Annotated in this window: 107 protein-coding genes and 1 pseudogene (2 of these 108 cut by a window edge); 55 read left to right on the forward strand and 53 right to left on the reverse strand. The window is 63.8% G+C overall.

Annotated features, from left to right (window positions below; genetic code table 11):
- From NA29_RS05225 to NA29_RS05270, 10 genes and pseudogenes are all read right to left on the reverse strand, one after another.
- A pseudogene (locus NA29_RS05225) lies at positions 1–371 on the reverse strand (acyl-CoA thioester hydrolase/BAAT C-terminal domain-containing protein); it reaches 1,497 nt to the left of the window's first position.
- 14 nt (positions 372–385) lie between these two features.
- Positions 386–1,966 (reverse strand): ABC transporter substrate-binding protein, encoded by a 1,581-nt coding sequence (locus tag NA29_RS05230; protein ID WP_039396439.1) that lies wholly within the window; start codon positions 1,964–1,966, stop codon positions 386–388.
- A 57-nt stretch (positions 1,967–2,023) separates the two neighbouring features.
- Entirely contained in the window at positions 2,024–3,022 is a 999-nt protein-coding gene (locus tag NA29_RS05235; protein WP_039402426.1) for an ABC transporter ATP-binding protein, read from the reverse strand.
- Positions 3,023–3,090: 68 nt separating this feature from the next.
- Positions 3,091–4,101, reverse strand: coding sequence for an ABC transporter ATP-binding protein (locus NA29_RS05240; protein ID WP_224786856.1), 1,011 nt, complete (start codon positions 4,099–4,101; stop codon positions 3,091–3,093).
- A gap of 8 nt (positions 4,102–4,109) precedes the next feature.
- A complete protein-coding gene (locus NA29_RS05245) occupies positions 4,110–5,054 on the reverse strand; it encodes an ABC transporter permease (protein WP_052252543.1) in 945 nt (314 codons plus the stop codon).
- Complete coding sequence (locus tag NA29_RS05250; RefSeq protein WP_039396445.1) at positions 5,054–6,028, reverse strand: ABC transporter permease; 975 nt, start codon at positions 6,026–6,028, stop codon at positions 5,054–5,056. The genes NA29_RS05245 and NA29_RS05250 overlap by 1 nt, the downstream gene beginning before the upstream one ends.
- A complete protein-coding gene (locus tag NA29_RS05255; protein ID WP_039396448.1) occupies positions 6,025–7,533 on the reverse strand; it encodes a flavin-containing monooxygenase in 1,509 nt (502 codons plus the stop codon). The genes NA29_RS05250 and NA29_RS05255 overlap by 4 nt, the downstream gene beginning before the upstream one ends.
- Positions 7,530–8,510 carry a LysR family transcriptional regulator gene (locus NA29_RS05260; RefSeq protein WP_039396450.1) on the reverse strand — a complete coding sequence of 327 codons (981 nt, stop codon included), beginning with the start codon at positions 8,508–8,510 and terminating at the stop codon, positions 7,530–7,532. The genes NA29_RS05255 and NA29_RS05260 overlap by 4 nt, the downstream gene beginning before the upstream one ends.
- Before the next feature lie 380 nt (positions 8,511–8,890).
- Entirely contained in the window at positions 8,891–10,546 is a 1,656-nt protein-coding gene (locus NA29_RS05265; protein WP_224786857.1) for an exonuclease domain-containing protein, read from the reverse strand.
- 7 nt (positions 10,547–10,553) lie between these two features.
- A complete protein-coding gene (locus tag NA29_RS05270) occupies positions 10,554–11,033 on the reverse strand; it encodes a DUF2471 family protein (RefSeq protein WP_052252544.1) in 480 nt (159 codons plus the stop codon).
- A 169-nt stretch (positions 11,034–11,202) separates the two neighbouring features.
- Here NA29_RS05270 and NA29_RS05275 point away from each other — a divergent pair, with 169 nt between their 5' ends.
- Complete coding sequence (locus NA29_RS05275) at positions 11,203–11,907, forward strand: glutathione S-transferase C-terminal domain-containing protein (RefSeq protein WP_039396453.1); 705 nt, start codon at positions 11,203–11,205, stop codon at positions 11,905–11,907.
- Positions 11,908–11,970: 63 nt separating this feature from the next.
- On the opposite strand, the gene NA29_RS05280 is transcribed toward NA29_RS05275, so the two are convergent.
- The gene (locus NA29_RS05280; protein ID WP_039396456.1) at positions 11,971–13,149 is read right to left on the reverse strand and encodes a GGDEF domain-containing protein; all 1,179 of its coding nucleotides are present in this window, start codon (positions 13,147–13,149) and stop codon (positions 11,971–11,973) included.
- Positions 13,150–13,283: 134 nt separating this feature from the next.
- On the opposite strand from NA29_RS05280, the gene NA29_RS05285 reads away from it, so the two are divergent.
- A complete protein-coding gene (locus tag NA29_RS05285) occupies positions 13,284–13,871 on the forward strand; it encodes a DUF4019 domain-containing protein (protein WP_095178412.1) in 588 nt (195 codons plus the stop codon).
- A gap of 18 nt (positions 13,872–13,889) precedes the next feature.
- Here NA29_RS05285 and NA29_RS05290 read toward each other — a convergent pair whose 3' ends face one another.
- The gene (locus NA29_RS05290) at positions 13,890–14,528 is read right to left on the reverse strand and encodes a GntR family transcriptional regulator (RefSeq protein ID WP_039396459.1); all 639 of its coding nucleotides are present in this window, start codon (positions 14,526–14,528) and stop codon (positions 13,890–13,892) included.
- An 868-nt stretch (positions 14,529–15,396) separates the two neighbouring features.
- Here NA29_RS05290 and NA29_RS05300 point away from each other — a divergent pair.
- The gene (locus NA29_RS05300) at positions 15,397–16,464 is read left to right on the forward strand and encodes an alpha/beta fold hydrolase (RefSeq protein ID WP_072633407.1); all 1,068 of its coding nucleotides are present in this window, start codon (positions 15,397–15,399) and stop codon (positions 16,462–16,464) included.
- A 25-nt stretch (positions 16,465–16,489) separates the two neighbouring features.
- Here the strand turns inward: NA29_RS05300 and NA29_RS05305 are convergent, their stop codons facing one another.
- The gene (locus NA29_RS05305; protein WP_052252545.1) at positions 16,490–17,080 is read right to left on the reverse strand and encodes a GNAT family N-acetyltransferase; all 591 of its coding nucleotides are present in this window, start codon (positions 17,078–17,080) and stop codon (positions 16,490–16,492) included.
- Positions 17,080–17,670: a helix-turn-helix domain-containing protein gene (locus NA29_RS05310; RefSeq protein ID WP_039396498.1), complete on the reverse strand. Its 591-nt coding sequence runs from the start codon at positions 17,668–17,670 to the stop codon at positions 17,080–17,082. Before NA29_RS05310 ends, NA29_RS05305 begins: the two co-directional genes overlap by 1 nt.
- A gap of 83 nt (positions 17,671–17,753) precedes the next feature.
- Here NA29_RS05310 and NA29_RS05315 point away from each other — a divergent pair, with 83 nt between their 5' ends.
- From NA29_RS05315 to NA29_RS05340, 6 genes are all read left to right on the forward strand, one after another.
- On the forward strand, positions 17,754–18,275 hold the full coding sequence (locus NA29_RS05315) for a GNAT family N-acetyltransferase (protein ID WP_039396504.1): 522 nt from the start codon (positions 17,754–17,756) through the stop codon (positions 18,273–18,275).
- Positions 18,276–18,863: 588 nt separating this feature from the next.
- The gene (locus tag NA29_RS05320; protein WP_039396506.1) at positions 18,864–21,824 is read left to right on the forward strand and encodes a xanthine dehydrogenase family protein molybdopterin-binding subunit; all 2,961 of its coding nucleotides are present in this window, start codon (positions 18,864–18,866) and stop codon (positions 21,822–21,824) included.
- Positions 21,821–22,537, forward strand: coding sequence for a (2Fe-2S)-binding protein (locus NA29_RS05325; protein ID WP_039396508.1), 717 nt, complete (start codon positions 21,821–21,823; stop codon positions 22,535–22,537). The genes NA29_RS05320 and NA29_RS05325 overlap by 4 nt, the downstream gene beginning before the upstream one ends.
- Before the next feature lie 160 nt (positions 22,538–22,697).
- The gene (locus tag NA29_RS05330) at positions 22,698–23,960 is read left to right on the forward strand and encodes a c-type cytochrome (RefSeq protein WP_039402437.1); all 1,263 of its coding nucleotides are present in this window, start codon (positions 22,698–22,700) and stop codon (positions 23,958–23,960) included.
- 114 nt (positions 23,961–24,074) lie between these two features.
- Complete coding sequence (locus NA29_RS05335) at positions 24,075–24,758, forward strand: helix-turn-helix transcriptional regulator (RefSeq protein WP_039396510.1); 684 nt, start codon at positions 24,075–24,077, stop codon at positions 24,756–24,758.
- A 229-nt stretch (positions 24,759–24,987) separates the two neighbouring features.
- Complete coding sequence (locus tag NA29_RS05340; protein ID WP_039402439.1) at positions 24,988–25,362, forward strand: VOC family protein; 375 nt, start codon at positions 24,988–24,990, stop codon at positions 25,360–25,362.
- Between the two features lie 118 nt (positions 25,363–25,480).
- On the opposite strand, the gene msrA is transcribed toward NA29_RS05340, so the two are convergent.
- From msrA to msrB, 3 genes are all read right to left on the reverse strand, one after another.
- Entirely contained in the window at positions 25,481–26,239 is a 759-nt protein-coding gene (gene msrA / locus NA29_RS05345; protein ID WP_052252546.1) for a peptide-methionine (S)-S-oxide reductase MsrA, read from the reverse strand.
- Between the two features lie 63 nt (positions 26,240–26,302).
- Complete coding sequence (locus NA29_RS05350; RefSeq protein ID WP_039396512.1) at positions 26,303–28,150, reverse strand: cytochrome c biogenesis protein DipZ; 1,848 nt, start codon at positions 28,148–28,150, stop codon at positions 26,303–26,305.
- A gap of 76 nt (positions 28,151–28,226) precedes the next feature.
- On the reverse strand, positions 28,227–28,835 hold the full coding sequence (msrB, locus tag NA29_RS05355; RefSeq protein ID WP_084103468.1) for a peptide-methionine (R)-S-oxide reductase MsrB: 609 nt from the start codon (positions 28,833–28,835) through the stop codon (positions 28,227–28,229).
- Positions 28,836–29,071: 236 nt separating this feature from the next.
- Between msrB and NA29_RS05360 the strand changes: the two genes are divergently transcribed.
- A complete protein-coding gene (locus NA29_RS05360) occupies positions 29,072–29,824 on the forward strand; it encodes a response regulator transcription factor (RefSeq protein WP_039396513.1) in 753 nt (250 codons plus the stop codon).
- Positions 29,821–31,311 carry a sensor histidine kinase gene (locus NA29_RS05365; RefSeq protein WP_039396514.1) on the forward strand — a complete coding sequence of 497 codons (1,491 nt, stop codon included), beginning with the start codon at positions 29,821–29,823 and terminating at the stop codon, positions 31,309–31,311. The genes NA29_RS05360 and NA29_RS05365 overlap by 4 nt, the downstream gene beginning before the upstream one ends.
- Here the strand turns inward: NA29_RS05365 and NA29_RS05370 are convergent.
- The 14 genes from NA29_RS05370 to NA29_RS05435 all read right to left on the reverse strand — a co-directional run bounded on the left by NA29_RS05370 (position 31,295) and on the right by NA29_RS05435 (position 46,963).
- Entirely contained in the window at positions 31,295–32,470 is a 1,176-nt protein-coding gene (locus NA29_RS05370; RefSeq protein WP_157744759.1) for an RHS repeat protein, read from the reverse strand. The genes NA29_RS05365 and NA29_RS05370 overlap by 17 nt on opposite strands.
- 146 nt (positions 32,471–32,616) lie before the next feature.
- Positions 32,617–33,996 (reverse strand): DASS family sodium-coupled anion symporter, encoded by a 1,380-nt coding sequence (locus NA29_RS05375; RefSeq protein WP_052252547.1) that lies wholly within the window; start codon positions 33,994–33,996, stop codon positions 32,617–32,619.
- Between the two features lie 221 nt (positions 33,997–34,217).
- On the reverse strand, positions 34,218–34,907 hold the full coding sequence (locus NA29_RS05380; RefSeq protein WP_039396517.1) for a glycosyltransferase family 2 protein: 690 nt from the start codon (positions 34,905–34,907) through the stop codon (positions 34,218–34,220).
- A 12-nt stretch (positions 34,908–34,919) separates the two neighbouring features.
- Positions 34,920–35,504 carry a class I SAM-dependent methyltransferase gene (locus tag NA29_RS05385; protein WP_039396521.1) on the reverse strand — a complete coding sequence of 195 codons (585 nt, stop codon included), beginning with the start codon at positions 35,502–35,504 and terminating at the stop codon, positions 34,920–34,922.
- Positions 35,501–36,259: a PIG-L deacetylase family protein gene (locus NA29_RS05390; protein WP_039396526.1), complete on the reverse strand. Its 759-nt coding sequence runs from the start codon at positions 36,257–36,259 to the stop codon at positions 35,501–35,503. Before NA29_RS05390 ends, NA29_RS05385 begins: the two co-directional genes overlap by 4 nt.
- Positions 36,247–37,290, reverse strand: coding sequence for an acyl-CoA dehydrogenase family protein (locus tag NA29_RS05395; RefSeq protein ID WP_039396531.1), 1,044 nt, complete (start codon positions 37,288–37,290; stop codon positions 36,247–36,249). The genes NA29_RS05390 and NA29_RS05395 overlap by 13 nt, the downstream gene beginning before the upstream one ends.
- Positions 37,291–37,536: 246 nt before the next feature.
- Positions 37,537–39,009, reverse strand: coding sequence for an NAD-dependent succinate-semialdehyde dehydrogenase (locus tag NA29_RS05400; RefSeq protein WP_039396534.1), 1,473 nt, complete (start codon positions 39,007–39,009; stop codon positions 37,537–37,539).
- Between the two features lie 76 nt (positions 39,010–39,085).
- Positions 39,086–40,465 (reverse strand): aspartate aminotransferase family protein, encoded by a 1,380-nt coding sequence (locus tag NA29_RS05405; RefSeq protein ID WP_039396538.1) that lies wholly within the window; start codon positions 40,463–40,465, stop codon positions 39,086–39,088.
- 254 nt (positions 40,466–40,719) lie between these two features.
- Positions 40,720–42,105 (reverse strand): aspartate aminotransferase family protein, encoded by a 1,386-nt coding sequence (locus tag NA29_RS05410; RefSeq protein ID WP_039396541.1) that lies wholly within the window; start codon positions 42,103–42,105, stop codon positions 40,720–40,722.
- 95 nt (positions 42,106–42,200) lie between these two features.
- Positions 42,201–43,676, reverse strand: a complete 1,476-nt coding sequence (locus NA29_RS05415) for an NAD-dependent succinate-semialdehyde dehydrogenase (protein ID WP_039396543.1) — start codon at positions 43,674–43,676, stop codon at positions 42,201–42,203.
- Positions 43,677–43,831: 155 nt separating this feature from the next.
- Positions 43,832–44,308: an Lrp/AsnC family transcriptional regulator gene (locus NA29_RS05420; RefSeq protein WP_039402446.1), complete on the reverse strand. Its 477-nt coding sequence runs from the start codon at positions 44,306–44,308 to the stop codon at positions 43,832–43,834.
- 59 nt (positions 44,309–44,367) lie between these two features.
- Positions 44,368–45,411 carry a N(2)-acetyl-L-2,4-diaminobutanoate deacetylase DoeB gene (gene doeB / locus NA29_RS05425; protein WP_039402448.1) on the reverse strand — a complete coding sequence of 348 codons (1,044 nt, stop codon included), beginning with the start codon at positions 45,409–45,411 and terminating at the stop codon, positions 44,368–44,370.
- Between the two features lie 2 nt (positions 45,412–45,413).
- Positions 45,414–46,358, reverse strand: coding sequence for a 2-hydroxyacid dehydrogenase (locus NA29_RS05430; RefSeq protein ID WP_039396546.1), 945 nt, complete (start codon positions 46,356–46,358; stop codon positions 45,414–45,416).
- An 11-nt stretch (positions 46,359–46,369) separates the two neighbouring features.
- Positions 46,370–46,963, reverse strand: coding sequence for an amino acid synthesis family protein (locus NA29_RS05435; RefSeq protein ID WP_039396548.1), 594 nt, complete (start codon positions 46,961–46,963; stop codon positions 46,370–46,372).
- 221 nt (positions 46,964–47,184) lie between these two features.
- Here NA29_RS05435 and NA29_RS05440 point away from each other — a divergent pair, with 221 nt between their 5' ends.
- The 12 genes from NA29_RS05440 (at position 47,185) to groL (ending at position 60,298) form a co-directional block, all read left to right on the forward strand.
- Positions 47,185–49,068 (forward strand): helix-turn-helix domain-containing protein, encoded by a 1,884-nt coding sequence (locus NA29_RS05440; protein ID WP_052252548.1) that lies wholly within the window; start codon positions 47,185–47,187, stop codon positions 49,066–49,068.
- Positions 49,069–49,187: 119 nt separating this feature from the next.
- Positions 49,188–50,240 carry a flavin reductase gene (locus NA29_RS05445; RefSeq protein ID WP_084104167.1) on the forward strand — a complete coding sequence of 351 codons (1,053 nt, stop codon included), beginning with the start codon at positions 49,188–49,190 and terminating at the stop codon, positions 50,238–50,240.
- A gap of 15 nt (positions 50,241–50,255) precedes the next feature.
- The gene (locus NA29_RS05450) at positions 50,256–51,767 is read left to right on the forward strand and encodes an aldehyde dehydrogenase (protein ID WP_039396551.1); all 1,512 of its coding nucleotides are present in this window, start codon (positions 50,256–50,258) and stop codon (positions 51,765–51,767) included.
- A 36-nt stretch (positions 51,768–51,803) separates the two neighbouring features.
- Positions 51,804–52,955: an LLM class flavin-dependent oxidoreductase gene (locus NA29_RS05455; RefSeq protein WP_084103472.1), complete on the forward strand. Its 1,152-nt coding sequence runs from the start codon at positions 51,804–51,806 to the stop codon at positions 52,953–52,955.
- Between the two features lie 18 nt (positions 52,956–52,973).
- A complete protein-coding gene (locus tag NA29_RS05460; protein WP_084104169.1) occupies positions 52,974–53,885 on the forward strand; it encodes an alpha/beta fold hydrolase in 912 nt (303 codons plus the stop codon).
- Positions 53,882–54,259, forward strand: a complete 378-nt coding sequence (locus NA29_RS05465) for an NIPSNAP family protein (RefSeq protein WP_039396554.1) — start codon at positions 53,882–53,884, stop codon at positions 54,257–54,259. The genes NA29_RS05460 and NA29_RS05465 overlap by 4 nt, the downstream gene beginning before the upstream one ends.
- Entirely contained in the window at positions 54,252–55,298 is a 1,047-nt protein-coding gene (locus tag NA29_RS05470) for a quaternary amine ABC transporter ATP-binding protein (RefSeq protein ID WP_039396556.1), read from the forward strand. Before NA29_RS05465 ends, NA29_RS05470 begins: the two co-directional genes overlap by 8 nt.
- Entirely contained in the window at positions 55,291–56,247 is a 957-nt protein-coding gene (locus NA29_RS05475) for an ABC transporter permease (protein WP_039396559.1), read from the forward strand. Before NA29_RS05470 ends, NA29_RS05475 begins: the two co-directional genes overlap by 8 nt.
- A gap of 169 nt (positions 56,248–56,416) precedes the next feature.
- Positions 56,417–57,439, forward strand: a complete 1,023-nt coding sequence (gene proX / locus NA29_RS05480) for a glycine betaine/L-proline ABC transporter substrate-binding protein ProX (protein WP_039396562.1) — start codon at positions 56,417–56,419, stop codon at positions 57,437–57,439.
- Positions 57,440–57,500: 61 nt separating this feature from the next.
- Positions 57,501–57,884 carry a carboxymuconolactone decarboxylase family protein gene (locus NA29_RS05485; RefSeq protein WP_039396565.1) on the forward strand — a complete coding sequence of 128 codons (384 nt, stop codon included), beginning with the start codon at positions 57,501–57,503 and terminating at the stop codon, positions 57,882–57,884.
- Positions 57,885–58,311: 427 nt separating this feature from the next.
- The gene (locus NA29_RS05490; RefSeq protein WP_039396568.1) at positions 58,312–58,602 is read left to right on the forward strand and encodes a co-chaperone GroES; all 291 of its coding nucleotides are present in this window, start codon (positions 58,312–58,314) and stop codon (positions 58,600–58,602) included.
- 49 nt (positions 58,603–58,651) lie between these two features.
- Entirely contained in the window at positions 58,652–60,298 is a 1,647-nt protein-coding gene (gene groL, locus NA29_RS05495) for a chaperonin GroEL (RefSeq protein WP_039396571.1), read from the forward strand.
- 180 nt (positions 60,299–60,478) lie between these two features.
- Here the strand turns inward: groL and NA29_RS05500 are convergent, their stop codons facing one another.
- Positions 60,479–61,411 carry a LysR substrate-binding domain-containing protein gene (locus NA29_RS05500; protein WP_039396574.1) on the reverse strand — a complete coding sequence of 311 codons (933 nt, stop codon included), beginning with the start codon at positions 61,409–61,411 and terminating at the stop codon, positions 60,479–60,481.
- Positions 61,412–61,512: 101 nt separating this feature from the next.
- On the opposite strand from NA29_RS05500, the gene NA29_RS05505 reads away from it, so the two are divergent.
- Positions 61,513–62,724, forward strand: coding sequence for an MFS transporter (locus NA29_RS05505; protein WP_039396578.1), 1,212 nt, complete (start codon positions 61,513–61,515; stop codon positions 62,722–62,724).
- A 97-nt stretch (positions 62,725–62,821) separates the two neighbouring features.
- Here the strand turns inward: NA29_RS05505 and NA29_RS05510 are convergent, their stop codons facing one another.
- The gene (locus NA29_RS05510) at positions 62,822–63,364 is read right to left on the reverse strand and encodes a MarR family winged helix-turn-helix transcriptional regulator (protein WP_052252549.1); all 543 of its coding nucleotides are present in this window, start codon (positions 63,362–63,364) and stop codon (positions 62,822–62,824) included.
- A gap of 79 nt (positions 63,365–63,443) precedes the next feature.
- Here NA29_RS05510 and NA29_RS05515 point away from each other — a divergent pair, with 79 nt between their 5' ends.
- Positions 63,444–64,322, forward strand: a complete 879-nt coding sequence (locus NA29_RS05515) for an EamA family transporter (protein WP_039396581.1) — start codon at positions 63,444–63,446, stop codon at positions 64,320–64,322.
- A gap of 79 nt (positions 64,323–64,401) precedes the next feature.
- On the opposite strand, the gene moaC is transcribed toward NA29_RS05515, so the two are convergent.
- Entirely contained in the window at positions 64,402–64,881 is a 480-nt protein-coding gene (moaC, locus tag NA29_RS05520) for a cyclic pyranopterin monophosphate synthase MoaC (protein WP_039396584.1), read from the reverse strand.
- 204 nt (positions 64,882–65,085) lie between these two features.
- On the opposite strand from moaC, the gene NA29_RS05525 reads away from it, so the two are divergent.
- Complete coding sequence (locus tag NA29_RS05525) at positions 65,086–66,678, forward strand: M48 family metalloprotease (protein ID WP_224786858.1); 1,593 nt, start codon at positions 65,086–65,088, stop codon at positions 66,676–66,678.
- A gap of 50 nt (positions 66,679–66,728) precedes the next feature.
- On the opposite strand, the gene NA29_RS05530 is transcribed toward NA29_RS05525, so the two are convergent.
- From NA29_RS05530 to NA29_RS05550, 5 genes are all read right to left on the reverse strand, one after another.
- Positions 66,729–67,370 carry a DUF2946 family protein gene (locus tag NA29_RS05530; RefSeq protein WP_039396588.1) on the reverse strand — a complete coding sequence of 214 codons (642 nt, stop codon included), beginning with the start codon at positions 67,368–67,370 and terminating at the stop codon, positions 66,729–66,731.
- Positions 67,371–67,438: 68 nt separating this feature from the next.
- Positions 67,439–68,476 carry a YheT family hydrolase gene (locus NA29_RS05535; protein WP_039396591.1) on the reverse strand — a complete coding sequence of 346 codons (1,038 nt, stop codon included), beginning with the start codon at positions 68,474–68,476 and terminating at the stop codon, positions 67,439–67,441.
- A 16-nt stretch (positions 68,477–68,492) separates the two neighbouring features.
- Positions 68,493–68,948: a nuclear transport factor 2 family protein gene (locus tag NA29_RS05540; RefSeq protein ID WP_046292789.1), complete on the reverse strand. Its 456-nt coding sequence runs from the start codon at positions 68,946–68,948 to the stop codon at positions 68,493–68,495.
- 57 nt (positions 68,949–69,005) lie between these two features.
- Positions 69,006–70,031 (reverse strand): lipopolysaccharide heptosyltransferase II, encoded by a 1,026-nt coding sequence (gene waaF, locus NA29_RS05545; protein WP_039396594.1) that lies wholly within the window; start codon positions 70,029–70,031, stop codon positions 69,006–69,008.
- 79 nt (positions 70,032–70,110) lie between these two features.
- Positions 70,111–70,305, reverse strand: coding sequence for a zinc-finger domain-containing protein (locus NA29_RS05550; protein ID WP_039396595.1), 195 nt, complete (start codon positions 70,303–70,305; stop codon positions 70,111–70,113).
- Between the two features lie 454 nt (positions 70,306–70,759).
- Between NA29_RS05550 and NA29_RS05555 the strand changes: the two genes are divergently transcribed.
- The 5 genes from NA29_RS05555 to fba all read left to right on the forward strand — a co-directional run bounded on the left by NA29_RS05555 (position 70,760) and on the right by fba (position 76,116).
- Positions 70,760–71,596: an AzlC family ABC transporter permease gene (locus NA29_RS05555; protein WP_231965172.1), complete on the forward strand. Its 837-nt coding sequence runs from the start codon at positions 70,760–70,762 to the stop codon at positions 71,594–71,596.
- Positions 71,596–71,919 carry an AzlD domain-containing protein gene (locus tag NA29_RS05560; protein ID WP_039396598.1) on the forward strand — a complete coding sequence of 108 codons (324 nt, stop codon included), beginning with the start codon at positions 71,596–71,598 and terminating at the stop codon, positions 71,917–71,919. Before NA29_RS05555 ends, NA29_RS05560 begins: the two co-directional genes overlap by 1 nt.
- Before the next feature lie 86 nt (positions 71,920–72,005).
- Complete coding sequence (locus tag NA29_RS05565; protein ID WP_039396601.1) at positions 72,006–73,211, forward strand: phosphoglycerate kinase; 1,206 nt, start codon at positions 72,006–72,008, stop codon at positions 73,209–73,211.
- Positions 73,212–73,485: 274 nt separating this feature from the next.
- The gene (pyk, locus tag NA29_RS05570) at positions 73,486–74,919 is read left to right on the forward strand and encodes a pyruvate kinase (protein ID WP_039396604.1); all 1,434 of its coding nucleotides are present in this window, start codon (positions 73,486–73,488) and stop codon (positions 74,917–74,919) included.
- A gap of 132 nt (positions 74,920–75,051) precedes the next feature.
- Entirely contained in the window at positions 75,052–76,116 is a 1,065-nt protein-coding gene (gene fba / locus NA29_RS05575) for a class II fructose-bisphosphate aldolase (protein ID WP_039396607.1), read from the forward strand.
- 94 nt (positions 76,117–76,210) lie between these two features.
- Here fba and NA29_RS05580 read toward each other — a convergent pair whose 3' ends face one another.
- Positions 76,211–76,747 (reverse strand): hypothetical protein, encoded by a 537-nt coding sequence (locus NA29_RS05580; RefSeq protein WP_039396610.1) that lies wholly within the window; start codon positions 76,745–76,747, stop codon positions 76,211–76,213.
- Between the two features lie 525 nt (positions 76,748–77,272).
- Between NA29_RS05580 and NA29_RS05585 the strand changes: the two genes are divergently transcribed.
- The 5 genes from NA29_RS05585 to NA29_RS05605 all read left to right on the forward strand — a co-directional run bounded on the left by NA29_RS05585 (position 77,273) and on the right by NA29_RS05605 (position 82,653).
- Positions 77,273–78,730, forward strand: coding sequence for a hypothetical protein (locus tag NA29_RS05585; protein ID WP_039396616.1), 1,458 nt, complete (start codon positions 77,273–77,275; stop codon positions 78,728–78,730).
- Positions 78,731–78,897: 167 nt separating this feature from the next.
- Entirely contained in the window at positions 78,898–79,788 is an 891-nt protein-coding gene (locus NA29_RS05590) for a phosphoribosylaminoimidazolesuccinocarboxamide synthase (RefSeq protein ID WP_039402467.1), read from the forward strand.
- A 16-nt stretch (positions 79,789–79,804) separates the two neighbouring features.
- Positions 79,805–80,311 carry a 5-(carboxyamino)imidazole ribonucleotide mutase gene (gene purE / locus NA29_RS05595; protein ID WP_039396619.1) on the forward strand — a complete coding sequence of 169 codons (507 nt, stop codon included), beginning with the start codon at positions 79,805–79,807 and terminating at the stop codon, positions 80,309–80,311.
- A 40-nt stretch (positions 80,312–80,351) separates the two neighbouring features.
- The gene (locus NA29_RS05600; protein ID WP_039396622.1) at positions 80,352–81,545 is read left to right on the forward strand and encodes a 5-(carboxyamino)imidazole ribonucleotide synthase; all 1,194 of its coding nucleotides are present in this window, start codon (positions 80,352–80,354) and stop codon (positions 81,543–81,545) included.
- Between the two features lie 85 nt (positions 81,546–81,630).
- Complete coding sequence (locus NA29_RS05605) at positions 81,631–82,653, forward strand: L-threonylcarbamoyladenylate synthase (protein WP_039396624.1); 1,023 nt, start codon at positions 81,631–81,633, stop codon at positions 82,651–82,653.
- Between the two features lie 15 nt (positions 82,654–82,668).
- On the opposite strand, the gene NA29_RS05610 is transcribed toward NA29_RS05605, so the two are convergent.
- On the reverse strand, positions 82,669–83,535 hold the full coding sequence (locus tag NA29_RS05610) for a sterol desaturase family protein (protein WP_052252550.1): 867 nt from the start codon (positions 83,533–83,535) through the stop codon (positions 82,669–82,671).
- A gap of 240 nt (positions 83,536–83,775) precedes the next feature.
- Positions 83,776–85,251 (reverse strand): D-alanyl-D-alanine carboxypeptidase/D-alanyl-D-alanine endopeptidase, encoded by a 1,476-nt coding sequence (gene dacB / locus NA29_RS05615; RefSeq protein ID WP_224786859.1) that lies wholly within the window; start codon positions 85,249–85,251, stop codon positions 83,776–83,778.
- A gap of 415 nt (positions 85,252–85,666) precedes the next feature.
- Between dacB and NA29_RS05620 the strand changes: the two genes are divergently transcribed.
- Both NA29_RS05620 and NA29_RS05625 read left to right on the forward strand, forming a co-directional pair.
- Positions 85,667–86,371 carry a response regulator gene (locus tag NA29_RS05620; protein WP_039396628.1) on the forward strand — a complete coding sequence of 235 codons (705 nt, stop codon included), beginning with the start codon at positions 85,667–85,669 and terminating at the stop codon, positions 86,369–86,371.
- Complete coding sequence (locus tag NA29_RS05625; protein WP_039396630.1) at positions 86,371–87,780, forward strand: ATP-binding protein; 1,410 nt, start codon at positions 86,371–86,373, stop codon at positions 87,778–87,780. The genes NA29_RS05620 and NA29_RS05625 overlap by 1 nt, the downstream gene beginning before the upstream one ends.
- Before the next feature lie 82 nt (positions 87,781–87,862).
- Here NA29_RS05625 and NA29_RS05630 read toward each other — a convergent pair whose 3' ends face one another.
- A complete protein-coding gene (locus NA29_RS05630; protein WP_052252551.1) occupies positions 87,863–88,288 on the reverse strand; it encodes a hypothetical protein in 426 nt (141 codons plus the stop codon).
- Between the two features lie 322 nt (positions 88,289–88,610).
- On the opposite strand from NA29_RS05630, the gene NA29_RS05635 reads away from it, so the two are divergent.
- Both NA29_RS05635 and NA29_RS05640 read left to right on the forward strand, forming a co-directional pair.
- On the forward strand, positions 88,611–90,152 hold the full coding sequence (locus NA29_RS05635) for a DegQ family serine endoprotease (RefSeq protein ID WP_039396634.1): 1,542 nt from the start codon (positions 88,611–88,613) through the stop codon (positions 90,150–90,152).
- Between the two features lie 129 nt (positions 90,153–90,281).
- Positions 90,282–90,731, forward strand: coding sequence for a hypothetical protein (locus NA29_RS05640; protein WP_052252552.1), 450 nt, complete (start codon positions 90,282–90,284; stop codon positions 90,729–90,731).
- Positions 90,732–90,901: 170 nt separating this feature from the next.
- On the opposite strand, the gene NA29_RS05645 is transcribed toward NA29_RS05640, so the two are convergent.
- Positions 90,902–91,936 (reverse strand): XdhC family protein, encoded by a 1,035-nt coding sequence (locus NA29_RS05645; protein WP_052252553.1) that lies wholly within the window; start codon positions 91,934–91,936, stop codon positions 90,902–90,904.
- Positions 91,937–92,303: 367 nt separating this feature from the next.
- On the opposite strand from NA29_RS05645, the gene NA29_RS05650 reads away from it, so the two are divergent.
- The 5 genes from NA29_RS05650 to NA29_RS05670 all read left to right on the forward strand — a co-directional run bounded on the left by NA29_RS05650 (position 92,304) and on the right by NA29_RS05670 (position 95,655).
- Positions 92,304–92,921: an SRPBCC family protein gene (locus NA29_RS05650; protein WP_039396637.1), complete on the forward strand. Its 618-nt coding sequence runs from the start codon at positions 92,304–92,306 to the stop codon at positions 92,919–92,921.
- Positions 92,911–93,429: a winged helix-turn-helix domain-containing protein gene (locus NA29_RS05655; RefSeq protein ID WP_084103476.1), complete on the forward strand. Its 519-nt coding sequence runs from the start codon at positions 92,911–92,913 to the stop codon at positions 93,427–93,429. The genes NA29_RS05650 and NA29_RS05655 overlap by 11 nt, the downstream gene beginning before the upstream one ends.
- Positions 93,430–93,710: 281 nt before the next feature.
- A complete protein-coding gene (locus NA29_RS05660) occupies positions 93,711–94,337 on the forward strand; it encodes a cytochrome b/b6 domain-containing protein (protein WP_039402480.1) in 627 nt (208 codons plus the stop codon).
- 55 nt (positions 94,338–94,392) lie between these two features.
- Complete coding sequence (locus tag NA29_RS05665) at positions 94,393–95,211, forward strand: molybdopterin-dependent oxidoreductase (protein ID WP_197701870.1); 819 nt, start codon at positions 94,393–94,395, stop codon at positions 95,209–95,211.
- Positions 95,212–95,346: 135 nt separating this feature from the next.
- The gene (locus tag NA29_RS05670) at positions 95,347–95,655 is read left to right on the forward strand and encodes a hypothetical protein (RefSeq protein WP_039396639.1); all 309 of its coding nucleotides are present in this window, start codon (positions 95,347–95,349) and stop codon (positions 95,653–95,655) included.
- A gap of 130 nt (positions 95,656–95,785) precedes the next feature.
- On the opposite strand, the gene modC is transcribed toward NA29_RS05670, so the two are convergent.
- The 4 genes from modC to NA29_RS05690 form a co-directional block, all read right to left on the reverse strand.
- A complete protein-coding gene (modC, locus tag NA29_RS05675; RefSeq protein WP_039396642.1) occupies positions 95,786–96,901 on the reverse strand; it encodes a molybdenum ABC transporter ATP-binding protein in 1,116 nt (371 codons plus the stop codon).
- On the reverse strand, positions 96,891–97,589 hold the full coding sequence (modB, locus tag NA29_RS05680; RefSeq protein ID WP_039396645.1) for a molybdate ABC transporter permease subunit: 699 nt from the start codon (positions 97,587–97,589) through the stop codon (positions 96,891–96,893). Before modB ends, modC begins: the two co-directional genes overlap by 11 nt.
- A gap of 6 nt (positions 97,590–97,595) precedes the next feature.
- Positions 97,596–98,417, reverse strand: coding sequence for a molybdate ABC transporter substrate-binding protein (gene modA / locus NA29_RS05685; RefSeq protein ID WP_224786861.1), 822 nt, complete (start codon positions 98,415–98,417; stop codon positions 97,596–97,598).
- A gap of 392 nt (positions 98,418–98,809) precedes the next feature.
- On the reverse strand, positions 98,810–99,466 hold the full coding sequence (locus NA29_RS05690; RefSeq protein WP_039396650.1) for a TetR family transcriptional regulator: 657 nt from the start codon (positions 99,464–99,466) through the stop codon (positions 98,810–98,812).
- Between the two features lie 489 nt (positions 99,467–99,955).
- Between NA29_RS05690 and NA29_RS05695 the strand changes: the two genes are divergently transcribed.
- The 8 genes from NA29_RS05695 to NA29_RS26145 all read left to right on the forward strand — a co-directional run bounded on the left by NA29_RS05695 (position 99,956) and on the right by NA29_RS26145 (position 109,189).
- Positions 99,956–101,197 carry an efflux RND transporter periplasmic adaptor subunit gene (locus NA29_RS05695; protein WP_039396653.1) on the forward strand — a complete coding sequence of 414 codons (1,242 nt, stop codon included), beginning with the start codon at positions 99,956–99,958 and terminating at the stop codon, positions 101,195–101,197.
- A 15-nt stretch (positions 101,198–101,212) separates the two neighbouring features.
- Positions 101,213–104,392 (forward strand): efflux RND transporter permease subunit, encoded by a 3,180-nt coding sequence (locus NA29_RS05700; RefSeq protein WP_039396655.1) that lies wholly within the window; start codon positions 101,213–101,215, stop codon positions 104,390–104,392.
- 3 nt (positions 104,393–104,395) lie between these two features.
- The gene (adeC, locus tag NA29_RS05705) at positions 104,396–105,877 is read left to right on the forward strand and encodes an AdeC/AdeK/OprM family multidrug efflux complex outer membrane factor (protein WP_039396658.1); all 1,482 of its coding nucleotides are present in this window, start codon (positions 104,396–104,398) and stop codon (positions 105,875–105,877) included.
- Between the two features lie 304 nt (positions 105,878–106,181).
- The gene (locus tag NA29_RS05710; RefSeq protein ID WP_039396661.1) at positions 106,182–106,439 is read left to right on the forward strand and encodes an acyl-CoA-binding protein; all 258 of its coding nucleotides are present in this window, start codon (positions 106,182–106,184) and stop codon (positions 106,437–106,439) included.
- Positions 106,440–106,694: 255 nt separating this feature from the next.
- The gene (locus NA29_RS26000; protein WP_157744760.1) at positions 106,695–107,024 is read left to right on the forward strand and encodes a hypothetical protein; all 330 of its coding nucleotides are present in this window, start codon (positions 106,695–106,697) and stop codon (positions 107,022–107,024) included.
- An 11-nt stretch (positions 107,025–107,035) separates the two neighbouring features.
- Positions 107,036–107,998 (forward strand): PilW family protein, encoded by a 963-nt coding sequence (locus NA29_RS05720; protein WP_039396667.1) that lies wholly within the window; start codon positions 107,036–107,038, stop codon positions 107,996–107,998.
- Positions 107,977–108,618, forward strand: coding sequence for a pilus assembly PilX family protein (locus tag NA29_RS05725; RefSeq protein ID WP_039396670.1), 642 nt, complete (start codon positions 107,977–107,979; stop codon positions 108,616–108,618). The genes NA29_RS05720 and NA29_RS05725 overlap by 22 nt, the downstream gene beginning before the upstream one ends.
- A gap of 73 nt (positions 108,619–108,691) precedes the next feature.
- Entirely contained in the window at positions 108,692–109,189 is a 498-nt protein-coding gene (locus tag NA29_RS26145) for a GspH/FimT family pseudopilin (protein WP_072633207.1), read from the forward strand.
- A gap of 34 nt (positions 109,190–109,223) precedes the next feature.
- On the opposite strand, the gene NA29_RS05735 is transcribed toward NA29_RS26145, so the two are convergent.
- From NA29_RS05735 to NA29_RS05745, 3 genes are all read right to left on the reverse strand, one after another.
- Complete coding sequence (locus tag NA29_RS05735; protein ID WP_052252555.1) at positions 109,224–109,772, reverse strand: DUF3318 domain-containing protein; 549 nt, start codon at positions 109,770–109,772, stop codon at positions 109,224–109,226.
- A gap of 13 nt (positions 109,773–109,785) precedes the next feature.
- Positions 109,786–110,169, reverse strand: coding sequence for a phage holin family protein (locus NA29_RS05740; protein WP_039396673.1), 384 nt, complete (start codon positions 110,167–110,169; stop codon positions 109,786–109,788).
- A 117-nt stretch (positions 110,170–110,286) separates the two neighbouring features.
- Positions 110,287–110,595 (reverse strand): ElaB/YgaM/YqjD family protein, encoded by a 309-nt coding sequence (locus NA29_RS05745; RefSeq protein WP_039396676.1) that lies wholly within the window; start codon positions 110,593–110,595, stop codon positions 110,287–110,289.
- Between the two features lie 215 nt (positions 110,596–110,810).
- Here NA29_RS05745 and NA29_RS05750 point away from each other — a divergent pair, with 215 nt between their 5' ends.
- Positions 110,811–111,449 (forward strand): peroxiredoxin, encoded by a 639-nt coding sequence (locus NA29_RS05750; protein ID WP_039396679.1) that lies wholly within the window; start codon positions 110,811–110,813, stop codon positions 111,447–111,449.
- A 219-nt stretch (positions 111,450–111,668) separates the two neighbouring features.
- On the opposite strand, the gene NA29_RS05755 is transcribed toward NA29_RS05750, so the two are convergent.
- The gene (locus tag NA29_RS05755; RefSeq protein WP_039396682.1) at positions 111,669–112,862 is read right to left on the reverse strand and encodes an acyl-CoA dehydrogenase; all 1,194 of its coding nucleotides are present in this window, start codon (positions 112,860–112,862) and stop codon (positions 111,669–111,671) included.
- A gap of 173 nt (positions 112,863–113,035) precedes the next feature.
- Between NA29_RS05755 and NA29_RS05760 the strand changes: the two genes are divergently transcribed.
- Entirely contained in the window at positions 113,036–113,884 is an 849-nt protein-coding gene (locus NA29_RS05760) for an IclR family transcriptional regulator (RefSeq protein WP_224786862.1), read from the forward strand.
- A gap of 294 nt (positions 113,885–114,178) precedes the next feature.
- Here NA29_RS05760 and kynA read toward each other — a convergent pair whose 3' ends face one another.
- Positions 114,179–115,017: the 3' portion of a tryptophan 2,3-dioxygenase gene (gene kynA / locus NA29_RS05765; protein WP_039396685.1), read on the reverse strand. It continues 112 nt past the right edge of the window; the window shows 839 of its 951 coding nt (coding positions 113–951); the start codon falls outside the window, past its right edge — the gene reads right to left on this strand; it ends in the stop codon at positions 114,179–114,181.

Raw genomic sequence — 115,017 nt, forward strand, 5'->3', positions numbered from 1 at the left:
GACGAGCGCAGCGAGCCGTCGACCGCTTGCGCCACTACCGTCGTCACGAGCGGAGCGATGACCGGTTGCGCAAAGACGTCGCGACTCTTGCCGTCTTCCGGCACTTGCGACCAGACAAGGCCCATCGCGGACACGCCCTGGTAGCTGCCGCTGACGGGGGCGTCGCGCGATACGTCGACCGTGCCGTCGGCATCGGCCACGAACGTCGCCTGCGCATGCCAGACCACGCCACCCGCCCGCGCCGTGCGGGCGGTGAGCGTGACCTGAGCGCCGGGCGTTGCGCCGCGCACCACCAGATGACGCGGCACGTCGATCAGCGCGTCAGCGGGCGTCGCCGTCAGTATGAGAGATGAGGTCATCGATGACGTCATAACGCGTCGACGCCTTACTTCGCGGCCTTGGTCACTTGCATCGCGACGGTGCGATCGCTCGTGAACGGCGTGACCTTCAGACCCTTACGTGCGGCCCAGATGTTCTGGTAGTGGTACAGCGGGATCGTGCCGACGTCGTCCGTCTCGACCTTCACCGACTGACGCAGGATCGCTTCACGCTTGCCTTCGTCGAACTCGGCCGTCGAGGCGTCGAGTGCCTTGTCAATGGCCGGGTTGCTGTAGTGACCCCAGTTCGACGCGCCCAGCCCCTTCTTTGCGTCGACCGTCGCCAGTACGTTCACGAGCGCGTAGCTCGCTTCGCCCGTGCCGTTACCCCATGCCAACATCGTCATGGCGTACTCGTTCTTGTTCGCACGGCTCGAATACACGGCCCAAGGCACCACTTCCACTTGTGTCTTCACGCCGATACGCGTCCAGAACTGCGCCACGGCCTGCGCCGTCTCCGGCCCTTGCGGGTAGCGGTCGTTCGGCACGTGCATGGTCAGCTTGAAGCCTTCCGGGAAACCCGCTTCGGCCAGCAGCTTCTTGGCTTGTGCGGCATCGAACGGAATGTCCTTCACGTCCGGGTTGTAGCCGAAGGTGTCCTTCGGCATCCACTGGTTGGCCACGCTGGCCGTGCCTTGCATGATGCGCGAGACGATCGCTTCACGGCTGATGGCGAGCGACAGCGCGCGGCGCACACGCACGTCGAGCAGCGGGTTCTTCGCGAGCGGCTTGCCAGCGTTGTCGGTGATGTACTGGTTGGTGCCTTCACGGAAGCTCGGTTGCAGCAGCATCACGCGCAGACCCGGATACGGGTAGACGGTCACGTTCGGCGCTTTCTTCAGGCGCGGGATGTCCGACGCCGGGACCTTGTCGATCACGTCGACGTCACCGGCCAGCAGCGCAGCCGTACGTGCTGCACCATTATTGATGTAGCGATAGTCGACCTTCTCCCACTCCGATTTACCCGCCCAGTAGTTGTCGTTGCGCACCATCTCCACGCGGTCGCCCGGCGTGTACGAGACGTACTTGAACGGGCCGGTGCCGACCATGGCGCGTCCCGCGTTGTAGTCGTCGGTATTCGACTTTTCGCCCACGTGCTTGCTGACGATGTGCACCGACGCGAGGTTCAGCGGCAGGTCCGGGTTCGGAATCTTCGTCTTGACGACGAGCGTGAGCGGGTCCGGCGCGCTCATCGTGTCGATGGTGCGCAGGTAGCCAGCAAAAGTCGCCACGCTGCCCGGCACGTTACGCGCGCGTTGGTACGAGTAGATGACGTCGGCGGCCGTGAACGGTTGGCCGTCGTGCCACTTCACGTTCGGACGCAGCTTGAATTCCCACGTCTTCGAGTCGAGCGCCTTCCACGACACGGCGAGGCCCGGCTGGAGCTTGTTCCACTTGTTCTCGACGAGCAGATCCCAGAAATGCAGATCCACCGAGCGGTCACCCGCGTGGTTGTTCAACTGCGGGTCGAGCGACGAGAGCGGGTCGGCAAAGGCGATACGCAGCGTCGAGGAATTGGCTTGGGCGGAGGCCGCTGCGCTCGTCACGAGCAGGGCAGCCGCCAGAGAGGACAACAAGAAGCGTTTCATTATCAATCGATCCTGGTCGTTGGTGATTCGTTAAGAAGAGCTTTCGGTGAATGCGGGTCAGTTGTCGTTCAGATGACACGCACTGACGTGATTGATGGCCACACCGCGCAGTGTCGGCACCTCCGTGCGGCAACGCGGCATGGCGTGCGGACAGCGCGGATGGAAGTGACAGCCACTGGGCGGTGCAATCGGGCTCGGGATTTCGCCGCGAATCGCGGAGAACGTCTTGTGACGCACATCGATGCGCGGAATCTCGGCGAGCAGCGCCTGCGTGTACGGATGGTTCGGACGGCGGAAGACTTCTTCGACCGGCGCGCTCTCGACGATGCGTCCGAGGTACATGATCACCACGCGATCCGAGAGATGCTCGACCACGCCGAGATCATGGCTAATGAACACATACGTCAGACGCAGTTGCTCGCGCAGGTCCATGAACAGATTCAGAATCTGCGCCTGAATCGAGACATCGAGCGCGGCGACCGCTTCGTCGCACACGAGCAGATCGGGATTCACCGCCAACGCGCGGGCGATGCCGATACGCTGACGCTGTCCGCCGCTGAACTGGTGCGGATAACGGTGACGCAGCGCAGGATCGAGACCGGCGCGTTGTAGCTGTGCGCTCACGTAGTCGTCGAAACCGGCACGATCTGTCAGCCCATGCACGAGCGCGCCTTCGCCGACGATGCGGTCGATACGCAGTCGAGGGTTCAGACTCGCGTACGGATCCTGAAAGATCATCTGAATCTTCAGACGCGCATCGCGTTGCTCGTCCGCCGACAATGCCTCTGCGGGCCGTCCGTGAATCTGCACTTCGCCGGAAGACGGCTTGAGCAAACCCGCGAGCATGCGTCCGAGCGTGGACTTGCCGCAGCCCGACTCACCCACGAGACCGACCACTTCTCCGGGCTTGACGATAAGATCGACGTTATCGACCGCACGCACGACGGCCGGCGGATGCGCGAGACCGGCGCGCTGCAGCAGACGTCCGGCAGGGCCGACGTGACGCTCGCCGAAACGCTTGCTCACCCCGCGCAGCGCCACGATAGGCGCAGGCAGCGTGGCGCTGGGACTGACCGACTTGCCGAAACCGGCGGTGGCCGGCTGACTTTGCGGCAGCGGCGTATTCATACCATCTCCTTTTGCAGCGCAGCGCCCGGGTGGAAGCAACGCACGAGGCGACCCGGCGAGGTCTGCGTCATCTCGGGACGCTCGCCACAGACCGCCGTTGCGTAGGCGCAGCGCGACGCGAATGCGCATCCCGCTGGCATGTTCGTCAGATTCGGCGTCATGCCGGGAATTTGCCGCAGACGCTGGCCACGCTTGTTCAGACTTGGCAAGCTGCCGATGAGGCCTGCGGTGTAGGGGTGCTGTGGTGCGTCGAGGACCGCGTCGACCGCGCCCTGTTCGACGATGCGTCCCGCATACATCACGGCGAGCGTATCGGCCAGGCCTGCTACGACCGACAGATCGTGCGTAATCCAGATGAGCGCGGTGCCGTTCTGACGCGCCAGCTTCTGCACTTCGGAGAGGATCTGGGCCTGAATCGTGACGTCGAGCGCCGTGGTCGGTTCGTCCGCGATGATCAGATCCGGGCGATGCAGCATGGCGATGGCAATCGCCACACGTTGGCGCATGCCGCCCGAGAGTTGATGCGGATATGCGCGCAGACGCTCGTCCGGGCTGGGAATGCCCATCATGCCGAGCGTATCGCGTGCGAGATCGCGCGCCTGCGACTTCGACACCTTCTGATGCGCGCGCACCGCCTCGATCATCTGCACGTCGACGCGCAGCACGGGGTTGAGCGTCATCATCGGATCCTGAAAGATCATCGCGATGCGATTGCCTTGCAGGTGACGCAATTCGGCGGCCGACATCTTCGTGAGGTCACGGCCCTGGAACAACACTTCACCGCCAACGATGCGACCCGGCGCATCGACCAGTCCCATGATCGAGAAACCGGTCACCGACTTGCCCGAGCCGGACTCGCCAACGAGCCCCATGATGTGACCCGGCGGTAGCGAGAACGAGACGTCGTCAACGGCGGGGAGCGTTCCGGCGCGCGTGATGAATTGCGTGCGCAGATTGCGCACTTCTAGCGTGAGCGGTGCGCTGGTGGACGAGGAGGAGGAAGTCACTGCGCCGCTCATTTCTGCAACCTTGGATTGAACACGTCGCGCAGGCGGTCGCCCACGAGATTGATGGCGACGACCGTGACGAGCAACGCCAGCCCCGGATACAAGCTGATCCAGTAGTCGCCGGAGAGCATCGTCTGATAGCCGTTGGCGATGAGCAGGCCGAGCGACGGCTCCGTCACCGGCACACCGAGGCCGAGGAACGACAGCGTGGCTTCGAGCGTGATGGCGCGCGCGACTTGCAACGAGCCGACGACGATCAGCGGCGGCAGGCAGTTCGGCAGGATGTGCCCGAGCACGATGCGCCAGTTCGGAATCGCCTGGCAACGCGCGGCTTCGACATACTCGCGACGTGACTCGACCAGCGCCTGCCCGCGCGCGGTTCGCGCGAAGTAGGCCCATTCGAGAACGACGAGTGTGAGCACCACATTACCGATGCCCTTGCCTACGTAGGCGAGGATCATCAGCGCGACGAGAATCGACGGGAACGACAGCAGCAGGTCGACCAGACGCATGATGAATGCATCCACGCGACCGCCTGCATAGGCAGCGATCAGGCCGAGGATCGTGCCGAGAATCCCGGCGACGAGCGCGGAACCGATGCCCACGCCCAGACTGATACGCAGGCCGTAGATGATGCCGGAGAGCAGGTCGCGTCCCTGGCCGTCGGTGCCGAGCCAGTAGGTGTAGTGCGCGTCGACGTTTTCCGAGCCGGGCGGCAGCCGGTTGTCCAGCACATTGAGCTGCCCCAGATCGTAGGGATTTTGCGGGGAGATCCACGGTGCAGTCAGCGCGGCGACGATCAGTACCACGAGCACGACGAGGCCGAGCACAGCGCTCTTCGAACGCAGCAGTTCGCGCAGCCCTTGCTGCCACGGCGATTCGCGACGCACGGGCACCGGTTCGGTCGCGAGCGCTGGCGTCGGTGCGCTATTGGGGGAAGGATTGAGCGACATCAGGCGGCGGCCTCCACGCGCACACGCGGATCGAGCCACTTGTAGAGCACGTCCACGATCAGGTTGAGCGATACGAACAGGCACACCACGACGATGAGATACGCCACGATCACAGGGCGGTCGAGCGCGTTGATGCTGTCGAGAATGAGCTTGCCCGCGCCGGGCCATGCGAACACGCTTTCCGTCACGACAGCGAAGGCGATGGTCGAACCGAATTCGAGGCCCAGCACCGTCACCAGCGGAATCAACGTATTACGCAGCACGTGCACGAGCACGACACGCAGCGGCGACAAGCCCTTGGCGCGCGCGAATTTCACGTAGTCCTGCGGCAGCACTTCGGACACCCCGGCACGCGTCAGACGCAACACCAGCGAAATCTTGAACAGCGCCAGATTGAGCGCGGGCAGAATCAGGTGACGCAGCCCGTCGACGGTGAGGAACGACCATTCCACGCCGAACAGGCGCGCCGTCTCGCCGCGACCGCTCGCAGGCAGCACGCCCAGATGCACGGAGAAGAACATGATGAGCATCAGGCCGACCCAGAACGTCGGCAGCGAGAAGCCCACGATGCTGCCCGTCATCAACAGCTTCGAGATCGGGTTGCGCGGGTAGAGACCGGCGAACAGGCCCAACGGAATGCCAATGAACACCGCGAGGATGAGCGCGGCGAACGCGAGCTCGAGCGTTGCGGGCAGGCGTTGCAGAATCAGTTGGATGGCCGGGACGTTGTACACATAGCTATTGCCCAACTCGCCGTGCAGCGCGCCCGCGATGAACGACAGGTATTGCCGCCACAACGGCTGGTCGAGGCCGAGCTGGGCGATGATGCGGGCGCGGTCGATCTGGTCGACGTCCTGGCCGATCAGGATGTCGATCGGATTGCCGATCGCGTGCAGACCGACGAACACGATCAGCGTCATCAGCCACACCACTAACACCGCTTGCAATACGCGGCGCAAAATCCATGCGGTCATGATGCGAGACGCTCCTGGTCGACGGGCGCGGCAGCTGTATCAGTCACTGCGGGTGGCGGCGGCGCGGGCGTCCATTCATCGCCATAGACTTCCGGCTCCTCATACGCCTCCATGTTGGCGTAATGGTGCTCGACGTCCTCACGATAGAACGTGCCCGCCAGCCCTTGCGCGAGACGCTTCGCGCCTTCGCTCACCGCCGGGATGTCGCCCGACAGCGCGCCGTGTGACAGCGTGGCCGGTGCGCAGAAGCAATGGATGCGCTCCAGTCCCGGACATGTGCCCGGAGTCTTCTCCTGAAACTCGAACGTCGGGCCGAGATCCGGCGAGTCCGACAGTTCGACGTCTTCATCACCCGCTGCGGGCGTATAGCGGTCGCTCCACTTGCGCACGAACTTCGAGAATGCGGCGAACTCGGGGCGGCTGTCGATATCGATGCGAAACCCCGTCGCAAAGACGAGGAAGTCGAGCACGAACGTGCCTTTGGCCGTGCGTACGTGCAGTTCGTCGCCCACCGGGGTGACGTCGAGAATCGGTGCGCCGAGGTTGAAGCGTGCGTTGTCGTGACGCGAGACGCGCAAGGTGCTGCCGCGCGGTGGCGGCACCTGCTGCACGTTGACGTAGTGACGGATGCGCCACTTCCACTCGTCCGGCAGATTGACGTGCCCGTGCGTGAGGCCGGGATTGCCTGCACCTTTGCCCTTGTTGACGCGCGGAATGTCCGCACGACGAATCAGCATGTCGACGCTGGCCGCACCCGCTTCGAGCGCGGTGGCGGCGCTGTCCATCGCCGAGGCACCCGCACCGATCACGCCGACGCGCTTGCCGCGCAGCGTTGCGTAATCCATCACGTCGGACGAATGCGCGTAAAAGCGTCGCGGCAATTCGCGTGCGAACGCGGGGATCGTCGGGCCACCGAGGCCATCGCGTCCCGTGGCGAGCACCACGTGACGCGCGTAGACCTTGCTTTCGCCGTCGGGCGACGTCACCGACAGCTCGACCAGACCGTCTTCACCGCGCGGCGTGATGGCGGTAATGCGATGGTCGTTACGCACGTCGATGGCGAGTACGTCGCGATACCAGCGCAGGTAGTCCATCCATTGCAGACGCGGGATTTTGTCGAGGGCCTCCCAGGCGTCGACGCCGAACTGCGCTTCGAACCATGCGCGGAAGGTGAGCGCAGGCAAGCCGAGCGCCGGACCGGTGAGCTGCTTGGGCGAGCGCAGGGTTTCCATGCGTGCAGTCGTAGCCCACGGACCTTCAAAGCCGCGCGGCGACTGATCGAAGATCACGGCGCCCACGCCGAGGTGCGTGAGCGACGTCGCGGCCGCCAGTCCGGCCATGCCGCCGCCGATGATGGCGACGTCGAGCACGGGCTGAGCGTTGTACGAGCGCTCGGGCACCCAGCGCTTGGCAGGTAATTCGAGCCAGGCGAGGTCCTGACGCAGACGCGCTTCGAGCGCGGACAGGCCGGTGGCGGAGGTCGGGGTGGTCGTGGACAGGGTCATGACGACTGAGCTTCCTTGGGAGCGGGCAAGTCGCCGTAGAGCGACTGCAAGACTTGAGCGTGTTCGGTGGCGGCGCGTTGTACGAAATCGGGCAGCAGCGCGCGGGCGGCGTCGGCCAGCGCGTCGACGAGAGCGAGGGCGGCGGGGGACGGCGCACGGGCGTCGCGCGTGATGACACCAAAGAAGAACGGGATGTCGGCGTCGATGGGCCGCACAGCGACGTCGGCCACGGGCAGACCGTAGGCCGTGACCGGTTCGAGAACAGCTACGCCGAGGCCAGCGCGCACGGCGGTCATCGCATTGATCGACGCATTCGTCTCGATGAGACCGGCCGGAGCGACACCCGCCTGCGAGAACGCCTGATCGAGGCGACGGCGCAGACGATACGGATTCTGCATGGTGATGATGCGTCGTCCGGCGCACTCGGCCAGCGGCAGACGGTCATGACACGCCAGCGGATCGTCGCTGCGCACGGCCGCCACGCAGGCCGATTCGCCGATCCAGTGCACGACGATGCCGCGATGCTCCAGCGGCAGGCTGGTCACGCCGATATCGGCTGCGCCGGTCAGCACGGCATGCACGACCTGCTCGGGCGACGTGCTGCGCATTTGAATCTGTTGGGCGTCGTGGGCGAGACCGGGCAACGCGAGCGCGGCGGGCACCAGCCCTGCGGCCAGCGCCGAGGTGGCGGCAACATGCAACGGGCGGGTCTGACCGCGCGCGATTTCGTCGGCCCGGGCCCGAATCTGCTGCAAACCGGCGAGCACGTGCTCGACGTCTTCAAACAGGAGAAAGCCTTGTTCCGTGGGCGTTACGCGAGGGCCGCTGCGCGTGAACAGGGCGTAGCCGATCTCGGCTTCGAGCTCCTGAATCATGCGGGTAATGGCAGGTTGCGAGCGCCCGAGCAGACGTCCGGCTGCAGTGATGCTGCCGGTCGACATGACTGCCGCGAAGGCTTCGAGTTGGCGTAATTCCATCTGGCTCGGTGTGGGGTTGAGAAGGGAGCGCGTACCCCTACGCGCTCCCTCTCCGGTCATTGACGACGCCAGGGCCGCCGATACCGCAACCTGTTGTATTCGGATTGCGTATTCTTCGACCTACAGCATGCGTCTTGCAAATACTTAATATTTATATGCTCATGACCCGAAGTGGAAAGGAGGGTTTTGCCTAGGTGACGCAAGGGGGAAAAGAAAATGGGTGGGCCGGAAGGCCTTGGGACGCGTCTCGCCGGGTGAGACGGCAGCGTGCCGTATCAGCCGTTTGGGCATGCTGGATGTGGGGTTTTTCGTCTCATCGCATAAGACGAGGGGCGCGTTGCCATTCCGGCGAGGACGCCAGGTGTGCGACACGTAGCGTGCTACCGGACGTCGAACGGCAGTCGAAGCTGGTCGGGATCTTCGGGGCGTGGCTGACGGCGACGCAAAAGCGCCACACTTCGCGGTTTCCTGGGCGCAGCGTCGGGGCGCTCGACCTGACTCAGACGAAACGCCGGACGGGTGAGGTGCAGCACCGTCAACGGGGCGGGGGCCGTGGATTGCGCCGCCCGTAAGGCAGCAAGACGTCGGCCCAGCAAGCGGTAGATGTCGGGGTCGAAGCCCGTCGCGGCAGGCATGTTGTCGACCAGCGCGTCTAATGCATCGCGCGACGCCACGCTGCCCAGATACTGCCACCGGTCGATGACGTGGTACTCGACGTCGTTGTCCCCATGCTCCTGGATGGCGATGGGGCCGTCGTAGGGCCACGTTTCCAGTCGCAGCGTCGCGAGGGCTTCGCGCATGCGTTGCGTGTGCTCTGACAGCGGCGCGGCGCCCACGCACACGCCGTCGCAACGTTTGACCTGATAGCCGAAGCAAGGACGCCCCTTCGCGACCTTTTCCAGCCCCAGTTGCGCGCAGCACAGACGATGTTCGTCGGCCAACGCACGCAACGCGCTCTCTGCACCGTTGCGCGAGGAGAACGTGCCGTACAGCGATTCGGCGCCGGAAAAGTCCACCGTCTTTGCGCTCACCAACTGCGGCGTGTCGCTTTCCTGCGTCAACTGCCAACTGTAGAGACTTGCGGAACGCCGCAGCATCCGGTTGTGCACCGGCTGCAACTGTTTGACCAACTGCGATTCAAGCAACAGCGCACCGAGTTCTCCCACTGTGCGCCGCACTTCGACGCGCCGGATTTCCTGCGAGATGCGCAGATCCTTGGCGACCTGATGATCGCTGGAGAAGTGCGAGCGCACGCGCGCACGGACATCCACGCTCTTGCCGACATACAGCAACGTGTCGCCTTCGCCATAGAAGAGATAGACGCCCGGACTGGCAGGCAGCGCGTCGATGGCTTCGTCCGGCAATTGCGGCGGCTGGCTCGACCGCTTCGTCACGCGTTGCACCGCTTGTCCGATCAGGTCGGGCGTATAGAGCGTGTGGAGTTTTTGCCAGAACTGCCAGAGCAGGTCGGCGTCGGCCAGCGCGCGGTGGCGGCCTTGCGGTGCGAGGCCGAAGCGCGCAATCAGCGCGTCTAACCCATGCCGGGCGGCCGACGGAAACAGCAAGCGCGACAGACGCACCGTGCAAAGGACATCCGCCTGAAAACCGATGCCCGCGCGGCGGAATTCGTTCTTGAGAAAGCCGTAATCGAAGCGGGCGTTGTGCGCGACGAACAGCTTACCGTGCAGACGTTCGGCAAGCCCCTGTGCGAGCGTGTCGAAAGAGGGCTGCCCGCGCACCATCTCGTTGGTGATGCCCGTCAGCTTCTGAATGAAGGGCGGGATCGGCTCGGCAGGGTCGAGCAGCGTGCTCCACTGTTCGATGCCGTGGGGGCCGACTTCGACTACGCCGATTTCGGTGATGCGGTCTTCAAGTGCATTGCCGCCCGTCGTCTCGAGATCGACGAAGACCATCGGTGCGGGCAGTGAACGGGCGAGCGCGTCCGGATCGATCCCTTCAGGTGGGATGGATACGACATTGGCGTCTTCGACCACGTTCTCGAACACTTGCAGGACCTCGTTTCCGGTGTGTGCCACTCAGCGCTCAAGCCGGACACGCCGAACCACCGGCGGGCGCCGTGGACATTAGCGCCGACGCACCGGCCATGAACGACGAGGTAGCCGCCTCGTCTGCCGCCAGTTCGTCGTCGGCGAGCGCGCTGAATGTGGCGACGATGGCGCGAAAGACGGCCGGTGCCGGGGCGTCAGGCCATTGCAGATCGACGGCCGCGTCGAGCGACGGCAGCACGCCATCGCGGCGCAACGCTTCGTCGCCGGGCAGACGCAGCAGGCGCGCAAGCACCCACGGCTCGTGACGCGCCTGAAGTCCGATATCCGCTTCCGCTTCGTCGGCAATCGCGACCAGCGTACGCCAGTCGAGCGATATTGTGTCGATGTGGGTGTCTCCCGGCACGACGGCCGTCGGACGTTGCTGCGCATAGCGCGCGGCGATCTCGCGGACGATGCCTGCAAGGTCGCGTTCGGCGGCGCTCAGCGCCAGTTGATCCCAGTCGATGGTTTCCATGAGATGTTCCTCGATTGGAGGACATCATACTGTATAAAATCACAGTGCGCACGCCACGTATCTGGCGCGTGAACAGGGTGAAGACAGCGGGGGATGGGGACACGCTCGTCGCGGCGGTTCCGTCGTGTAATACTCTGCGCCATTCTTCCCGCACAGGAGCACGCCTGCGATGTTGACTCTGTATACCTTCGGCCCGGCATTCGGGCTGCCCGATGCAAGTCCGTTCGTCGTCAAGGCGGAGATGCTGCTCAAGCTCGCCGGGGTGTCGTACCGCACCGACCGTGGCGGCTTCCGCCGCGCGCCGAAGGGCAAGCTGCCCTATATCGAGGACGACGGCGAGATCATCGCGGACTCGACGCTGATCCGGTTGCACCTCGAGCGGAAGTACGGCGTCGACTTCGACGCGAATCTGACGCCGGAGCAGCGAGGCGCAGCCTGGATGTTCGAGAAGGCGCTGGAGGATCACTTCTACTGGTATGTCGTGCAAGCACGCTGGTGCGACGACGAGAACTTCGCCATCGGACCGGCGTCTTTCTTCCGTTCGATTCCGTGGCCGGTCCGTCCTGTCGCGCAGGCGGTGATCCGTCGCAAGATCCGCAACACGCTGCACGGGCAGGGCACGGGGCGTTACAAGCCTGAGGAAGCGAGCAGGATTTTGGCGCGCGGTTCGCAGGCGGCCGCGCAGATGCTGGGCGACAAGCCCTATTTCTTCGGCGACAAACCGTGCGGTGCCGACGCCACGGCGTTCGCCTTTATCTCGGGCGCGATGTCACCGGCGTTCCGTATGCCGTTGCGCAACGAGATCGAGCACCATCCGAATCTGACGGCTTACGTAGCGCGTATGCGTGGTGAGTTTTTCCCTGAGCCTGCCTGAACTGGTTTGAGCCTTGTCCGCGTGGCGGCGGCGCGCCTCCCGCATCATCGGATGCTTGCGCCGTCAACCCGCTTCGGACGCGGTCTCGTCGCTGGGGAGCACGTCGGAGAGTACAAGATTGCGCCCTGAGATTTTCGCCGCGTACAGCGCCCGGTCGGCGCGCATGCACAGGGCCTCGAGGCTTTCGCGTTCGAGCCACGTCGCCACGCCGCCGCTCAGCGTGTAGTGACACACTCCGAACGGTCCCGCGACCAGATGACGGCTCGCCTGCGTGCGCAGCCGCTCGGCAATACGAATGGCCCCCGGCGTGTCCGTGCCCGGCAAGAGCACCGCGAACTCCTCGCCGCCGAGCCGCCCGAAGACGTCGCCCTCGCGCAGGCTGTCGCGCACCAGTTTCACGAACTCGCGCAACACGGTGTCGCCACCCGCATGACCGTGGGTGTCGTTGATCGACTTGAAATGATCCAGATCGATGACGACGATGGACAGCGGCCACCCGCGCGCCACCGCCCGCACCATCTCCTGACGCGCGAGCAGGTCGAAATGCTTGCGTGAGAGCGCACCCGTCAGATAGTCGCGGTTGGCGGCTTCTTCGGCCGTGGCGAGCATTGCATCGTGAATCATCAGCACGGCGCCCATCGTCATCGCGGGCATCACGATGGTGCCGATGGTCAACATGATGGTGTTGAACAAGGTCGGCGCGAACACTTCCGGACCGGGCGCGGGTGTCCATACGAAGATCGCACCCCGCACAATGTGTGCCACAGCAAACGCGGCGGCCATAGCGGCCGTCAGCCAGTAGTTGTAGCGATGGCGGCGCGGCGGCACGTGACGCAGAATCAGCACCGACACGGCGAGCAACCAGATCGCGTGGAACGCCGAGACGATCACCACACGCATCTGCGGATTGTCGATACCGTAGTAGAAGAACAGGATTGCCGCCGCGAGCACGCCCAGCGAAGCACCCAGCGCGTGCCAGTGAGGCCGCTGGCCGAGAAAGCGCGCGCATCCCGCGAAGTAGAGCAGCAGGCCGCCCGCCAGCGTCAGGTTCGCGACGGGGATCGAGAGGAAATCGGGAACGATGCCGCGCAATGCAAACAGCGGTAGCGCGACGAGAACGGCGACATTGGCGAGCGACCATTCCCGAACACCGGCCACGCGAGAGCGTAGCAGGGAACCCACGATCAGCAACATCATGAAGCTGAGCAGTGAGGTGATCGCGAGCAGGGACGTCGTCAACATGGCAATGGCCAATGCGTGGGGGCTGACATGTGTTGAGCATTGTAATGTACGCCACGACGCGCGTTACATTCCAATGAGGGCGACGCCAGTAGAATGGCCGGGTTAGTCATTTCCGCTTCGAGGAATTTTCGTCCATGCCGACGACCCGATTCAACGCATCCCGTCATTCCCGCCGCTCCCTGCGCGCCTCCCTTTCCCGCCACCGCGTTGCGATTCGCGCGACTGCGCTTGTGCTCGGTGTGGCTGCCGGACTCAGCGCCGTATCGGTGTCCGCGCAGCAGGAGCCGATGCGACGCCGTGCCGCGCAACCGCCGTTATTCGCCACGCCAGCGAGCGGTGCCGAGGCAGGCACGGCACCGGCCGCCGACATCAATCGCGACGTGCGCCCGGCGCTCGAAGCCGCCAACCTGTGGTTGGGCCTTGCAGACATCAACCGGGGGCAACAAAGCTGGGATCAGGCCGCGCCGGTGTTTCAGCGGGCGATTTCGGCCGAAGACTGGGCCGCGAATCTGCAAACCGCCCGTGGGCCGTTGGGGAAGGTGAAGTCACGCAAGACGCTGGACGCGGTCTTTACCCGCACGCTGCCCGGGCAGCCAGATGGGGAGTACGTGGTGATTCAGTACGGGACCGTGTTCGAGCACAAGGCCGAAGCGCATGAGATGGTCACGATGGTGTTCGGTCTCGACGGCCGCTGGCGCGTCGCTGGCTATCTGGTGCGTTGAGTTCAGCGACTTAGCAATTCAGCGCGGCAGCGCTGGTTCGACGATGTCCATCGTCGTCTCGACGTGCGCGCGCGCGATCTGTTCGGCAAGCGCTTCGTCATGCGCGCGCAGGGCCGCGACCAGCTCGCGGTGCTGCTGATTGGTGGTGCGCAGTTGCTCGTCCGAGAACATGACGGGCACGCGCAGCGCCCAGTAATAGAACTGCGTACGTTCGTGAAACTGCGCGATCACGACGTTATCTGCCGCCTTCACGATCAGGTCGTGGAATTCCGTATTGAGACGATTGAGCGCCAGACGCGGCAGATTGGCCGTCGGCTCCATCTGTTCGATGAGGGCATCGAGCGCGTCGCACATCTCGGGCGAGATTTTTTGGGCCGCCAGCCGGGCGGTCTCGGATTCGATGGCGATACGGCTCTCGAAGATGGCGCGCACAGGCAGATGATCGGCGCCTTGAACTTCCCAGCCACGGTTGCGGGCGATAAAGCCTTCGCCTTGCAGGATCAGCAACGCTTCGCGCACGGGCGTGCGACCAACGCCCAGCAATTGAATCAGATCGTCCTCGATGAGGCGCTGCCCCGGCTTGAGCTCGGAAGCGAGAATCATTCCGCGGATCTTGCTCCGCACTTCACCGGTAATCAGGTTGCTGGGCGCTTTCATCTGATGCTTGTGTCTTCCCTAGAGCCGGCGCGTGCGCCGTGTACTTCGACTTCGATGAGCGTTGCCGGTCTTGCCGGACCGCTCGTGCATGAAGTTTCACGATGTAGGTGTCATGCATGCATTCGGGCGCATCGTGCGCCCCATCCCCCATGCCGCTGCGGATTTTACCGAGTTTCTTTCGGCACTCCGAAAACCGTTCCCAAAAGGTCAAAGTCGTGCCACTCATGCGCGACAGACATAACGTCGGTCCGGTTTTGCACAATTCTTTTGGTTTCCGAAGCGAGGACTCGCTTATACGCACGTTTGAAGCGTCGAAAAAGTACCATAACGCCAGACGCAGCGGGGTTCGCGCTCACTCACTTGCGGTGTGAGCGCCCACCGTCACAGCGTTGCGGGTACCGAAACATGCGAGGCGCAGTGGCTTTGGAAAAATGCTGAAGATGTGAAGAACGTGCCTTGAATAACCCCTCAAAAATGATGGGTATTCGTCGACCTGTTCGTCCGGGCTGCCGTCTGCGCTCGCCCGTTTTCGTCTGTATTTCCCAGCATGCGGGATTTGGCCGACGCCGCATGCGCTCGATCAGCGATCAATGACGGCGATTTGTGCGTGAAAACGGACAAATGAGAATAATTCAGTGCGATTGTTGGCGGAATCGGTGCAAACCCCGTCGATCACGCAGTCGCCCGATTGCACCTGACCCCGAATGCCGCGCCACGTCGGCGCTGCCCGTCCGGAAATGGCGTCGCATGGCAGAATCGACGCAGCCGCATTCGTCCGCATTGTTCGCTTTGTCCGCTTCGGCGTCTTTGTCTCCTGTCCCACTTTGCGTGTTTCGGCGCGCTCTACATTCATCGACCCATGCCCCCACTGCTTTCTCTGTGCATGCAACGTCTGTCGCGATATGCCGTTGCGACCCTGCGCACCGGTGCGCTCGTCGGTTTCACTTCGCTCGTCGCCGTGAGTGGCGCGAGTGCAGCAAGTCCCGACAGCAACGCCGGTCCCGCCTACGGTCCGGAATTACAGGGCTTCGACTATCCGTATCCGGTCAATCGCTTCGACTTCACGTCGCAGCGCACGCCGCTGCACATGGCTTATCTCGACGTGCAGCCGTCGCAGCCGAATGGCCGGACCGTTGTGCTACTGCATGGCAAGAACTTCTGCGCGGCGACCTGGCGCGAGACGATCGACACGTTATCGGGCGCAGGCTACCGCGTCATCGCGCCGGATCAGATCGGCTTCTGCAAATCGAGCAAGCCCGCGCAGTATCAGTACAGCTTCCAGCAACTGGCGAACAATACGCATGCGTTGCTCGCGTCGCTGGGTATCAAGACGGCGACCGTCGTCGGCCACTCCACCGGCGGAATGCTGGCGGCGCGCTATGCGCTGATGTATCCGGACGAGACGCAGCAACTGGTGCTCGTTAATCCGATCGGGCTGGAAGACTGGAAAGCGCTGGGCGTGCCTTCGAAGACGGTGGACGAGTGGTTCGACCGAGAGTTGCGCACGAGCGCGCCGGGCATCCGTCGCTATGAACAGGCGACGTACTACGCCGGGCAATGGAGCGAGCGTTACGAGCCGTGGGTGCAGATGCTCGCGGGCATGTATCGCGGCCCGGGAAAACGCATCGTCGCGTGGAATTCGGCGTTGCTCTACGACATGATCTACACGCAGCCGGTCGTGTACGAACTCGGACAGATTCGCGTGCCGACGTTGTTGATGATCGGTGACAAGGACACCACCGCCATCGGCAAGGACTTTTCGCCGCCGGAGGTGCAGGCGCGCGTCGGGCACTATGCCGAGCTGGCCCAGACGACGCACGCCCGAATTCCCGGTTCTACGCTCGTCGAATTCCCCGATCTGGGGCACGCCCCGCAGATGCAAGACCCGGCGGCGTTCCACAAGGCACTGCTCGCCGGGCTGGCGACGCTGCACTGATTGACATGCAGATGGCGGGGCAGCGTCAGAGGTGTTTGTAATAGAACGTAGTCGCGCAGAAGCCGCCGTCCGGCATGAGGGCGAACTTAGGCACGTCGCCCGCGCGCTGCCAGCCGCTGCGCTGGTAGAGGCGCTCGGCATCGCCGCCGGTGACGGTGTCGAGTACCAGCACGTGGCGCTCGAAGGCGCGCGCGACGTCGTCCAGCGCGGCCATCAGATGCGCCGCGACGCCCTGACGTCGTGCCGAACGATGCACGAGCATCTTGGCGACGTCGGCGCGATGCGGCTGATTCTCGGGCAGATCGAGGATCAGTTGCACCGTGCCAACGATCGCGCCGTCATTTTGCGCACCGGGTGCATCGGGCGCACCGTGCGCTTTATGACGCGCCACGAGCAAGACCCGTTCGCCACGGTCGACGCTTGCCGCCACCTTGCGCCAGAACGCCGTCGCGCGCTCACGCGTGAGCGGCAACATGAAGCTCACCGATGCGCCGCCTTCGACGCAATCGATCAGCACGTCGGTCAGCGCATCGATGGCGGCCAGCGCCTGATCGCCATCGAGTCGTTCGATAACGAGACTTGCAGGAAGGGCGAGCGGGGCGGCATCGTTGGACATCAGGGCGTTCTCCTCGGAGCGACGAAGGGCAGCGTCACGAGCCCGACAAGATAGCGGGCGGTGGCTGACGTAGGATTGTGAAAGCCGATCGGTTGATCGAGACGCATCGCAAGGCAATCGCCGGTATCGAGTCGCCACGTAGTGCCGCCAAGCGTGATTTCGATGGTGCCGTCGACGACCCAGATCTGCTGCCAGACTTCGTTGTCCCGCGCGCCGGTGTCGTAGGCGACACGCTCGCCCGGTGGGAACTGCACTTCCACGAACTGGAGCGGCGACGGTTGCGCTGGCGACAGGTTGCGTCTCACATAGCCGGAATCCGGATCGGTCCAAACCGGCTGGTCTGCATGACGGGCGAGCGGCGAGGGCGGCGCGTCGTCCTCCGACTGCTCGTCGAAGAGCGAGGCCAGCGTGACGCCGAGCGCAGTGGCGAGTTTGTCCAGCACATTCGCGGTCGGGCTCGTTTGCGCACGCTCGATGAGCGAGATGTTTGAACGACTCACGCCGCTGCGCTCGGCCAGCGTATCGAGGGAATAGCCGCGCTCGCTGCGCAGGTCACGCACGCGACGGGCAATACGTTCGTTAATATCCATGTCATCTAGTTTAATGGAAATAAATTTCTAGTAAAATGGATTTCACTGGATGCGTTGCCCACCTTGCTTGCAGGACCACTGACATGACTTCCCCGACGACTGCCCTGACGCCGCTCACGATTCGCGATGCCCTCGATGCCGATCTTCCGGTGATTCGCGACATTTACAACGATGCCGTCGAGCACACGACGGCTATCTGGAACGAGATCCTGGTGGATCTGGACAATCGTCGTGAGTGGCTGGCCGCGCGGCTTAAGCGCGGGTATCCGGTGATCGTCGCCGAGCGCGACGGCAAGACGGTCGGTTATGCATCGTTTGGTGACTGGCGCGCGTTCGACGGTTATCGACACACCGTCGAGCATTCGATCTATATCGACAAGAACGCGCGCGGCGGCGGCATCGGCGAGGCGCTCATGCGCGCACTGATCGAGCGTGCCCGTGCGCTTGACGTTCACGTGATGATTGCGGCTATCGAAGCCCAGAACGCACCGTCGATTCGCCTGCACGAGAAGCTGGGCTTTCGGATGGTCGGCACCTTTAGCGAAGTGGGCACGAAGTTCGGCCGGTGGCTCGATCTGACGTGCATGGAATTGCGTATCGCCTGAGAAAAAAACTGCACCGCAACATCGATTCAATGCCGCTGTGTCCCTTCGGATATAGCGGCATTTCTCATTGGGCATAGGCAACATCACGCGAAGCAAATATCGCCCGTACGCGCCCGTCGCACGGTGCGTCGTACGTTGCGCAGCGCATGCGTTCTCACGCAGTGCGTCATGTCCAATCTTGTCAATCTCAGAGGTGGCGTGTAGCCTTGAAACGTCCGGTGTCACTCATGAAGCGTGTTCTTATAGAACTTCACGAGCGCATCACGGCACGCGAATGTCACGCATTGTGAACATGCATCGTGGGTCAGCGACGTTGTGTATCGGCGTCGTGCAGCGGCGTCGCGTTTGCCGTCGTGACCGCGTGAGTCGTTGCAGTGCCGTTTTGTCGTTCGGGAGTTGCAGGGCCGCAATCGTGATCGTGGCACGTCCCCCCAAAACAAGACGGACGGAACGCATATGCCGCGCCTGCCAAGAAAACACTGTCCGACAGCGGCTGTGTCGAGCGATGACGCTCGTCATGACGCTGCTTCCGCAACACCCCAGACACTCCCGAATTCCGCCGATCCCGAAGCGTCTGCTGGCTTCGCAATGACGCGTCGCGGCTTTCTCAAGGCGTCGGTCGTCGCGGGTATTTCCGTGTACATCGCGCCGATGGGAAGTCGCGCGTTCGCAGCGCTCTTCGAGGACAAGAACCTCACGCCTGTGGCGTGGGACGCTGCGAAGGGACAAGCCAAATTCCGTATCGACGGCACGGCCAAAGTCACCGGCAGCAAGATCTTCGCGCGTGACGTACGCGCACGCGACATGCCGGGCTGGCCCGCACAGCAGGCACATGCGTTCGTGCTGCGCACGACGCTCGCGGACCGCCCCTATCTCGGCTTCGATCTCTCGCGCCTGAATGACGGTCTGCAACCCGACCGCGTGGTGACGGCCGAGGATCTCGCACGCGACGGCGTCGCGTTCCCCGAGTTCTACGGCGACGACATGCTGCTGCCCGTCGGCAAGACGCCCGCGTATCTCGGACACGCGGTCGCTATCCTCATCTATCGCGACTTCGCACGTTTTCGCTTCGCCAAAGACAAGCTCAAGTTCCACGACGAAATCATTCGCTACGGCGACGTCACTGGGCCGCTGGAACGCGACCCGTGGGGCAGCTTCCGTTACGTGCGCGTGGGTGGCAAGACCGCGTATGACGATGACGTCTACTCCAGTCTCAAGGACGCGCCGATTTTCCCGAGCATGATGCGCAAGCACCTGCCGGTGTGGCCCGACGGTAACGATCACGGCAAGCTCGACGAGCAGGGCATGGCGTACGCGGGCAAGATCGGTGAGTCGCTGGCACATCCGCCGGCGAACTGGCTGGTGATGTCGCGCGAGTACCGCACACAGTCCGTCGACACGGCGGCGCTCGAACCCGATAACGCCAACTGCTGGTACGACGCCGCCACGCAAACGCTGCACATGGTGGTGCCCACGCAGTCGCCGTCCGAAGTCGCGGAGAACGCGGCCGCGATGGCCGCGAAGGGGCATTTCCCGGTGAAGCGGCTGATCGTCTACCCGTGCTACACGGTGGGCTATGGCTCGAAGGATCACTACAACATGCCGTTCTACGGGCTGGCCGCTGCGATGTATGGCGATGGCCTGCCGGTGCGCCTGGCCAACGATCGCTACGAGCAATTCCAGACGTCGCTCAAGCGTCACGCCTTCACGATGCGCTATCGCATCGGCGTCGACAAAGAGAGCGGCATGCTGCAAGCGTTCACGGCCGACATGGAGTGCAACGGCGGTGGACGCATGAACTTCTCGCCGTCCGTAGCGATGGTGGGCGCGACGGCGGCCCAGTCCATCTACTACTTCCCGCAGAGCGATCTGGCGAGCGTGGCGATTGCGTCGCGTGCCATCGATGCGGGGTCGGCCCGTGGCTACGGCACGTTGCAGTCGATGGCCGCGACCGAAATGATGATTGACGAGATGGCGGCGCAACTCGGCGTTGACGCCATCGATTTCCGCCTCAAGAATGCGCTGCGCTCGGGCATGAAAAACACGCAGGGCGCGATTCCTGCGGGCGCTGTGCGCGTGGACGAAGTGCTCGCACGTGCGAAGGCGCATCCGTTGTGGACGCAGCGCGACAAGAAGAAGGCCGAGTACGAAGCGGCGCATCCGGGCCGTCGCTATGGCGTGGGTTTCGCTTGCGTGCAGAAGGACTTCGGCACGGGCGCGGAGACGTCGTTCGCGCGCGTGGAATTCGACGAAACCGGCAAGATTTCGCTGCATCACACGGCGGCGGAAATCGGCACGGGTACATCGACGTCGCAGGCTGTGGCCGTGGCGAAATGGCTCGGCATGCCCGCCACCGACGTGCACATCGCCATCACCGACTGGCCCGAATTGCCGGTGGTGACCAGCGGCGATCCGTATCTGATGTCGCAGGCCGATCAGGACAAACTCGCCGCGAATCCGCGTTGGTCGCCGGGGTATGCGTCGCCGTCGAGCGCGACGAACTCGGCGTTCTATTTCACGCACAGCACGCGCGAAGCTGCGCGTCTGCTTTTTCTGCAAGGGCTATGGCCAGCGGCGCTGTCGATCTGGCGTCGTGGGCTAGGTGGCGGGCAGGCCGCGCCGCTCGTCGTGCGTGCGGAAGATGCCCGCTGGGTCGACGGCAAGCTCTCGGCGGCCGGACTCGAAGCATTGCCGCTCGGCATGCTGGCGAAGACGGCCTATGAGCAGGGCTTTGTGACGGGCGCGACGGTGCACGTGTTCAACCGCTGGCAGTGGGCCGAAGCGGATTGGGATCTGGGTGACGGCGTGACGCAGCGTCTGCCAGTCGACGGCATCGCCCTGCGCTTTGGCAAGGGCGGGGCCAACCCGTCGGCGGCTGCTGCGCAAGCGCCCGACGCACAGACGCCCGCTGCCAAGAGCGCGCATCACAGCGGTAACGCGCCAGCGAAGTCAGCGTCAGCGAAGGGCGCGCCAGCGAAGAGCGCGTCGCAGCCGAACGCCGCAGCGGGGCAGCAAGTGGCCGCCCCCACGCCTGCGACCGGCTATCGCACGATGGACCGCAAGCGCGTGTATTACCCGCCGGTGCAGCGAAACAATGCAGCCGTCACGTATTACAGCGCCGTGGGCACGCTCGTCGAATTGTCGGTTCACGAAGCGTCGGGCAAGGTCGAATTGCTCACGCACCATTCCATCATGGAGTGCGGCAATCAGATCTCGCCGCAACTCGTTTCAGGCCAGTTGCAGGGCGGTCTGGCGATGGGCATCGGTCATGCCCTTCACGAGTATTTGCCGCTGTACGAAGACGGTCCTGGCAATGGCACATGGAACTTCAATCGCTACCACCTGCCGCGCGCGGTGGACGTCGCCGTATGGACGCAGACAGGTGAAGTCCTGCCCCCGATCTCCGAGACGGATGTGCCCAAGGGCATTGCCGAAGTCGTGATGATCCCCGTGGTGGGTGCGATTGTGAACGGCCTCGCGCACGCGATCGGCCATCGATTTACAGAGTTGCCGGTGACGCCGGAGAAGATCCAGGAGGTACTGGCATGACGGATACGAGTAGCGCACCGCAGGCCGCGTCGAATGCGAACGCGGATGCAGGTGCCCAAGCCCCAATGAACAACGCCAGTGCGGCGAGTGCTGCTGCCGCAACAGCGGCTGTCCCCGTCACGTCATCTGCATCATCTGCATCCCCCGCGCCCGCCAGCGGCAAGAAGCCGTGGGAGACGCTGCCCGTCACGGTCAAGGTCAACGGCGAGTCGCATGGCCCGATGGACGTGCCCGCCGGTCTCATGATGATCGACTTCCTGCACGAGACGCTGGGCCTGACCGGCTCGCGGCTGGGCTGCGGGCAGGGCATTTGCCACGCCTGCGTGGTGATCGTCGATCACGCCGACGGCACCAGCGAGACGGTGCGCACCTGCATTACCGGCGCGAACTATTTCGACGGCAAGACCGTGCGTACCGTGGAAGGCCACGCGACGCGCGACACCGACGGCAAGGTCACGCTCGCCCCCATCCAGCAAGCGTTTCTCGATCACTTCAGCTTCCAGTGTGGCTACTGCACACCGGGCTTCGTGAACGCAGCAACGGTGCTCATCGAGCGACTGAAGCGCAACCCGATTGCGCGCGCCGATCTGGAAGCTGCGATTACCGAAGGACTGAACGACCAGATCTGCCGGTGCACGGGCTACGTGCGCTATTACGAGGCCGTGCGCGACGTCGTGCTGAAGACGCCCGGTTGTATCAAGGACTCGAAGTGAGGGGCGCGAAATGAGGGAAACAGCCATGCACCTGACGCGCGTGACCCGATGGAGCGTTCGCGCGGCTTGCCTTGCCGCCGTGATGCTCGTGAGCGCGTGCAACGACGCCTCGACGCCGAAGCCGCCCGAGCCGGGCAAACCGCCGCAGCCGAAGACGTCGATGGTGCCGTCGCTCGTGACAAGCGCGATGGCGGCAGACGCGCCTGCCGCGGCATCGGTATCGGCATCGGCGTCTGCATCTGCATCTTCGGCCCCGGCCGCCTCAGCCGTGCCCGCCGCGACACCGTCTGCCCCGTCCGAGCTGATCGCACGCGGCAAGTATCTGACGCGCGCGGCCGACTGCGCGGCGTGCCACACGAGTGCGGACGGTGCGCCGTTCGCCGGTGGCGTGCCGCTCAAGTCGCCGTTCGGCACGTTCTACGGCACGAACATCACGCCGGACAAGACGAACGGCATCGGTGGCTGGACGGCCGAAGAGTTCTACCGCGCGCTGCATGACGGCATCGCGCCCGACAAGGCCTTGTACCCGGCCATGCCGTACACGTCCTATCGGCAGATGACGCGCGCGGACAGCGACGCCATTTACGCGTACCTGATGTCGGTGAAACCGGCCGCCGTGCCCAACCGCAAGCACGACCTTTCGTTCCCGTACAACGTGCGCATGGCCATGCGTGCGTGGGACTGGATGTTCCTCAAGGACACGCTACCCGATGCGTCGAAAGGCCAATCGGCGGACTGGCTGCGCGGGCGTTATCTCGCCAACGCGCTGGGCCACTGCGCGGAATGCCACACGCCGCGCGGCACGTTCGGTCAACTGGACAAGGCGAAGCCGCTCGGCGGCGCTGCGCTCGCACGTATCGCGGCCCCCGATCTGACGCCTGAGGCGTTGGCCGCGCGCGGCTGGACGGTAAAGGATCTGCAAACGTTCTTCGGCACGGGCATTGCGCCGCAAGGCTCGGCGTTCGGCGAGATGTATCCGGTCGTGCATCTGAGCACGCAGTACCTGACGCCGGACGACCTGCGTTCGCTCTCGACGTATCTGCTCGGCGACGCGCCGCCCGCACCCAAGCCGCTGCCGGAGAACCCCGACACGAGCAAGCTGATGGCGGGACGCAATATGTACCTGGCGGTGTGCGCCGGATGCCACGCGGCAGACGGCACCGGCAAGCCGCACGTGGCTGTCTCGATGCTGGGCAATTCGACTGTGCGTCAGAAGGATCCGCGCAATCTGATCGTCACGATTCTCGATGGCGTCGAAGCGCAGAAATTCCCGGGGCTGGAAGCGATGCAGGACATGCCGGGCTTCGACAAACGTCTGACCGATGCGCAGATCTCCGAGCTGACCAACTACCTGCGCGTGGCCTACGGCGGGCAGGCGGGCGACGTGAACTCCGAGATCGTCAAACAGCTGCGTCAGAAGTAATGCCGCAGGTGTAAGGCGTAAGGCACCGGACAGTCGCGATCCCGGCGTCCGACACGTCGCAGACATGCCGCAGACACGCCGCATCAAACGGGACATGGCGCATAATGACGCGCCATGTCCCGCACACAACGTCTCTTCTCCCTCATGCAATTGCTACGCCGTCACCGCTATCCGGTGCCGGGGGCCGCGCTCGCCAGTTCGCTGGGCGTGAGTCTGCGCACGCTCTATCGAGACATCGCCGAATTGCAGTCGCAGGGGGCGCATATCGAGGGGGCACCCGGGCTGGGGTACGTCCTCAAACCGGGCTTCATGCTGCCACCGCTGATGTTCTCGGAAGAGGAAATCGAAGCGATCGTGCTCGGTTCGCGCTGGGTCGCCAAGCGCACCGACGGGGCGTTGGCAGACGCGGCGGCAAATGCGCTGGCGAAGATCGCGGCGGTGCTGCCGGCGGACCTGCGCACGTCGCTTGAGGCGTCGACACTCCTTATCGGACCGGGCGATCCGCTGCCGCCGATGATCGTCGATCTGACCGACATTCGCGAGGCCATACGCGCCGAGCGCAAACTTCATCTGTCCTATCGCGACGAAGCCGGACGTCTGTCCGAGCGCGTTGTCTGGCCGTTCGCGCTGGGCTTCTTCGATCGCGTTCGCATGATCCTCGCGTGGTGCGAGCTGCGCGACGATTTCCGCAGCTTCCGCGCCGACCGCATCGAAGCCATGACCGTCGCCGACACCCGCTATCCGCGCGGACGCCGCACCTTGCTCAAGGCGTGGCGTGAGAAGACCGGAAAGGGTTGAGCCTGACGAGCTTTCCCCGGCGATCCGACGCACCCCGAAGCATGAGAAAAATCCACCCTCGGATGCATCGAATTCACGTTTGAAATCGGCGTTCGACTGCTGACAAAATCTGACAGCATCGCTTCGTACGATGGCGTCCATGGCAGCGCGCAACGGCATTCGTTCCTCGAGTGACCGACGTCGTGCTGTCGATGAGAACGTCATTGATAACGAACGACAGGAGCTTGTCATGCTGCATCCGGATATGGTCAATTTGTATGTCGCGAGTCCCCCCGAAAGCGCAGGTTTCTACGCCGAGCTGTTCGGCATGGAGCCGGTCGAAGCGTCGCCGGGGTTTGCGTTGTTCACGCTGCCTACGGGCATGAAGCTGGGATTGTGGGCGCGCTATTCGGTGGCGCCGACGGTCATCGCGCCGCCGGGCGGCAGCGAGGTGGTGTTTCCTGTGCAGTCCAAAGCACACGTCGATGCGACGTGGGAAGACTGGAGCGCACGCGGCATCACGATCCTGCAGGCACCGACTGACATGGACTTCGGCCGGACGTTCGTGGCATCGGACCCCGACGGTCATCGTCTGCGTGTGTACAAGCTGTCGGACGAGCGCTAACGGTCGGGTGACGATTGTCACGGCGAACGGGCCGCGATGACGTGCTTTGCCAGCCTATGGCAAGCATTTAGCCAGCGCATAGCCGGTGTGATGACCGGCTATGCGCTGGATGCTTCGATTACTTCGCCGATGCGGTCTTCACGAGGACCGGTGTGTCGCGGTACTGCGTGGGGAAGATCCGTTTGAGGTCCTTCACCTTCGGCAGATCGTTGATCACGATGTACGGATAGTTCGGGTGCTCCGTCAGGAAGTCCTGGTGGTAGGTCTCGGCGGCATAGAAACCCGTGTATTTCTCCACTTTCGTCGCGATGGGTTTGCTGTAGGCGTGCGAGGCGTCGAGCTGCGCGATGTAGGCGGTTGCGACCTGACGCTGCGCGTCGGTCATCGGGAACACGGCCGAGCGGTATTGCGTACCGCTGTCCGGGCCCTGACGATTCACTTCCGTCGGGTTATGGGCGACCGAGAAGTAGATTTGCAGCAACTTGCCGTATGACACCTGCTGCGGGTCGAACGTCACCTGCACCGACTCGGCGTGTCCCGTCGAGCCGCTACTCACGGTTTCGTAATCGGCGGTCTTGGCGGTGCCCCCGGCGTAGCCGGACTCGGCCTTCGTCACGCCCTTCACGTGCTGGAAGACACCTTGCACGCCCCAGAAACAGCCGCCTGCGAAGACGGCGGTTTCGGTGCGGGCGCCGGTCGACGGCTCGTCGAGCTTCGGTGCTGCGATGACAACGGATGGCTCCGCGCCGCCGAAGGCGTACGCGCCGATCTGCCACATGAAGACGCCGGAGGCGACTGCGGCAGCGCCCAGCAGTACGCGCCGCAGGCGGGATGCTGGTGACTTCTGACTTTGGTGCTTCGAATTGGACTGGATCATTTCAAACTCCCGGCGCTAACCGAAATGAGGCAAAGATGGGAAATAGGGGAAGTGTTGGATCGCTCAACCAAACGTGAATGCGTAAGCCGATGCGCCCGGATCGAGAAACTCGATGGTGAACGTGCGGTCTTGCACGTCGCCTGACTGGCGCACCAGTTGATAAAGACGCTGCGAGGTCACGATGCCCGTGCCGTCGGCCGCCACGTCGGTGCCATGTGCATTGCCCGGGGCCTGTGCGTCGACCGTCACACGAAAGCGCACGGGTTTGCCGTTGGCGTCCGGCCCGAGCACGAGGTGCAGATCGCGGGCATGGAAGCGATAGACGATGCGTGCACCGGCTTGCGTTGCCGTGGCCTGTTCCGGGCCGACATTCCAGCGTCCGGCAAGTCCCCAATTGTTCAGCGACGGCGAGGTCGGCGCGTGGTAGTCGCTAACGGTGTCCTTCACCGCACCGCCCGGCGACGTGAAGTTCTCGGCGCGTTCATAGCCGACATATGTCTCCGGTGAGCGCACGTCGCTCATGTCGGGCGCTTGTTGAACACCGGCGGCCTTCACATCGGCGATGCCGTCGGCGACTTGTTTCGCACCGGCTTCGCGCAGCAACTGCTGGATCACGCGCTCCGACTCGGCGTAGTTACCTTCGCCAAAATGGTGGTAGCGCACGCGGCCCTGAGCGTCGACGAAGTAGTGCGCGGGCCAGTACTGATTGTTGAAGCCGCGCCAGATGGCGTAGTTGTTGTCGATGGCGACCGGATAGTCGACACCCAGATCGTTCACCGCCTTCTTGACGTTGTTGATATCGCGCTCGAAGGCAAATTCGGGGGCATGCACGCCGATGACGACCAACCCCTGATCGCGATACTTCTGCGCCCACGCCTTCACGTACGGCAAGGTACGCAGGCAGTTGATGCACGAGTAGGTCCAGAAGTCGACGAGGACGACCTTGCCGCGCAGTGCCTGTGCGGTGAGCGGGGGCGAGTTGAGCCATTGCACCGCGCCGTCGAGCGAAGGCAACTGCCCTTCGACCGGCAGCGGTGCGGGTTCATTCGCGGCGGTGCGGACCATGGCGTTGCCCGTGGCCACCATGGCCGAGCCGTTGGCGGCGTTGTTCGCGTCGGCTTGCGGTGCTTGCGATGCGCTGTCACTGCCGTTTCCATTGGCACTGCGGCGCGCGCTTAACTGATCGACCAGACGCTGTTCGATGCCCCCGGTCGAGGCCGTCGAAACCTGCGCGAGCACGCCCGTATCGAGGCCGAGGGCAATGGCGGCGACGCCTGCGAGCATCAGCCCCCCGAGCACGCGGCGAATCCACTCACCTGCGCCCAGCGAGCGCTTCATGGTGGCGAAGACGCGTCCGCCGACGAGCAGGGCCAGTGCGAGCGACGTGGCGGCACCTGCGGCGTACGCGACGAGCAGCAGCGTCGTGCCGACGCTCGCACCTTGCAGTGCCGCGCCCGTCAGCACAAGGCCGAGAATCGGACCGGCACACGGCGCCCAGAGCAGGCCCGTAGCAATGCCGAGCAGGAACGACGCACCGGGACCGGTGCCTTTGGATTCGCCCGAGACACTGTCGTCGCTCTGCGCGGATTGCGTCAGACGGTTGCCCAGCGACACGAGCGGGTGTGTAAGGCGTTCGGCGAGCTTCGGAAAAAGCAGCGTCGCGCCGAACACTGCGACGAGGGCGAGCGCGAGCCAGCGGCCGTACTGGTTGGCCTGCACGACCCAACTGCCACCGACTGCGGCCAGCGTGGCGACAAGCGCGAACATCAGCACCATGCCCGCGAGCATGGGCAGCACGCTGCGCGAGAACGACTGACCGGCACGCGAGAATACGAACGGCAGCACCGGCAAGATGCACGGGCTGACGATCGTCAGAATCCCGCCGAGGTAGGCAAGGATGAGCAAAGTCATGAAGCGCTCCTTGAGCGGCGTCCGACGTGCGGACGCTGCGAGCTTTTATTTGGGGGGGCGTCGTGGTGGGCCGATATCAGGCGGCTTGCGGATGGAACGTCATCGCAAGACCGTTCATGCAGTAGCGCAGGCCGGTCGGCTTGGGACCGTCGTCGAAGACGTGACCCAGATGGCCGCCACAACGGCTGCAATGCACTTCCGTGCGCACCATGCCGAAGCTCCGGTCCGTATGGGTGCCCACGGCCTTGTCGAGCGGTGTCCAGAAGCTCGGCCAGCCGGTGTGGCTGTCGAACTTGGTGCGCGACGAGAACAGCGGCTGTGCGCAGCCTGCGCAGGCGAACGTGCCGGCACGGTGTTCGTCGTTGAGTGGGCTGGAGTAGGGCCGTTCGGTGCCTTCCTGACGCAGGATCTCGTACTGACCGGCAGACAGGCGCTTGCGCCATTCGGCGTCGCTGAAGGCCACCTCGAAGTGTTCGGTGGCGTTCGCGCCTTCGGCCGCCACGGCCGGGCGCACCAGACGCGGCACCAGCCCGGCGGCGACGGCGGCGGCCGCGGCAGTTGCGCTCAGCAGAAACAGGCGGCGCGCGGGTGTCGGGGCGGCGCTGGCCGCCACGGCACGTGCTGGCTGCGTCGCCGATGTGGCGGGCTTCCGGGGCTTGGGCGGGTACAAATCGGACAATCTCATGACATCCTCCGGTCAGTAGGACGATCCGGCGCGGGCTGGCCCCGCCGCAATAAGCTGGGGAGCGCGACGGCGGTGGTACGGCACAGAGGGGATCCGTGCCGGATCGATGACTGAAGATTAGTGCCCCGGCGATGGCGAAGTCCTCACGTAAAATTAAACAATTCGTGATACCTCCAGGGGCGCGATCTGCGCACAATGGGGCCTTCAAGACTCACTTTCCGGGAGCTTCCCGTCCGATGGAATCGCCGCGCCGTGTCCTGCTCGTCGAAGACGACGTGCATATTGCCGATCTGCTCACGCTGCATTTGCGCGACGAGCGGTTCGAGGTCGTGCATTGCGCCGATGGCAACGAGGGCCTGCGGCGCCTCGCCGAAGGCGGCTGGGACGCCCTGATCCTCGATCTCATGCTGCCCGGCGTCGACGGGCTGGAAATCTGCCGACAAGCGCGGCAGATGACCCGCTACACCCCCATCATCATCACCAGCGCCCGCTCCAGCGAGGTCCACAGGATTCTCGGGCTGGAATTGGGGGCAGACGACTACCTCGCCAAGCCCTTTTCCGTGCTGGAGCTGGTCGCGCGGGTCAAGGCGCTCATGCGCCGCGTCGATGCGCTCGCCCGCAATGCCCGCATGGAAGCGGGCAGCCTGGCGATTGCCGGGTTGTTCATCGACCCGATTGCGCGCGAGGCTACGCTTGGCGGCAAGCTGCTCGACCTCACGCCGCGCGAATTCGATTTGCTGTACTTCTTTGCGCGTCAGCCCGGCAAGGTGTTCTCGCGCATGGATCTGCTCAACGCTGTGTGGGGCTATCAGCATGAAGGGTACGAACACACTGTGAACACACACATCAACCGCTTGCGGGCCAAGATCGAAGCCGATCCCGCGCAGCCCATGCGCATCCTCACCGTCTGGGGGCGCGGTTACAAGTTCGCGAACGACGGTGCGCCAGAAGGTTCGGGCACCGGCGGCACCGACGCGGGAGCCGCATGATGCGTCGCTGGAATCTCTCCCTGACCCAGCGCCTGTCGCTCGTGTTCGCCGTGCTGCTGATCGTGTGCAGCGGCACGTCGGCATGGATGCAGGTGAGGGCGAACCGCATGCACGAAGCCGAAGTGATTCAGGGACTTTCGCGCGGGCTGGCCGAGCACATCGCCGCCAACGCGCAGCTAATGGATGCGAACGGCATGAAGCCCGATGCAGTGCGACGTCTGTTCGGGCAACTGATGGTCGTGAATCCGAGCGTCGAGGTCTATCTGCTCGACGAACAGGGACGCATCACCGGGCACGCTGCGCCGGAAGGGCATGTGCGTCGCATGCAGGTCGATCTTGGACCGGTGCATCGTCTGATCGACGGCGAGGCGCTGCCGATCTACGGCGACGACCCGCGCAACGCCGACGTGCGTAAAGTCTTCAGCGCCGCGCCGTTGCGCGTGGACGGGCGCGAAGTGGGTTACGTCTACGTCGTGCTGCTGGGCGAGGCGCACGACCGGTTTGCCGAACGCGGGGCAACGAGTGCTGCACTCAACACGGCCCTGTTGTCGATCGGTCTCGTGGCGGCACTCTGCCTGATCGCGGATCTGGCGGCGTTTGCGCTCATTACGCGCCCGCTGCGGCGACTGACGCAGACCGTGCGCGAATTCGACATCGACGCGGCACCTCCGCCGGTGCCTGCCCTGTCGACGGAAGCGCTGGCGGCAGAACAGGCGCGTCCGAGCGACGAGATCACGGTGCTGGAGCGGGCGTTCCGTCAGATGGCCGAGCGACTGGGCACGCAATGGCGCACGCTAACGCGTCAGGATCAGGAGCGGCGCGAACTCATCGCCAACATCTCCCACGATTTACGCACGCCGCTTTCGTCGCTGCACGGCTATCTGGAAACGCTTTCGCTCAAGGACGCGACGCTCACGCCCGACGAGCGTCGGCGCTATCTCGGCATTGCGCTGGACCAGAGCCGCAAGGTCGGCGCGCTGGCGCAGTCGTTGTTCGAGCTGGCGCGTCTTGAGCATGGGTTTGTGCAGCCGGAGCTGGAGCCGTTCTCAGTGACGGATCTGATCCAGGATGTCTTCCAGAAATTCGAACTGAGCGCCGAGTCGCGCGGTGTGGCGCTGCGTGCGCAACTCGCGCCGCAGATTCCGGCGGCGCGGGGCGACCTCGGTCTGATCGAGCGTGTCTTCACGAACTTGCTGGAAAACGCGCTGCGTTACACGCCGCCCGGCGGCGAGATCACCGTGGCAGTGGCACCGGCCGGTTCGGAAATCGAAGTTCGGGTGAGCGATACGGGGCCGGGAATTCCGGACAGCGCGCGAGAGGGCTTGTTCGAGCGGCCGTTCACGGTCGGCGGGGCACGCCGCGAGGGCGGACTAGGATTGCGGATCGTGCATCGCATCCTGCAACTGCACGACCGGCGCATCACGTTGGTGGACACGTCCGGTCAGGCAGCGCAGGGCGCGACGTTCCGCTTCACTTTGCCGACGTAAGTTTGTCGCTGGCGGCGGGGGCGGTCGATTCGGTAGTCGACTCGGTGGTCGATTCGGCGGCCGGTGCCGGTGACACGGCGTGGGGCGCCGGTACAGCGGGCGCTGCTGCTGTGGTATCGAAGTACGTCAGCTTTCGCACGAAGACGTTCGCGAACGGGTCGACTCTGTCGCCGGGCGCGGTAATCACGATGCGCACGATGTTGCCGTGGCTGTCGTACTTGTAGTGGTATTCGGAGACGTGGCGCTCGCCTGTGGCCGCGTCGGTGCGGGTCACACGGATGAGTTCGTGGCGCGGCGAGTACTCCGAGACTTCGTTGTCCCACGCGAGCGGCAGCCATTGACCGTCGATGAACGCGGCCGCGCCGTTGTCGCGCACGATGCGTCCGCCATCGGGCTTGCGCTCCACGCTGGCGAACGTGCGATACGACACCATCTTCGGTGCCGGGCGGGCGCGGCCGTCGGCGGTAATCACCTGACGCGCCTCGTTCGGCGCTTCCCACTGACGCGACAGCGCAAAGCATTCGTCGTCGAACTGACGCGCCTGAAGCGTGCCGGGTCGGCGATGGCGCAGGCTGTTCGAGCTGGACACCAGCGTGCGCGTCCATTCGAGATGCCCGTCTTCCTGACGCACTTGTTCCTTCCAAGCGGGATGCCGCGTTGCGTGCACGATCCACTCGTCCGGCCCTTGCCAGTCGACGCTGCTGCCGTTGATGCTGTGCAGGCGGCCATCGGCGTCGTAGGTATAGCGGCCGCGATCGGTGCTGGCGAGCAGGTGACCCTGCGCGTCGAATTCCATTACGAAGCGATTGCCGTTATCGAGCGGGCCGACTTTGCCGGTGACGCGGTCGTAGCTGGCGATGAATCGCGTTTCCTCGATCTTGCGAACGCCAGCGGGAATGCCGCCGAAGTTGCGCATGAGGTCGTCTTCTTCACGCAGCGAGGTTTGCACGCACCATGGTAGCGGCGCCACGGCCTGCGGTGTTTCGGTGGACGGCGCAGCGGAGGCGGTGCTCATCGGCGACGTCGTCGCAACGCGGGGCGTCTGTGGGCTTGCCGGGGAGGCCGAGAGTGCGCCGGGGCGCGCGCCTGCGCAACCGGCAAGCACTGCGGTGAGTGCGGCGAGCGCCAAAGCGCCGCGCACAGGACGTAAAGAAAGCATGGATTGGACAGTTCGGGCAGGTGAAGCAGACATCATCGCAACGGATTGCCGGAGGTATTTTTCCTAGATTGTACCGGCTCCGTGTGACGAGTCTGCCTGAGCGGCCGCGGGGAGGGGCACGAGAGGTCGCCCCCCGGCTCACGCCATTAGCGCCAGAGCGTCCACGCGAAGCCCGTGATCACAAGGATGCAGACGATATTGATGACGAATCCTGCACCGACCATCGAGCGTTGCGGCACGCAGCCGGTGCCGAACACGATGGCGTTCGGTGGCGTGGCTACCGGCAGCATGAAGGCGCATGACGCCCCGATGCCGATCACCATCGTCAGCAAAGCTTCGGGCATGCCCAGAGAGACCGAAATGGCGGCGAAGATTGGCACGAGAATCGCCGCGCTGGCCGTGTTGCTCGTCAGTTCGGTCAGGAAGACGATGAACGCGGCAGTGATCAGCAGGACCACAAGGGTCGGGCTGGTAGCGAAGATGCTGGACACGGCCTGCGCCATGACGACGCTGGCGCCCGAGTCGCGCAAGACCACGCTGAGCGTGAGGCCACCGCCGAACAGCAGCAGCACGCCCCAGTCGGTATGGGCCTGAATCTGTTTCCATGAAGCAACGCCGGTCGTCGCGATGAGGATGGCGGCAAGCAGGGCGATCAGCGTGTCGAGCTGCCTGACGCCGCCGAGCCACGCCGCGATCTGCTGGCTGAAGATCCAGGTCATCACCGTGAAGCCAAAGATCCCGACGGCGGCGATGCGCTGGCCGGTCCACGTCATCGGCTCGACGTCGACGTCAACCTTTTGGTCCAGACGCGGGCGCAAGATCAGATACGTCGTGGCAATCATGAGCGGCAGCAGCACAGCGACCAAAGGCACACCGAATTTGGCCCACGTCAGGAAGTCGATGCCCAGATGCGACGCGACCATGGCGTTGGGAACGCTGCCGACGACAGTGCCCAGTCCGCCGATATTGGCGCTGTACGCAATGCCGAGCAACAGGAAGGTGAACGTGCGGCGGTCGCGACTGGCGTCGAGTTGCGAGAGGATGCCCATGGCGAGCGGCAACATCATGGCGGTCGTCGACGTGTTGTTGACCCACATCGACAGCACCGCGGTGGTGAGGAACAGCATGATCGCCGCCCGATTCATGCGTCCGCCGGCGAGCGTCAGGAGCCGGTTCGCGAGGAAGCGATCGAGGCCCTGAATGCGCATGGCGGTCGCCAGCGCAAAGCCGCCAAAGAAAAGGAAAACGATCGGATGGGCGAACGACGTCAACGCGGAGGGGACTTCGAGAATGCCGAGCAGCACGGCAAGGACCGGCACCATCAATGCGGTGGCCGTCAGGTGGACGGCTTCGGACAGCCACAACACGGCGATGAAGACGGTGAGTGCGAGTCCACGATTGGTCTTTTCGTCGAATGGCAATAGGGCAATGAGCGCCACCATCAGGATGGCATTGGCTAGCAACACACAGGCGTCGCGGGCGGACATCGCCCATTGGCGGGGGACGGTTGCGGCAAGTTCGTTCATCTCCTGGTACCTCGGTATGCAATTGTTTTTCGTGGAGCTTCCCGTCGTAGCAAGCTGCGCGGGAGAGGCGGGCGCGACATGACGCATTACGGCGCATGAAGCTGCGCGACGCACGAAATGCGGCCGACAGGCCGACATTCGTGCGTTCGCCTTTGATGCCACGGATCTGCGGGAGGTGCCTTAGGAAATCGCTCATACGTAATGCTGTGGAGTGAAAATACTCACCCGCGCTTGGCGGGCGGCAGCGCCTTGTCCGGCCATGCCTGCCGAAGCGCATCGGCAAACCCGGCGCTCACGCGCGAGAACGGCCGTGCCGAGGTCGTCACGCGGGGTAGCGCGCTCCACGCGATGGACACGCCGGCTTTCTCTGAGCGCTCCACCAGCGCCCGATCTTCGCTGCACGTCATCGGGTCGAAGCCCCCCAGTCGTTGATACACCGCCGCATCGATGCCGAGGTTGGCTCCATGCACGTGACGGTGTCCGTCGCGATCTTGATAGTGAGCAAGAAATGCAGCCCGCGCCCGTTGTGCGTGGATGCCGTGCGATTCCCAGTGTATGACGCCAACGGTGCCGCAGACCACTTGTGCGCGCAGCGACAACTGATCGACGAGCCAGCCGGGAGAAACGATTGTGTCGGCGTCGGTGAATGCGAGCCAGCGAGCGCCTCTTGCGATCAGATGTTGTGCGCCACATGCACGTGCCATACCGACGTTGCGGGCGTGACACGTCAGTGCCGTGACGGGCCATGTCCCGACACGCTTAGCCGTCGCGTCGGTGCACGCATCGAGCACCACGACGACGGCGACCGGTTCACCGAAAAGCGCCGGCTGTTGCGTCGCGCGCACGACCGCTGCAAGACAGAGATCGATGTGACGCTCCTCGTTGTGTGCCGGAATGCAAATGCCAATCATGGTCGGACCTCATTATTCCTTGCGCCATACGTCCAGTCGAAACCGCTGGTCTTCATGCGCCACGCATCGCACGAGTCCGCTCACGCGATGCACCGCTTCATGCAGCGTATGCGTCGGCTGCACCCGGTCGTCGAACTCCGGCATGTAATGGCACATCAGCCACTCGCCCCCCGTACTGAGCGAACGCAAGCACGACTGCATCAGCCGCGTGAAGCGCTCGGGCGACAGATAGTAAGCAAGTTCCGAGACGATCACGAGGTCCACCGAGGCCCACTCCGTCAATGGCCATGCTTCCGGCACCGACATCACATCGAGAGACACATTGTCGATGCCTCGCGCTGCAAATAGGGCACGGCAACGCTCGATGGCGCTCGGCGACAGATCGACCGCATGTAGCTTGTCGCATCTCGATGCCAGCGGCGCGGTGATCTGGCCGAGGCCGCAGCCCAGCTCGAGCGCCGCGGCGTAGCGCGGTTGTCCAAGCGACGCAAGCACCAGATCGCGCTTGCGCCGTTCGTACCAGGAAGAGTGCACCGACCACGGATCGTCGCAGGCGCGATAGCGCGCGTCGAAATCCGGGGCGTTGAAGTCCGTCATAGAAAGAACACCTCGAACGGCCGTTGCCATCGGGCGAGCGCATACGTGGGCAACACCGGGGGCGCACCTGTGCTCGGATCGGGGCCGAGCTGACTGCGAAAGGCGGACATCGCCTGCCGCTTTGCGAGCCGATCGCGGCGCGGCAGACGCACGGCGACCGCGCGCTCGAGGGGCAGATCATCTGAGGCCGGATCCGCCCAATGCCAGCCCCAGATCGGCATCTCGATTACGCGGCATCGGATGGCCTGTGCTGCACGAAGGCACGCACGCGCGACGGCTTCGTGGTCGGGGTGAGCGTCGAATCGCCACGGTGCGAGGACGGTGTCGCCCGGCACGAGCGCGCGACACAGGGCATCGGCGATCCGTGATTCGTGCGCCGCGACCTGGCCGTCCGGGATGCGTAGGCGATGGCGCCCGGCGCGCAGCGACAGTCTTTGCTGCGCGGTCAGACTTTCGCGAACACGGATCTCGGCTAATTGAGCGGGCGTCCACACCGTCGAGCCGGGATGGCTGGCTTCGCCGTCCGTCACCGCCCAGAGGTGGACGTCCACGTTACATCGCGCCCATTGATGCAATGTGCCGCCACATCCGAGCACTTCGTCGTCGGGGTGTGGCGCAACGACGTGCACTGCATGGCCCGGCGCGACGAGCGAGCGCGCAGGCACGGTCGGCAACGGGTGTCGGCGAAACCAGTGTTGCCAGGTCGCCTCTGCGGTGCCTTCTCCGGCAATGACGCGCGCGCTCAGAGTGTCCATAGCGCGTCTGTGTCGTGTGCGACGACGCTCTGGCCAAGCTCGGCGAGATCGCGTTCTGCATGGCTTTGGCGGATGAACACGGGGAGGTCGGCCAGGAGTTGTGCAAAGCGCGCATTGCGACACATCGGGCCGGGGCCCACGGCGCGCGGTGCGTGTCGCAACACCGTCTCGGCGCACGCTTCCACCGATAGCCGGGCACGCCGTACATGATGAAGGCACGGCGCTTCGGGATGCGCGTCAATCAGTTGGGCGGTTGCGCGCAGTACGCTCGCGGCTTGTACCAGTGCGACGTCGATGACACCCATGTGCGCCAGTGTGTGAGGGTCGTCGGATCGACCGGACATGGTCTCGCGCACGACATCGGCGATGCCTGCTGCAGCACCGTACCAGCACGCAGCGATACCCGCACCGCCATGATGAAAGCCAGGACGCGACAGGTAAGCCCCCGGCGCGCCGACCCGGTGTGCGCGCGCCTCGTGAAACGTCACGTCGAAGCTTTGCGTGCATGCCATACCGATCGCATGCCATTCGTTGGGTTTGACTTCAATCCGACCGGTTTGCGCTTGTGCGAGGTCGACGAACACGAGACAGGGGGTCTCCCCGTCCCACGCGCTCACGAGCGCCGAACGCACATGCCGGGCGCCGGAGCACCACGCTTTCGTGCCGGTGAGCGTGACTTCTCGGCCGTCTCGTTCACAGGGCGTGAGCGTGACGCGTGCCGTCGGTGGTTCGGAACACCACACGGCGCACATTCCGACGGGCCCGGCAGGCGTGGCGCCTCGAAGTTCGTGAAAGATGGCCAACGCGTCGGTGTGGCTCTCGAAGAGTTTGGCCAGGCAAAGATCGACGCTGCCGATGTCTGCGAGCATTCGCCACCGCGAGCGCGTGTCTCCACCGCCCGGATAGGGCAGCGCATCGAAGCCCTCATCGATCAGCGACTGCAGCGTTTCGTAGGGACGCCCGGGCCGATATTGCTGTTGCAAGAACGCGCGAAGCGCGGACTCTGGCGCGTGCGGGTGTGATGCATTCACAGTGCCTCCCCGTTCCGGATCTCTCGGACGGGTGATGCGGCGTGCGCCCGAATCTTCACCCGTTACGGGAATTCTATGAATCGGGCGTAGCACCCGATATCGGCCGCTGTCTGAAATCGTTGTAGGCGGACGCTGGCCGACAGTGTCAGTTATCTGAGTGAGCTGGCGAGCGACCTGGTGTCGGGAGTCATTGAACGTTGAACCTGATCGCGAAGCAGGTCGCGCTCGCCAAACTCGCCAAACGCGTCAATCCAGCCCGCCCTGGCAGACGTACTTGATCGACAGATAGTCGTCGAGCCCATACTTCGAGCCCTCACGTCCATAGCCGGAGGACTTCACGCCACCGAACGGCGCAGCTTCGCTCGAGACGGCGCCTTCGTTTATGCCGATGACACCGGCTTCGAGACGGCGTGCCACTCGCTCGGCACGGCGCATGTTCTGCGTGTAGAAGTAGGCGGCCAACCCGAACGGCGTGTCGTTGGCGCGCCGAATCACTTCATCCTCGGTGTCGAAGCGGAACAGCGGCACCACCGGCCCAAAGGTTTCCTCACGGCAGACGAGCATCTCGTCGTTCACATCGGCCAGCACGGTCGGTGCGAAGTAGTGCGGCCCGAGCGACGGCAGCGTCGTGCCACCGGTCAGCGTGCGGGCCCCATGCGAGCGCGCATCTTCGACATGACGACTGATCTTCTCCACTGCCCGACGATTGATCATCGGGCCGATCTGCGCCTGTGCGTCGCTCGCCGGTGCCACGTGCAGCGCGCTCACGCGCTGCGACAGCAACTCGGCGAACCGGTCGTAGACACCCGCTTGCACATACACCCGATTCGGGCACACGCACGTTTGTCCGCCATTGCGGAACTTCGAAGCCATCAGGCCCGTGACCGCCGCATCGAGATCGGCATCGTCGAACACGATGAACGGCGCATTCCCGCCAAGTTCGAGCGACAGCTTCTTGAGCGTGCCCGCCGATTCGCGCGCGAGATGCACCCCAACCGCAGTCGATCCGGTGAACGTCACCTTGCGCACGCGTTCGTCGGCGAGCCAATCCGCCACGGCCTCAATGCCTTGCGTGCGCGACGCCGTGATCATGTTCAGCACGCCCGGTGGCACACCGGCTTCGAGGGCCAGCGTCGCGAGGGCAAGCGCCGTGAGTGGCGTGTCTTCGGCGGGCTTTGCAACCACGGTGCAGCCCACGGCCAGCGCCGGGGCAATTTTGCGGGCAATCATCGCGAGCGGGAAATTCCACGGCGTGATGGCGGCGACGACGCCAATGGGCTCCTTCACCGCCGACATGCGCTTGCCGGGTTGTTGTTGCGGAATCAGGTCGCCATAGACGCGTGTCGCTTCCCCGGCGAACCAGTCGACGTACGACGCCCCATACGCGACTTCCCCACGCCCTTCCGCCAGCGGTTTGCCTTGTTCGAGCGAGATGATCCGGGCCAGGTCGTCGGCGTTCGCAAGAATCAATGCGTGCCAGCGCTTGAGGACTTCGGCGCGTTCTCGCGGCAGCTTGTCGCGCCACGCGGGCAACGCGCGGTAGGCGGCGTCAGTAGCGGCGCGGGCATCGGTGGCCGTACTGTCGGCAACGTCTGCGAGCAACGTATCGCTGGCAGGGTCGTGCACGGCGTAGCGACCGGCATGGCGGGCGTCGGTCCATTCGCCGTTGATCAGGTTCTGACGGCGCATCAAATCGGGGCGTGACAGGGAAAGCGACATTCGAATGAATCTCCGGGAAAGCGGGCAGAAGTTATCGGGCGCAGTCGTGGCGCATCAGCACATTCATTGGCGGACATCAACCGCGCAACGCGGCGCGCACGTCGGGGGTATCGAGTACTTCGTCGAGTGTCGTGCGCACGCGGGCGAAGAGTTCGGCGACGTCGTCCGCCGTGTAGCAAAGGGCGGGAGCAAAGCCGAGGATGTTGTCGCCGAACGCACGGAAGATCACGCCGTTCCGATATGCGGCAGCGCCGATCCGTTCGGGGAGATTGAGCGACGCATCAAAGCGCTGGCGTGTCGACTTGTCGGCCACGAGTTCGAGTGCACCGAGCAGACCGCGATGACGGGAGTCGCCGACCAGCGGGTGGTCGAGGAAGGCGTCCAGACCGTCGGCGAATGCCTTGGCCTGTGCCTGACCGTTCGCGAGCAAGCCGCCTTCGTCATAGAGCTTCAGGCAAGCCAGACCGATGGCCGCACTGACCGGATGCGCCGAGTACGTCTGTCCATGACCGACGGGCGTGCCGCGCGCCGCATCTGCCATGGCCTGATAGATGGCGTCGGACATCAGCACGGCGCCCATCGGCGCATAACCGGCGGTCAGCCCCTTGGCCAGCGTCATGAGATCGGGCGAGACGTCTTCCGCTTCGCACGCGAACATTGGCCCGGTGCGACCGAATCCGGTGATGACTTCGTCGGCGACGAACAGAATGTCGAGCTTTTTGCAGGCGTCTCGCATGGCGCGCAGCCAGCCCTTGGGCGGCACGATCACGCCTCCGGAGCCTTGCACCGGTTCGCAGAAAAACGCAGCGACATGCTCGGCCCCCAACTCGCCGACCTTGGCTTCGAGCGCGGCGACCGATGCGGCAATGATGGCCTGCGGATCGTTGGGCGTGGCACTGCGATAGGGATAGGGCGATGCGATGTGATGCTGTGTCGGCAACGGCAGATCGAAGTTGCGGTGAAACGCAGGCAGGGCGGTGAGTCCTGCGCCAGTCGACGACGAGCCGTGATATCCACGTTCGAGCGCGATGAAATGCTTCTTCGACGGCTTGCCGATGGCGTTGTAGTAGTGGGTGATGAAGCGCACGGCGGCGTCGACGGCGTCCGACCCGCCAAGCGTGAAATACACATGCTGCAACGATGGCGGCGCGAGTTCCACGAGCTTCTGCGCCAGCGTGATAGCGGGTGCCGAAGCGAAGCCGAAATAGCCCGTGGCATAGGGAAGTCGGTTCAGCTGCTCGGTGGCGGCCTTGACGATAGACGCCTGCCCGTAGCCGGTATTCACGCACCACAGCCCTGCGAATCCGTCGAGCAGGGCGTGTCCATTGGCATCGTGCAGCCAGGCCCCGTTGCCGCTGGTAAGCACCGTCGCCCCTCGCGCCTCATGTGCGCGGTAGTCGGCTACAGGATGGATCAGGAACTGGCGATCGGCCTCAATCAGCGATTCGATGGACATGCACGGTACCTCGGGAGGATGGGAGTGGAGAAGTGGCCCCTGAGTCCGCCCAGAATAGGCCACCGTGTCATCCCATTAAAGCCGTGCCGAAAAGGGAGGTCATCCTACGAACCGATGGAGAGGGCACGCGATGTGTCCTGCGATGTGCACGGTGTTGCGACGTGCGGCGCAGCGTTCGGGTTGCCCGCGCAGCACATCATCCACAGTCCATCGCGGCAATCATCCGCAGACATCCGCAGACCCGCCGACTGCGCTCAGCGCAGCACCTGCTCCGCCACGTCGTCGACCGCTGCGCGCGCGATGCTCACCATCTCGTCGACGTCCGCTCGCGTGGCGATCAGCGGCGGCGCGAAGCCCAGGATGTCGCCGTGCGGCATGGCACGCGCGATCATGCCGCGTGCGAGCGCAGCGGCCGAGACACGTGGGCCGATTTTCATGGCCGCATCGAACGGCTGGCGCGCTGCACCATCGGCCATGAATTCGACGGCGGCGAGCATGCCGACGTTGCGCACTTCCCCGACGAGCGGATGTGCGTCGAACGCGGCGTGCAGCTTCTCACCGAAGTATCGGCCGACGTCGGCGGCGTTCTGCGTCAGGTTCTCGCGCGCCAGAATATCGAGATTGGCGAGTGCAGCGGCAGCGCAGATCGGATGACCCGAGTAGGTCCAGCCATGTCCCATCGGGCCGTGTTCGCGAGCACCGCGCTCGATCACGTCCCAGACACGTTCACCGACGATCACGCCCGAGAGCGGGGCGTAGGCGCTGGTGAGACCCTTGGCAATCGTGATGAGATCGGGCGTCATGCCGTAGTGTTGCGAGCCCATCGGCGAGCCAAGACGGCCGAAGCCGCAAACCACTTCGTCGGCAATGAGCAGAATGTCGTGACGACGCAGCACGGCCTGGATGGCGTTCCAATATCCGGCAGGCGGCGTGATGATGCCGCCGGTGCCCATCACCGGCTCGCCGATGAAGGCTGCAATCGTGTCGGCCCCTTCGCGGGCGATGAGCTTTTCGAGTTCCTCGACGCAATGCGCAACGAATGCCTGTTCGCTCATTCCCTGAGGCGCCTTGCGGTACCAATGAGGGCACACGGTGTGATGCACGCGCTCGACCGGCAGATCGAAATGCTGGTGGAAACTCGGCAGACCCGTCAAGCTGCCGGTCACGATGCCGGAGCCGTGATACCCGCGCTCGCGCGAGATGATCTTCTTCTTTTGCGGTCTACCCAGCACGTTGTTGTAGTACCAGACGATCTTGATCTGCGTCTCGTTGGCGTCTGACCCGGAGAGCCCGTAATACACCTTCTTCATGCCCGCGGGCGACCAGTCGATGATGCGTTTGGAGAGTTCGATGATGGCGTCCGTCGAATGCCCGACGTACGTGTGATAGTAGGCGAGCGAGGTGGCCTGCTTGTGGATGGCGTCGGCCACTTCGGTGCGACCGTAGCCGATGTTCACGCAGTAAAGGCCAGCGAAGGCGTCGAGATAGCGGCGGCCCTCGTGATCTTCAATGTGCATGCCTTGTGCGGTGCGGATGATCTTGCCTGGCAGCGTGCCGCTCGCGTGATCGGCCGCGTGGGTGGACGGGTGCATGAAGTGCGCGCGATCCTGCGCGAACAGTTGGTCGGTCGAAGCGGCCATGGGACGTCTCCTTGATGTCGAGGAAGTGAAGCAATGAGGTGGATGGGGCGCGAATGCGTGATTGCGCGATTGTGTCGAGGCCGGTGAACCTGGCGTCAGGCGTGATGCACGGGGATGCCGAGATTGCCGAGGCAGAAGTACTTGGTCTCGGTGAACGGCTCGAAGCCGTCGACGCCGCCCTCGCGCCCGAGTCCGGACGCCTTCATCCCGCCGAACGGCACCGGCGCGCCGGTGAATTTCACGCCGTTCACGCTGACCATGGCGAAGTCGAGCCGCCGGATCAGCGTGAAGATTTCGTCGATGCGACGCCCGCAAACATAGGCGGCGAGGCCGTACTCGGTGTCGTTGGCCTTCGCGATGACATCGTCGAGTGAGTCGAACGCGCATACCGCTGAAATCGGGCCGAAGTTTTCTTCGTCGTATATGCGCATGCCGGGCGCAACATCGGTCACCACGGTGGGGCTGTAGAACCAGCCACCCAGCGCATGGGGTTCGCCGCCAACGGTGATCTGCGCGCCCTTGCGTCGGGCGTCGTCCACCCGCTGGGCCGTCGCGTCAAATGCCGCCTGATGCATGAGCGGCCCCACGTCGACGTTTTCCGCGAAGGCGGGGCCAACGCGCAGCTTGGCTACGGCCTGCGTGTAGCGATCCACGAACGCACCGTAACGCGCGCGAGCGACGAAGATGCGGTTGGCGGCGCAGCAATCTTGACCGGACGTCTGAAACTTGGCGGCGACGGCGATACGCACGGCCTCGTCGAGATCCACGTCGTCGAGCACGATGAACGGGGCATTGCCGCCGAGTTCGAGCGCGAGCTTCTTCACGCCGCTGGCAGCCGCAGCCTGCGCGACCAGCTGACCGACGCGCGTCGAGCCGGTAAAGCTCACGGCGCGCACGCGGGCGTCGCCCACGAGGGTTCGCATGGCCATATCGGGCTCGCCCAGCACCACATTGAACAGGCCCGGCGGCAGCCCGGCTTCATCAGCCAATTGCGCAAGCGCCAGCGCGCTGAATGGCGTTTCATGCGCAGGCTTCACGACGACGGTGCAACCGGCAGCCAATGCCGCCGCCGCCTTGCGCGTGATCATTGCGAAGGGGAAATTCCAGGGCGTGATGAGTGCGGCGACGCCGACCGGTTCGCGCACGGTGCCCAGTTGCGCGCCGTCGATATGCGAGGTGATGGTGCGGCCATCGAGGCGGCAGGCTTCGTGGGCGTACCACGCGATGAAGGACGCGCCATAACCGATTTCCCCGCGCGCCTCGCGCAGTGGCTTGCCCTGCTCGCGCGAGAGAAGGATGGCAAGGTCGTCGGCATGTCGTTCGATCAGTGCATGCCCGCGCAGCAGGGTGGCGCAGCGTTGTGCGGCGGGCGTCCAGCGCCACGTGGTGAAGGCGCGCTGGGCTGCGTCGACGGCCACGCGAATCTGATCGCGCGTGAGCATCGGCACGTGGCCGAGCGTGGTTTGATCGGAAGGGTCGACAACGGCGATGGACGCGGCGTCCTCGCTATGCGTCCAACGGCCGTCGATGTAGCACAGCGATTTGAACAGCACCGGGTGGTCGAGCAGCATCGGCAATCTCCTGGCATGGCATGCGTTCGTCATGCAGAGATTGTCGGGGGCGCGAGGCCGACGTTTTTTCCGATCGGTGGGTGCGGACTGTGGCTTTTTTCTGAGTTGACGGCGTCCCGCAGAAGAATCTTTGTGCACCGGGTGGCGCAAGCGGATCAGTCCGGATCGACCCAGCCGGGAACGGCGTTGCCGTCGTTCTTGACGACCTTCGTGACGATGTACGTGAAGTAGCGCTCGATGCCGAAGTCGGCCATCAGCAGATCGTCGATGAAGCGCTGGTAATGGTCGATGTCGCGCGCGAGCACGTGCACGATGTAGTCGACGCCCCCACCCGTGGCATGACATTGAACGACTTCGGGGGCTTCGCGAAGGTGGGCTTCGAAGCGATTCATGTCGTGCGCGGTGTGTCGCGCGAGCGTGATTTCGACGATGATGCGGCTAAGCTGCACCACGCCGCTCCAGTCGACGTCGGCACGATAGCCGCGAATGACGCCTGCCGTTTCGAGTCGTTGCACGCGCTCCCACGTGGGCGATACGGACAAGTGAATCAGTTCGGCCAGACGTGACTTGGTCATGCGACCCTCACGGGCCAGCACCTGAAGAATTGCGATGTCGAAGCGGTCGAGTTTCACCATGGGGGCAGCACCGGAAGGGACGGACGGTCAGGCAAACCTTCGGGTCCTGCGGCGCGTCAGACCTGCACGTCGGCCAGGACACAAAGCATGTCGCCCATGCCGACGCGACCCGGGAAATGTCGGCCGATCAGCATACCATCGCGCGCCGCGCGGTATTCGACCGGGGCGGTGCCTGTGCGTGTCACGTCGTGAATGTGTGCGACGACGTCGCCGCGCCGCACCATTGCACCGAGATCGTGACGCATCTCCAGCAAGCCGCCATGCTCGCACGTCACATAGCAGTCGTCGTCCGGCATGGAGAGCTGGACGACCGGCGTGTCGGGGGCCATGACAGCGCCGTCTCGCCTTGCGACATCGGCAGCCACGATACCCGCCTGCACCAGCACGCCGTACACGCCGCGATGCGCAATCGCGACGCTCTGCGCGCTGGCCGTCCCACCGCCGCCGAGCTCTGTCGTCACGAACACTTTGCCCTGTGCTTCGGCGGCCGTGTCATAGAGCCCATGCGGATCGGTGTCGCGCATGCGCAGCGAGTACGGGGCGCCGAACGCCTGCATTGCGGCTTCGGCACGTGCCTGTTGCGCCACATCGGCCAATTCGTGGATCGCCGCGAACGGCAGGAAATCGAGCGTGCGGCCGCCAGAATGAATATCGACCACGATGTCCGCCAACGGTAGCAGGCAGCGCGAGAAATAATCGGCGATGCGTTCGGTGACGGTACCGTCGGCGCGCCCCGGGAACGCACGATTGAGATTGCCGCCGTCGAGCGGCGACGTGCGCTTTCCCGCAAGCAGGGCGGGCGCATTCATGAACGGCACGACGATGACGGTGCCGTTCACGTCAGGCGCCTTTAACGCGTTCGCCAGTCGTGACAAGGCAATCGGGCCTTCGTATTCGTCGCCATGATTCCCGCCGGTGAATAAGGCGACCGGGCCGTCGCCGCGACGGATCACGGTGATCGGAATCATGACGGCCCCCCAGGCACTGGCATCGGTCGAGTGAGGCACCTTCAGGAAGCCATGCTGAACGCCTTCCCGATGGAAGTCGACGGTGGGATAAACGCGCGGCGGCTGCGCGTGCGCATCGTGATCGCGGTGCACGCTCAATACCCCCGCGCCAGATCGACGTTGCCGGGAATGCGCCCCGTCGCGCGGAAATTCCGCAGATTGGCGGCAATGACGGCCGCCGCCGTTTCGTGATCGGTCGGCGCGGAGATGTGCGGCAACACGGTGATCGACGGGTGGTCCCATAGCGTCGACGTCACCGGCAGCGGCTCCGCGTCGAAGACATCGAGCACGGCATGCGAGAGATGCCCCCGGTCGAGCGCCGCGATCAGGGCGTCGGTCACGACGACAGGACCTCGCGAGAAGTTGATGAGCGCGGCCCCCGGCTTCATCAGATTCAGACGCCGGCCGTCGAGCATGCCACGCGTCTGGGCCGTCAGCGGAATCAGGCTCACGACGATGTCGCTTGCGGCGAGCATCGCCTCGAGTCCGTCGTCTCCGGCAAGGGTTTCGATGCCGTCGAGCGCCTTGGGCGAGCGACTCCAGCCTCGAACGGTAAACCCGGCATCGCGCAGCCTTGCGGCAGCCGCCTGACCGAGTTCGCCGAGCCCGAGTAAGCCGACGCTTGTTTGCGAAGGCTTGCGATACGCTTGCTGCCGCCATTCGTGCCGTGCCTGCTGCTTCGCGTAACGCGGCATGTCGCGTTGCAGGTAGTAGGTCCAGGCAAGCACGGCCTCGGCCATCGTGCGAGACATTTCCGGATCGATCAGCCGCATGATCGGCGGGCTGCCTGCCGGTAGCGTGCTGACGAGCGATTCGACTCCGGCCCAGAGACTCTGGATCCACAGAAGGCCGGGAAGACAGGAGATGTCGGCCGGGTCCGGATTCGCGACGATGGCAACCGACACCTGTTCGCGCTGGCGGCTCGAAAGCTCGGCGAGCGGCGCGACGATGTCGCCCGGCAGTGCCGCACGCAAGGCGTGCAGATAGGGACGCTGATAGTCGGCGGACATCCGGCTAAGGAAGGCAATGACGGGCGGCATCGTGTGCTCGCTCAGGCGGTGGCGGCTGCGTCGTTCGCCATCTCTTCCATGTCCTGGAAGCGGTCGGCGATACGCGGGTGTACACGACCGCCGTCTGCCGCACCGATGGCCAGCAGAATTTCGTCGGCGGCCGGTGCGTCCGTCATCTGAAACGTGGCGGTGATGAAGTGCGAGCGTTTGCCCGTTTCCGACTTGTGGATCATCGGCACGGACACCAGCGCGCCGGGGCCGACGCGCGTGTTGGTGAAGGGCAGGAATGCCGTGCCGCTCACTGCGCTGCGGAACAGGTTGCCGAAGCGCAGCGTGTGGATGATGGCGGAGGCGTGTTCGATCTCGCCGTTGGTGCCGACGACGGCGGCCTTGCCGTAAGCCTGGACACGATCGCCGGGCATCACGTCGACGAGGCGCTGCGTCATGAGTGCGCCAAGTTCGGGCGCCAGACGAAGGATCTCGGGACGCAGGTTCTCTACGAAGCCCAGACCTGCCCACGGATTGCGAATCACGGCGGCGACGACGACGGTCGTGACGGGTTCGGCGGCCGCCTTGCCGCCTTCACGGTAGGTCGTCTCGACAAAGGTGGCGATCTTGCGCAGCTCTTGTTTCACGGGTGTCTCCTGTTGCGATGCAAAAACCCGCCGCGAGTGCGGCGTGGCGGTGTCGGGGAAGTGCGCTGACGGACTGGGGCGCGCGCAGCAAATATCGGAGGCTTGCGGATGAGACCCATGCTATTGCGCGGTAGGGGTGGGGTCTTCCCCTGAATCGTCGGAAGATCTTTTTTTTCTTCCGACGCTTTGGTGTAGATTTTCCGCAGGCAACGAGACAGACAATGCCGGAACACCACCAGCGGCTCATGGCGTTGCGCCATGTCGCCAGTCAGATCAGCAACGACGAAGACATCGAGGCACTGTTTCGCGACCTCGTGCGTTGCGCGGTGCAACAAGGCGGTTGGGATCTCGGCTCGGTCATGAGCATCGATCTCGCCCACGGCTACGGGCTCGTGATTACACGCTACGAGACGAGCATGCTGCCGCAGCACGTCGAAGACCGCTGGGAGCTTGCGACCAGTCCGTCGCTCATCGCGTTGCAGACGAACGAGCCGGTCTACATTCGCGACGCGCTCGAGAGCACGCAATTCCCCGGTTATCGGCGTGAGGCGCACGAGCGCGGCTATCGCACGGTGCTTGTGCTGCCCATGGCATCGCGCGATACGCAGGGGCACCCGATGGTGCTGACCGTTGCCTCGCGCAAAGTGCGCGACGTCGGCGACGACGATCTGACGTTCATGTCGACGGTCGTGCATCTGGGGGCAATCGCCGTCGAACGGGCGCACCGTCAGCGCGCGCAGGTCATGGCGCACGAGCGGCTGCAACGCACGCTCGAAGCGCAACGCACGCTCCTTGGCGACGTGCTCGCCGGCGGCTCGCTCGAGCAGTTGACGTCATCGCTGGGCGAGTTGCTCGGTCGGCCCGTACTCGTTATCGATTTCCTCGTGAATCAGTGGCACGCCTCGGCCTCGCCGGTACCGTCGCAAATGGACGATGCCGCCTGGGCACGATGGCTTTCCGGCGCGCAGGGACGAGAACTCGGCGGCACCGTGCGCGATGCCCTCCAGCGCTACCGACAGTCGCGTCTCGACGTGCCGCTCGGGCGGCAGTCGGGTCAACCCACCGTCAGTGCGGCCATCGAGCCCCTGAGCGTCGACGACGATCTCGTCGGCGCACTGCTCACCTTCGGTGACGAAGCACCGGGCGACCTTCAGCAATTGCTGTTGGAAAGCGCACGCTTTGCATTGAGTGTCCAATTGATGCGCAGCGTCGTGCGGTTCCGTTTCGAGACGCGCACGCTGACCGAATTATTCTTCGAAATCGTCGAGCGCCGCTGGCGCGACGAGGACGATGCGCTGGGCCGCGCTCGCCGTCTCGGCGTGGCGCTGGATGCACCGCTGCGCATGATGGTCGTCGACTATCCGGATCAACTCGGGCAAGCCGAGGTGGGGCGGGCAGCAGGTCATTTGTCGCTGGAAAGCCACAGCACGGTGGAGTTGCTGGCGCGTCAGTTGAATGTATCCCTGCATGTCGTGACGGTGGGGGGCGGGCTGGTGTGTCTGGTGCCGCAGGACAGCGCGTCGGACGATGCGGCGCTCACGCGTTTCGCCCGACGCATGAGCGAGGCATTGGCGCGCTCGCTGGGGCGTGAGCCCATCGTGGTGATGAGCGACGTGTGCGACGGGCTTGAACCGTTGGCGCGCGAGTGGGAGCGTTGCTGGCGCATGATTCGCGTGGCGCGCAAATTTGGCCGCAGCGGGCCGCTCGATATGCCGGGGCTGGGACCGTTGCCCATGCTCATGGGCGCGGCGGATTCGTCCGACGTTCATGGCTTCGTCGATGGCACCATCGGCAAGCTGGTGGAACACGACAAGCAGTCCGGATCCCCCTATCTGGAGACGCTGGCCGCTTATCTGCGCTCCGGCTGCCGCAGTCAGCCTTGCGCCGACGCGATGGGGCTGCACGTGACGACACTGCGTTATCGGCTCACACGCATTCAGGAACTCTTCGGCATCGACGTCGAAACACCCGAGCGGCGATTTGCGGTGGAGCTTGCGATTCACTTGCATACGCTCACACGGGGGGCGTCACCGATGGCGTCCGTGGCATCGAAGGATTCGGCGGCTGCCCCGCGCGCTGGCGCTCGCGTGGCACGGCATCCATGAAAACCCTGCCGCGCAATCGAGAGTAAATGATTTCACTTCTCCTGCGAATCGACGGAAGCTGACAAAAATGTCCTCGCATATCGTTGACCTCAACGTAATGACGTTTCGAGGTGAACGACATGCAAGCTGTCGCCAAGCAGCGCCAGACGGCAGACGCCGCCGGCGCTACCGCTCCACTCAACCCGGGCGCTCAGTCCACACAATCCGCGAGCGCGATTTCCGCGATCGATCCGGTCGCGCTGCGCCGCGCACTTGGCACGTTCGTGACCGGCGTCACCGTCGTCACGACGCGCGACGACGAGGGCCGCCCGCGTGGCATGACGGCGAATTCCTTCACGTCCGTCTCTCTCGATCCGCCGTTGTTGCTGGTGTGTGTCGGCAAAGGCGCGGCGAGCTACCCGGTGTTTCAGGGCACGGAGCACTTCGCGGTCAATCTGCTGCATGACGGGCAGACCGACGTGTCGAACCTGTTCGCATCGAAGTCGGCGGAAAAGTTTGCCGCCGTGGGGCACGACGTGGTTCACACCGGCGCCCCCGTGCTTACCGATTGCCTGACGTGGTTCGACTGCACCGTGCATGACCGGGTCGATGCGGGCGATCACGCGATCCTGATCGGCCGGATTCAGGCGTTCGGCACGAGTCCGGCGGCACCGCTCGGCTTCTGCCGTGGTCGTTATGCGCATGTGAAGGACCCGCTGCCACCGGGCTGGCTTTCGTCACACGACATGATCGTCGGCTATCTGATCGATGCCGACGGCAGCCTGCTCCTCGCGCAGGACGGCAAGGGCGGCTGGGTGCTGCCCAGCGCACCACGGCGCCTGACCAACGGGCGTCTGCCGCTGGCCGGCGGAGGCGAACTGGCGCTGGTGCCGCACGACACCTTCCTCTACTCGGTGTTCGACACCGCCGAGAGCGATCCCGGTTACCTGATGTACCGGGCACGTCTCGCGCAGCCGCTCTCGCAGGCCGAGTTGCCGCCGCAGTTCCGATTCTTCCCGTTCGACCAATTGCCCTTCGACGACATCGCTTCGCGCGAGATTCGCTCGATGGTGCGCCGGTACGTGCGCGAGACCGCAGGCGGCCACTTCGGCATCTACATGGATTCACACGACGGCGGGCGCATCGCGATGGTGAGCGACGCGCAGCCGTGGACCCAACTCTCCCAAGTCTGACCCTGGAGTCAATCGATGCATACGACGATTCAAACGCTGGAGGGCTCTCGCCAGCAGTTGTTCATTGACGGGCAGTTCACCGCGCCGCATAGCGCCGAGTACGTGCCGAGCTATGACCCGACGACCGGCCGCCAATGGTACGAATTCGCGCAGGCCGACGCCGTCGATGTGGACCGCGCCGTGCGCTCCGCTCAGGCCGCGCTCGTCAATCCCGCATGGCGTCGCATGACGCAGACCGAGCGCGGCAAGCTGGTGCGCAAGCTCGGCGAACTGGTGCTGGCCAACGCCGATGCGCTCGCCGCCATCGAATGTCGCGACAACGGCAAGCTGCTCAAGGAAATGCGTGCACAGATGCGCGCAATTCCCGACTCGTATCTGTATTTCGCGGGCATGGCCGACAAGCTGCAAGGCGACACCATTCCCGTCAACAAACTCGATACGTTGAATTTCAACACGCGTGAGCCGATCGGCGTGGTGGGCATGATCATCCCGTGGAATTCGCCGCTGATGATGCTGACCGGCACGCTCGCCCCTTGTCTGGCCATCGGCAACACCATCGTGGTCAAGCCCTCCGAACACGCGACGGCGTCCACGCTCGCACTCGCGGAACTGGTGATCGAAGCCGGGATTCCGCCGGGCGTGGTGAATGTCGTGACGGGCGATGGTGTGACCACCGGCGATGCGCTGACGCGTCACCCGGGCATCGCGAAATACGTCTTCACAGGCAGCACGGTGACTGGCCGCAAGATCGCAGGCAATGCCGCGCAAAACCTCGTGCCGTGCCAGATGGAGCTCGGCGGCAAGTCGCCGCACGTGGTGTTCGGCGACGTGGATATCGAGCGCGCCGTCAACGGTGTGGTGTCCGGCGTGTTCGCTGCGGCAGGCCAGACGTGTGTGGCCGGCTCGCGCTGCTTCGTCGAGGCGTCGGTGTACGACCGCTTCGTCGAGGCGCTGGTCGAGCGCACGCGCCGTGTGCGCGTGGGGCATCCGACGCATGAAGACACGGACATCGGCCCGCTGGCGTTGGCATCGCAACTCGACAAGGTGGAGACATACGTCGCCTCCGGCGTGCAGGAAGGCGCACGCGTGGCGGCGGGCGGTCAGCGTCCCGCACGTGACGACCTCGCAGGCGGCTGGTACTACGAGCCGACCGTCATGACGCAGGCGCGCAACGAAATGCGCTTCATGCAGGAAGAGATCTTCGGCCCGGTCGTCGGTGTGATGCCGTTCTCGGACGAGACCGAACTGATCTCGCTCGCCAACGCCACGGAATACGGCCTGGCGGCGGGTATCTGGACTCGCGACATCGACCGTGCGCTGCGCTTCGCGCGCGATGTGGAAGCAGGCACCGTCTGGATCAACACCTATCGCTCGGCCGCCTATATGTCGGCCAACGGCGGCACCAAACACAGCGGCTACGGACGTCGTGGCGGCTTCGAAGTGATGCGCGAGTTCTCGCGCCTGAAGAACGTCGTGATCGATTACTCCGGGGCGATGCAAGACCCGTTCGTGATCCGTCTGCGCTGATCTCACTACACGCCACACTCACTGGAGACACACCCCATGAAATTCTCCGTTTCGCTCAGCATGGAGCGCTTTTCGCCGCAGGACACGATGAGCGATGCCGTGCGCAACATGCTGCACCTCGCGCGCATCGCCGACGAAGGCGGCTTCGAGACGCTGTGGACTGCCGAGCACCACACTATCGAATGCACCATCTCGCCGAATCCGTTCATCACGCTGACGTGGCTGTCGCAGCATACCGAGCAGATTCGTCTGGGCACGGCCACCATCGTTGCGCCGTACTGGTCGCCGATCCGCCTCGCGGGCGAAGCGGCGATGTGCGACCACCTGACTGGCGGGCGCCTAGAATTCGGTATCGCCCGCGGGGCGTATCAGTACGAGTTCGATCGCATGGCCGGCGGCATTCCGCAGCAAGAGGGCGTGGCGTATATGAAGGAGCTGGTGCCTGCGGTGAAGAAGCTGTGGGAGGGCGATTACGCGCATGAGGGGCACTACTGGAAATTCCCGCTCGCGACCTCGGTGCCGAAGCCGCTGCAACAACCGCATCCGCCGATCTGGGTCGCGACACGTGACCCGGGCAGCTTCGACTGGGCCGTGGGGGTGGGCGCCAACATTCTGTCGACGCCGCTCGCGGCGCCCGTGTCCGAGGTGGCCGTGCTCGGGGAGAAATTCCGCAAGGCAGTGGCCGATCATCCGGAGCGTCCACGTCCGCGCTTCATGATGCTGCGCCGCACGTGCGTGTACGACCGTCCGCAGGACTGGGAAGTCGCGGTGCGTCACAGCGTGGACTTCGGCCGCACGTTCGAGAACCTGATGCAGAACATCGGCTCGGTGACCAACGGATTCCCGGAGGCGGTGCCATATGAGGCCGTTGTCGGACGTGCGAACTACGATCCGGCGTCGATCCGCGAAAACCTGATGTTCGGCACGCCCGACGAGATCGTGCGCAAGCTCGAAGTCTACGAAGCGCAGGGCGTCGACCAGTTCTGTCTCGGCCTGTCGTTCAACCTGCCGTTCGAGCTGCAAGTGAAGACGCTGCGCCTGTTCATCGATGAGGTGATGCCGCACTTTGCAGCGCGCGAAGCGCGCCGCGCTCAGGAGGCTCAGGAAGCGCAGGCGTCGCAGACCGCGCAGGCAACGCATTCGCACGCCGCCGAGCGTCCGGCGGCGTTGGCCTCGGCAGGCCGCTGACGCATGGACGCGCGCGCTATGACTCAACCTCCCGAACGTCCCGAACGTCCGGAATGTGCTGAGCGTTCCGAATCGTCTGAAGCGCCAGAGGCACCGCGTGAGCAGACGTTACAAGTGGGCGACGTCACGCTCGCCTACCGTCTGCTCGGGCGTGGCTCTCGTGCGCTCGTTTGCATTCACGGCGTGGGCTCGTATCAGGAAGCGTGGGACGACGTGGCTGCTGCACTGGCCGACGATTTCCGCATCCTGACCTTCGACCTGCGCGGCCACGGCCGCTCGTCGCGGGTGAAGGGGCGATATGAGATCGACGACTTCGTGACCGACGTGCTGGCGCTGGCCGATCACGTGGGCTTCACCACGTTCGATCTGGCAGGCTTCTCGCTGGGCGGGCTGATTGCCCAGCGGCTTGCGCTGCTGCATCCGTCGCGGCTGCGCCGTCTGGTGTTGCTCGCGACGGTGTCGGGGCGCACCCGCGAGGAGCGTGAGCGTGTGCTGGCACGTCTTGCCGCGCTGCAAAGCGGTGAGCGCGGCGCGCATTACGACGCATCGCTCTCACGCTGGCTGACCGAGGATTTCCAGGCGAAGCACCCGGCGCGGATCGCCTACTTGCGAGAGCGCAACGCCCAGAACGACCCGGATTGCTACGCGTCGGCGTATCGCGTGCTGGCGGAGACGGATTTCGGCGGGTTCATCGATCAGATTCGCATGCCGACGCTCATCGTCACAGGCGAAGACGATCAGGGCTCGAACCCGCGCATGGCCCGATTCATGCATGAGTGCATCGTCGGCTCGCAGCTAGCCATCCTGCCGGGCATGCGGCACTCGATTCTGGTCGAGGCGTCGGGGCAGGTGGCGGATCTGATGCGGAATTTCCTCGCCGGTGACGGCGAGAACGCGGGCGCCAGCGAAGGAGCAGGGAGCGGAGCATGATTGTCGAAGAGCGCATTTACCGTATCCGGAACGGCTGCATGAGTCAGTACCTGAATCTCGTGCGTACTGAGGGATTGGCCATCCAGCAGCCCATTCTGGGGCATCTCGTCGGGTACTTCACGACCGATATCGGGCCGTTGAGTCAGGTGACGCATCTCTGGGCGTATCCCAGTCTGGACGAGCGGGCACGCCGGCGCGCGTCTCTCGCGCAGGACAAGCGTTGGCAGGCGTTCATTCCGCGTCTGTCCGAATTGATCGAGCAGGCAGAGAACCGCATTCTGATACCGACCGATTTTTCCCCGCTCACGGCGTTCGCGCCGCAGGCGCCCCAGGCAACTGCTGTAAAGGAATCATGGGAGAAAAGCCGTGACTGACCGACTGAGAATCGAAAACCTGTACAAGGTCTTCGCCGACAAGCCGGCGCGTGCGCTGGCCATGTTGCGCGATGGCAAACGCAAGTCCGACGTGCTCGAAGCGCTGGGCCAGGTCGTGGGCCTTGACGACGTGTCGCTGACCGTTCCCTCCGGCGCGATCTACATGATCATGGGGCTTTCGGGCTCGGGGAAATCGACGCTTGCGCGCTGCATCAACCGGCTCAACGAGCCGTCCGATGGCAGGATTCTGCTCGACGGTGAAGACATCTGCGCACTCGACGAACGCGGATTGCGCGAGGTGCGCCGCAATCGCATCTCGATGGTGTTCCAGCATTTCGCGTTGCTGCCGAATCGTCGTGTGATCGAAAACGTCGAGTTTGGCCTCAAGCTGCGCGGCATGCCGACGGCCGAGCGTCGTCGCCGGGCCGAGGAAGTGCTGAGCGTGGTTGGGCTGGCGCGTTGGGCATATCACATGCCGCACGAACTGAGCGGCGGCATGCGTCAGCGCGTGGGCCTCGCCCGCGCGCTTGCGACCGAAGCCGACGTGCTGATCATGGACGAGGCATTCAGCGCGCTCGATCCGCTGATTCGCACCGAGATGCAGGACGAATTGCTGCGACTCCAGCACACGCTCAACAAGACCATTCTTTTCATCACCCACGACTTTCAGGAAGCGCTCAAGCTCGGCACGCGCATCGCGATCATGGCCGACGGCCGCCTCGTACGCGAAGGCACACCGCAGCAGATCGTGCTGGAGCCGGGGAGTGACTACGTGGCGGCGTTCACACGCGACGTCGACCGCGCGCGGCTGTTCGATGCCCGCTCGGTCATGAAGCCGCTCGATGCTGCGCGCGACCCCAATCAGCGAATCGTTTGCGTGCCATCGGACATGCGTCTGGTGGACGTCGCCGCACGCGTGCGGTTTGACGAGCCGGTAGGCGTTACCGATGACGACGGCACGTTGATCGGCGTTCTGGATATGAATCAGCTACTTGCCCGGATCGGCACCGCTGCGGGCGCAGGAGACCACCATGCTTAATGCCGATCAACTCGCGGTATTCCCTATCGATCAATGGATTCAGGAAGGGGTGCAGTGGATGGCGATGCACATGCGTCCGCTGTTCCTGCTGATCAAATGGCCTGTCGAGCGGTTGCTGACCTTCAACGACAGTGTGATCCACGCCGCACCGTTTCCGGTGCTCGTCGTGATCGCCTTTCTGATTTGCTGGCGCCTGGCCAGCCTGAGCGTGGCGGTGTTCAGCGCGGTGGTGTTCGTGGCGATCGCCGTACTCGGTGTCTGGAACGAGGCGATGACGACGCTTTCGCTCATCATGACGGCGATCTTTTTCTGTGCGCTTATCGGCATTCCGATCGGCATCTGGAGCGCGCGCAGCGAACGCGTTTGGCTGGTGGTGCGGCCGGTGCTCGACATCATGCAGACCACACCGACGTTCGTGTATCTCGTGCCGGTGGTGATGCTCTTCGGCGTGGGCAATGTGCCCGGTGAAGTCGCTGTGGTGACCGCCGCGATGCCGCCGCTTATCCGTTTCACGCATCTGGGGATTCGCATGGTCGAGCACGAGATCGTGGAGGCGGGGCTCGCATTCGGTGCGGACAAGCGTCAACTGCTGTGGGAAGTGCAATTACCCCTGGCGATTCCGACCATTCTCGGCGGTTTGAACCAGACTGTGCTGACCGCGATGGTGATGTCGGTCGTGGTGGCGATGATCGGCGCAGAAGGTCTCGGGCTGGTGGTGCTGCAGGGACTGGGGCGCCTCGATGTGGGACGTGCGGCCGTAGGCGGCATCGCCATCGTGCTCCTCGCCATGATGCTCGATCGCTTCACGCAGAAGCTTGCGAGAACGCGGCCACGCGACCAGCAGACATTCCGTGCCGTCATCTGGCGCTTGTTTCGCGGGGAGCCGAGGCGGCAAGGCGGCGCCGGTGTGGGGCCGACGACGCAGGCAGACGCGCGAGAAGCCCTCTGAACGCGAGCACTGACCCTTTACCGCTGAAACCCGGTTTTGCAACAAATGGAAGGCTGGCCCTGACGACGGGGTGTTGACGTCAGGGACCGGCAGCCGTGCCCGCATGCGCACGTCAGGCGGGCCGATAAATCGACGATCCGATGGATCGAACAAGTCTTGGAGAGCAGCAATGAAAGGATTGGCAAAGGCTTTCGCCTCGTTCACGCTTTCGCTCGTCGCGGCGGGTGCGTTGCACGCGCAGACGCTTCCGGGCACGGGAAAGACGATTCGCTACGCGCAGAGCGATAGCTTCGGCGGGAATTACGTCGTCGCCCAGATCGTCTCGAAGGCATTCAAGGGGTTGGGCTACGACGTCAAGCTCAGCACGATGAACACCACGCTGTTCTTCCAGGCGGTCGCGCAGGGCGATATCGATATCGCGACCGACGTGAATTTCCCGCAGCGCGAGCCGGGCTTTCGCGCCGTGGCGGCACAGGCCATGGTGGTTGGCTCCGGGCTGATTTCGGGCGATGGCATCAACGGCTATCTCATCGACAAAAAGACGGCGCTGCAATATCACATCACCAGTCTTGAGCAGATGAAGGACCCTAAGATCGCCGGACTCTTCGGCAGGGACGGCAAGGCCGAGTTGATCAGTTGCGACCCGGGCTGGAGTTGTGGCGATGTCGTCGATTATCAGATCGACAAGTTCGGCCTGAAGCAGACGGTCAAGGCGGTGCGCGGCAAGTATGAAGCGCTGATGGTCGAGGCGGTGACGAAGATCAAACAGGGCAAGCCGGCGTTCTTCTATGCGTGGAGTCCGTCGTGGGTGACGAACGCGCTCGTGCCGGGCGCGGATGTTGTGTGGCTGCCGACGCCGGCAGACGCGCTGCCGCCGAACGTCCCGAACAAGGGCTCGGCGCTCGTGAACAACGTGGAGGGGTGTGCGGGTGGCGCGAATCCGTGCCGCATGGCGATGGCGTCGTGGAACTGGGGTTCGGTGGCGAATAAGCAGTTCGTCGCGGCAAATCCGGCCGTGAAGACGTTGATCGAGCAGATTCGCTTCCCGGGCAAGACGTGGTCGCAGTGGGAAGCCGTCATCAGCAAGGAAGGCGGTTCTCCGGCGCTGATCACGAAACTGTCGGATGAGTGGATTGCTGCCAACAAGGCACAGATGGATCAGTGGGTGGCGACGGCGCTCAAGGCGCATTGAGCGATGGCATGGCCGCTCCCGCGGCCTTGCATCGATACTCAGGACATGAGGAGAGCGTTCGATGAGTTCGGAACTGTTTGAAAGAGGGCTGAAGACACGCCGTGAGGTGCTGGGCAGCGAGTATGTGGACAAGTCGATTGCCTCGGCCGATGCGTTCAATCGTCCGATGCAGGAACTGGTCACGGAGTACTGCTGGGGGGAAATATGGAACCGCCCCGGACTGGACCGGCGTACCCGCAGTCTGCTCAACCTTGGCATGCTCACCGTCATGAACCGTCCGCACGAACTGAAGTTGCACGTGCGCGGCGCGTTGACCAACGGCGTGACGAAGGAAGAAATCACGGAGGTCTTCCTGCAAGCGGCGATCTACGCCGGTGTGCCTGCAGCGATCGATAGCTTCCGGGTGGCGCGGGAGGTTTTCGATACCCTGGCCGCCGAAGCCTGATCCCGAGAGGTCGTCAGGGACCGGTGACGATGTCTGCTAACGTCGTCACCCGACGCCGACGCCCATAGTTGTTCACCGCACAAATCTCATAGCAGTTGTAGCGGTTCGTCGCATCGCCAGTAGCAAACGTGTACGCCCGGCAAGGGTACAGGTTGCGGTTGTTACGTATCTCATTGATTTCACAGAATTTGTCTTGGCTGTCGGTCTCGCTGGTCCAGGGCTGAGTGAACCTATTTCACTATTTAGCCGATCTCGACAGCAGCATAAATCTCATCTCCGGGAATACCCCGCGTCTTGAAATCGTAAAACCCCGTCCCTATAATTAGCACTCGTTGGCACAGAGTGCTAACAACCATGAATTCACCATATATGCAAAAGCTTGCATATTTAGTTTTGACGATCTCACTGAGAGAAAGAGGAGCTTGTAATGAACCTTCGTCCCTTGCATGACCGCGTAATTGTCAAGCGCCTGGACAACGAAACGAAGACGGCTTCGGGCATCGTGATCCCGGAAGCCGCCGCCGAAAAGCCGGACCAGGGCGAGATCCTGGCCGTCGGCCCGGGCAAGCGCGATGATCAAGGCAAGTTGATCGCACTCGACGTGAAGGTGGGCGACCGCGTTCTGTTCGGCAAGTATGCCGGCCAAGGCGTGAAGGTCGACGGCCAGGAACTGCTGGTCATGCGCGAAGAAGACATCATGGCCGTCGTGGCCGCCTAAGACTGTCTGCCCCCAGACATCTACGTAAAGAATTCAAGGAGTTAATGCAATGGCAGCTAAAGAAGTCGTTTTCGGCGATGCCGCTCGTGCCAAGATGGTCGAGGGTGTCAACATCCTCGCCAACGCCGTCAAGGTGACCCTGGGCCCGAAGGGCCGTAACGTCGTGCTCGAGCGCAGCTTCGGCGGCCCGACCGTGACCAAGGACGGTGTGTCGGTCGCCAAGGAAATCGAACTCAAGGACAAGCTCCAGAACATGGGCGCGCAAATGGTCAAGGAAGTGGCTTCCAAGACCAGCGACAACGCCGGCGACGGTACCACCACCGCAACGGTGCTGGCTCAGTCGATCGTTCGCGAAGGCATGAAGTACGTTGCCTCGGGCATGAACCCGATGGACCTGAAGCGCGGTATCGACAAGGCTGTCGCCGCTGCTATCGAAGAACTGCGCAAGATCAGCAAGCCCTGCACCACGAACAAGGAAATCGCTCAAGTCGGCTCGATCTCGGCCAACAGCGACACCTCGATCGGTGACTACATTGCCAAGGCAATGGACAAGGTCGGCAAGGAAGGCGTGATCACCGTCGAAGACGGCAAGTCGCTGCAAGACGAGCTGGACGTCGTCGAAGGTATGCAATTCGACCGCGGCTACCTCTCGCCGTACTTCATCAACACCCCGGAAAAGCAAGTCGCGATCCTGGAGAACCCGTTCGTCCTGCTGTTCGACAAGAAGGTGTCGAACATCCGTGACCTGCTGCCGGTGCTCGAGCAAGTCGCCAAGGCTGGCCGTCCGCTGCTGATCATCGCTGAAGACGTCGAGGGCGAAGCCCTGGCAACGCTGGTGGTCAACAACATCCGTGGCATCCTGAAGACCTGCGCCGTCAAGGCTCCGGGCTTCGGCGACCGCCGCAAGGCCATGCTGGAAGACATCGCCATCCTGACGGGCGGCCAGGTCATCGCCGAAGAAATCGGCCTGACGCTGGAAAAGGCCACGCTGGCTGAGCTGGGTCAAGCCAAGCGCATCGAAATCGGCAAGGAAAACACCATCATCATCGATGGCGCCGGTGAAGCCGTGAACATCGAAGCGCGCGTCAAGCAGATCCGCGCCCAGATCGAAGAAGCCACCAGCGACTACGACCGTGAAAAGCTGCAAGAGCGCGTGGCCAAGCTGGCCGGCGGTGTTGCAGTGATCAAGGTCGGTGCTGCGACCGAAGTCGAAATGAAGGAAAAGAAGGCACGCGTGGAAGACGCGCTGCACGCTACCCGCGCTGCCGTGGAAGAAGGCATCGTCCCGGGCGGCGGTGTTGCGCTGCTGCGTGCTCGCGTGGCCGTGTCGGACCTCAAGGGTGCCAACGCCGACCAGGACGCCGGTATCAAGATCGTGCTGCGCGCGATGGAAGAGCCGCTGCGTCAGATCGTCACCAACGGTGGCGAAGAAGCCAGCGTCGTCGTGGCTAACGTTGTTGCAGGCAAGGGCAACTACGGCTACAACGCATCGTCGGGCGAGTACGGCGATCTGGTGGAGATGGGCGTTGTGGACCCGACCAAGGTCACCCGCACCGCACTGCAAAACGCCGCTTCGGTGTCGGGCCTGCTCCTGACGACCGACTGCGCCGTTGCCGAACTGCCGAAGGAAGATGCTCCGATGGCCGGCGGTATGGGCGACATGGGCGGTATGGGCGGCATGGGCATGGGCATGTAAGTCTCGCAAGAGACTGCATGACCGGGGTGCCGCGAGGTGCCCCGAATGCCCGGCTGTCGGGCTTTGCGCAAGGACCTTGGTCCGGGCGTCGAAGTCCGCGCCTGAAACGGCAACGAACGCTTCGGAATTCGTTGCCGTTTTTTTATGCGCGCTTCAATGGTCCTGATGCCAATGTCCCGATCAGCCGGATTTGATCGGCGAGGGCATTAGCGGCACCGTGGCCGCAATCTCGTCCTGCATCCAGTCCCAGAAGGCATGAATCGCCCGCTCGCGCGGATGATTCTCCCGCCAGCTCACGTGGTACTCCAGACTCGGCGGAATCCGCACGTCGCCGATCTGCACCAACTCCCCTGACGCCAGCGTGTCGCGCACCAGCAAGCTGCGTGCAGTGGCCACACCGTGTCCCGCCAGCGCTGCGCGCAATAGCAGCCCCGAATCGTCGAAGATCGGGCCGCGCGTTGGTTCATGCGGCGGCAATCCGGCGGCCACTTGCCAGTCGCGCCACGATCGGTAAGCGAAGCGCAGCATCGGCAGCTTAGGCGTATCCGCCACGGTGAAGCCCGGGACGGTAGCGATCAGTTGCGGGCTGCATACGGCGATCACGAAGTCGTCGAGCAGTTTTCGGGTGACGAACCCCGGCGTTTCCACGCGCTGATGCCAGATGCCGACGTCGACGGAATAGGGATCCGGGGCCGGGATGTCCGCATGAATGCGCACGACCAGATCGATGCCCGGGTGAAGTTTGCTGAAGCGGTCGAGCCGGGGAATCAGCCATTGCGCGGCCAGATCGGTCATCACGCTGATTTCCAGGCGGACGATGGCCGGCGTGGCGTCGGGCGTAATGCCCGCTTTGGCTTCGTTGATTGCCTCATCCAGTTCCGTCATGCCGATGCGTACCCGCTCGGCCAGACGTGCACCGACGCTCGTTGGAATCATCCGCGCGCCGACCCGCCGAAACAGCGCCGTGCCCAATTGCTGCTCCAGCGAGCGCATATGGTGGCTGACAGCACTGTGCGTCAAATTCAATTCCTCGGCGGCCCGGGTAAAGCTCCGATGACGCACGGCGGCCTCAAGCGCACGCAGGGATTGGAGGGGAGGGAGGTGTTGGAACATGATGTCAAATTCTACTCACAATGCGAGCACAAAGGTTTCGTTGGCTTCGCCGCGTCGTTGCACCGACAATCGATACCCAAGCTGATCTTAGGGTTTACTCCATGTCGAAAGCACTTCGGATTTTCGTGCTGTTCGCCTGCGGATACTTCGTCTCATACGTGTACCGCGGTGTGAACATCGGGTTTGCGCCGTTCATGACGCGCGACCTCGGTCTCTCGTCTGCCGATCTCGGTCTGCTCACGAGCCTCTATTTCCTCGGTTTTGCCGGTGCGCAATTGCCAGCGGGCGTGCTGCTCGACAAGTTCGGGCCGCGCCGGGTGTCGTCGCTGGTGTTGCTGCTCGCGGCGGTCGGTGCGGCGTTGTTCGGTCTGGCGCATGGCGTTGGCGCGCTGATGGTCGGGCGTCTGCTCATTGGCGTTGGCGTATCGGTGTGTCTGGGCAGCGCATTCAAGGCGCTGGCGCAGTGGTTTCCGGTGGCGCGTCTGCCGTTGCTCAACGGTCTGGTGATGGCCGTGGGCGGCATGGGCGGCGTGGTCGTCGGCACGCCGCTGAACTGGTTGCTCGGTCTGACGGACTGGCGCGTGGTGTCGTTCGGACTGGCGGCGCTCACAGTATTCATGTCCATCGCGCTTTGGTTCGGTGCACCGGAGAAGCCCGGTTCGCACGCACAGGGCGGCTTGTCGGAGGCGTTGCAGGGCGTGCGTCAGGTGCTCGGCAGCGCGATGTTCTGGAAGGTGACGTCGCTCTCGGGCATCACGCAGGGTGTGTTCTACGCGATGCAGTCGCTGTGGATGGCGCCGTTCATGCGCGACGTTGAAGGGGTGTCGGCGGCGCAGGCGGCATCGCTCGTGTCGGTGGTGGGGCTGGCGATGATGGCGGGCAGCGTCGTGTTCGGGGCGGCGGCTCGTTCGCTGGAGCGTCGCGGGGTGAGTGTGTTCGCTTTCTCCGGCGTCGGCATGGTGCTGTTCGTCGTGGTGCAGTTGCTGCTGATGCTGCGCACGCCGATTCCGCCGGTCTGGCTGTGGGCCGCTTACGGCATCTTCGGCGGCACGGGCATTTTGTCTTATGCCGTACTCGCGGAGTACTTCCACGGCACGCTGATCGGACGCGTCAACACGTCGCTCACCCTCGTCATCTTCCTGCTGATCTTCCTGTGCCAGGTTGGCGTGGGCGCGGTACTTGGTGCATACGCGGCGCACAGTCCGGACGGGCACTTCGCGGCGTGGACGGTGCTGGTCGTGCTGCAAGTCGTCGGTGCGGTGTGGTACTTCTGGCCGCAGCGCCAGAGCGTCGGCAAGGTCGCCGCGGCCTGATCCGCGACGGCTGCGGCAAAGTCACCGGACTGCCGCAGCATGCTGAATACGAAAAGGCTCGCCACGGCGAGCCTTTTTCTTTACGTCGAGATAACCCTCATTTCACGCCTTCCAGCACCTTAAGCCAGTCGCTTAGCCCGGACTCGACGTTAATGAGCGTCGCTCTGGTGAGCGGTGCGAGCATACGGTGTTCGTTGGCCACGTGCGCTTCGACGGCACGCTCGATCAGGGCGAAGCCATCGTCGGTTAGCTGGACGAGCGTGCTGCGCGCGTCGTCCGGGTTCGGTACGCGGGCGATCCAGCCTCGCGCTTCGAGACGCTGCAACCGGTGCGTCATGGTGCCCGACGTCACCATCAGCGTGGAGAAGAGCGCCGTCGGCGCGAGCCGATAAGGCGCGCCGGCGCGACGCAGCGTCGCGAGCATGTCGAACTCCCAGCCGCTCATATCGAACTCGGCGAACGTGGCGTCGAGCTGCTGCTGGACGAGCGCCGCGCAACGCTTGAGTCGGCCGATCACGCCCATGGGCGAGACATCCAGATCCGGACGCTCGCGATGCCATTGTGCGAGGATGCTGTCGACCGCGTCGCCGCTCCTCTCACTCCCCGCATTCCCCTCAGTCCCCGTTGAACGCTTCGACATGCCACTGACTCCTTTTATCTTGACATCAAGACAAAAGGATACCAAACTTCGATTTATCTTGAATTGAAGATAAATTGCGATGACCCGAATTTCTGCGCAGACGACAAGCACCGCGTGGCTGGATGTGATCGTCACAGCACTCGCCCCGATGATCTGGGGATCGACCTACATCGTGACGACGCAGGTGTTGCCCCCCGACCGACCGTTTACGGCTGCGCTGATTCGCGTGCTGCCCTCGGGATTGCTGCTGTTGCTCTACGCGCGCAGCCGGCCTGCGCGCGGCGACTGGGCGCGATTGCTGACGCTCTCCGCTCTGAACATCGGCGCATTCCAGGCGCTGCTGTTTGTCGCGGCCTATCGGCTGCCGGGCGGTCTGGCGGCGGTCGTCGGCGCGATTCAGCCTTTGCTGGTCATGGGGCTGGCGTGGGGCGTGGATCGGCGGCGGCCGCTGATGACGACAGTGTGGGCGGCGATTGCCGGTGTCGTCGGGATGGGCGTCCTACTGCTTTCGCCTGGGACGGTGTTCGAGCCGGTCGGCATTGCGGCGGCGCTTGCTGGCGCGGCCTGCATGGCGGCAGGCACTTATCTGACGCGCCGCTGGCGACTGAGCATGCCGGTGCTGGCGCTCACCGGCTGGCAACTGTTGCTGGGTGGTTTGATGCTGACGCCGGTAGCGTTGTTGGCGGACCCGCCGCTGCCGTCACTCACAGGGTGGCAGACGGCTGGCTATGTCTATCTGTCGATGGCGGGGGCGTTGCTGGCGTATGCGTTGTGGTTTCGCGGCATCGCGCGTCTTGCGCCGGTGGCGGTGTCGTCACTGGGTTTGCTCAGTCCGTTGACTGCCGTCGTACTCGGCTGGGTGCTGCTCGGTCAGGCGATCAAAGGGCTGGCATTCGTGGGACTTGCGATGGTCTTCGCGAGCATTCTGGCGGTGCAGTGGACGGCGTCGAGGACGTGATCGCTTCGCGGGTCCTGTCCGGGCCGCCGTCCGATGTGCGGTGTGCGGTGTGCGTGCGACGATGTCGCCGATACCGTGATTACTCCGCTGCCACCCAATCCCCCGACTTGCCGCCGTGCTTCTCCAGCACGCGAACGTCGGTCATCGTCATGCCGCGATCCACGGCCTTGCACATGTCGTAAATCGTCAGCAGACCGACTTGCACGGCGGTGAGGGCTTCCATCTCGACGCCGGTGCGCCCGATGGTCTCGACCTGCGCGCGGCAGTGCACGGCATTCGCGCCGTCGTCGACGAGAAACTCGACCGTCACGCGCGTGAGGGCCAGCGGGTGGCACAGCGGAATCAGATCGGCCGTGCGCTTGGCGCCTTGAATGGCCGCGATGCGGGCGATGCCCAGCACGTCGCCCTTCTTGGCCGTGCCGGTGCGAATGAGCGCCAGCGTTTCCGGCTTCATGCGGATGGTGCCGCGCGCCACTGCGATGCGGTGCGTGCTGTCCTTGCTGCCGACGTCAACCATGTGGGCCTGTCCGGCGGTGTCGAAGTGGGTGAGTTCTGCCATGAGTCGATGCTGAGAAAGTGCGGGAAATCAGTCTGAAATCGTGCGAGATCGTGCGGACCGCACCTGCGCTGTGTCTGCGCCGTGCCTGTGTATTCGCCGCTGCGCCTCTGTTTTTATCGTTCGGGCGACGGTGCGGAACGTCCGCGTCTGGCTGCTATCATAGCAGCAGCCTCGAATGATCAGCGCCACGCTGCGCCCACGCCCATGACGTCCATGCCGACGCACGCCCGTCATCCCAACCCCCTCGATTCAAGCGCATACGGCGTCGCCCGCTGGCGGCGCATCGTCGCCGTTTTGATGCTGCCGGTGATGACGGCAACGACGTTCGCCACCGCCGTCATTCCGACGCAAGCGCTCGCGCAGGGCTTGCCCACGCTCGGTCAAAGTTCGGCTGCCGATCTTTCGCCTGCGATGGAGCGCAAGCTGGGGGAGCGCGTGATGCGCGAGATCCGCGCCGATCCCGATTACGTCAACGATCTGCTGCTCTCCGACTACGTCAATGCGCTGGGCAGCAAGCTTGTCTCGGCGACCCGCAAGGTCGGCATCGACGCGAGCCAGAGCTTCGAGTTCTTCGTCGTACGCGACGCCGCGATCAACGCCTTCTCGCTGCCCGGCGGCTTCATCGGCATCAACACCGGGCTGATCGTCACCACGCGGACCGAGTCGGAACTCGCCTCCGTGGTCGGGCACGAGACGGGGCACGTCCTTCAGCATCACATCGCACGCATGCTAGGCCAGCAGGCGCAAAACTCGTGGATTGCGCTGGGCGGCCTGCTGCTGGGCTTGCTGGCCGGTATCGGCGCGCGCAGCTCGGATCTTGGGATGGGCATCGCCATGGGTGGGCAAGGGCTGGCCGTCGACCGTCAACTGCGGTTCTCGCGCGACGCGGAGCGCGAGGCCGATCGCGTCGGCTTCCAGTTATTGCAGGCTGCCGGTTTCGACACGTATGCCATGCCGACATTCTTCGAGCGTCTGCAACGCGCCGACTCGATCAACGAGGCCGGTGTGCCGGAATACGTGCGGACTCACCCGCTCACGACCGAGCGCATTGCCGACATGCTCAACCGCTCGCGCACCGCCGGTTATCGTCAGCCGGAGCAGTCGCCGGAATACGCGTTCGTGCGTGCGCGCTCGCTGGTCCTGCAGCAGAAGTCGGCGAGCGATTTTGCGGCCATTGCCGACGCGCAACGTACCGCGATCAGAACGCAGACCGCACCGAACGTGGCGGGGGCATGGTATGCGGTGGCGCTGGCCGAAGTGAAGCAACGACGCTGGGAACCCGCGCGCGACGCGCTTGAGCGCGCCCGCACTGCCTTCGGCGGCACCGGGCCGGGCACGCCGAGTCTGGCAGTGCTGGCGTCGGACATCGCAAGGTTGTCGGGCAAGCCCGACGAAGCGCTTCGGATCGCCACGCAGGCGCGCGCGGCCTTCCCGCTGTCACAGGCGGCGGATATGGCCTATGCCGATGCGCTTATCGCCAGCCAGCGCGTTCCCGAAGCCACGAAGTTCCTGCAATCGCAGGTCGAACGCTATCGCAGCGAGCCGATCTGGTGGCGTGCATTGGCTGGCGCATGGGCGGCGGGCGGCAAACGGGCGCGTCAGCATGAGGCGCTCGCCGAGCAATATGCGCTGCAAGGTCAGTGGATGGCGGCGGTGAGTCAGCTCAAGCTCGCGCGCGACGCCGGGGATGCCGATTTCTACGAACTGTCGACCATCGACGCGAAACTGCACGAGTTCCAGCGCCGGTACAAGGAAGACAAGGAAGACGAGAAGGAATTCAACAAGCAGTTCGGCTGACGGGCGCTCAGGGCGTCCCGTCGCGAAGTCTGTCGGCGCGTGGCCGAAAATCAGGCCGCCGGTGCCTGAGGATCCCGCTCGAAGCCGTACGTCTGCGGCAACGTGCCCGCGTGAACGATGGACAGCGGCAGCGAGTCTTCATTGCGCCAATGCAGGCGCACCGCGGCCTTCGCGTCCGCCGTGTCGTCAGCCGTCTCTGCCACTTCGAACGCCTGCGCCAGATCCGACACCTGCGTGAGCAGATCGATATCGTGATCGTGCAGCAGCGCCAGCGGCGCGGTCGCGTCCCCAACACCCTTCGTCCCCACAAAGGCGACGCTGCCATCCTCATCAAGCAGACAGGCCTGTGGCACGAACGTTTTGCCCAGTTGATCCGTCAGCACAGGGGCGCCCTGTCCGTCGTTCGCTGCGGCGTCCCACGTGAGGCGCACCACGAACGGTGCGTAAGCCAGCGAGACGTACACGCGTTGCGGGCCGTTCTGGAAGTACCAGCGGCCCGCGTCGTCGCTGGCGTAATTGCGGGCGATGAACGCAATCAGCGCGGTATGTCGAATCGGGTCGCCAGCCGTGCCTTGTGCCTGCGCCTGCTCGTCGCGCATGCGCCACTGGCCGCGACGATCGAGTGCGAGCCAGCCGTAGCAGTGCGGCACATTGGGCCATTTGGCCATCGCCTGTCGAACGATCTCATCCATTAGGTAGGAGCCCTTAACGTGTGTTGGTGGTGTGCCGACGCCCAGAATAATCGTCGTTCGGCCGTCGTTCAGCGCTCGACAGCAGACGGCAGAAACTGACGGAAGTAGTCTACGACGGTATGCGGCATCCACGTCAGCCCACCCGGAAACGGCCCGCTCATGAAGCCGACGTGTCCGCCATGCGCCGGTTGCAGCAGTTGGACGAAGCGGCCGACGTCGCCTTCCCCCGGCAAGGCGCTGGCGGGTTGGAACGGGTCGTTGCGGGCGTTGATGACGAGCGTGGGGACTTCGATGGCGGGCAGAATCGGCTTGCTCGACGCCCGCGTGTAGTAGTCGAACGCGCTGTGATAGCCGTGCAGCGGCGCGGTGACGACGTGATCGAATTCGCCGAGATCGCGCGCGGCCATCATCAGATTGCGGTCGTAAAGCCCGGGGTACTGATCGAGCTTGGCGAGCGCCTTCTTCTTGAGCGTGCCGAGGAAGTTGCGCGTGTAGACCATGTTGAAGCCATGCGAGAGCGCCAGACCGCCCGCACGCAGATCGAGCGGGGCGGAGATCGCGCAGGCCGCGCTGACGACTTGCGTCGCGTGCCCCTCGCGCTCGCCGAGCCAGCGCAGGAGTACATTGCCGCCGAGCGACACGCCCGCCGCAAAGATGGGCCCGGACGTATGGGCACGCAGGCGTTGCAGCATCCAGTCGATTTCGGTGCTGTCGCCGGAGTGATAGAAGCGCGGGGCGCGGTTCATGCGTCCGCTGCAACTGCGAAAGTGGGGAATCACGCCGCGCCAGCCCTGCGCTTGCACCTCGCGCATCAGGGTGCGGGCGTAATGGCTGCCCGAACTCCCTTCCAGACCGTGGAACAGCACGACCAGCGGTGTTTCGACGAGACCGTCGGGGGCGGGCGGGGATTTCTGCGAGGCGGGCGGTGCGACCAGCCAGTCGACGTCGACGAAATCGCCGTCGGGCGTGTCCCAGGTCTCGCGACGGAACTCGACCGACGGGCGGCGGCCCAGCAGCGCGGGATAGATCGTCTGGCTGTGGCCGTCCGGCAGCCACCGGGGCGGCCGGTAATCCTTAGGCAGAAAGACGGCCGGGCGCGCTGTCATGCGAACACCGTACGGCTTAGTGCAGCCCGTCCGGACGCGCGTGCATCATCAGGCTGAATTGCTCGACGGCATGCGGCGGCAGGGGGCTTGAGTGGATGTGGGCGAAGCGCCAGTCGCCTTGCTCGTGCACGAGCACGTAGGTCGTGTGGATGAGCTGGGCGGTCGTTTGCCCGGCGTCTTCCTTGCCCACGCGGATGGCTTCGGTCGCAGTGTGCACGACCGTGCCGACGGTGTCGTACTCGGTCGTATCGAGCGAGTCGATCAGCACGACGCTCTGTGCGAACTGGGCGACGAGGCCGCTGCGGATCTGCTCAAGGCCATCCCAGCGCGTGCCGTCGGCGCGAATGTAGCTGACGAAATCCTCGTTCGCCCAGAGCGTCATCGCGCGATCCGTCTGACCACGGCGCAGCGCGTCATAAAAGGCCGTGATGGTTTCACTGGCGGCATCGAACAGACGGACAAAACGTGGCATGAGGATTTACCGTTGAGTGTTACCGGGATCGAACCGAAAGCTTGCCGTGCGCGGCGCTCAGCGCTGCGTCAGCAGAATGTTGCGCAGATTCGCGAACACATGCTCGGGCATCAACTCGTTCAGGCAGCGTGTATGACCCAGCGGACATTCGCGGGCAAAACACGGGCTGCACTCCAATTGTAGCCACAGGATGTGCGCCTGCTCGGACAACGGCGGCGTGTGGCGCGGATCGGACGAACCGAACAAGGCGATCTGCGGGCGGCGCAGGGCGGCTGTCACATGCATCAGGCCGGAATCGTTGCTCACCACGGCGTTCGCGCGTGCGAGCAGGGCGCAGGCCTCGGCCAGCGACGTCTGCCCGCAAAGATTGCGCACGAACGGCGCGTCGGCGGCAATTTGCTGGGCCAGTGCACCGTCCTTGCCCGAACCGAGCGCGACGATCTGCGCATACGGGAACGAGCGGCGCACCAATTGCGCGAGTTGCGCAAAGTGCCCTGGCGGCCAGCGCTTGGCCGGTCCGAACTCGGCACCCGGGCAGAACACCACGAGCGGCACGCGCAGATCGAGGCCGAAGCGCGCGAACACGCGGGCTGATTCGTTCAGGTCGGCTTCGATGCGCGGCGTCGGCAGTGTTTCCGGCAGCTTGGCACCCGGGGCGAACGCGAGCGCAGCGTAATGCCGCACCATCGGTGGGCGCTCGTCTTTGCGCGGATTGGCGTGACGCACGTTGAGCAGGCCGTAGCGCTGCTCGCCCTTGTAGCCGATGCGCAACGGAATGCGCGCCAGCCACGGAATCAGAGACGACTTCAGGGAATTCGGCAGCACATAGGCAGCGTCGTACCCCTCGTCGGCCAGCACGCTCGCGAGCCGGTAGCGCTCGAGGGGCTGCAATTTGCCGTGCGCGAGGTCGGTGGCGACGACGCGCGAAATCTCCGGCATGCGTTCGAGCACCGGGGCGACCCAGCCGGGCGCGATCGCGTCGATGGTCAGACGCGGATGCAGACGCTTGAGCAGGGTAAACAACGGCTGCGCCATCAGCGCGTCCCCAATCCAGTTGGGGGCGATCACCAAGGCTTTATGCATCGTGGCGGAGACTCAATTCGTTAAGCGTGGCGATGAAACGAGCCCGGCGGTCGGGCCGTTTCACGAGGAAGACGGACGATCAGTGACCCTTGATCACGGTGCCGGGCTTCAGGCGATAGCGCGTGCCGCAATAGGCACAGGCGGCTTCGCCGTGGCTCACGTCGATGAACACGCGCGGGTGGCTGCTCCAGAACTGCATCTTCGGGTTCGGGCAGTGGACCGGGAGATCTTCAGCGCCGACTTCGACGACCGGCATTTGTTTGACTTCGCTCATGGGGTTCGGACCGTGGTGATGTTCGATGAATTCGCGGTGTGCCGCAAATCCGAAGTTTCGAGAATTGCCCGGACGGTGTCGGTCACTGGGTGACGCCCGCCCGTTTACCAAAAGACGCTATTGTAAAGCAGCCGCCGCCCTTTGCGGACGGCTAGCCGCCCCGATGGCCATGACTGGGTCCGCGTGGCGCGTATGCCACAGCGGCGGCGTTGCATCAGAAAAAACAGGCGAGTGACGGCTTTTCGCATACTAAGTAACTATTTACCGTGGCTATAATGGCCTGACGTCCGCCGCCAATGATGAACATATTCACGAGACAATCCGGCAACCCTGGCGGGCGCCGTGACCGCTAGCGGTCATCTCGGGCGTGCCGGGCGCCGTCGGGACCGCTTCGCCCCGTAATGCCAGACACCGCGTCGCTCACCCCGGCGCTGCCCCCCAGCCGATCATGTCAATGTTTCGTTTGCCTGCCGCTGAACGTGAAGGGTTCGCGGCCGGTTTTCGCATTATTTCGCCGCTTTTGCCCGCCATCTTTTCATGGGGGCTGGTGACAGGCGTCGCCATGAGTAAATCGGTGCTGACCGTGCCGCAGGCCATCGGCATGAGCCTGATGCTTTACGCGGGGTCGGCGCAACTCGCCTCACTGCCACTCTTCGCCGCCGGTATGCCGCTCTGGACGATTCTGCTCACGGTCGGCATCGTCAATCTGCGTTTCGTGATTTTCAGCGCGGGCCTCCAGCCGCATTTCTCCTATTTATCGTTGCCGCGTCGTATCGCGCTCGGTTACGTCAATGGCGATCTCGGTTTTGTGATGTTCATGAACCAGAACTTCGCGAACGGCTACGTGCCGGGCAAGGAGGGAACGTATTACGGCATCACGCTGAGCAATTGGGCGGTCTGGCACGTGTCGTCGATTCTCGGCATCGTGCTCGGTGCGCTGGTGCCCGATAGCTGGGGACTGGGGTTCGCAGGCACGCTCGCGCTCATCACGATCAACAGCCGCTCGACGATGCTGGCGGTGGCGCTCGCGTCGCTCATCGGCGTGCTCGCCTTCGATCTGCCGTATCGCCTCAATCTGGTGCTGGGCGTGCTCGGTGCGCTGGCTGCGGGCATGGTGTGCGACGAACTGGCGTCGCGCCACGCAAAGCGCCTTGCACTGGCCAATCCGGTGCGGGTGCCTATTTCGACAGGGGACGACGCGGCGGCGAACGCGCCAATGACAACGAAGATCGGCGAGTCGCAGCCGGACGCCGTCCATGAAGAACGCCGCACGTCGGGAGAGCGTCGCTGATGAGCACCTTCGAAATCTGGTTCGCCTTCGTCGCGATGACGGCCATCACCATCGTCACGCGCACCTTCTTCCTGCTCGCCGGCGAGCGCGTGACGCTGCCGCAACGCCTGCAACGCGCACTGCGCTACGCACCGGCGGCGGCGCTTGCCGTCATCGTCGTGCCGGAGGTCGTGCTGCTCGACCATCAGTTCGCCATCCATCTGGGCAATCACAAGCTCGCGGCGGCAGTGGCGGCCACCGGCTGGTTCATCTGGCGGCGGAACATGATCGAGATGATCGTGATCGGAATGGTCGTTTATACGCTGGGACGACTGTTCCTGTAGGTGGAACGCCGGATCTGCAAAATGGGCATCTGGGTGGTCGGATCAGTTAAAATGCATGTTTTTCCCACCATTTATTCCGGATTCTCATGGCTTCCGTCGTACGTCTTTCCGATTTGATCGCCCAGGGCCGCCTCGCCGGCAAACGTGTCTTCATCCGCGCCGACATGAACGTGCCGCAAGACGATGAGGGCCGAATCACGGAAGACACGCGTATCCGCGCCTCGGTGCCGGCCATCCAGATGTCGCTCGACGCCGGCGCTGCCGTGATGGTCACCTCGCATCTGGGCCGTCCGACGGAAGGCGAATTCAAGCCCGCCGACTCGCTCGCCCCGGTGGCAAAGCGTCTGTCGGAGTTGCTCGGTCGCGACGTGAAGCTGGTCTCCGACTGGGTCGACGGCGGTTTCGACGTGGCCCCGGGCTCGGTCGTGCTGCTCGAGAACTGCCGCGTCAACAAGGGCGAGAAGAAGGACAACGACGAATTGGCGCAGAAGATGGCCAAGCTGTGCGACGTCTATGTGAACGACGCATTCGGCACGGCCCACCGCGCTGAAGCCACCACGCACGGCATCGCCAAGTACGCACCGGTCGCGTGTGCAGGTCCGCTGCTCGCGGCCGAACTCGAAGCGCTCGGCAAGGCGCTGAACGCACCGGCGCGTCCGCTCGTGGCCATTGTGGCTGGCTCGAAGGTTTCCACCAAGCTCACCATCCTCAAGACGTTGGCCGACAAGGTCGACCAACTGATCGTGGGCGGCGGCATCGCCAACACGTTCATGCTGGCCGCCGGTCTGCCGATCGGCAAGTCGCTCGCCGAAGCCGATCTGGTCGAAGAAGCCAAGGCGATCATCGACGCGATGGCCGCACGCGGCGCATCGGTGCCGATCCCGACGGACGTGGTGTGCGCCAAGGAATTCAGCGCGAACGCCGCAGCGACCGTCAAGGCGGCCGCCGACGTCGCCGCCGACGACATGATCCTCGACATCGGCCCGCAAACGGCCGCCAAGCTGGCCGAGCAATTGGGCAGCGCGGGCACCATCGTCTGGAACGGCCCGGTCGGCGTGTTCGAATTCGACCAGTTCGGTCACGGCACGGAAACCCTGGCGCGCGCCATCGCCGCAGCCAAGGGCTTCTCGATCGCCGGTGGCGGCGACACGCTCGCGGCCATCGCCAAGTACGGTATCGCCGATCAGGTCAGCTACATCTCGACCGGTGGTGGCGCGTTCCTCGAATTCCTCGAAGGAAAGACGCTCCCGGCCGTCGACGTGCTGGAAAAACGCGCGGCTCAGTCGAACTGATCGGGCGGATTGCGCGGAATCTGTATTGGGTTTGCTCTGAAATGCGCAAACCCAGGTGGAGCGGGGCTTGCAGGGGAGTCTGTGAGTCCGGAAAACGTTCGGTGACGGCGGTTTTGCCCGCTTTATTGCGAACGTCAGAGATCGAATCAAACGATTTCGTACGGACAATACAAACTTTTTGGTTAACCTGCGGCGGCCTAATTGCGTTACAAACCTCTAAGCGCCAGTAATGTCGAAAGCGCTGCTACCCAAAGAGGATGAAGAGATGGATGTAATGAACCGCTCCACCAAGATCGTCGCCACCATCGGTCCGGCATCGAGCACGCCGGAAGTGCTTTCGCGCATGATCGCCGCAGGCGTCGACGTCGTTCGCCTGAACTTCTCGCACGGCAAGGCGCAGGACCACATCGAGCGCGCCGAAATGGTGCGCGCGGCCGCTAAGGCGGCAGGCCGCGAAGTGGCCATCATGGCCGACCTGCAGGGCCCGAAGATTCGCGTCGGCAAGTTCGAGAACGGCAAGACCACGCTCGAAGCTGGCGCCAAGTTCATTCTGGACAGCGAATGCGAACTCGGTAACGACGAGCGCGTCGGTCTGGACTACAAGGAACTGCCGCGCGACGTGCGCACGGGCGACGTGCTGCTGCTCAACGACGGCCTGATCGTGCTGATCGTCGACCGCGTGCTCGGCAGCGAGATCCACACGACCGTGAAGGTCGGCGGCGACCTGTCGAACAACAAGGGCATCAACCGTCAGGGCGGCGGGTTGACGGCACCGGCGCTCACGTCGAAGGACATGGAAGACATCAAGACCGCGATGGCGCTGGGTGCCGATTACGTCGCGGTCTCGTTCCCGAAGAACGCGACCGACATGGAAATGGCGCGACGTCTGGCGAACGTGGCGGGCGAGCCGTACGGCATCAAGCCGCTGATGATCGCGAAGATCGAGCGTGCGGAAGCGATTCCGGCCCTCGAAGAGATTCTGGCGGCCTCGGACTGCATCATGGTCGCGCGTGGCGACCTGGCCATCGAAGTCGGCAATGCGGCCGTACCGGCGCTGCAAAAGCGCATGATCCGGCTTGCGCGCGAGATGAACAAGACGACCATCACGGCCACGCAGATGATGGAGTCGATGATTCACAATCCGGTGCCGACCCGCGCCGAAGTGTCGGACGTCGCCAACGCGGTGCTCGACGGCACCGACGCGGTGATGCTGTCGGCGGAAAGTGCGGCGGGCAAGTACCCGGTCGAGACGATCGAGGCGATGGCGGCGATTTGCGTCGAAGCCGAGCGCTCGGAAACGGTGGAACTCGATCGCGACTGGCTGGACCAAACTTTTACGCGCATTGATCAAACGATTGCGGCCGGTGCCCTGTTTACCGCGTATCATCTTGGCGCGAAAGCCATCGTGGCGCTGACCGAATCGGGCGCGACTGCGTTGTGGCTGTCCCGTCACAAGATCCATGTGCCGATTTTTGCGCTGACGTCGCAGATGAGCAGCCATCGCAAAATGGCGCTATATCGCAACGTCTACGCGATGCGCGCCGACGCCACGCATGACCGCGATCACGCGCTCAAGCAAGCCGAACAACTGCTGCTTTCGAGTGGCGTTGTGAAGCGTGGCGACACGATCGTGCTGACGGTAGGCGAGCCGATGGGACAACCCGGCGGCACCAACACATTGAAGATCGTTCAGGTGGGCCAGGCATGACGAAGCGGGCCGCGCGAGTGCGGCGAGGCAGTGCATATAGCACCTGCCGCGCCGGGCGCGAGCTGTCGTCATGTGGGGCGCCTCCGGATCGAAGAAAGATTTGCTTAGTTTTGTGATTCCAAGGAGAACATCATGCCCCTAGTCTCTATGCGACAGCTGCTCGACCACGCCGCCGAAAACGGCTACGGTCTGCCGGCCTTCAATGTCAACAATCTGGAACAGGTTTCCGCGATCATGGCCGCTGCCGACGAAGTTGGCGCGCCGGTCATCATGCAAGCCTCGGCAGGTGCCCGTAAGTACGCTGGCGAAGCGTTCCTGCGTCACCTGATCTCGGCCGCGGTGGAAGCCTACCCGCATATCCCGGTGGTGATGCACCAGGATCACGGCCAGTCGCCGGCGGTGTGTATGGCTGCGATCAAGAGCGGCTTCTCGAGCGTGATGATGGACGGTTCGCTCGAAGCGGACGGCAAGTCGGTCGCCAGCTACGAGTACAACGTCGAAGTGTCGCGCAAGGTGGTCGAGTTCTCGCACTACATCGGCGTGACGGTGGAAGCCGAGCTGGGCGTGCTGGGTTCGCTCGAAACGATGAAGGGCGACAAGGAAGACGGTCACGGCGCCGACGGCACGATGACCCGCGAGCAACTGCTGACCGACCCGGATCAGGCAGCCGACTTCGTGCACCAGACGCAATGCGACGCGCTGGCCATCGCCATCGGTACCTCGCACGGCGCTTACAAGTTCAGCCGCAAGCCGACGGGCGACATTCTCGCCATCGACCGTATCAAGGAAATCCACCGCCGCATTCCGAACACCCACCTGGTGATGCACGGTTCGTCGTCGGTGCCGCAGGAACTGCTCGCCGAGATCCGTGAATTCGGTGGCGACATGAAGGAAACGTACGGCGTGCCGGTCGAAGAAATCGTCGAAGGCATCAAGCACGGCGTGCGCAAGATCAACATCGATACCGACATCCGTCTGGCCATGACCGGCGCAATCCGTCGCTACCTGTTTGAAAACCCGAGCAAGTTCGACCCGCGCGACTACCTGAAGCCGGCTCGCGAAGCCGCCAAGCAGGTTTGCAAGGCGCGCTATCTGTCGTTCGGCTGCGAAGGTCAGGCTGGCAAGATCAAGACGGTCTCGCTCGACAAGATGGCCGAGAAGTACAAGAGCGGCGATCTCGCTCAGATCGTGAAGTAAATACGCGCATTGTCGCCGCGCCGGGCAACCCGGACGGCGAAATGCCCGACCTGTGAGGGGAGGACACTGACGAACGTCAGTTGCCCGCACCGCCTCAGGTCGCAGGCCCGGCTTTCGCCAGCACGCGCTGGAACAGAAGCCGGGCCTTTTCTTTTGGCATCTGCAACTGGAATTTGCCGCCCAACTCCGAGCGGATGGTCGCGGTAATCATCTCCACGCCGTCGACGATCAGCGTCATCGGTTCGTTCATGTGCTGACGGGAAAAGTCGCGCATGCGCGTGGTTGCGCTGTCGCGCAGGCTCATCGTGATGATGACCTCCGTGTCCGTCGACCCGGATGATCCATTGGCCGCCTGCGCCGGAAACTGCAATCCCAACTGTTCGATATCGCGTGCCGCATAGAGAGCGAAGCGCGGGATGGCATCGTCGTCGTCCGGCGGGGCGATGGCGACCAGCCGGGGAAGGACAGGGCGCTCGCTGGCGTCGGATGCGCTCCCGGCGGAAGCCGAGCGCGGCGGCGTCGCCCGATGGACGGGGGCGTGCTGGGTCTGGGGTGTGGCCGCCGGTGCTGCCGTTTGCGCCAGCACCGGTGAGTTTGACAATGAGAGCAAGGCGACGGCAGTGATCGTCATCGATGCGAAGCGTCCGAGGACCGCCCTGCCGCCGCCTTTGTCAGGCCATCTCCCCATCCGTCCGATGCATGGCTGCCGGACAGTGTGCGGTGTCGATGAGATGGTCATGGCAGCCCCCTCGGCCTCGTCAGGCCACTTTGGTCGGGTGAACGTTTCCATTGTAGGTAACATCCGGGCCGGTCGGCGGACGTTACAGCGCTTCGTAGTAAGCCCCTCCCGCGCCCCAATACCGATGCGAAACGACAGGCATTCGCCAATTTCCGGAAGTCAGCGGGGATGCCGCGTGGCAGTCTCCTGCCTCCCGTCAACCCGCCCGTTCCGGGCTACCCGGAGTTATCGATGCCGCTAAATCGCCTCCCCAAGACAGTGAGCTGGTGTTTTGGGCTCTCAAGACCGGAAGCGTCTCCACCGCCCGTGCGCGCACACGAGATGGCCAGCACGCTAACTGGTACCCGCCATGCTGACCCGTCGACGGCCGGGACAAGCGGCCTGTCCCAGGCGTCCCAGGCGCCCCAGGGGTCTCAAGTGTCGTCCACGCCCGACTCACCGTCGTTGCAGAGCCGCATGACGATGGCGGCGGACTGGAAGCGCTCCACGTCGCATGATCTCCGAGATCCAGCCACCTCTGGCCAAAGCCCCGTCGCCACCCTTCCCATTTCGCTTTGGGAGTGCGACGACCCGACGCCCGACTGGGCGGCGCCGCTGCGAGAGACGGCGCAAGCGTGGGTCGAGCGCTATGGCGTGAACACCGCAAAGCTGATTCGCGTGGGCGGCGAGTGCACCCGTTTCGGCCTGCTGGAGCTGGAGGGGTACCGGTTCATCGTGGGGCCGACGGCGACGCCAGCCGAAGCGCGTAGCCTCACGCACATGCTCAAGACGAATCCGCAGATCGGCGCGATCTTCTGTGTAGAGCCAGGCACGATGCAGCGGATGAGCAACGGCGATGCGTCCGATGGGACAGGCTATCGGGAGCGTCCGATCAGCGATTACATCACCCGTGTCACCCGCCGGGGTGGCCGTCACAGTGCGCCGGATTCAGGCGTGGAGGCAGCCGCAAGAGCAGACACAAAAGCAGGCGCGGGCACGAGTGCCGGGGCGTCCGCCGCGCCCGGTCAGCTCGATGGCGGACTCTCGCATGTGCAATTCATGGAGTTCAAGGGCATGGAACGCTTCGACGCCCAGATCGACGGTGCCGTGCTCTGGCGCTCCGGCAAGGGGGTGGCGGATTTCATGCGTCAGCATCCGGGCAAGATCCCGCTCATCTGCTCGGAGCGGGGTATCGCCCGACCGTGCGCCGTGATTGCCAGCGCCGCGCTGCAGTTGTGCGGAGGCGACGCACGGCTACGCAGCCGACTTGCCCACGAAGTCATCCGGCAGCGTGCCGACGCCAGCGATCATCACATCAACGTGGCGGCGCGCAGCTTCGACCTGATTGCGGAGTTGTCGCGGCTCACGAGCATGCTGCGCGAGCCGGGGCGTGGCGACACGCGCAGCGAGCGCAAGGTGCACATTCTCAGGCAGCGACTGATGGGAACGGACAGCGGGGTGGCGATCGACTGGCAAAGCCCAAAGGGACGCCACCGGCTCGCCGACTATCTCGAAGCGAATTTCGAGAAGGTAGCGCCATTGCTGGCGTCGGGCGGATTACCGCCCGGCATGGCCATGCTGTGGTTGCGTGACGAACTCGATACGCTCAACGGTATTCGCTTTCTGTCGGAAGCGTACATCGAAGGCCACACGGACCGGATCTCGCAGGAGACCATCTCCGTCAACGACCCGAATGCCGTGCGGCTGGTGTCGTTCGACGACTACGGCCTCACCTGCGACAACAAGTATTACGACGCAAGTTCGGTGGCCAGTTGGTACCGGCACTGTCTGGGGGCTTCGAAGCCGCTGTCGAATCCGGTTTCGCGTGCGCCGGTGGTGGCACTGCTGGTGCAGGCGTCCGAAAAGTCGCGGCTGGAAGCGCATTTCCGCCGCTGACCGGTCCAAGCCTCTGAAGGGAAAAGGCGGCGCGCAGCCCGCGTGACGTGAAGATGTCGGCCCCCGTCGACTCGCCGGACCGACATCTTCGTGAAACGACCCTCGACGCGCGTATAATTACGCCTTTGCCCTTCCTGATATTGGGTCCCGCCGTGACTACCCCCGCTCTGAACGCCCTGTACGAATCTTCCCTCAAGAGCCTGCCGCTGCTCTCGCGCGGCAAAGTGCGCGATAACTACGCCGTCGGCGACGACAAGCTGCTGATCGTGACGACGGACCGCCTCTCGGCGTTCGACGTGATCATGGGCGAGCCGATTCCGGGCAAGGGCCGTGTGCTCAACCAGATGGCCAACTTCTGGTTCGACAAGCTCGCACACGTCGTGCCGAACCACCTGACGGGCGTGGCCCCGGAGACGGTCGTCTCCGCCGACGAAGCCGCGCAGGTCGCTGGCCGTGCGGTCGTGGTCAAGCGTCTGAAGCCGATCCTCGTCGAAGCCGTCGTGCGCGGTTATCTGGCTGGCAGCGGCTGGAAGGACTATCAGGCAACGGGCGCGGTGTGCGGCGTGAAGCTGCCCGCCGGTCTGCAAAACGCGCAGCAACTCCCCGAGCCGATCTTCACCCCGGCGGCCAAGGCCGAACTGGGTGAGCACGACGAGAACATCAGCTTCGACGACATGGTGAGCCGCATCGGTCGCGAACTGGCCGAGCAGATCCGCGAGATCTCGATCCGTCTGTACAAGGAAGCCGCCGCTTACGCCGCCACGCGCGGCATCATCATCGCCGACACGAAGTTCGAATTCGGTCTGGATGACGACGGCAAACTGCATCTGATGGACGAAGCGCTGACCGCCGATTCGTCGCGCTTCTGGCCGGCCGACTCGTACGCCGTGGGCAGCAACCCGCCGTCGTTCGACAAGCAGTTCGTGCGCGACTGGCTGGAAACGCAGCCGTGGGGCAAGACCCCGCCCGCACCGGCACTGCCGACGGAAGTCGTCGAGAAGACGGCCGCCAAGTACCGCGAGGCGCTCGAGCGCCTGACCGGCCAGCAACTGGCCTGAGCGGGGCACCGAGACTATGAGCGATAAGCAAGCCGTGGCCCCGCGCGTTGGCGTGGTAATGGGGTCCAACTCGGACTGGGAAGTGATGAAGAACGCGGCCGCCATTCTGGCCGAGTTCGGTGTGCCTTACGAGGCGCAGGTCGTCTCGGCGCACCGCATGCCGGACGACATGTTCCGTTACGCCGAAGCCGCACGCGAGCGCGGTCTGGTCGCGATCATCGCCGGTGCTGGCGGCGCCGCGCACCTGCCGGGCATGATCGCCGCCAAGACGACCGTGCCGGTGCTGGGCGTGCCCGTGCCGAGCAAGTATCTGCGTGGCGAAGACTCGCTGCTTTCCATCGTGCAAATGCCCAAGGGCGTGCCGGTCGCGACCTTCGCCATCGGTGAAGCCGGTGCGGCCAACGCGGCGCTGTTCGCCGTCTCGATGCTGGCAGCCGACGACAAGACGCTTGCCGACAAGCTCGAAGCGTTTCGTGCGAAGCAGACCGAAGCCGCGCGCGGCATGACGCTGCCTGCGCTGTAAAAGAAAAAACGTCCCTGCTACCGTCTGTTCCTAAACGTCGATGAATTCCGTCTCCGCTGCGCCCGTCCTTCCCGGCCAATGGCTGGGTATGCTGGGCGGCGGCCAACTCGGCCGCATGTTCTGTTTTGCCGCCCAGTCGATGGGCTACAAGGTCTGTGTGCTGGATCCGGACCCGCGTTGCCCGGCCGGTGCCGTGGCCGACCGTCTGATCGTGGCCGATTATCGTGACGAGACGGCGCTCGCCGAGCTGGCCGCGCTGTGTCCGGCCGTGTCGACCGAGTTCGAGAACGTGCCGGCGCAGTCGCTCGATTTCCTCGCGCAAACCACGACCGTGAGCCCTGCCGGGCGCTGCGTCGCGATTGCGCAGGATCGTGTGGCGGAGAAGCGTTTCATCGAAAGCTGCGGTGTGCCTGTGGCCCCGCATCTGGTGATCGAGTCGAACGAGGCGCTTGCCGCCATCAGCGACGCGGCCATCAACAGCGTGTTGCCGGGCATTCTGAAGACGGCGCGTCTGGGCTACGACGGCAAGGGGCAGGTGCGTGTGAACACGCCTGCCGAAGCCCGCGAAGCCTATGCGGCACTCGGCGGCGTGCCGTGCGTGCTGGAAAAGCGCCTGGCGTTGGCCTTCGAAGTGTCCGTGCTGAGTGCACGCGGCGCTGACGGTAAGGTCGCCACGTACCCGCTCGCCCAGAACGTCCACATCGACGGCATTCTCGCGACGACGACGGTGCCCGCCCCCGATGCGGCACCGGCCATTGCCGACGCCGCGCGTGCCGCGGCTGCGGCGATTGCGTCGCAAATGGATTACGTGGGTGTGCTGTGCGTCGAGTTCTTCATTCTGAAGGACGGTTCGCTCGTCGCAAACGAAATGGCGCCGCGCCCCCACAACAGCGGTCACTACACCATCGACGCCTGCGCTTCGAGCCAGTTCGAACAGCAAGTGCGCGCGATGGCCGGACTGCCGCTTGGTGAGACGCGTCAGCACTCGCCAGCCGTGATGCTCAACATCCTCGGCGACATCTGGTTCGACGGCCCCGCCAAGGACCAGCCGCGTACCCCCGCCTGGGCGGCCGTGGCAGCGCTGCCGTCCGCACGCGTGCATCTGTACGGTAAGGAAGACGCGCGCGTGGGCCGCAAGATGGGCCACATCACGTTTGCTGGCGCTACGCTCGACGAAGCCCGCAAGGCGTGCCTGAGCGCGGCGACCAGCCTCGATATCCCGCTGGAAGACTAAGCGAGCGATGTCCACACCCTCCACGCCCTCCACGCCCCAGACACTGCCGACAGCGGCGGCATCCATCGACACCCCGCGCGTCGTCATGCCGTCGGCGGCGGCTATCACGCAAGCGGCCGAACAACTGGCGGCGGGCGAGTTGGTCGCGTTCCCGACGGAGACGGTCTACGGGCTTGGCGGCGACGCGGAGAATCCGGCGGCTGTGGCGTCGATCTACGCGGCGAAGGGGCGTCCGGCCAATCACCCGGTCATCGTGCACTTTTCGCCGGAGGGCGACCCCGGCTACTGGAGCGACGACGTCACGCCTGCCGCGCGCAAGCTGATGGACGCGTTCTGGCCCGGTCCTCTCACGCTCATTCTCAAACGCGCACCGCATATCCCCGACGCTGTCTCCGGTGGTCAGGATTCGGTCGGTTTGCGTGTTCCGTCGCACCCGGTGTCGCAGGCATTGCTGCGCGAGTTCGCCCGGATCAAGGGCGGGCAGGGGGGTGTGGCAGGTCCGTCCGCCAACCGGTTCGGTCAGGTGAGTCCGACCGCCGCGCAGCACGTGCGCGACGAATTCGCCGGGCTGCCGGGCGTCACCGTTCATGTACTCGATGGCGGAGAAGCGGCCGTCGGTATCGAATCGACCATCGTGGATCTGTCGCGCGGATTCCCGGCGCTGCTGCGTCCAGGGCATATCACGCCGGAACAGATCGCCGAGGCGCTGGGCGAGATGCCGCGTCTGCCGGGGCAGGACAGTAACGCACCGCGTGCCTCAGGCACGCTCAAGGCGCATTACGCGCCGCGCACACCGCTGTATCTGTGCGACGCCGGGCAGTTCGCGGCAGCGCTGGCCGTGCATCCTGCGGGCGAACGGGTGGCCGTGGTGGCCTTTGCCCCGACACTCGCGACGTTGCCCGCAGATATCGCCGCATCTACCGACATCGTGAAGCTTGTGCTGCCTGCCACGCCTGCAGGTCTGGCGACCGATCTGTACGCGATGCTGCGCCGCCTCGACCGCGCCAACGTCACGCACATTCTGTTCGAGCGTCTGCCGGACACGCCCGCCTGGGCGGCTGTCGGCGACCGCCTTGGCCGCGCCGCTGCGGCATTCGAACGCGCTTAAATCTCACCGCCCGATTCAGGTCGTCTTTCCCTCCGGCATCGGCGTCGTCTCACGTGCATGACGCCATTCCGGCGGCCCGAACAACGCCATCCACTTGTTGCGCCAGCCCGGCATCGTGACGACGTCACGCGCCATCGTGCGCCATTCGTGGAACGTCAATGTGATCGGGTTATGGGTGTGGATCTGGTCGACGATGCCGTATTCGCATGGCTCGGCGTCGCTTTCCTCGACGTATGAGCCGAACAGGCGGTCCCAGATCACCAGCACGCCTGCGTAATTCCTGTCGATGTAGCGCGGGTTGCGTGCGTGATGCGCGCGATGGATCGATGGCGTATTGAGCACGTACTCCAGCCAGCCCAGCTTCGGAATCGCCTGCGTGTGCACGAAGAATTGAAACGCGAGGTTGAGCAGCACCACACCGACGATCTGCATCGGGGTGAAGCCGATGAGCGCCATTGGTGTCCAGAACAGCCACATGCCCGCCACGGGATACATCAGGCTCTGCCGGAACGCCGTCGACAGATTCAGTCGCTCGGACGAGTGATGCACGACGTGCGCCGCCCACAGCCAGCGAATGCGATGGCTGGCGCGGTGAAACACGTAGTAGAGAAAGTCCTGAACGATGAAGAGCAGCACGAAGCCGACCCATCCGGCAGGCATCGTGTAGATGCGGTGATGGTCGTAGAGCCACGCGTAGAACGGCACAATGAGCAGCCATGCGAGCTTGTCCGCGCCCTGATGCATGAGCGCGAGCGTTGCGTTGCTGATGGTGTCCTTCAGGCTGTACATGCCGGGACGGCGGCGTCGCCAGTACCACGCCTCGATGCCGATGCACAGCACGAAGACCGGCGCGAGCGCCAGCAGAATCAACTCGACGTTCATGACCTCGCGTCTCCTCACGATTGGGTCATCTGAACCGGTGTCCCTGCATCTCTTGACGTGCCACTTTATGTGACACGGCCGGTGCAGGTGACACCGATGGAACGTCTATTCTGACGCGAATCGCTCTCGCTGGCGCTGCCGTTAGAGGGAAACGTCAAGTGCCGCGTCGGGACTCGCTTCTGCGTCGATGCACTTCCAAAGCGCAACGAAAGCAGGATGCAAGCCCGACGCCCGCCGCACTCAGGGGGCGTTTTCGTACACCCAGGAAATCAGCGCATCGTTGAACGGACGCGCGTTGCTGGCCTTCGGATCGTTGATCAGCGAGACCACGACATAGGTGCTGCCCGAGCGCGTTGCAACGTAGCCCGCAACCGCGCCCACATCATCGAGCGTTCCCGTCTTGATGTGCGCGTTGCCTGCGACCTCACGATTGGTCAGACGATTGCGCATGGTGCCGTCGACACCGACCGTCGGCATCGATTCGATGAGCACCTGTCCGGTCGGGCTATTGATGCCGTGTTGCAGCAGCCGCGCCAGTTCCGAGGCACTGATGCGCTCCACGCGCGACAGACCCGAACCGTTCTCCACGACGAGGCCCGGCGTGGCGAGATCGTTCTTTTCGAGCCAGCGGTTGAGCACTTCACGCGAGCGCGCAATGCTCGCTGGCGTCTTGCCGTCGGCAGCCAATCCCAGCGTGAGGAACAGCTGACGCGCCATCACGTTGTTGCTGAACTTGTTCATGTCATGCACGACTTCGGCCAGCGTCTGACCGCGATGTGTGACGAGCAGACGCGCACCCGGCGGCACAACCCCCGTGCGCACGTTCCCAGTGAACTGGCCGCCCGACGCCTGCCACAGCGCACGGAAGCCGCCGAGGAAGAAGCGGTCGCGATCCGGCGCGGCGATGTTCCATCCCTTGTCCTCGCACGACGCAGGATACGTTCCCGAGAAGTGCGCCACGTAGGCGCCGTCGGGTGTCGTGCTCAATGTGGGATGAATCCGTGCGAGCCAGTCGCCGCAATTTCCCGCGGGCGTCGACGACATTTCGTTCGCCACTTGCAGGTTCGCGAGCGGGGGCAGCACGCCGACATCCACGGTGCCGTTCGGATTGCCGGTGAAGCTGAACGACATCGCCTTGAACGAGTACAGCAGCGGATCCGGCGCGACGTTGTAGGGGCGGTCGCTGTCACCGTCGATGGGGCCCTGCGCGCCGATGTCCGCGCTATAGGCCGAACGGTCGAGCACGATGTCGCCATTGATATTCGTCACGCCCGCGTTGCGCAGCTCAGTGACGAATTTCTCCATCTCTTCGGGCACCAGCTTCGGATCGCCCGTGCCTTTGAAGTAGAGATTGCCGTTAAGCGTACGACCGTCGGACGCACCGTCGGTGAACGCCTGCGTGCGCCAGCGGTAATCGGGGCCGAGCGTGTCGAGCGCGGCAATCGTCGTCACGAGCTTCATCGTCGACGCAGGATTGCGCGGCACATTCGGATTCACGGCGAGCAGCGGTGCAGGCACCGCGCCACGCGTTTGCAGCGGGTTGTCCACTTTCGCGACGATCACGCTTACGTGCGATGCGGGCACCTTGCTCGCCGCCAGCGCGCGGGCCAGCGGTTGCGGCAACGGCGTGGCGTGCGGTGCCGTCACCGGCACCCTCGGCATTTTGCGCTTCGCCTGCTTTTCGGATTTTGCGTGCACAGGCGCGCTTGCCAGCATGGCAATGGCCAGCACCGCGCCACAGGCGCGCGCAAAGTTGGGCGTCGGGGAGATGGCGGAGCGGGACGAAAGTGACGAGAGTGACGAAAGCGGGAAGGTGCGGAGGCGATGCAGTGCGTCGGACGCGTGACGAAGGGAATGCAAAGGGCGGCGGGGCAGGCGTAGCAAACGCATGACGGGCGGGGTTCTCCAGTGTTGCGCGCTGCGAAACCCCACAGCGCTGTGCGATGCGTGCCATTGTAAGTCCGACGTGCAACGAACTGTCGCTACAATGAGTCGAATTCCGGTGAGTGTCACTCGAAGGCAACATTGAGCGATCCCTCGCGACGCGCGTTGCATCGTGCACATCGATGGACGCTCAACGCTTGCGACCGATGTCAGACACCCCGGGCAAAGCCTCAACCGGTGCCAAACCATGCGAATTTTGTTGGTGGAAGACGATACGATGATCGCCACGGCCGTCATGAAAGGTCTGCGCCAGGACGGCTGGACCGTCGACCATGTCGGCGACGGGCAGCGTGCGCTCGACGCGCTCGCCGTGGAGTCGTACGACGCGCTGCTGCTCGATCTCGGTCTGCCGCGTCGCGACGGTATCGACGTGCTGCGTACACTGCGCGGACGCGGTCAGACGCTGCCGGTGCTCATTGCCACCGCGCGCGACGCCGTGGCGGACCGCGTCAAGGGACTGGACGCCGGTGCCGACGACTACCTCGTCAAACCCTTCGATCTCGACGAACTCGCGGCACGGCTGCGCGCACTGCTGCGGCGCCAGGCCGGACGCAGCGAGCCGTTGCTGCGCCATGGCGGCATCGTGCTCGACCCGGCAACGCGTCAGATCACCTGCGACGGCACGCCCGTCATGCTCTCGGCACGCGAATACGCCGTGCTCGAAGCGTTGCTCAACCGCCCCGGCGCGGTGTTATCCAAGTCGCAGCTCGAAGAACGCATCTACGGCTGGGGCGAGGAAGTCGCGAGCAACGCCGTCGAAGTCCACATTCACGGGTTGCGCAAGAAGCTCGGCGCGGATGCCATCCGCACGGTGCGTGGCGTCGGCTACATGATGCCCGCGCAGACGAACGAGACCCCGAACGGTGGTCCATCGGCATCGGAGACGAACTGATGCGCTCGATCCGTCGCCGCCTGCTCTTCGGCTTGCTCATTACGCTGGCGATTGCACTGGTGCTCGCAGGCATCGCCATCTTCCGTCAGGCGCGCACCGAAGCCAACGAGTTGTTCGACTTCCAGTTGCAGCAGATGGCGTTGTCGCTGCCTGCCGAATCGTTCTCCAGTGTGCCGGGCGAGCACAACGACACGGAAGGTCTCGTCATCCAGATATGGAGCCAGAACGGCGTGGAGTTGTATTACTCGCACCCGCGCACCCCACTGCCGCCGCGCGCCGAACTCGGCTTCACCACGGTGCAGACCCCCGTCGGCGACTGGCGCGTCTACGCGGCACGCGTAGGCGACAACGTTGTGCAACTGGCGCAGCCGATGGTGATCCGCGACTCGCTCGCCGTATCGATGGCATTGCGCACGCTGCTGCCGCTGGTCGTGGCCATGCCGTTGCTCGGCTTGCTCGTGTGGATTGTCGTGGGTCGTGGGTTGAGGCCGTTGCGTCGTGTGACGAAGGCGCTCGATGCGCGTGCGCCGGGCGCATTGGAGGCGTTCCCTGAAGCCGGTTTGCCGGACGAAGTGCGTCCGCTGGTGCGTGCGCTTAACAGCCTGCTCGGTCGGCTCGACGACGCACTGGTTCAGCAAAAGGCCTTCGTTGCAGACGCCGCGCATGAGTTACGTACGCCGCTCGCTGCCTTGCAGCTTCAGGTGCAGTTGCTCGAACGCGCGCATACCGATGCAGAGCGTGCCGAGGCCATGCGCGATTTGCGTGACGGCGTGCGTCGTGCGTCACACATGGTGGCGCAGTTGCTGACGCTGGCGCGTCAGGAGCCGGATGCCGCGCGGGCGGCAACGGCGTTCACCGACTTGCCGTTGGCGCCGCTGTTGCAGGACGTCGTTGCGCGCCACGCGGCGCTGGCCATCGCACGCGGCATCGATCTGGGGCTGGACGCCCCCGATGCGCTGGCGCAGATCAGTCGCGTGCGCGGCGATGCGAACGCACTGCAGACGCTCTTCGGCAACCTCGTCGACAACGCGCTGAAATACACGCCGCGCGGCGGACACGTGGATGTGCGTCTGATCTCGGCGACGCCATCTCCGGTCGTCGAGATCGAAGACACCGGCCCGGGCATTGCACCGGCCGAGCGCGAGCGTGTGTTCGATCGATTCTTCCGTGGCGGCGCGGCCATGACAGATGGTGCGATGCCGTCCGATGCGTCGGGGCAGCACGCGGTGGACGCGGCAAGCGAGCCGGACGCGCCGCGTGCGCAGGGCAGTGGTCTGGGTCTCGCCATCGTGCGAAACATCGCGCAGGCGCATGGCGCACAGGTGGAGTTGCTCGACGCTCGCAACGCTCACGGATTGCGCGTGCGTGTGAGCTTCGGCGGCGCGACCTCGGTGCCACCGGCGCTTTGATCGCGGCGGCCTTTCTCGTCTCGCGGTGCCGACGCTCGCGCCGACACCGCGCCGACGCCACGTTAATGACGGACTGAGCCACTCATCCGCGCGTCACACTGGTGACCTTGTCGTTTTCAATCGTGAGCGTGCGGCGATCCGGCCGGTGATCGCGTGTGGTCGGCATGGTCTTGCCGTCCTGCACGCCGATGCGCCACGGGCACCCTTGCAGCATCGACTTCGCTTGCGTGAGCGACTTGCCGACAATGGCCTGATCGGACGGTGCATCCTTCGAACATTCCCCGTTCTGGCTTTGCATCTGCCCGGACATCGCCCCTTGCGCGGGCGTTGAGTCCGCCGGCCCCTGCGTGCCCACACCGTTGCCCGATGCGGCCTGCGCAGACATCGCCAGCGTCAGACAGAAAAACGTTCCGGCTACGCCGATCCAGCGTGATGCACGGCGCGCTTGGTGAAGGAGCGGGGAGGAGGTGGACGCTTCGGATGTGTCCAACATATCGATCTTGGGCATTGTGATTCTCCTGTCGATGAAAATCGCGCGGCGCGAAATTGCACCACCCAGCCACCGTAGACAGCGGCACGCGACGTACGCAAGTCGAACAACGCGAGGTGCGCCTTCAAACGCCAGCAACGGTGACGCATAGCAATCACTGTCGCTCCGAATCGTCTTCGATGAATGACATTGCGGCGTCGACGCTTTTTCCATCGAAGCGCTGCGTTGCCGTCCTAAAGTCTCCTGAATGTTCCCTCAGGTTTCGTCTTAAGGTTCTCTTAAGGGAGCCTCTCTACGATGACAGTCATGTTCAAACGTGGTCGTCGGTAAGGAGAGACTCATGCAGACTTCGAAGCTCACTCGTACGTTGGTTGCTGGTGCCGTGCTCGTTGCCCTGACGGGCGGCTATGTGGCGGGCCGTCAGCACTGGCAGACGCCTCTGACCTCGGAAATGGTCAGCGACGCGAGCGCTGCAAGCTCCCCGGCTGCCACCCCGGTTGCTGCGCAAAATGCCCCGAACACCGCGCCCCGCATGCTGGTGCCGGACTTCTCGCAACTGGCGGAACAATACGGACCGGCCGTAGTCAACATCAGTGTGACGCACGATGGGAAACCTTCGGCGCAACGCGGCTCGGCTGCAAATCAGCTCCCGCCGGGCATGGATCCTAACGATCCGCTGTTCCAGTTCTTCCGGCACTTCTACGGTGCACCCGGTAACGACGGTGGCGATAGCGGTGGCGACGACGGTAGCAGCGGGCCGACGCGCAGCCTCGGTTCGGGCTTCATCGTGAGTCCGGACGGCTACATCCTCACTAATGCCCACGTCGTCGACGACGCGAGTCAGGTGACGGTGAAGCTCACCGACAAGCGCGAGTACAAAGCGAAGGTCGTGGGCAGCGACAAGGCGAGCGACGTTGCGTTGCTGAAGATTGCCGCCACGGATTTGCCGACGGTGAAGATCGGCGATCCGTCGAAGTCGAAGGCGGGTGAGTGGGTTGTGGCCATCGGTTCGCCGTACGGCTTCGACAACACCGTGACGGCGGGTATCGTGTCGGCGAAAGCGCGCGCGTTGCCCGACGAGAACTACACGCCGTTCATCCAGACGGACGTGCCGGTCAATCCGGGTAATTCGGGCGGACCGCTGTTCAACCTGAACGGTGAGGTCATCGGCATCAACTCGATGATCTACTCGCGTACCGGCGGATTCCAGGGCTTGTCGTTCGCGATTCCGATCGACATGGCGATGAAGGTCAAGACGCAGCTTCAGCAGTACGGCAAGGTGAGTCGCGGTCGCATCGGTGTGGCGATTCAGGAAGTGAATCAGTCGCTGGCGAAGTCGTTCGGTCTGCCCAAGCCTACCGGTGCGTTGGTGTCGTCCATCGACAAGAACGGCCCGGCGGCGAAGTCGGATCTGAAGCCGGGGGACGTGATTCTGGCCGTCAACGGCGCGACCATCGAGGATTCGGTGCAGTTGCCGGAGAAGATTGCGGATATGCGTCCGGGGCAGACAGCCACGCTCACTGTGTGGCGTAACGGCGCGAAGCAGGATGTGTCGGTGAAGATTGCCGCGCTCAACGACAAGAAGGACACGGCGAGCACCGACGATTCGGCAACGCATGGTCGGCTGGGCCTGGCGGTTCGCGAACTGTCGCCGCAGGAGAAGCAGGCGGCGCAGGTGACGAATGGTCTGCTGGTCGCACGTGCGGGTGGTCCGGCAGAGCAGGCCGGGGTGGAGGCGGGCGACATCATTCTGTCGCTCAACGGCACGCCGGTCACGAGCGTCGCGCAACTGAGCGAGAAGCTCAAGAAGGCGGGCAATAATGTCGCGTTGCTCGTGCAGCGCGACGGGCAACAGATTTTCATCCCGGTCGATCTCGGCTAAGGCTTTTATGCCTCTTAGGCTACACAGGCCCCGAGAAAGACGCCAAGGGGTGCCACGCACTACCCGGGTACCGACGGCGGCGCTGTCGGTACGAACCGCATCGTTAAATCATGCAAGGGGAGGTTGAACATGTGGCAACAACAATGGCAACGCTGGTCGGTGGCAGCCGCCACCGCCGCAGCACTGACGGGCAGTCTGGGCGGCATTTCCGTCGCCCATGCACAGGGCGGCACCTTGCCCCCGACGATGCAGCAGGGCAACGTGACCTACGTGTCCGGCGGCATCGACAGCGACGAATCGGGCACGTTCAAGCGTGAAGCGTCGCGCTGGCCGCTGTCCATCATGATGGCCGCACGCGGCGATGGCGCGAACGAATACATTGCCGACGCTCAGGTGCAGATCATGCACGGCGGCACGACAGTGCTCGATACGCGCTCGAAAGGGCCTTACATGCTGGTGAAGTTGCCCGACGGCGACTACACCGTGAAGGTGACGTACGAGGGCAAGCCCATGACGAAGGATGTGAAGGTTTCCGCCAAGGGTCACGCCGTCGCATCGTTTCTGTGGCCGCACGAATGATGTGCCGATCAGTCGGGCGAACGTAGTGCCACGGATGTTTGACGCGTAAGTTGAGGTTACCCAGGCAGTACCACTCTGCAACGAGTGAGCGAGTTGCGCCGCCATGTTCTTCATGGCGGCGCTTTTTTTTTTGCAGATTCGGAAAAGGTGGGGCGCGAGGGGGCGGGCTGTCAGGCAGCGCTACGGCACGGGGCAGCAGACGGAGTGTCGTCGTCTGACGGGGTAGATGCACCTTCGGCACGCACGGCAAACGTCTGCGTGACGGCGATACCGTTTTTGATCGCCGTCATCTCGGCAAGAATCGCCACGGCGATTTCGGCAGGCGTGCGCGCGCCGAGGTGCATACCGACAGGGCCATGCAGCCGCTCGATTTCTGTCGTGCTCAGATCGAACAGCGAGAGCCGCTCGCGACGTCGTGCATTGTTCACACGCGATCCGATCGCACCGATGTAGAACGCTGGCGACTTGAGCGCTTCGAGCAGCGCCATGTCGTCGAGCTTCGGATCGTGCGTGAGCGTGAGCACGGCGCTGTGGGAATCGAGTTGCAGACGGACGATGAGATCGTCGGGCATCTCGCGCGAAAGTTCGGTGCCCTCGACCTGCCATTCGTCGGCATACTCGCTGCGCGGGTCGCAGACGATCACGTGATAGTCGAGCGCACATGCCATGCTCGCCACATATTTCGAGAGCTGTCCCGCACCGATCACCACCAGACGATGGCGCGGCCCATGCGACGTGATCAGACGCTCGCCGTCGAACTCGACGGACGGCGTGTGGTGTCCCGGCGCCATGCGGACTGCGCCGGTCTTCATATCCAGTTCGCGCACGACGAGCCGGAATTGACCGATGCTGTCGAGCAGTTCGGGAATGCGCGACGTCTCACGCACGGGTTCGAGCACCAGTTGCAGCGTGCCGCCACACGGCAACCCGAAGCGATGCGCTTCCTCGGCAGTGACGCCATAGCTGGTGATTTGGGGACGGTCCTGCGGCCAGTCGCCGTCGCGAATACGCGCCACGAGATCGTCTTCGACGCAGCCGCCGGACACAGAACCGACGAGATGACCGTCTTCACGGATCGCGAGCATCGAGCCCACGGGACGCGGGGCAGAACCCCAGGTGCGCACAACGGTGCCCAGCGTGACGAAAAAGCCTGCGCGGGTCCACTGTACGGCGGACTTCAGCACTTCCAGATCGACACTGTCCATAGCACTCTTCCTTCGCCAATACGCGAGCGACCGACCGCTGGCCAGGGGACCTTGGCTGCGATGGCTCTGATTCTGCGCCGCTCGATGTGATGCGGCGAAGTATATCGCGCCTTGGCTTGCGCTGTATTTCAGCCGATACTCCGGTCGGGCGGGGTGCCGCTGGTGGTCAACGTGCGGTGGAACGGCATCGCCACCCCGGGACGCGATGCCGCAGCCGTGATCTGACGAGCGGTAACTCGTGTCACAATAGTTCGATGTTCGAGACAACGCCGCAATGCCGCAATATCCGTACTTCGCCATGTCGCGATGCTGCCATGCCACCTGAGGGACCGACGTCCATCGGGCGCAGACGCTAAGGAGAGGGGCAATGGAACTACAGAACAGTCGACAGTTACCCGTCGCGCGTGATGTCGCGTGGATCGCGTTGAACGACCCGGGCGTGTTGCAGGGATGTATTCCGGGGTGCGAGTCGATCGAGCGCGTGGACGACACGACGTGGACCATCGCTATCGCAGCGACACTCGGCCCCGTGGGCGGACGCTGGACCGGGCGTATCAAGCTGACCGACGTGATCGTGCCGAGCGCGTACACACTGCATTTCGACGGGATCGGTTCGTCGGCCGGCCACACACGTGGTCAGGCCGCCGTCACGCTGACACCGCAAGGACCGATGACCACATTGATGACTTACGACCTGAAGGCGCAGTTCGGTGGCGAGTACGCCAAGCTCGATACGCCGCAGGTCGACGGCGCGGCCGCCGCGCTTGCCAACGAATTCTTCCGGCGGCTGACGGCCGCCATTGCGCCGCACCACAAGTTGAACGATCCCATTGCCGCCGATGGCGAAGTGGCCGCCGCGCTGGCGACCGACGCCGCCATGCGCGACATGTCTTCGACTCGGGGCAAGCTCTCGCGCTGGTGGCCGTGGGCAGTGGCGTTGCTGATCCTGATCTTTATCGTGATGTGGGGCAACCATGCCAGTTGAGCGCCGTCACGGCAAATCTGCGCCGCCCTCTTCACCGTCACCGCAGGAAGACGCGAAGCGCGACTCGCTCGCGCGCGAGTTGCTGGCGACGGCCGAAGCGCTCGAAGCGGCTGGCAAGGAACCGGTGTTGCCGGGCGTGGCAGGGTACGACGTGCGCGTGCGCATTCGCGACGGCGAAACGCCAGTGTTCGGCCCGGGGCGTCTCACGCTGCTGCGCGCCATCGACGCAACGGGGTCGATTTCGGCAGCGGCGCGCCGCATGAACATGTCGTACCGTCGCGCGTGGCTGCTCGTCGAAGCGATGAACCACGAGTTTCGCGAGCCGCTCGTCACACGTCACATCGGCGGTGTTTCGGGCGGCGGGGCGCAGTTGACGCCGTTCGCGCAAAACCTCGTCGCGCATTACGACACCCTCATCAAGGAAATCCGCTCGTTGCTCGACGCCCACGTGCCCACCTTCGGCGCGTATCTCAAAGACGGTAAGGGCGCCGATCCGGACGACGAGTGAGTTTGTCTTCCCTGGACGTCCTTCACGTCCGGGGCTGCGGGACAATCGTTCCCACCCGCTTCCCACTCGCTCCCAGCTCGCTTCCCACGATTCCCCTTCCGAATTGCCGGGCGCAGCAACGCCGCAACGCCGCAACACCGCAACACCGTTTATCGTCCGGTATTCCCACTCGCGCCGTTCATCACGAAAAAGTTAATTCTTCGTGAGGACTTCGTCACCGGCACGCGGCGACACTGACTCCATCGAACAACACTTCTGCGATGGAGACCGCGATGACCACGATGACGAAGTCCGTGCCCCCTGCGGCACAGCCTCCGGTGCGTCCCGCTACGGTTCAGCCGTGGTGGCTGCGCGTGACGCACTGGCTCAACGTGCTGGCCGTCGTCGTGATGGTCATGAGTGGCTGGCGCATCTACAACGCGTCGCCGATTTTCCCCTTCCGTTTTCCGAACGAGATCACGCTCGGCGGCTGGCTCGGTGGCGCATTGCAGTGGCACTTCGCCGCCATGTGGCTGCTGGTCGCCAACGGTCTGATCTATCTGACGACGAACGCCGCGAGCGGCCGCTTCTCGCGTCGCTTCTTCCCGCTGACGCCGCGTGGTGTCGTGCACGATCTTTTCGCGGCACTGCGCGGTCGTCTGACGCACGATGATCCCCGCCACTACAACCAGGTGCAACGCGCCGCTTATCTGTTCGCGGTGCTGGATCTGGTGTTGCTCGTCGCGTCAGGACTGGCCGTCTGGAAGCCCGTGCAACTCGGTTGGCTGTGCACGCTGTTCGGCGGCTTTCAGGGCGCACGTCTTGTTCACTTCATTGCGATGGCCGGCCTCGTGGGCTTCGTCGTCGTCCACGTGGCGATGGTGGCGTTGGTGCCACGCACGCTGCGCACCATGATTACCGGACGTTGAACGGGCGCTGCGCCTGCCCCCATTCATCGCACGCCGACACCAAGGAAGCCCCGCCATGACGCCCGAACGCAAGTCCTCGATCCTGATGCCCGACGCCCCGGTCGTGCGCGACGGCGAGGCGATTCTTCACGAAGCCCGTGCACTGATGACACGTCGCGTGTCCGAGCCGTCGCGCCGCGCGTTTCTCACACGGACGTTGTCGCTCGGCGGCGTCGCGTTGCTCTCTGGCTGTTCGCTCGACGACAACGCCAGCGTGGAGTCGGCGCTGACCAGAATCTCACGCTGGAACGATCGCGTGCAGGCCGCGCTGTTCCGAAAGAGTGTGCTGGCCCCGACGTTCCCGGCCTCGGCCATCACGCGCCCGTTTCCGTTCAACGCGTTCTACTCGATGGACGAAGCGCCCGTGGTGGATGAAGCCGAGTACCGGCTGGAGTTGTCCGGCCTGATCGCCGACAAAGCGCCGTGGCGGCTCGACGCCCTGCGTGACTTCGCTGCGCCGCGTGCTGCCGAGCAGATCACCCGTCACGTATGCGTGGAAGGGTGGAGTGCCATCGGACGCTGGGGGGGTGTGACGTTCGCGGACTTCTTGCGTCGCATCGGCGCGGACACCTCGGCGAAGTACGTCGGCTTCAAGTGTGCGGACGACTACTACACGAGCATCGACATGCCCACGGCGTTGCATCCGCAGACGCTGCTGGCGCTCACCTATGACGGCCAGACGCTGCCCCGGGAGTACGGCTTCCCCATGAAGCTGCGCATCCCGACCAAGCTCGGCTACAAGAATCCCAAGCATATCCAAGCGATCTACGTGACGAACACGTACTCGGGCGGGTATTGGGAGGACCAGGGATACAACTGGTTCGGCGGCAGTTGATGCCAGGGCCGGTGGCGGCGAAATCGCTCACCGGCGGGCGTGGCTGCACGATTTACGAGACGTCGGCGAACAGTTGATTGTCGGTTGAAGGTCAGATCGTCTCGATGGAAATTCTCACTCTTGGAGGTAACCGCAATGAAGAAGCAAATTCTGGCAGTGATGGCATTGGGTCTGGCACTCGGCACGGGTGCAGCTTTTGCGCAGGACGCGATGGGCAAGGGCGACGCGATGTCCAAGGGCGACGCCATGAGTAAGGGGGACGCCATGAGCAAGGGCGGTGCGATGAGCAAGCACGACGCGATGGGCAAAGGCGATGCAATGTCCAAGGGCGGCGCCATGAGCAAGGGCGATGCGATGGGCAAGGGCGGCGCAATGTCCAAGGGCGATGCCATGGGCAAGGGCGACGGGATGGACAAGAGTGGTGCGATGGGCAAGAGCCAGTAAGCACGCACCGGCGCTATCGAAGGGTAGCGAACGGCTTGGATGGGCTCAGAGGAAACAAGGCGTTGCAACGGAACTCCGCTGCGACGCCTTGTGTTTTGCTGTGTGCCCTGCAGTGCAGTGCAGCGTAAGGTCACCGTGTCAGTGCCACCGACTTGATCAGTAGGTAAACTTCCCGCCCCGGGTACAGTTGCAGCTGATCGGCAGACAAGCGTGTGATGCGCGCGCGCAGCACGGTGCCGCTGTCCAAACCCCGGTGGCCCTGCAACGTGGCGTCGACTTCGACCGAATCGCCGAGATCACGCAACGTCATGATGGTCGCGGGAAGCACGTTCAGCACGCTCGTATCGACAGGGGCCGACGTCGCGACGGCCACATCGCGTTCGCGCACGAGAATTCGACAGCGATCGCCGGGTTGACCGCTCGCACGTGCCACGCGTAGCCGGATGGCCTCGTCACCGTGCACGGCGACTTCCGTCAGACCGTATTGCGCGTCGTGCGCGACGATGCGCGTCTCCAGCACGATACCGGGAGACTCGACCGTGCCGTCGAGTGCGTCGCGATGCAGATTGAGGACATCAGCGGGTGCGCCCTGCGAGATCGTGCGTCCTTCCTTGAACAGCACAACCTGATCGGCCAGTCGCATGACCTCGTCCAGCGAGTGCGTGACGTACAACACGGGCAGCTTCAGTTCGTGACGAATGCGGTTCAGGTAGTCGAGGATCTCCAGACGCCTCGCATGGTCGAGCGAGGCCAGTGGCTCGTCCATGAGGAGCATGCGCGGGCATGACAGCAGCGCCCGGCCGATGCCCACACGCTGCTTCTCGCCGCCCGAGAGCGCGCCCGGACGACGATCGAGCAAGTGGCCGAGGTTCAGCACATCAACGACATGTTCGAGGGCGATTGCACCGCTACCTGCTGCAGCCACGTCGCGACGTCGCAGCCAGCGCCCGAAGAGCAGGTTCTGACGCACGGTGAAGTGCGGCATCAAGCGTGCATCCTGGAACACATATCCGATGCGGCGACGCCAGGTCGGCAGTGCGATACCGGTGGCACTGTCGAATAGCACGTCATCGCCCACGACGATGCGTCCGGCGTCGGGTTTGAGCAGACCGGAGACGGCATTGACCACCGTGCTCTTGCCACTGCCGGACGGGCCGAACAGGGCCGTTACGCCCGTGCCTGCGGCGAACTCGGCGTCGAGCACGAAGCTGCCGAAGCGGTGTTGGAGACGAACTTCAACCGTCATGACCCATCGCCTTGCGATTACCGAAGCGAATCAGCACTTCGGAGAAGATGAGCGTGGCGACGGCCAGTACGACCGAAATCGCGCACATGCGCCAGACCATCGCGTCGCCGTCGGGGACTTGCGTGGCCGTGTAAATCGCCAGTGGCAGCGTCTGCGTCTGTCCGGGAATGTTCGAGACGAACGTGATCGTCGCGCCGAACTCGCCCAGGGCACGCGCAAAGGCCAGCACGAAGCCGTGCAGCACGCCGGTCGCGGTGAGCGGCAGCGTCACGGTAAGAAAGGTGAGCCATGGACCCGCTCCGAGCGTCTGAGCGGCCTGCTCAAGCTTCGTGTCGGACGATTCCAGCGCTTGCCGGATCGCACGCACGAGCAGCGGGAAGCCCATCACGCCTGCTGCGAGGGCCGCGCCCGTCCAGCGAAAAGCGAAGGTGAAATTGAACCACTCGCGCAGCAGCTTGCCGATCGCGCCTTGCGCACCGAACAGAACGAGCAGCGCGAAGCCGACGACCACCGGTGGCAGTACGAGCGGCAAATGCAGGATGGCATCGAGCAGCGCCTTGCCGGGGAAGTGCCGACGGGCGAGCAGCCAGGCGGCCGCGTAGGCGAAGGGAAGGCTGCAAAGCGTGCCCCACAGACCTACGCGCAGGCTAAGTTCGACGATGCCCCATTCTTCAGGGGTGAGGCCCATGTGGAATTACGGACGGCTGAAACCGAAACGCTGGAACGTGGCCTGAGCCGTCGGCGTTTGCAGGAATTTGAAGAACGGATCGGCGTCGGCGCGGTTGGCCTGCTTCGTCACGGCTACCGGGTAGACGATCGGTGCATGGCTGTCGGCGGGGAAGGTCCCGGCGATGCGCACACGCTTCTCGGCGTTGGCGTCCGTCTTGTAGACGATGCCGTACGGCGCTTCGCCACGGGCGACCAGCAGCAATGCATTGCGCACGTTGTCGGCGGCGGCCACCTTGCCTTGCAGCTTCGACCAGATGCCGAGCTTCTCAAGCGCAGCCTTGCCATAGAGGCCGGCCGGTACGTGAGCCGGATCACCCATGGCGAGCTTGCCGTTGCCCAGCTTCGCGTCGAGATCCGCACCCGACTTGAGATCGACGTCGCCCGAGGTCGTGGCGGGCGCGATCAACACCAGTTCGTTGCCGAGCAGGTTGGTGCGGGTTTTCGTTTCGATCAGGTCGTGCTTTTGTGCGTAATCCATCCAGTCCTGGTCGGCCGAGATGAAGACATCGGCAGGCGCGCCTTTTTCGATCTGACGGGCGAGCGTCGAGCTTGCGCCGTACACGAGCACCGGCTTCTTGCCCGTTTCCTTGGTGTAGGTGGCGGACAGGTCGTCGAGGGCGTCTTTCATGCTGGCGGCGGCGAACACTTGCTGGGCTGCGGCGTGGCCAGCGAACAACAGGCTGGCGCCGACGGCGGCAACGCCGAGCGCGCGGCGCAGCATCGTGCCGGTGGTATTCGAGGCTTGGGACGTTTGGCTAACAGTGACAGTGGTTGCGACAGCTTTCACGAAATTGGTCTCCAGCGTGTGGTGGCAAGGCAGACTTGGCTGGCTCGGAACCCGACGCCCAGCGCCGTGAGTCGACTCATGGATACGGTCGGGCAGCGAGGCCGGACCTTCGGCTGCGCGGGGGGGGGGCGCAACGCGTTATGTAGGATTATATATAACGATGCGGCGCTGTATAGCGATATGCCTTATCACGGCATTCAAATGGTGCACGGCGCGGCAATGCCGCGTCGTGAAACGAAGAATTCGGGACAATGTGCACGTTCGCCGGACATGGCGAAAGCGAGACGGAAGCAAAACGGAAGCGAAACGGAAGCGAGGGCTGGGCGTGACGCCCGCTAATTAATATATGTCGTAAATCGCAAGGGGCCGCGAATGGGCCCCTTGTTCACATCTCAGGCGGCCGCCGTCTGGCCGCCCGGGCGCAACATTGCAGGACTGGTGCGCAGCATGTCGAAGAAGCCGTCGACGACGGCGTCGCACTCGGCACCCAGATCGTAGTCGGGCAGGAAGAGCCAGTCCGACATCATGCCGACGACCAGCGCGTGCAGCATGATCGCAGCCCGCCGTGTGTCGAGCGCAGCAGGCAACTGGCCGCGCTCGATGGCGCGTTCCATGTCACGCGTAATGCGCTGCTTGCCGTCCGCACAGGCTTCGCGCTGACGCTCCAGCACCGAAAGCATCTCGTTCGTGTATTCACACTTGTGGAACAGAATGTCCAACACGCGGCGGCGGCGCTCGTTGCGGGCGGTTTCCTTGAGCACCAGCTTGCAGATCTCGTGCATGCGCTGCATCGGGTCGCCGTCTTCCGGCTCGGTGCATTCCTCGTCGATCATGCGCTCCATCGGCAGACGGATACGATCCGTCATGGCGTTGAAGAGGTCGATCTTGTTCTTGAAGTGCCAGTAAATGGCGCCGCGCGTGAGGCCGGCGGCTTCGGCGATGTCGGCCAGCGACGTGCGCGACACGCCTTTCTGAGCGAACACCGTCTCTGCGGTGTCCAGCAACAGATTGCGGGTCTCGATCGCTTCTTCTTTCGTTCTGCGGGCCATCGTCGTGTCACAGGAGCAGCGGAAATTTGTGAAATGTCATGTAAGCCGCGCCGCACTATGGTGCGACGCAATGTGATTTACATACATTCATGAATGTATCTATAATAGCAGCCGCTTGCTCTATTGCACAGGGACCATTTAAGCTGCCTCCTCTAAGGGATAACTCTCTGACCGGAGAGAGCGAATTGATGAAGCCGCGCCGCCTGATTGGGGGTTAGGTGCGTGAGTCAAGGTCGCCTGATGTCCCGGAGCCTGTTCGACGATCTCAAACGAGTGCCAGCGTGCGCGGCCTGTGCCGCGCCCGGGGACGTCTTGTTGGCCCGCCCGTCCCATCCGGTGGGTCTGTCTCCGATGGCCCGCTCAACCGGGCCTTTTGGTATTTGCCGCCCGCCTTTGTGCGACGGGATTGCGGACCGGCCTTCGCCGTCGCAATCGTCGCAACGTTATTCGTCATTTTGTTTGACCGCATTCCATTTATCGGGGGCGTATATGCACGTCAAGAGAAGTTCACTGGGGATGGTCACTGCCGTCGCACTCGCGGTATTGACCCTGGCCGCGTGCGGCAAGAAGCCGCAGCAGCCGCAGGGCATGGTGCCGGAAGTCGGCGTCGTGACACTGCAACCCCAGAGCGTCACGCTGACGACCGACCTGCCAGGCCGTACCGCGCCCTACCGCGTCGCCGACGTGCGTGCGCGCGTCGACGGGATCGTGCTCAAGCGCGATTTCACCGAGGGCGGTGACGTCAAGGCGGGCCAGCGTCTGTACAAGATCGATCCGGCAACCTATCAGGCCGCTTTTGAGAATGCCAAGGCAACGCTCGCGAAGGCCGTGGCGAATCAGGCGTCGACCAGACTGTTGGCCGATCGCTACAAGCAACTGGTCGCCGTCGAAGCCGTGTCGAAGCAGGACTACGACAACGCGGTCGCCGCCGCACTGCAAGCCGATGCCGATGTGCAGGCCGGCAAGGCTGCCGTCGATACGGCGAAGATCAACCTCGGCTACACCGACGTGCCGGCCCCGATTTCGGGCCGCACCGGTCTGTCGCAGGTGACCGAAGGCGCTTACGTGCAGTCCGGTGCCGCTACGCTCATGACGACCGTGCAGCAGATCGATCCGATGTACGTGGACGTGACGCAATCGGCCGCAGACGGCCTGCGTCTGCGTCGCGCGCTGGCCGATGGCAAGCTGCAAAGCGCTGGCAAGAACGCCGCCAAGGTCGAACTGACGCTGGAAGACGGCACGGCGTACCCGCTCGAAGGCAAGCTTCAGTTCTCGGACATCACCGTCGACCAGACGACCGGCTCGGTGACCGTTCGCGCCATCTTCCCGAACCCGAACCGCGAGTTGCTGCCCGGCATGTTCGTGCACGCCAAGCTCCAGGAAGGTGTGAAGGAAGGCGGTCTGCTGGTGCCGCAACAAGGTGTGACGCGTGACCAGAAGGGGCAGCCGACGGCACTCATCGTGAACAAGGAAGGCAAGGTCGAACTGCGCCAGCTCGTGACCGACCGTGCGATCGGCGACAAGTGGCTGGTGAGTTCGGGTCTTGCCGCAGGCGATCAGGTGATCGTGTCCGGTCTTCAGAAAGCGCGCCCCGGTTCGCCCGCGAAGGCAGTGCCGGCGCAGTTGCCGGGTGCTCAGGCGCAACAGCCGGCAGGTGCGAGCGCACCGGCCGCTGCCAGCGCTTCGGGCGCCTCGCAGGCCGACGCCGCCTCGAGCGCCAAAGCCCAATAACGCGGAGCCTTATTCATGGCAAAGTTTTTTATCGATCGCCCGATCTTTGCTTGGGTGATCGCCATTGTCATCATGCTGGCCGGTGCGCTTTCGATTCTGAAGCTGCCGGTCTCGCAGTACCCGCCAATCGCACCGCCGTCGGTGCAGATCACCGCCGTCTATCCGGGCGCTTCGGCGCAGACCGTGCAGGATACGGTCACGCAGGTGATCGAGCAGCAGATGAACGGTATCGATCACCTTGAGTACATGTCGTCGACGTCGGACGGCTCGGGTACCGCTCAGATCACGCTGACGTTCGCGCAAGGTACGAACCCGGACATCGCCCAGGTGCAGGTGCAGAACAAGCTGCAACTCGCCACGCCGCTGCTGCCGCAGCAGGTGCAACAGCAGGGTATCAAGGTGGCGAAAGCGACCAAGAACTTCCTGCTGGTGATCGGCGCGTATTCCGATGACGGCAACATGACCGACATCGACCTGGCGAACTACATTGCAGCCAACGTGCAGGACCCGATCAGCCGTGTGAACGGTGTGGGTCAGGTTCAACTGTTCGGTTCGCAGTACGCCATGCGTGTTTGGGTCGATCCGCAGAAGCTCAACGGTTACAACCTGACGGTCATCGACGTCTCGAACGCCATTCAATCGCAGAACGTGCAGATCTCGGCCGGTGAGCTCGGTGGTGCGCCTGCAGTGAAGGGCCAGCAGCTCAATGCGACCGTGACGGCGCAAAGCCGTCTGCAAACGCCGGAGCAGTTCCGCAAGATTCTGCTCAAGGTCAACAAGGACGGCTCGCAAGTGCGTCTGGGTGACGTAGCGCGCATCGAGCTGGGTGGCGAGTCGTATCAGGTCGTGGCCCGTTACAACGGCAAGCCGGCCGCCGGTCTGGCGATTACGCTGGCCACCGGTGCGAACGCGCTGCAGACGGCCACCGCCGTCAAGCAGCAGGTCACCGAACTCGAGCCGTACTTCCCGCAGGGCATGAAGGTCGACTATCCGTACGACACCACGCCGTTCGTGAAGATCTCGATCGAGGAAGTGATCAAGACCCTCATCGAAGGTATCGTGCTCGTGTTCCTCGTGATGTATCTGTTCCTGCAGAACCTGCGGGCAACGATCATCCCGACGATTGCGGTGCCGGTGGTGCTGCTCGGTACGTTCGGCATCATGGGCGCGGCAGGCTTCTCCATCAACACGCTATCGATGTTCGGCCTTGTGCTCGCCATCGGTCTGCTCGTCGACGATGCCATTGTGGTGGTCGAAAACGTCGAGCGGGTGATGGCGGAAGAAGGGCTGAGTCCAAAAGAAGCGACGAAGAAGGCGATGGATCAGATCGTCGGCGCGCTGGTGGGTGTGGCGCTCGTGCTCTCGGCCGTGTTCGTGCCGATGGCATTCTTCGGCGGCTCGACCGGTGCCATCTATCGTCAGTTCTCGCTGACCATCGTGGCGGCCATGGCGTTGTCGGTGCTGGTGGCTATCGTGCTCACGCCGGCCATGTGCGCGACGATCCTCAAGCCGATCAAGAAGGGCGAGGTTCACGAGAAGCGCGGCTTCTTCGGCTGGTTCAACCGCAAGTTCGACAGTGGCTCGAAGGCCTATCAGGGCCAGGTGGAGCGTTTGCTCAAGCGCACCGCGCCGCTCATGATCGTCTACGTCGTGATCGTGGCGGCGGTCGGCTTCCTGTTCGTGCGTATGCCGACGGCGTTCTTGCCGGACGAAGACCAGGGTTACTTCTTCAACCTCGTGCAATTGCCGCCGGGTGCGACGCAAGAGCGTACGCTCGACGTCATGAAGCAGGTCGAGAAGCATTACCTGGAGAAGGAAAAGGACTCGGTTCGTTCGATCTTCACGGTGACCGGCTTCGGCTTTAACGGCCGTGGTCAGAACGTGGGTCTGGCGTTCACGATGATGAAGCCGTGGGAAGACCGTCAGTCGTCCGACCTCAAGGTGCAGGCCGTGATTGCGCGTTCCTACCAGGCATTCGCCAGCGTGAAGGACGCCATGATCTTCGCGATCAACCCGCCGTCGGTGCCGGAACTCGGTAACGCGGGCGGTATCGACTTCGAGTTGCAGGATCGTGCAGGTCTGGGTCACGACGCGCTGATGGCCGCCCGCAATCAGATGCTGGGCATGGCGGCGAAGAACCCGAATCTGGCGAACATGCGCCCGAACGGTCTGGACGACACCCCGCAGTACAAGGTGGACGTCGACGAAGAAAAGGCCGCTGCACTGGGTCTGTCGATTTCCGACGTGTATCAGACGTTGTCGGCATCGTGGGGCTCGTCGTACGTGAACGACTTCATCGACCGCGGTCGTGTGAAGAAGGTGTACGTGATGGCGGAACCGAAGGACCGGATGCTGCCGCAGGACATCAACAAGCTCTTCGTGCGTAACAGCAGCGGGACGATGGTGCCGTTCTCGGCCTTCGCTACGGGCAAGTGGACGTACGGCTCGCCGCGTCTGGAACGCTACAACGGTGTGCCTGCCGTGGAAATTCAGGGTATGCCGGCACCGGGCAAGTCGTCGGGCGATGCGATGAAGGCAGTGGAAGAAATCGCTAAGCAACTTCCGCCGGGTATCGGTCTGGAGTGGACGGGTCTGTCGTTCGAAGAGCGTATTTCGGGCTCACAGGCTCCGGCGCTGTACGCGATCTCCATCCTGATCGTGTTCTTGTGTCTGGCTGCCTTGTACGAAAGCTGGTCGATCCCGTTCTCGGTGATTCTGGTGGTGCCGCTGGGCGTGTTGGGTGCACTGCTGGCCGCCACGTTGCGCGGGTTGTCCAACGACGTGTACTTCCAGGTGGGTCTGCTCACTACCGTGGGTCTGTCGGCGAAGAATGCAATTCTGATCGTGGAATTCGCCAAGGATCTGCAGGAGCAGGGCCGCACGCTGATGGAAGCGACGATGGAAGCCGTGCGACTGCGTCTGCGACCGATTCTGATGACGTCGATGGCGTTCATTCTCGGTGTGTTGCCGCTGGCGATCTCCAACGGCGCCGGTTCGGCTTCGCAGCACGCCATCGGTACGGGCGTGATCGGCGGTATGCTCGCCGCGACGTTCCTCGCGATCTACTACGTGCCGGTCTTCTTCGTGTTGGTGCGTAAGCGCTTCGCCCACGAGGATCTGGACACGGTGGAACATCCGGAAGCGCGTCATGAGAACCCGGACGCAACCAACGGTCCCGCCAAGGAAGGAAACTGACCTATGAAGCACAAAGCATTGCCGATTGCCTTGGCGGCAGCGTTCCTGGCAGGCTGTACCCTCGCGCCGCACTATGAGCGGCCCGAGGCACCGGTCGCCACGTCGTTCCCCACGGGCCCGGCTTACAAGACGCCCGGCGCGGCGAACCAGAACGGCGCCACCGACAGCAATGTCGTGGCCGCCGATCTGGGATGGCGAGATTTCTTCGCCGATCCGCGTCTGCAAAAGCTGATCGAGATCGCGTTGCAGAACAACCGCGATCTGCGTGTCTCGATGCTCAACGTCGAAGCCGCACGTGCGCAGTACCAGATCCAGCGTTCGGCGCTGCTGCCCTCGGTGGGGGCGGCAGGTCAGGCGTCGGTTCAGCGCTCGCCGGCGGATCTGTCGTCGTCGGGTCGCGCGGGGATCAGCCGCAGCTATCAGGTCGGCGTGGGTTTCACGTCGTACGAACTCGATCTGTTCGGTCGCATCCAGAGCCTGAAGGATCAGGCGTTGGAGTCGTATCTGGCGAGCGAGGACACGGCCAAGGCGGCGCACATCACGCTCGTCTCGGAAGTGGCGACGGCATACCTCACGTGGCTGGCCGATCAGGAGCTCCTCAAGCTCACGTCGGACACGCTCAAGAGCCAGCAATCGTCGTATAACCTGACCAAGCGCAGTTTCGACGTGGGTACGGCTTCCGGGCTGGATTTGCGTCAGGCGCAAACGCCGGTCGATACGGCGCGTGCGAACTTCGCGCAGTACACGCGTCAGGTGGCGCAGGACGAAAACGCGCTGGCGCTGCTCATCGGCCAGCCGCTGCCGGCCGATTTGCCGCCGGCACGTCCGCTCGACGGGCAGGGCCTGCTGGCCGATCTGCCTGCCGGGCTGCCGTCGGACTTGTTGCTGCGTCGTCCGGACGTGACGGCTGCCGAGCACACGCTCAAGGGTGCCAACGCGAACATCGGTGCGGCACGTGCGGCGTTCTTCCCGTCGATTTCGTTGACGGCGAATGCAGGCACGGCGAGCGCATCGCTGAGCAATCTGTTCAAGGGCGGGCAGGGCGCATGGTCGTTCGCGCCGACGATTACGCTGCCGATTTTCGCGGGCGGACAGAACATCGCTAACCTTGATCTGGCCAAGGTGCAGAAACGCATCGAGATCGCCAACTACGAGAAGGCGATTCAGACGGCGTTCCGCGAAGTGTCGGACGGCCTGGCTGCACGTGGCACGTTGGACGATCAGATTGCGGCGCAGGAATCGCTCGTGAAGGCGAGCGACGAGAGCTACAAGCTCTCGGACATGCGCTATCGCAATGGCGTGGACAGCTATCTGAACGCGCTGGTCGCGCAACGCTCGCTGTATTCGTCGCAGCAAACGCTGATCGCGACGCGTCTGGCGCGCTGGACCAACCTCGTCACGCTGTACAAGGCGATGGGCGGCGGTTGGGAGGAGCGCTCGGCACCGGCTAATGCAGGAACGGCATCGGCTGCCTCGGCGTCGTGATGTAACGTTTGACGATTGAAAATACGCCCGGCAATGCCGGGCGTTTTTCATTGCGGTGTTGGCTGTGTTCTGTACGTCGCGTGCGTCAGGCGATTTTGGTAACAAGCAACTCAGTTCCCGAGAGGTTTAGACGCAGGCTTCTACGCTGGCCCCTACCTTGCGTAGGCCATCGTCGCTATCCTAGTTCGCGTTGTATTCGCAACATCCCGAGCGTCGACGCGTGTGCCGCATTTGATTCAGCGAACAGCGCCCAGTCGTCGTGCGGGTCACTTATAAGCTGACTGTTTTTCCAGGGAGAGACACCATGAGCGATCTTCAAGCCCGCTTCGACGAGGCGGTAGCCCAATCCAAGACGCTGCCCGAACGCCCCGACAATCTGACGCTGCTGCGCATCTACGCGCTGTTCAAGCAGGGCACGGAAGGCGACGTGACCGGTTCCCGCCCCGGTGCGATGGACTTCGTCGCACGCGCCAAATTCGATGCCTGGGAAATGCTCAAGGGCAAGTCGAAAGACGAAGTCCAGACGGCTTACGTCGAGCTCATCGAATCCCTCAAGGGATGATGAAGGTGCATGGCGCGTTGGCGGTGAGCGATATGCCATAGGCGACCATCGATGAGAAGAAGGACGGCGACCTCGGTCGCCGTTTTTTTTGCGCGGCGGGTGTGACGGGGGGGCGTGTGTGAACTGACGTGTGTGAAAAGTGAGGTGGCGCATAGCGGGGCGGGTTTTGCGGTGCTGTCCGATTGGTTCGGAGATGGCGATGCGCGACGATAGACACGTCGTCAACTCGCTATCAACGAGCCAAGGAGCCACGCCATGCAACAGGATCGTCATCACATGCTGCCCCGCATCGGGCATCACACGTCACGGGATGTCGAGGTGAATCGTGTGCGTGCATCGCCCCCGCCGACACCACCGAGATTGCCTTCACCGCACGTTCGATGTTGCCGCGTGATGCGAGGGGCGGCGCTGCTCGACGTCTTGTTCACGATGACCGCGCTCGTCGCCGGTGCGCAGGGCTTCGCTCACTGGCAAGCTGCGGGCGGCGTGTCGTCGGCCACAGGGGTTGTTGCGCACAACGTGGTCACAACCGCATTGCCGTCGCCAGCGGCGCAAGGTGTCATGGCTGTCGACCGTCTGCCATGACGACAGCGCCCATGATTTGTCGTCTACCGGCAGGCAAACGTCGCATGCACGGCTTCACCCTGCTCGAATGGGTGATCGCCATGCCGCTGGGGCTGCTGATCGTGATGGCGGCGACTGCGATCTATCTCGCGGGTATTCGATTGTGGCGCGTGCAGGCGGAGCGATACGAGGTGAATGAGCGTGCTGCCTTCGCGCTGAATCAACTCACGCGCGCTGTCGGCATGGCCGGATATCGAAATTGGGATCCGTTGGAAGGCCCGATCCTCAACGCAGATCGATCTGTTCAACCCGGGCTAGGCGATTGGCCTTCACTGCGAGCCAGTGCCGAATGCGCAGGCACGCTCGACACTTGCCCGAAGCGGGGCTGGCAGGGCAGCACGATGCTGGAGGTGCAGTATCACGGTGCGGGCTTCGGGGACGAAAATGGCAATGGCAACGGCGCGGTACAGAACTGTGGTGGGGCAAGCGTGAGAGCGCGAAGCGATGGCGACGACCGTAACGTCAGTGCCTTCTACATTGACAAAGGCGAAGACGGTGTCCCTTCGCTGTTCTGTCGGTACGGCGACCGGGGATACAAGATCACGACGCTGAGTCCTGCGCAGGTGCTGGTGATTGGTGTCGAGGCGATGTATATCCGGCTGGGCGTGCGTGCTGGGGGAACCGGGCCATTGCGATGGATGACGCCGGTGAAGAGCGCGCGACGCAAACCGCCAAGCGCACCCGCTGGGGCCGGTGGTTGGGAAAATGTGAGTGCCGTGGCATTTTCTCTCGTGTTGAGGGGGGCGCCGCGACGTGGAGGAAAGCTGCGTGCGGGCCGGACCGTCGAAGTCTTCGATGCGGCGTCCGGTGGTCGCGAGTACAAGTGGCTGACCAATGCCGGTGACGTCCATTTGCATGTGTTCACGGTGGTGGCCTATCGGCGCAACGATGGCGGTATTCGCGAGGAGGCGAGATGGTTGGTGTCTTCATCGTGATGTGGCTCGCGGCCCTGATAGCGCTGGGGGTCTCAGGCATGCAGCATCGTGAACTGGCGACCCGCTTCATCGCATACACGAACGATAGAGTGTTCGCCTTCGGCGCAGCGCATGACGCACTCAGGGCCGCACGCGAGCGATTGGTCGGCGGTGCACACGCCCCGGATATTGCCGTACCGTACGAGTTCGATGAAGGACCGCATGGTGTCATCGCTGCGCGCTATCGAGACGGAAGCCGCGAGCCCAATCAAATGGCGAACTGGGTTGGAATTGGATGGAACGATACGCGCATCGTTTCTGTGAACAGTGCGCGGTACTTCATCGAACGAATCGCTTTCACCGAGTACTTGCCGGACGCGCACGCGGCGAAGGCAGCAAGACAGTCGCTCGTGCGCCGCTACCGCGTGAGCGCGATGGGATGCGGAAAATTGCCCGGGACGCGGGTCTTCCTGCAGGCGATATATGAGGTTCGCGCTTCTCGCGGACGCACGGCTGGGGGAGGCGCTGCACCGATCTCATTCTCATCGCGCAGGTTGAACTGGCGCGAAGTCGCGACCTGGCACGACAACGCGATAACGACGCCGGTGCAGGGCGCCAGACGTGAGCATTGCGATGCGTGACTGGAGCAGCGTGTCACGGCGGCGCGATAGGTTCAATAGGTTCGATAGGTTCGATAGGCCCGAAGCGCGGTCGATGCGTGGCGTCACACTGATCGAGTGCCTTGTGGCGATGGCGGTGCTTGCGGTTGCGCTGTTTGCTGTCGCGCCGTCGATAGAGGCGGTGCGGCGTCGTGTGGCGGTGGAGACGACGGCCCGTGCATTTCTGGCGACGATGCAAGCGGCGCGCGCCGAGGCATTGGGGCGACATCGGCGTATCGCCATTGCGCCGCACGACGGAGTGAGTTTGAACAGCGGTTGGGTGACGTTTGTCGACGAGAACCGAAATCACCGGCTGGATGCGGGCGAGACGCTATTGGGGCGTCACGCGCCGCTGCCGTCGGGGGTGAGCATTGAGGCGAGGTGGGGCCTGTATTACACGCAAGGGCTGGCATTCGCCGAAAGTGGCTTCATCCGGACCGAGGCGCGCAAATGGTTGTCGGGCACGGTGCGCATCGCAGGGCATGATCGACGCATTTGCATCACCATCAATGCCTACGGCCGCGCACGTGTCGCAAAGCGTTGCAATGCGTAGGCGGCCGTATGGGCGAGAGGCGCGAATGCCGGTATTACATCAGCGGTGGGGAACCGCGATCGTTGTCTTTGGCGGCTGAGGCTGGGGCTGAGGGTGTTGTCGCGGGATTCGTTGACGTCGCGGCATCTGTTGAAGCGTCGGCTTGTGTCGACGATCCTTTCGTCGATTCTTGCCAGAGCTTGATACCTTGCCACGCCAGCACGCCGAGGCTGCCCCACGTGAGGCCGCGACGGGCGATGCGTCCGACAGGCGTGTGAGAGAGGCCCGTCAGCGCAATCGACGCCACCGAGCTGACGAGCGGGTAGCGTTCGAGCAGACCGCCGAGCTTGAGGCCGGAGTTGGCGAGGCCACCGAGGCCGCCGAGGCCGGAGAAGCGGGCGAGCCCGCCGGGCAGCAGGTAGCGAACCCAGCGGAAATTGCGCAGACGCTCGCGCGTCACGTGCGATGCCTGAATCAGTTCGGCACGCTCGACGGCAATGCGTGTGAGCACGATTTCCTTGCGGATGGCGAGGAGCTCGTGACGGGAGCGTCGCGACTGACGCGGGCGACGCGGTCGTTGAGGATGGTTCTGTTCCAGCGGCACGGGCGGGTCTCCTTCAGTCCGGACGCAGGGCGTCGCGGTCCTTTTCGAACTCGGCCAGCGTGGCTTCGAACGGCATCGGGGCATCGCGCAGAATGTTGCGGGCACGCATGGCGCACCAGCTCGCGAGCAAGAGATACACGGCGAAGATGCCGGTCATGGCCTGGAGGCGATAGGTGTCCCAGAAAATGACGATGACCAGCGCGGTCAGCGACACGAGGGCGAGAACACCGAAGAGCATTGCGGCAAGACCGAGAAACGCAACGCCCATCAGGCGTTCCTTCTCTTCGGTCAATTCGATGCCGATGAGTTCGATGCGCGACTGAAGGATCTCGAGCAACGCACCGGCGAGGCGCCGCAGCGAAGGCCGCGGCGGGGTCGTGCGATCATTGTCGGTCATGGGCTGGACGGGGCGGCCCGCCTGACCCGTCGCACCGGTCAGGCAGGCTCCGCCTTTGGCAGAGTAGGCGAGAAAGTGACTTGTGCTGGTCGCGCTGATTGCGCGTATTCAGCGAGCTTACTTGCGGTTGAGCAGCAGGCCGATCACCACGCCGATACCGGCGGCGATGCCCACGGCTTGCCACGGATGATCGTGCACGTAGTCGTCAGTTGCGCGAGCGGCCTTCTTGCTCTTCTCAACCACGACGACCTGAACGTCCGAGGCCTTTTCCTTAGCTTGCTTGAGCAGGGTGAGGGCCTTGTCGCTCAGTTCGGAAGCACGCTCACCGGTCGTGTTGGCGGCTTGCTTGAGCAGGTCTTCGGCGTCGGCCAGTACGGATTTGATATCGGTCATGAACTTCTCCTTGTTGATATGCACTTGCGACATAGTCGTTACCCGTTTCTGGGAGGAAAATGCGGGAGGATGTGCGGCTGATATGGGGGTTATCGTACCGCTTTCAACGCGTCGTTGCCAGAAAACAACAGACGGGCCGCGGTATATTTCCAGAAATCATTTGGAACAAATTTTTTATTCGTTCTGACTAAGCTTAGCATCCTTTAGTCTTGATCCCACTGAGTGAAAGGTTCTCAAGGAGACCGTAAATGACATTGCGTTTGGGTGATATCGCTCCCGACTTCGAGCAGGATTCGTCGATCGGCACGATCAAGTTTCACGAATACCTCGGCGATGGCTGGGGTGTCCTTTTCTCGCATCCGGCTGACTACACGCCGGTGTGCACGACCGAACTGGGTCTGACTGCAAAACTCAAGGGCGAGTTCGAAAAACGTAACGTGAAAGCCATCGCCTTGTCGGTAGACGATGCGGAGTCGCACAAGGGCTGGATCAACGACATCAACGAAACGCAGAACACCACGGTCAATTTCCCGATCCTGGCAGACGGCGATCGCAAGGTTTCGCAGCTGTACGACATGATTCACCCGAACGCCAGCGAAACCGTGACGGTGCGCTCGCTGTTCGTGATCGATCCGAAGAAGAAGGTGCGTCTGATCATCACGTATCCGGCAAGCACGGGTCGCAACTTCGACGAAATTCTTCGCGTCATCGATTCGCTGCAACTGACCGACAATTACTCGGTCGCCACGCCGGGCAACTGGAAGGATGGCGAAGATGTGGTGATCGTGCCGTCGCTCAAGGACGAAGCTGTGCTGAAGGAGAAATTCCCGAAGGGCTACAAGGCCGTGCGTCCGTATCTGCGCCTCACGCCGCAGCCGAACAAGTAATCGATGGGTGATGGAGGTGCGGTTGCATGAATATGCGCCGCAGATGCCGCAGCAAGAAGCAAAAAAAGCCAGCTCGAAAGAGCTGGCTTTTTTGTTGGGTACGCGCCGTCGCTCGTTGGATTGACGGCCCGCGACATGCGGCTCGAGAAACGACGCGTACCTAACAACATTGCAAAGAAGTGGGCGCGATCTCGCGCCCACTTCTCAAACTTCCGGGAATCAGAAGAACGCCTGAATACCCGTTTGCGCGCGACCCAGAATCAGGGCGTGGATGTCGTGCGTGCCTTCGTAGGTGTTGACCACTTCGAGGTTCACGAGATGGCGGGCGATGCCGAACTCGTCGGAGATGCCGTTACCGCCGAGCATGTCGCGGGCCAGACGCGCCACGTCGAGTGCCTTGCCGCACGAGTTGCGCTTCATGATCGAGGTGATTTCGACCGCCGCCGTGCCTTCGTCCTTCATTCGACCCAGACGCAGGCAGCCTTGCAGGCCTAGGGTGATCTCCGTCTGCATGTCGGCCAGCTTCTTCTGAATCAGCTGATTGGCGGCGAGCGGGCGACCGAACTGCTGACGATCGAGCACGTACTGGCGTGCCATGTGCCAGCAGAATTCGGCGGCGCCCAGTGCGCCCCAGGCGATGCCGTAGCGCGCCGAGTTCAGGCACGTGAACGGCCCCTTCAGACCGGAGACGCCCGGCATCAGATTCTCTTCCGGCACGAAGACCTGATCCATCACGATCTCGCCCGTGATGGATGCACGCAGGCCGACCTTGCCATGAATCGCGGGGGCCGACAGACCCTTCCAGTCTTTTTCCAGAATGAAGCCGCGAATCTTCTCTTCGCCGTTTTCGTCGGCGAGCTTGCCCCAGACGACGAAGACGTCGGCGATGGGCGAATTCGTGATCCACATCTTGCTGCCGCTCAGTTCGTAACCACCGGCGACCTTCTTGGCGCGGGTGGTCATGCCAGCCGGGTCCGAACCGTGGTTCGGCTCGGTCAGGCCGAAGCAGCCGATCCATTCGCCGCTGGCGAGCTTCGGCAGGTACTTCTGCTTCTGCGCTTCGCTGCCAAACTCATAGATCGGGACCATGACGAGCGACGACTGCACGGACATCATCGAGCGATAGCCCGAATCCACGCGCTCGACCTCGCGGGCGATCAGGCCGTAGGCCACATAGTTCAGACCGGGGCCGCCGTATTGTTCGGGGATCGTCGGGCCGAGCAGGCCGATCTCGCCCATTTCGCGAAAGATCGATGCATCGGTGCGCTCGTGACGGAACGCTTCGAGCACGCGCGGTGCGAGCTTGTCGTTCGCATACGCGGCGGCCGCGTCGCGAATCATGCGTTCGTCGGTGGTGAGCTGCGCGTCGAGCAACAGCGGATCTTCCCAGTGAAACTGTGCATTGCCTGCCATGACCCATCTCCTCCAATCAACTTGACGAAAGTTCCGCAATGCGGAACAATGTTCTGAAATCGAAGTTAGTTTAACACTAAAATTTTTCGCCGGGCAACGGCCAGTGCATGCACTGGCCGAATCTGTTTGCCCGGTGTGTTCAATTTGGCTGCGAAGTCGATGCGGAGTGCGCGATGGCTGTGATCAAAACGTCCCTGTCTGCCCTTACCGGTGCGCCGGCTCATGGTGTGTCGCCGTCGCACGACGAGCGCAAGTTCGTTACGGCGCTTGCGCGCGGCCTCGAACTGCTGCGCGCCTTCGGCCCGGACGACATGTTGCTCGGCAACCGCGATTTCGCGGCGCGCACGGGCTTGCCGAAAGCGACGGTAAGCCGCCTGGCCTACACCCTCACCGAACTCGGCTACCTGCGTTACGACGTCGATCTGGGCAAATATGCGCTGGACGCGGGCGTACTGGCCCTCGGCTATGCTTTCCTGAACGGTACTGACATGCTGACGCTGGCGCGTCCTCACATGCGCGCGCTTGCCAAAGAAATGGGGTGTTCGATCTCCCTGGGCTGTCGCGAGGGCGTGGACATGATGTATCTGGAGACGATTCGCAGCGACTCCGCACATCTCACGCTGGGTCTGACGGCGGGCTCTCGTCTATCGATGCTGACCAGTTCGATGGGGCGCGTCTACCTCGCGGCCATGACGCCGACCGAGCGCGAGACGATGCTCTCGGATCTGCACGATGCCTACGACGCCAATCCCGCCGCACTGCGCAATGTCGGCTGGGAAGCACTGCAATCGGGCGTCGATAAAGGGATCGAATCGTACAAACGGGAAGGGCTCTGTTACTCGTTTCGCGAGTGGCATGAAGGCGTCAACGCCGTCGCCGTGCCGCTTCGTGACATCCGGCAGAACCGTTGGCTCGCGATCAGTTGCAGCGGGCCGTCTTCTTCGATTCCGGATTCGGTGTTTCGGGATGAGATCGGACCCCGATTGAAACAGTTGGCCGCTCGTCTTAGCGGAAACGCTTAATCGGTCTGTGGTCAATCGGGTCGGGTGTCGCCCGCGGCGCTCCACTACCTTTTAAGTCGCACCGCGGGCGACACCCAACCCGATTCGTCACCGTCATCGTTGCGATGACACCGAACGTTCGACAACCGCGCCGGGTATGCGGACATCCGATGGCGGTGATTGTCCGGCCCCTGACGTAGCGACTTGAAAGGTCTTGGAGCGGAGTCAGGGGCCGGGCAAGCGCCGCTGCCCCGGGTAGGGGACGAGGGCGCTAACCGCGTCTATACGACGGTTCTTACTGCACGTTCCAAAAACTCACAGCAACGTCCGCACGTGCCAAAGCTCCGGGAACAACACCACGTCGAGCATCTTGCGCAGGTACGGCGCACCATTCGTGCCGCCGGTCCCTTGCTTGAAGCCGATGATGCGCTCGACCGTCGTCACGTGACGGAAGCGCCACTGACGGAAAGCATCCTCGAGATCGACCAGTTCTTCGGCCATCTCGTATAGCTCCCAGTGTTGCGACGGATTGCGATAGACCTCAAGCCATGCCGCTTCGACGGTCGTGTCGTGCGGCGTTGGCTTCGTCCAATCGCGCTCCAGACGCTCCGGCGCAATCGCAAAGCCGCGACGTGCGAGCAGACGCACCACTTCGTCATAGAACGACGGTGCGTTGAGCGCAGCTTCGACCTGCTGATACAGATCCGGGCGATGCGAATGCGGCCCGAGCATCGCCGCATTCTTGTTGCCGAGCATGAACTCCAGAATGCGGTACTGATACGACTGGAAGCCCGACGAGCTACCCAGCGACGGACGCATCGACGAATACTCCGACGGCGTCATCGTTGCCAGCACGCTCCACGCCTGCACCAACTGCTCGAGAATGCGTGACACGCGCGCCAGCATCTTGAACGCTGGCGGCAGTTCGTCGTTATGAACGGCCGCGCGCGCTGCCTGCAACTCGTACAGCGCGAGCTTCATCCACAGTTCACTTGTCTGATGCTGAATGATGAACAGCATCTCGTTGTGATCCGTCGAGCGCGGATGCTGTGCATTCAGAATCGGATCGAGCGACAGGTAGTCGCCATAGCTCATGCTCTTCGAGAAATCGAGCTGCGCGTCGTGCCACTGCGTGGCGTTGGCAGACGTGCTGG

Origin of the sequence: Pandoraea sputorum, assembly GCF_000814845.2 — a bacterium.
Taxonomy (GTDB): Bacteria; Pseudomonadota; Gammaproteobacteria; order Burkholderiales; family Burkholderiaceae; genus Pandoraea; species Pandoraea sputorum.

Coding starts and splice junctions, on each gene's coding strand:
- NA29_RS05330 (WP_039402437.1), top strand. CDS start 22,698: ATGGTGCCGTCGCTCGTGACAAGCGCGATGGCGGCAGACGCGCCTGCC.
- NA29_RS05660 (WP_039402480.1), top strand. CDS start 93,711: ATGACGAAGTCCGTGCCCCCTGCGGCACAGCCTCCGGTGCGTCCCGCT.
- NA29_RS05360 (WP_039396513.1), top strand. CDS start 29,072: ATGGAATCGCCGCGCCGTGTCCTGCTCGTCGAAGACGACGTGCATATT.
- modC (WP_039396642.1), bottom strand. CDS start 96,901: ATGACGGTTGAAGTTCGTCTCCAACACCGCTTCGGCAGCTTCGTGCTC.
- NA29_RS05560 (WP_039396598.1), top strand. CDS start 71,596: ATGAGCACCTTCGAAATCTGGTTCGCCTTCGTCGCGATGACGGCCATC.
- NA29_RS05650 (WP_039396637.1), top strand. CDS start 92,304: ATGGAACTACAGAACAGTCGACAGTTACCCGTCGCGCGTGATGTCGCG.
- NA29_RS05760 (WP_224786862.1), top strand. CDS start 113,036: ATGGCTGTGATCAAAACGTCCCTGTCTGCCCTTACCGGTGCGCCGGCT.
- NA29_RS05695 (WP_039396653.1), top strand. CDS start 99,956: ATGCACGTCAAGAGAAGTTCACTGGGGATGGTCACTGCCGTCGCACTC.
- NA29_RS05275 (WP_039396453.1), top strand. CDS start 11,203: ATGTTGACTCTGTATACCTTCGGCCCGGCATTCGGGCTGCCCGATGCA.
- NA29_RS26000 (WP_157744760.1), top strand. CDS start 106,695: ATGCAACAGGATCGTCATCACATGCTGCCCCGCATCGGGCATCACACG.
- NA29_RS05310 (WP_039396498.1), bottom strand. CDS start 17,670: ATGGATATTAACGAACGTATTGCCCGTCGCGTGCGTGACCTGCGCAGC.
- NA29_RS05370 (WP_157744759.1), bottom strand. CDS start 32,470: ATGCTTTCTTTACGTCCTGTGCGCGGCGCTTTGGCGCTCGCCGCACTC.
- NA29_RS05365 (WP_039396514.1), top strand. CDS start 29,821: ATGATGCGTCGCTGGAATCTCTCCCTGACCCAGCGCCTGTCGCTCGTG.
- NA29_RS05540 (WP_046292789.1), bottom strand. CDS start 68,948: ATGCCACGTTTTGTCCGTCTGTTCGATGCCGCCAGTGAAACCATCACG.
- NA29_RS05550 (WP_039396595.1), bottom strand. CDS start 70,305: ATGAGCGAAGTCAAACAAATGCCGGTCGTCGAAGTCGGCGCTGAAGAT.
- NA29_RS05600 (WP_039396622.1), top strand. CDS start 80,352: ATGAATTCCGTCTCCGCTGCGCCCGTCCTTCCCGGCCAATGGCTGGGT.
- NA29_RS05450 (WP_039396551.1), top strand. CDS start 50,256: ATGCATACGACGATTCAAACGCTGGAGGGCTCTCGCCAGCAGTTGTTC.
- NA29_RS05375 (WP_052252547.1), bottom strand. CDS start 33,996: ATGAACGAACTTGCCGCAACCGTCCCCCGCCAATGGGCGATGTCCGCC.
- NA29_RS05230 (WP_039396439.1), bottom strand. CDS start 1,966: ATGAAACGCTTCTTGTTGTCCTCTCTGGCGGCTGCCCTGCTCGTGACG.
- NA29_RS05710 (WP_039396661.1), top strand. CDS start 106,182: ATGAGCGATCTTCAAGCCCGCTTCGACGAGGCGGTAGCCCAATCCAAG.
- NA29_RS05490 (WP_039396568.1), top strand. CDS start 58,312: ATGAACCTTCGTCCCTTGCATGACCGCGTAATTGTCAAGCGCCTGGAC.
- NA29_RS05455 (WP_084103472.1), top strand. CDS start 51,804: ATGAAATTCTCCGTTTCGCTCAGCATGGAGCGCTTTTCGCCGCAGGAC.
- NA29_RS05665 (WP_197701870.1), top strand. CDS start 94,393: ATGACGCCCGAACGCAAGTCCTCGATCCTGATGCCCGACGCCCCGGTC.
- NA29_RS05485 (WP_039396565.1), top strand. CDS start 57,501: ATGAGTTCGGAACTGTTTGAAAGAGGGCTGAAGACACGCCGTGAGGTG.
- NA29_RS05510 (WP_052252549.1), bottom strand. CDS start 63,364: ATGTCGAAGCGTTCAACGGGGACTGAGGGGAATGCGGGGAGTGAGAGG.
- adeC (WP_039396658.1), top strand. CDS start 104,396: ATGAAGCACAAAGCATTGCCGATTGCCTTGGCGGCAGCGTTCCTGGCA.
- NA29_RS05280 (WP_039396456.1), bottom strand. CDS start 13,149: ATGTTGACGACGTCCCTGCTCGCGATCACCTCACTGCTCAGCTTCATG.
- NA29_RS05635 (WP_039396634.1), top strand. CDS start 88,611: ATGCAGACTTCGAAGCTCACTCGTACGTTGGTTGCTGGTGCCGTGCTC.
- NA29_RS05250 (WP_039396445.1), bottom strand. CDS start 6,028: ATGACCGCATGGATTTTGCGCCGCGTATTGCAAGCGGTGTTAGTGGTG.
- NA29_RS05610 (WP_052252550.1), bottom strand. CDS start 83,535: ATGAACGTCGAGTTGATTCTGCTGGCGCTCGCGCCGGTCTTCGTGCTG.
- NA29_RS05290 (WP_039396459.1), bottom strand. CDS start 14,528: ATGAAAGCGCCCAGCAACCTGATTACCGGTGAAGTGCGGAGCAAGATC.
- NA29_RS05440 (WP_052252548.1), top strand. CDS start 47,185: ATGCCGGAACACCACCAGCGGCTCATGGCGTTGCGCCATGTCGCCAGT.
- NA29_RS05605 (WP_039396624.1), top strand. CDS start 81,631: ATGCCGTCGGCGGCGGCTATCACGCAAGCGGCCGAACAACTGGCGGCG.
- msrB (WP_084103468.1), bottom strand. CDS start 28,835: ATGAGATTGTCCGATTTGTACCCGCCCAAGCCCCGGAAGCCCGCCACA.
- NA29_RS05460 (WP_084104169.1), top strand. CDS start 52,974: ATGACTCAACCTCCCGAACGTCCCGAACGTCCGGAATGTGCTGAGCGT.
- NA29_RS05655 (WP_084103476.1), top strand. CDS start 92,911: ATGCCAGTTGAGCGCCGTCACGGCAAATCTGCGCCGCCCTCTTCACCG.
- NA29_RS05500 (WP_039396574.1), bottom strand. CDS start 61,411: ATGTTCCAACACCTCCCTCCCCTCCAATCCCTGCGTGCGCTTGAGGCC.
- NA29_RS05640 (WP_052252552.1), top strand. CDS start 90,282: ATGTGGCAACAACAATGGCAACGCTGGTCGGTGGCAGCCGCCACCGCC.
- NA29_RS05405 (WP_039396538.1), bottom strand. CDS start 40,465: ATGTCCATCGAATCGCTGATTGAGGCCGATCGCCAGTTCCTGATCCAT.
- NA29_RS05270 (WP_052252544.1), bottom strand. CDS start 11,033: ATGGAAACCATCGACTGGGATCAACTGGCGCTGAGCGCCGCCGAACGC.
- dacB (WP_224786859.1), bottom strand. CDS start 85,251: ATGCTGGCAAGCGCGCCTGTGCACGCAAAATCCGAAAAGCAGGCGAAG.
- NA29_RS05505 (WP_039396578.1), top strand. CDS start 61,513: ATGTCGAAAGCACTTCGGATTTTCGTGCTGTTCGCCTGCGGATACTTC.
- proX (WP_039396562.1), top strand. CDS start 56,417: ATGAAAGGATTGGCAAAGGCTTTCGCCTCGTTCACGCTTTCGCTCGTC.
- purE (WP_039396619.1), top strand. CDS start 79,805: ATGAGCGATAAGCAAGCCGTGGCCCCGCGCGTTGGCGTGGTAATGGGG.
- NA29_RS05555 (WP_231965172.1), top strand. CDS start 70,760: ATGTTTCGTTTGCCTGCCGCTGAACGTGAAGGGTTCGCGGCCGGTTTT.
- NA29_RS05755 (WP_039396682.1), bottom strand. CDS start 112,862: ATGGCAGGCAATGCACAGTTTCACTGGGAAGATCCGCTGTTGCTCGAC.
- NA29_RS05535 (WP_039396591.1), bottom strand. CDS start 68,476: ATGACAGCGCGCCCGGCCGTCTTTCTGCCTAAGGATTACCGGCCGCCC.
- NA29_RS05340 (WP_039402439.1), top strand. CDS start 24,988: ATGCTGCATCCGGATATGGTCAATTTGTATGTCGCGAGTCCCCCCGAA.
- NA29_RS05525 (WP_224786858.1), top strand. CDS start 65,086: ATGACGTCCATGCCGACGCACGCCCGTCATCCCAACCCCCTCGATTCA.
- NA29_RS05725 (WP_039396670.1), top strand. CDS start 107,977: ATGGTTGGTGTCTTCATCGTGATGTGGCTCGCGGCCCTGATAGCGCTG.
- NA29_RS05390 (WP_039396526.1), bottom strand. CDS start 36,259: ATGGACACTCTGAGCGCGCGCGTCATTGCCGGAGAAGGCACCGCAGAG.
- NA29_RS05260 (WP_039396450.1), bottom strand. CDS start 8,510: ATGGAATTACGCCAACTCGAAGCCTTCGCGGCAGTCATGTCGACCGGC.
- NA29_RS05475 (WP_039396559.1), top strand. CDS start 55,291: ATGCTTAATGCCGATCAACTCGCGGTATTCCCTATCGATCAATGGATT.
- NA29_RS05320 (WP_039396506.1), top strand. CDS start 18,864: ATGACGCGTCGCGGCTTTCTCAAGGCGTCGGTCGTCGCGGGTATTTCC.
- NA29_RS05620 (WP_039396628.1), top strand. CDS start 85,667: ATGCGAATTTTGTTGGTGGAAGACGATACGATGATCGCCACGGCCGTC.
- NA29_RS05385 (WP_039396521.1), bottom strand. CDS start 35,504: ATGACGGACTTCAACGCCCCGGATTTCGACGCGCGCTATCGCGCCTGC.
- NA29_RS05515 (WP_039396581.1), top strand. CDS start 63,444: ATGACCCGAATTTCTGCGCAGACGACAAGCACCGCGTGGCTGGATGTG.
- NA29_RS05325 (WP_039396508.1), top strand. CDS start 21,821: ATGACGGATACGAGTAGCGCACCGCAGGCCGCGTCGAATGCGAACGCG.
- NA29_RS05740 (WP_039396673.1), bottom strand. CDS start 110,169: ATGACCGACAATGATCGCACGACCCCGCCGCGGCCTTCGCTGCGGCGC.
- NA29_RS05580 (WP_039396610.1), bottom strand. CDS start 76,747: ATGACGATCACTGCCGTCGCCTTGCTCTCATTGTCAAACTCACCGGTG.
- NA29_RS05255 (WP_039396448.1), bottom strand. CDS start 7,533: ATGACCCTGTCCACGACCACCCCGACCTCCGCCACCGGCCTGTCCGCG.
- modB (WP_039396645.1), bottom strand. CDS start 97,589: ATGGGCCTCACCCCTGAAGAATGGGGCATCGTCGAACTTAGCCTGCGC.
- NA29_RS05410 (WP_039396541.1), bottom strand. CDS start 42,105: ATGGCCGCTTCGACCGACCAACTGTTCGCGCAGGATCGCGCGCACTTC.
- NA29_RS05565 (WP_039396601.1), top strand. CDS start 72,006: ATGGCTTCCGTCGTACGTCTTTCCGATTTGATCGCCCAGGGCCGCCTC.
- NA29_RS05690 (WP_039396650.1), bottom strand. CDS start 99,466: ATGGCCCGCAGAACGAAAGAAGAAGCGATCGAGACCCGCAATCTGTTG.
- NA29_RS05445 (WP_084104167.1), top strand. CDS start 49,188: ATGCAAGCTGTCGCCAAGCAGCGCCAGACGGCAGACGCCGCCGGCGCT.
- NA29_RS05305 (WP_052252545.1), bottom strand. CDS start 17,080: ATGTCCAACGATGCCGCCCCGCTCGCCCTTCCTGCAAGTCTCGTTATC.
- NA29_RS05630 (WP_052252551.1), bottom strand. CDS start 88,288: ATGCCCAAGATCGATATGTTGGACACATCCGAAGCGTCCACCTCCTCC.
- NA29_RS05415 (WP_039396543.1), bottom strand. CDS start 43,676: ATGCTGCTCGACCACCCGGTGCTGTTCAAATCGCTGTGCTACATCGAC.
- NA29_RS05720 (WP_039396667.1), top strand. CDS start 107,036: ATGATTTGTCGTCTACCGGCAGGCAAACGTCGCATGCACGGCTTCACC.
- waaF (WP_039396594.1), bottom strand. CDS start 70,031: ATGCATAAAGCCTTGGTGATCGCCCCCAACTGGATTGGGGACGCGCTG.
- NA29_RS05335 (WP_039396510.1), top strand. CDS start 24,075: ATGTCCCGCACACAACGTCTCTTCTCCCTCATGCAATTGCTACGCCGT.
- NA29_RS26145 (WP_072633207.1), top strand. CDS start 108,692: ATGCGTGGCGTCACACTGATCGAGTGCCTTGTGGCGATGGCGGTGCTT.
- NA29_RS05745 (WP_039396676.1), bottom strand. CDS start 110,595: ATGTCGCAAGTGCATATCAACAAGGAGAAGTTCATGACCGATATCAAA.
- NA29_RS05245 (WP_052252543.1), bottom strand. CDS start 5,054: ATGTCGCTCAATCCTTCCCCCAATAGCGCACCGACGCCAGCGCTCGCG.
- NA29_RS05700 (WP_039396655.1), top strand. CDS start 101,213: ATGGCAAAGTTTTTTATCGATCGCCCGATCTTTGCTTGGGTGATCGCC.
- NA29_RS05380 (WP_039396517.1), bottom strand. CDS start 34,907: ATGATTGGCATTTGCATTCCGGCACACAACGAGGAGCGTCACATCGAT.
- NA29_RS05670 (WP_039396639.1), top strand. CDS start 95,347: ATGAAGAAGCAAATTCTGGCAGTGATGGCATTGGGTCTGGCACTCGGC.
- NA29_RS05625 (WP_039396630.1), top strand. CDS start 86,371: ATGCGCTCGATCCGTCGCCGCCTGCTCTTCGGCTTGCTCATTACGCTG.
- groL (WP_039396571.1), top strand. CDS start 58,652: ATGGCAGCTAAAGAAGTCGTTTTCGGCGATGCCGCTCGTGCCAAGATG.
- NA29_RS05285 (WP_095178412.1), top strand. CDS start 13,284: ATGCCGACGACCCGATTCAACGCATCCCGTCATTCCCGCCGCTCCCTG.
- NA29_RS05530 (WP_039396588.1), bottom strand. CDS start 67,370: ATGGATGAGATCGTTCGACAGGCGATGGCCAAATGGCCCAATGTGCCG.
- NA29_RS05465 (WP_039396554.1), top strand. CDS start 53,882: ATGATTGTCGAAGAGCGCATTTACCGTATCCGGAACGGCTGCATGAGT.
- NA29_RS05750 (WP_039396679.1), top strand. CDS start 110,811: ATGACATTGCGTTTGGGTGATATCGCTCCCGACTTCGAGCAGGATTCG.
- NA29_RS05430 (WP_039396546.1), bottom strand. CDS start 46,358: ATGCCGCCCGTCATTGCCTTCCTTAGCCGGATGTCCGCCGACTATCAG.
- pyk (WP_039396604.1), top strand. CDS start 73,486: ATGAACCGCTCCACCAAGATCGTCGCCACCATCGGTCCGGCATCGAGC.
- NA29_RS05350 (WP_039396512.1), bottom strand. CDS start 28,150: ATGACTTTGCTCATCCTTGCCTACCTCGGCGGGATTCTGACGATCGTC.
- fba (WP_039396607.1), top strand. CDS start 75,052: ATGCCCCTAGTCTCTATGCGACAGCTGCTCGACCACGCCGCCGAAAAC.
- NA29_RS05645 (WP_052252553.1), bottom strand. CDS start 91,936: ATGGACAGTGTCGATCTGGAAGTGCTGAAGTCCGCCGTACAGTGGACC.
- moaC (WP_039396584.1), bottom strand. CDS start 64,881: ATGGCAGAACTCACCCACTTCGACACCGCCGGACAGGCCCACATGGTT.
- NA29_RS05315 (WP_039396504.1), top strand. CDS start 17,754: ATGACTTCCCCGACGACTGCCCTGACGCCGCTCACGATTCGCGATGCC.
- msrA (WP_052252546.1), bottom strand. CDS start 26,239: ATGATCCAGTCCAATTCGAAGCACCAAAGTCAGAAGTCACCAGCATCC.
- NA29_RS05400 (WP_039396534.1), bottom strand. CDS start 39,009: ATGTCGCTTTCCCTGTCACGCCCCGATTTGATGCGCCGTCAGAACCTG.